This window comes from Methanooceanicella nereidis (genome assembly GCF_021023085.1).
Classification (GTDB): Archaea; Halobacteriota; Methanocellia; order Methanocellales; family Methanocellaceae; genus Methanooceanicella; species Methanooceanicella nereidis.
In genome coordinates this window covers 288,357-403,699 of sequence record NZ_PGCK01000002.1, presented here as the reverse complement: position 1 = coordinate 403,699, position 115,343 = coordinate 288,357, and the positions used below count along the sequence as shown (strand labels likewise).

Annotated in this window: 106 protein-coding genes, 2 tRNA genes and 3 pseudogenes; 47 read left to right on the top strand and 64 right to left on the bottom strand. The window is 46.3% G+C overall.

The window, feature by feature from the left end; genetic code table 11:
- Window positions 1–211: 211 nt before the first annotated feature.
- Window positions 212–1,117, top strand: a complete 906-nt coding sequence (locus CUJ83_RS04155) for a cation diffusion facilitator family transporter (RefSeq protein ID WP_230740917.1) — start codon at window positions 212–214, stop codon at window positions 1,115–1,117.
- 27 nt (window positions 1,118–1,144) lie between these two features.
- Here the strand turns inward: CUJ83_RS04155 and aglJ are convergent, their stop codons facing one another.
- The 3 genes from aglJ to CUJ83_RS04140 form a co-directional block, all read right to left on the bottom strand.
- Window positions 1,145–2,044, bottom strand: a complete 900-nt coding sequence (gene aglJ, locus CUJ83_RS04150; RefSeq protein ID WP_230740915.1) for an S-layer glycoprotein N-glycosyltransferase AglJ — start codon at window positions 2,042–2,044, stop codon at window positions 1,145–1,147.
- An 11-nt stretch (window positions 2,045–2,055) separates the two neighbouring features.
- Window positions 2,056–4,824: an oligosaccharyl transferase, archaeosortase A system-associated gene (locus CUJ83_RS04145; RefSeq protein ID WP_230740913.1), complete on the bottom strand. Its 2,769-nt coding sequence runs from the start codon at window positions 4,822–4,824 to the stop codon at window positions 2,056–2,058.
- Window positions 4,825–5,047: 223 nt separating this feature from the next.
- Entirely contained in the window at window positions 5,048–6,208 is a 1,161-nt protein-coding gene (locus CUJ83_RS04140; protein WP_230740911.1) for a glycosyltransferase, read from the bottom strand.
- Between the two features lie 445 nt (window positions 6,209–6,653).
- On the opposite strand from CUJ83_RS04140, the gene CUJ83_RS04135 reads away from it, so the two are divergent.
- Genes CUJ83_RS04135 through CUJ83_RS04120 form a run of 4 tightly spaced genes read left to right on the top strand, consistent with a single transcriptional unit; the run spans window position 6,654 to window position 11,500 of the window.
- The gene (locus tag CUJ83_RS04135) at window positions 6,654–7,715 is read left to right on the top strand and encodes a glycosyltransferase family 4 protein (RefSeq protein ID WP_230740909.1); all 1,062 of its coding nucleotides are present in this window, start codon (window positions 6,654–6,656) and stop codon (window positions 7,713–7,715) included.
- Window positions 7,712–8,857 (top strand): glycosyltransferase family 4 protein, encoded by a 1,146-nt coding sequence (locus tag CUJ83_RS04130; protein WP_230740907.1) that lies wholly within the window; start codon window positions 7,712–7,714, stop codon window positions 8,855–8,857. Before CUJ83_RS04135 ends, CUJ83_RS04130 begins: the two co-directional genes overlap by 4 nt.
- A 30-nt stretch (window positions 8,858–8,887) precedes the next feature.
- Entirely contained in the window at window positions 8,888–10,015 is a 1,128-nt protein-coding gene (locus CUJ83_RS04125; RefSeq protein WP_230740905.1) for a glycosyltransferase family 4 protein, read from the top strand.
- A gap of 54 nt (window positions 10,016–10,069) precedes the next feature.
- Window positions 10,070–11,500 carry a glycosyltransferase family 39 protein gene (locus tag CUJ83_RS04120; protein WP_230740903.1) on the top strand — a complete coding sequence of 477 codons (1,431 nt, stop codon included), beginning with the start codon at window positions 10,070–10,072 and terminating at the stop codon, window positions 11,498–11,500.
- A gap of 10 nt (window positions 11,501–11,510) precedes the next feature.
- On the opposite strand, the gene CUJ83_RS04115 is transcribed toward CUJ83_RS04120, so the two are convergent.
- The 3 genes from CUJ83_RS04115 to CUJ83_RS04105 all read right to left on the bottom strand — a co-directional run bounded on the left by CUJ83_RS04115 (window position 11,511) and on the right by CUJ83_RS04105 (window position 15,182).
- Window positions 11,511–12,401 (bottom strand): glycosyltransferase family 2 protein, encoded by an 891-nt coding sequence (locus tag CUJ83_RS04115; protein WP_230740901.1) that lies wholly within the window; start codon window positions 12,399–12,401, stop codon window positions 11,511–11,513.
- 1 nt (window position 12,402) lies between these two features.
- Entirely contained in the window at window positions 12,403–13,596 is a 1,194-nt protein-coding gene (locus tag CUJ83_RS04110; RefSeq protein WP_230740899.1) for a glycosyltransferase family 4 protein, read from the bottom strand.
- Window positions 13,597–13,727: 131 nt separating this feature from the next.
- Window positions 13,728–15,182 carry a flippase gene (locus tag CUJ83_RS04105; RefSeq protein WP_230740897.1) on the bottom strand — a complete coding sequence of 485 codons (1,455 nt, stop codon included), beginning with the start codon at window positions 15,180–15,182 and terminating at the stop codon, window positions 13,728–13,730.
- A 205-nt stretch (window positions 15,183–15,387) separates the two neighbouring features.
- Here CUJ83_RS04105 and CUJ83_RS04100 point away from each other — a divergent pair, with 205 nt between their 5' ends.
- On the top strand, window positions 15,388–16,599 hold the full coding sequence (locus tag CUJ83_RS04100) for a glycosyltransferase (protein ID WP_230740895.1): 1,212 nt from the start codon (window positions 15,388–15,390) through the stop codon (window positions 16,597–16,599).
- A gap of 126 nt (window positions 16,600–16,725) precedes the next feature.
- Here CUJ83_RS04100 and CUJ83_RS04095 read toward each other — a convergent pair whose 3' ends face one another.
- The 6 genes from CUJ83_RS04095 to CUJ83_RS04070 form a co-directional block, all read right to left on the bottom strand.
- Complete coding sequence (locus CUJ83_RS04095) at window positions 16,726–17,085, bottom strand: EamA family transporter (RefSeq protein ID WP_230740893.1); 360 nt, start codon at window positions 17,083–17,085, stop codon at window positions 16,726–16,728.
- Between the two features lie 55 nt (window positions 17,086–17,140).
- The gene (locus CUJ83_RS04090) at window positions 17,141–18,043 is read right to left on the bottom strand and encodes a glycosyltransferase family 2 protein (protein WP_230740891.1); all 903 of its coding nucleotides are present in this window, start codon (window positions 18,041–18,043) and stop codon (window positions 17,141–17,143) included.
- Between the two features lie 53 nt (window positions 18,044–18,096).
- Window positions 18,097–19,053, bottom strand: a complete 957-nt coding sequence (locus CUJ83_RS04085) for a UDP-glucuronic acid decarboxylase family protein (RefSeq protein ID WP_230740889.1) — start codon at window positions 19,051–19,053, stop codon at window positions 18,097–18,099.
- 13 nt (window positions 19,054–19,066) lie between these two features.
- On the bottom strand, window positions 19,067–20,068 hold the full coding sequence (locus CUJ83_RS04080) for a sugar phosphate nucleotidyltransferase (RefSeq protein WP_230740887.1): 1,002 nt from the start codon (window positions 20,066–20,068) through the stop codon (window positions 19,067–19,069).
- A 107-nt stretch (window positions 20,069–20,175) separates the two neighbouring features.
- Window positions 20,176–21,405: an outer membrane protein assembly factor BamB family protein gene (locus tag CUJ83_RS04075; protein ID WP_230740885.1), complete on the bottom strand. Its 1,230-nt coding sequence runs from the start codon at window positions 21,403–21,405 to the stop codon at window positions 20,176–20,178.
- Window positions 21,402–23,831 carry an oligosaccharyl transferase, archaeosortase A system-associated gene (locus CUJ83_RS04070; protein WP_230740883.1) on the bottom strand — a complete coding sequence of 810 codons (2,430 nt, stop codon included), beginning with the start codon at window positions 23,829–23,831 and terminating at the stop codon, window positions 21,402–21,404. The genes CUJ83_RS04075 and CUJ83_RS04070 overlap by 4 nt, the downstream gene beginning before the upstream one ends.
- 528 nt (window positions 23,832–24,359) lie before the next feature.
- On the opposite strand from CUJ83_RS04070, the gene CUJ83_RS04065 reads away from it, so the two are divergent.
- The 7 genes from CUJ83_RS04065 (at window position 24,360) to CUJ83_RS04035 (ending at window position 30,321) form a co-directional block, all read left to right on the top strand.
- Window positions 24,360–25,250, top strand: a complete 891-nt coding sequence (locus CUJ83_RS04065; protein ID WP_230740881.1) for a DUF8579 domain-containing protein — start codon at window positions 24,360–24,362, stop codon at window positions 25,248–25,250.
- 17 nt (window positions 25,251–25,267) lie between these two features.
- The gene (locus tag CUJ83_RS04060) at window positions 25,268–25,630 is read left to right on the top strand and encodes a response regulator (RefSeq protein ID WP_255668315.1); all 363 of its coding nucleotides are present in this window, start codon (window positions 25,268–25,270) and stop codon (window positions 25,628–25,630) included.
- Between the two features lie 12 nt (window positions 25,631–25,642).
- Window positions 25,643–26,695, top strand: a complete 1,053-nt coding sequence (locus CUJ83_RS04055) for a protein-glutamate methylesterase/protein-glutamine glutaminase (protein WP_230740880.1) — start codon at window positions 25,643–25,645, stop codon at window positions 26,693–26,695.
- A 21-nt stretch (window positions 26,696–26,716) separates the two neighbouring features.
- On the top strand, window positions 26,717–28,651 hold the full coding sequence (locus CUJ83_RS04050) for a chemotaxis protein CheA (protein WP_230740937.1): 1,935 nt from the start codon (window positions 26,717–26,719) through the stop codon (window positions 28,649–28,651).
- A complete protein-coding gene (locus CUJ83_RS04045; RefSeq protein WP_230740877.1) occupies window positions 28,648–29,277 on the top strand; it encodes a chemotaxis protein CheC in 630 nt (209 codons plus the stop codon). Before CUJ83_RS04050 ends, CUJ83_RS04045 begins: the two co-directional genes overlap by 4 nt.
- 22 nt (window positions 29,278–29,299) lie before the next feature.
- Window positions 29,300–29,785 carry a chemotaxis protein CheD gene (locus CUJ83_RS04040; RefSeq protein ID WP_230740875.1) on the top strand — a complete coding sequence of 162 codons (486 nt, stop codon included), beginning with the start codon at window positions 29,300–29,302 and terminating at the stop codon, window positions 29,783–29,785.
- 101 nt (window positions 29,786–29,886) lie between these two features.
- On the top strand, window positions 29,887–30,321 hold the full coding sequence (locus tag CUJ83_RS04035; protein ID WP_230740873.1) for a metal-dependent transcriptional regulator: 435 nt from the start codon (window positions 29,887–29,889) through the stop codon (window positions 30,319–30,321).
- A gap of 593 nt (window positions 30,322–30,914) precedes the next feature.
- Here CUJ83_RS04035 and thrC read toward each other — a convergent pair.
- Window positions 30,915–32,069 (bottom strand): threonine synthase, encoded by a 1,155-nt coding sequence (gene thrC / locus CUJ83_RS04030; protein ID WP_230740871.1) that lies wholly within the window; start codon window positions 32,067–32,069, stop codon window positions 30,915–30,917.
- 63 nt (window positions 32,070–32,132) lie between these two features.
- Window positions 32,133–32,978 (bottom strand): CheR family methyltransferase, encoded by an 846-nt coding sequence (locus tag CUJ83_RS04025; RefSeq protein ID WP_230740869.1) that lies wholly within the window; start codon window positions 32,976–32,978, stop codon window positions 32,133–32,135.
- A 183-nt stretch (window positions 32,979–33,161) separates the two neighbouring features.
- Here CUJ83_RS04025 and CUJ83_RS04020 point away from each other — a divergent pair, with 183 nt between their 5' ends.
- Both CUJ83_RS04020 and CUJ83_RS04015 read left to right on the top strand, forming a co-directional pair.
- Entirely contained in the window at window positions 33,162–33,827 is a 666-nt protein-coding gene (locus CUJ83_RS04020) for an HD domain-containing protein (RefSeq protein ID WP_230740867.1), read from the top strand.
- A 482-nt stretch (window positions 33,828–34,309) separates the two neighbouring features.
- Window positions 34,310–35,545: a Glu/Leu/Phe/Val family dehydrogenase gene (locus CUJ83_RS04015; protein ID WP_230740865.1), complete on the top strand. Its 1,236-nt coding sequence runs from the start codon at window positions 34,310–34,312 to the stop codon at window positions 35,543–35,545.
- On the opposite strand, the gene CUJ83_RS04010 is transcribed toward CUJ83_RS04015, so the two are convergent.
- The 4 genes from CUJ83_RS04010 to CUJ83_RS03995 form a co-directional block, all read right to left on the bottom strand.
- Window positions 35,542–35,850, bottom strand: a complete 309-nt coding sequence (locus CUJ83_RS04010) for a YkgJ family cysteine cluster protein (RefSeq protein WP_230740863.1) — start codon at window positions 35,848–35,850, stop codon at window positions 35,542–35,544. The two genes, CUJ83_RS04015 and CUJ83_RS04010, sit on opposite strands and share 4 nt — an antisense overlap.
- A gap of 52 nt (window positions 35,851–35,902) precedes the next feature.
- Window positions 35,903–36,079 carry a hypothetical protein gene (locus tag CUJ83_RS04005; RefSeq protein ID WP_230740861.1) on the bottom strand — a complete coding sequence of 59 codons (177 nt, stop codon included), beginning with the start codon at window positions 36,077–36,079 and terminating at the stop codon, window positions 35,903–35,905.
- Between the two features lie 153 nt (window positions 36,080–36,232).
- Window positions 36,233–36,709 (bottom strand): hypothetical protein, encoded by a 477-nt coding sequence (locus tag CUJ83_RS04000; protein WP_230740858.1) that lies wholly within the window; start codon window positions 36,707–36,709, stop codon window positions 36,233–36,235.
- 66 nt (window positions 36,710–36,775) lie between these two features.
- Window positions 36,776–37,273 carry a GNAT family N-acetyltransferase gene (locus CUJ83_RS03995; RefSeq protein WP_230740857.1) on the bottom strand — a complete coding sequence of 166 codons (498 nt, stop codon included), beginning with the start codon at window positions 37,271–37,273 and terminating at the stop codon, window positions 36,776–36,778.
- Window positions 37,274–37,360: 87 nt separating this feature from the next.
- Here CUJ83_RS03995 and CUJ83_RS03990 point away from each other — a divergent pair, with 87 nt between their 5' ends.
- The gene (locus CUJ83_RS03990; RefSeq protein WP_230740855.1) at window positions 37,361–38,203 is read left to right on the top strand and encodes an EFR1 family ferrodoxin; all 843 of its coding nucleotides are present in this window, start codon (window positions 37,361–37,363) and stop codon (window positions 38,201–38,203) included.
- Window positions 38,204–38,476: 273 nt separating this feature from the next.
- Here the strand turns inward: CUJ83_RS03990 and CUJ83_RS15870 are convergent.
- A pseudogene (locus CUJ83_RS15870) lies at window positions 38,477–38,647 on the bottom strand (MM0924 family protein); the annotation flags it as partial.
- A gap of 252 nt (window positions 38,648–38,899) precedes the next feature.
- On the opposite strand from CUJ83_RS15870, the gene CUJ83_RS03980 reads away from it, so the two are divergent.
- Window positions 38,900–39,364 carry a flavodoxin family protein gene (locus CUJ83_RS03980; protein ID WP_230740851.1) on the top strand — a complete coding sequence of 155 codons (465 nt, stop codon included), beginning with the start codon at window positions 38,900–38,902 and terminating at the stop codon, window positions 39,362–39,364.
- A 152-nt stretch (window positions 39,365–39,516) separates the two neighbouring features.
- Here the strand turns inward: CUJ83_RS03980 and CUJ83_RS03975 are convergent, their stop codons facing one another.
- Window positions 39,517–40,203, bottom strand: a complete 687-nt coding sequence (locus CUJ83_RS03975) for a bacteriorhodopsin (RefSeq protein ID WP_230740849.1) — start codon at window positions 40,201–40,203, stop codon at window positions 39,517–39,519.
- 226 nt (window positions 40,204–40,429) lie between these two features.
- Between CUJ83_RS03975 and CUJ83_RS03970 the strand changes: the two genes are divergently transcribed.
- Entirely contained in the window at window positions 40,430–40,882 is a 453-nt protein-coding gene (locus CUJ83_RS03970) for a flavodoxin domain-containing protein (RefSeq protein ID WP_230740847.1), read from the top strand.
- Between the two features lie 89 nt (window positions 40,883–40,971).
- Here the strand turns inward: CUJ83_RS03970 and CUJ83_RS03965 are convergent, their stop codons facing one another.
- The 4 genes from CUJ83_RS03965 to CUJ83_RS03950 all read right to left on the bottom strand — a co-directional run bounded on the left by CUJ83_RS03965 (window position 40,972) and on the right by CUJ83_RS03950 (window position 43,260).
- Complete coding sequence (locus CUJ83_RS03965) at window positions 40,972–42,105, bottom strand: hypothetical protein (protein ID WP_230740846.1); 1,134 nt, start codon at window positions 42,103–42,105, stop codon at window positions 40,972–40,974.
- A 207-nt stretch (window positions 42,106–42,312) separates the two neighbouring features.
- A complete protein-coding gene (locus CUJ83_RS03960) occupies window positions 42,313–42,498 on the bottom strand; it encodes a hypothetical protein (protein ID WP_230740844.1) in 186 nt (61 codons plus the stop codon).
- Window positions 42,495–42,641: a hypothetical protein gene (locus CUJ83_RS03955; protein ID WP_230740842.1), complete on the bottom strand. Its 147-nt coding sequence runs from the start codon at window positions 42,639–42,641 to the stop codon at window positions 42,495–42,497. The genes CUJ83_RS03960 and CUJ83_RS03955 overlap by 4 nt, the downstream gene beginning before the upstream one ends.
- Before the next feature lie 454 nt (window positions 42,642–43,095).
- Window positions 43,096–43,260 carry a DUF1059 domain-containing protein gene (locus CUJ83_RS03950; protein ID WP_369423873.1) on the bottom strand — a complete coding sequence of 55 codons (165 nt, stop codon included), beginning with the start codon at window positions 43,258–43,260 and terminating at the stop codon, window positions 43,096–43,098.
- Window positions 43,261–43,492: 232 nt separating this feature from the next.
- Here CUJ83_RS03950 and CUJ83_RS03945 point away from each other — a divergent pair, with 232 nt between their 5' ends.
- Window positions 43,493–44,455 carry an ATP-dependent 6-phosphofructokinase gene (locus CUJ83_RS03945; protein WP_230740838.1) on the top strand — a complete coding sequence of 321 codons (963 nt, stop codon included), beginning with the start codon at window positions 43,493–43,495 and terminating at the stop codon, window positions 44,453–44,455.
- Window positions 44,456–44,657: 202 nt separating this feature from the next.
- Window positions 44,658–45,218 (top strand): hypothetical protein, encoded by a 561-nt coding sequence (locus tag CUJ83_RS03940; RefSeq protein ID WP_230740836.1) that lies wholly within the window; start codon window positions 44,658–44,660, stop codon window positions 45,216–45,218.
- Window positions 45,219–45,464: 246 nt separating this feature from the next.
- Here CUJ83_RS03940 and CUJ83_RS03935 read toward each other — a convergent pair whose 3' ends face one another.
- Window positions 45,465–45,830: a hypothetical protein gene (locus tag CUJ83_RS03935; protein ID WP_230740834.1), complete on the bottom strand. Its 366-nt coding sequence runs from the start codon at window positions 45,828–45,830 to the stop codon at window positions 45,465–45,467.
- Between the two features lie 389 nt (window positions 45,831–46,219).
- Between CUJ83_RS03935 and CUJ83_RS03930 the strand changes: the two genes are divergently transcribed.
- The 4 genes from CUJ83_RS03930 to CUJ83_RS15625 all read left to right on the top strand — a co-directional run bounded on the left by CUJ83_RS03930 (window position 46,220) and on the right by CUJ83_RS15625 (window position 51,111).
- Window positions 46,220–48,517, top strand: a complete 2,298-nt coding sequence (locus CUJ83_RS03930) for an arylsulfatase (RefSeq protein ID WP_230740832.1) — start codon at window positions 46,220–46,222, stop codon at window positions 48,515–48,517.
- A 13-nt stretch (window positions 48,518–48,530) separates the two neighbouring features.
- Window positions 48,531–49,808: an anaerobic sulfatase maturase gene (locus CUJ83_RS03925; RefSeq protein ID WP_230740830.1), complete on the top strand. Its 1,278-nt coding sequence runs from the start codon at window positions 48,531–48,533 to the stop codon at window positions 49,806–49,808.
- Window positions 49,809–50,040: 232 nt separating this feature from the next.
- Window positions 50,041–50,703 (top strand): hypothetical protein, encoded by a 663-nt coding sequence (locus CUJ83_RS03920; RefSeq protein ID WP_230740828.1) that lies wholly within the window; start codon window positions 50,041–50,043, stop codon window positions 50,701–50,703.
- 237 nt (window positions 50,704–50,940) lie between these two features.
- Window positions 50,941–51,111 (top strand): CxxC-x17-CxxC domain-containing protein, encoded by a 171-nt coding sequence (locus CUJ83_RS15625; RefSeq protein WP_369423864.1) that lies wholly within the window; start codon window positions 50,941–50,943, stop codon window positions 51,109–51,111.
- A 415-nt stretch (window positions 51,112–51,526) separates the two neighbouring features.
- Here the strand turns inward: CUJ83_RS15625 and CUJ83_RS03915 are convergent, their stop codons facing one another.
- Window positions 51,527–52,195 (bottom strand): tetratricopeptide repeat protein, encoded by a 669-nt coding sequence (locus CUJ83_RS03915; RefSeq protein ID WP_230740826.1) that lies wholly within the window; start codon window positions 52,193–52,195, stop codon window positions 51,527–51,529.
- Between the two features lie 268 nt (window positions 52,196–52,463).
- On the opposite strand from CUJ83_RS03915, the gene CUJ83_RS15865 reads away from it, so the two are divergent.
- From CUJ83_RS15865 to CUJ83_RS03870, 9 genes are all read left to right on the top strand, one after another.
- Window positions 52,464–55,724 (top strand): VWA domain-containing protein, encoded by a 3,261-nt coding sequence (locus tag CUJ83_RS15865; protein ID WP_230740824.1) that lies wholly within the window; start codon window positions 52,464–52,466, stop codon window positions 55,722–55,724.
- A gap of 11 nt (window positions 55,725–55,735) precedes the next feature.
- Window positions 55,736–56,425: a hypothetical protein gene (locus CUJ83_RS03905; protein ID WP_230740822.1), complete on the top strand. Its 690-nt coding sequence runs from the start codon at window positions 55,736–55,738 to the stop codon at window positions 56,423–56,425.
- Window positions 56,418–56,873, top strand: coding sequence for a hypothetical protein (locus CUJ83_RS03900; RefSeq protein WP_230740820.1), 456 nt, complete (start codon window positions 56,418–56,420; stop codon window positions 56,871–56,873). The genes CUJ83_RS03905 and CUJ83_RS03900 overlap by 8 nt, the downstream gene beginning before the upstream one ends.
- A gap of 13 nt (window positions 56,874–56,886) precedes the next feature.
- Window positions 56,887–57,327, top strand: coding sequence for a hypothetical protein (locus CUJ83_RS03895; RefSeq protein ID WP_230740818.1), 441 nt, complete (start codon window positions 56,887–56,889; stop codon window positions 57,325–57,327).
- Between the two features lie 10 nt (window positions 57,328–57,337).
- Window positions 57,338–58,099, top strand: a complete 762-nt coding sequence (locus tag CUJ83_RS03890; protein ID WP_230740816.1) for a DUF7289 family protein — start codon at window positions 57,338–57,340, stop codon at window positions 58,097–58,099.
- A gap of 11 nt (window positions 58,100–58,110) precedes the next feature.
- Window positions 58,111–59,091 (top strand): DUF7287 family protein, encoded by a 981-nt coding sequence (locus CUJ83_RS03885; protein ID WP_230740814.1) that lies wholly within the window; start codon window positions 58,111–58,113, stop codon window positions 59,089–59,091.
- On the top strand, window positions 59,085–59,651 hold the full coding sequence (locus CUJ83_RS03880) for a DUF7288 family protein (protein WP_230740812.1): 567 nt from the start codon (window positions 59,085–59,087) through the stop codon (window positions 59,649–59,651). The genes CUJ83_RS03885 and CUJ83_RS03880 overlap by 7 nt, the downstream gene beginning before the upstream one ends.
- A 58-nt stretch (window positions 59,652–59,709) precedes the next feature.
- On the top strand, window positions 59,710–60,744 hold the full coding sequence (locus tag CUJ83_RS03875) for a carboxypeptidase regulatory-like domain-containing protein (RefSeq protein WP_230740810.1): 1,035 nt from the start codon (window positions 59,710–59,712) through the stop codon (window positions 60,742–60,744).
- A gap of 142 nt (window positions 60,745–60,886) precedes the next feature.
- Window positions 60,887–62,257, top strand: coding sequence for a dipeptidase (locus CUJ83_RS03870; RefSeq protein WP_230740808.1), 1,371 nt, complete (start codon window positions 60,887–60,889; stop codon window positions 62,255–62,257).
- A gap of 344 nt (window positions 62,258–62,601) precedes the next feature.
- Here CUJ83_RS03870 and CUJ83_RS03865 read toward each other — a convergent pair whose 3' ends face one another.
- Entirely contained in the window at window positions 62,602–63,336 is a 735-nt protein-coding gene (locus CUJ83_RS03865) for a SagB/ThcOx family dehydrogenase (protein WP_230740806.1), read from the bottom strand.
- Window positions 63,337–63,588: 252 nt separating this feature from the next.
- Entirely contained in the window at window positions 63,589–63,951 is a 363-nt protein-coding gene (locus CUJ83_RS03860; RefSeq protein WP_230740803.1) for a hypothetical protein, read from the bottom strand.
- 589 nt (window positions 63,952–64,540) lie between these two features.
- Between CUJ83_RS03860 and CUJ83_RS03855 the strand changes: the two genes are divergently transcribed.
- Together CUJ83_RS03855 and CUJ83_RS03850 are read left to right on the top strand one after the other, a co-directional pair.
- Window positions 64,541–65,092, top strand: a complete 552-nt coding sequence (locus CUJ83_RS03855) for an FKBP-type peptidyl-prolyl cis-trans isomerase (protein ID WP_230740801.1) — start codon at window positions 64,541–64,543, stop codon at window positions 65,090–65,092.
- A 231-nt stretch (window positions 65,093–65,323) separates the two neighbouring features.
- Window positions 65,324–65,812: a zinc ribbon domain-containing protein gene (locus CUJ83_RS03850; RefSeq protein WP_230740799.1), complete on the top strand. Its 489-nt coding sequence runs from the start codon at window positions 65,324–65,326 to the stop codon at window positions 65,810–65,812.
- A 227-nt stretch (window positions 65,813–66,039) separates the two neighbouring features.
- On the opposite strand, the gene CUJ83_RS03845 is transcribed toward CUJ83_RS03850, so the two are convergent.
- Together CUJ83_RS03845 and CUJ83_RS03840 are read right to left on the bottom strand one after the other, a co-directional pair.
- A complete protein-coding gene (locus CUJ83_RS03845) occupies window positions 66,040–66,504 on the bottom strand; it encodes a fasciclin domain-containing protein (RefSeq protein WP_230740797.1) in 465 nt (154 codons plus the stop codon).
- 389 nt (window positions 66,505–66,893) lie between these two features.
- Window positions 66,894–66,968, bottom strand: a tRNA-Arg gene (locus CUJ83_RS03840).
- Window positions 66,969–67,252: 284 nt separating this feature from the next.
- On the opposite strand from CUJ83_RS03840, the gene CUJ83_RS03835 reads away from it, so the two are divergent.
- On the top strand, window positions 67,253–67,489 hold the full coding sequence (locus tag CUJ83_RS03835; protein ID WP_230740794.1) for a DUF378 domain-containing protein: 237 nt from the start codon (window positions 67,253–67,255) through the stop codon (window positions 67,487–67,489).
- Window positions 67,490–67,674: 185 nt separating this feature from the next.
- On the opposite strand, the gene CUJ83_RS03830 is transcribed toward CUJ83_RS03835, so the two are convergent.
- Together CUJ83_RS03830 and hisI are read right to left on the bottom strand one after the other, a co-directional pair.
- Complete coding sequence (locus CUJ83_RS03830) at window positions 67,675–69,543, bottom strand: PINc/VapC family ATPase (RefSeq protein ID WP_230740792.1); 1,869 nt, start codon at window positions 69,541–69,543, stop codon at window positions 67,675–67,677.
- A 56-nt stretch (window positions 69,544–69,599) separates the two neighbouring features.
- The gene (hisI, locus tag CUJ83_RS03825) at window positions 69,600–69,959 is read right to left on the bottom strand and encodes a phosphoribosyl-AMP cyclohydrolase (RefSeq protein WP_230740790.1); all 360 of its coding nucleotides are present in this window, start codon (window positions 69,957–69,959) and stop codon (window positions 69,600–69,602) included.
- 353 nt (window positions 69,960–70,312) lie between these two features.
- On the opposite strand from hisI, the gene CUJ83_RS03820 reads away from it, so the two are divergent.
- On the top strand, window positions 70,313–70,807 hold the full coding sequence (locus CUJ83_RS03820; protein WP_230740788.1) for a hypothetical protein: 495 nt from the start codon (window positions 70,313–70,315) through the stop codon (window positions 70,805–70,807).
- 117 nt (window positions 70,808–70,924) lie between these two features.
- On the opposite strand, the gene CUJ83_RS03815 is transcribed toward CUJ83_RS03820, so the two are convergent.
- From CUJ83_RS03815 to CUJ83_RS03800, 4 genes are all read right to left on the bottom strand, one after another.
- Window positions 70,925–71,143 carry a hypothetical protein gene (locus CUJ83_RS03815; protein ID WP_230740786.1) on the bottom strand — a complete coding sequence of 73 codons (219 nt, stop codon included), beginning with the start codon at window positions 71,141–71,143 and terminating at the stop codon, window positions 70,925–70,927.
- A gap of 220 nt (window positions 71,144–71,363) precedes the next feature.
- A complete protein-coding gene (locus tag CUJ83_RS03810) occupies window positions 71,364–72,821 on the bottom strand; it encodes a hypothetical protein (protein ID WP_230740784.1) in 1,458 nt (485 codons plus the stop codon).
- A gap of 171 nt (window positions 72,822–72,992) precedes the next feature.
- Window positions 72,993–75,404 carry a hypothetical protein gene (locus CUJ83_RS03805; protein WP_230740782.1) on the bottom strand — a complete coding sequence of 804 codons (2,412 nt, stop codon included), beginning with the start codon at window positions 75,402–75,404 and terminating at the stop codon, window positions 72,993–72,995.
- Window positions 75,405–75,555: 151 nt separating this feature from the next.
- Complete coding sequence (locus CUJ83_RS03800; protein ID WP_230740780.1) at window positions 75,556–78,393, bottom strand: PAS domain S-box protein; 2,838 nt, start codon at window positions 78,391–78,393, stop codon at window positions 75,556–75,558.
- 172 nt (window positions 78,394–78,565) lie between these two features.
- Between CUJ83_RS03800 and cax the strand changes: the two genes are divergently transcribed.
- The gene (gene cax, locus CUJ83_RS03795; protein ID WP_230740778.1) at window positions 78,566–79,621 is read left to right on the top strand and encodes a calcium/proton exchanger; all 1,056 of its coding nucleotides are present in this window, start codon (window positions 78,566–78,568) and stop codon (window positions 79,619–79,621) included.
- A 431-nt stretch (window positions 79,622–80,052) separates the two neighbouring features.
- Here the strand turns inward: cax and pspAA are convergent, their stop codons facing one another.
- The 11 genes from pspAA to CUJ83_RS03740 form a co-directional block, all read right to left on the bottom strand.
- Entirely contained in the window at window positions 80,053–80,331 is a 279-nt protein-coding gene (gene pspAA, locus CUJ83_RS03790; protein ID WP_230740777.1) for a PspA-associated protein PspAA, read from the bottom strand.
- Window positions 80,328–81,026, bottom strand: a complete 699-nt coding sequence (locus tag CUJ83_RS03785) for a PspA/IM30 family protein (protein WP_230740775.1) — start codon at window positions 81,024–81,026, stop codon at window positions 80,328–80,330. The genes pspAA and CUJ83_RS03785 overlap by 4 nt, the downstream gene beginning before the upstream one ends.
- 95 nt (window positions 81,027–81,121) lie before the next feature.
- Window positions 81,122–81,787 carry a DUF4013 domain-containing protein gene (locus CUJ83_RS03780; RefSeq protein ID WP_230740773.1) on the bottom strand — a complete coding sequence of 222 codons (666 nt, stop codon included), beginning with the start codon at window positions 81,785–81,787 and terminating at the stop codon, window positions 81,122–81,124.
- 63 nt (window positions 81,788–81,850) lie between these two features.
- A complete protein-coding gene (locus CUJ83_RS03775) occupies window positions 81,851–82,864 on the bottom strand; it encodes an aminoglycoside phosphotransferase family protein (protein ID WP_230740771.1) in 1,014 nt (337 codons plus the stop codon).
- 5 nt (window positions 82,865–82,869) lie between these two features.
- The gene (locus CUJ83_RS03770) at window positions 82,870–83,607 is read right to left on the bottom strand and encodes an HAD family hydrolase (protein WP_230740769.1); all 738 of its coding nucleotides are present in this window, start codon (window positions 83,605–83,607) and stop codon (window positions 82,870–82,872) included.
- A gap of 11 nt (window positions 83,608–83,618) precedes the next feature.
- Window positions 83,619–84,299: a phosphate signaling complex PhoU family protein gene (locus CUJ83_RS03765; RefSeq protein WP_230740766.1), complete on the bottom strand. Its 681-nt coding sequence runs from the start codon at window positions 84,297–84,299 to the stop codon at window positions 83,619–83,621.
- 172 nt (window positions 84,300–84,471) lie between these two features.
- A complete protein-coding gene (locus CUJ83_RS03760; RefSeq protein ID WP_230740763.1) occupies window positions 84,472–84,816 on the bottom strand; it encodes a 6-pyruvoyl trahydropterin synthase family protein in 345 nt (114 codons plus the stop codon).
- Window positions 84,817–85,557: a 7-carboxy-7-deazaguanine synthase QueE gene (locus CUJ83_RS03755; protein ID WP_230740761.1), complete on the bottom strand. Its 741-nt coding sequence runs from the start codon at window positions 85,555–85,557 to the stop codon at window positions 84,817–84,819.
- Window positions 85,557–86,111 carry a DUF366 family protein gene (locus CUJ83_RS03750; protein WP_230740759.1) on the bottom strand — a complete coding sequence of 185 codons (555 nt, stop codon included), beginning with the start codon at window positions 86,109–86,111 and terminating at the stop codon, window positions 85,557–85,559. Before CUJ83_RS03750 ends, CUJ83_RS03755 begins: the two co-directional genes overlap by 1 nt.
- Before the next feature lie 4 nt (window positions 86,112–86,115).
- Complete coding sequence (gene queC / locus CUJ83_RS03745) at window positions 86,116–86,796, bottom strand: 7-cyano-7-deazaguanine synthase QueC (RefSeq protein ID WP_230740757.1); 681 nt, start codon at window positions 86,794–86,796, stop codon at window positions 86,116–86,118.
- Window positions 86,793–86,972: a ribbon-helix-helix domain-containing protein gene (locus CUJ83_RS03740; RefSeq protein WP_230740755.1), complete on the bottom strand. Its 180-nt coding sequence runs from the start codon at window positions 86,970–86,972 to the stop codon at window positions 86,793–86,795. Before CUJ83_RS03740 ends, queC begins: the two co-directional genes overlap by 4 nt.
- A gap of 596 nt (window positions 86,973–87,568) precedes the next feature.
- Here CUJ83_RS03740 and CUJ83_RS15990 point away from each other — a divergent pair.
- A pseudogene (locus tag CUJ83_RS15990) lies at window positions 87,569–87,745 on the top strand (DapH/DapD/GlmU-related protein); the annotation flags it as partial.
- Between the two features lie 266 nt (window positions 87,746–88,011).
- On the opposite strand, the gene CUJ83_RS03730 reads toward CUJ83_RS15990, so the two are convergent.
- Window positions 88,012–88,839 carry an ion transporter gene (locus CUJ83_RS03730; protein ID WP_230740753.1) on the bottom strand — a complete coding sequence of 276 codons (828 nt, stop codon included), beginning with the start codon at window positions 88,837–88,839 and terminating at the stop codon, window positions 88,012–88,014.
- Between the two features lie 174 nt (window positions 88,840–89,013).
- On the opposite strand from CUJ83_RS03730, the gene CUJ83_RS03725 reads away from it, so the two are divergent.
- Window positions 89,014–90,555, top strand: coding sequence for a PAS domain-containing sensor histidine kinase (locus CUJ83_RS03725; protein WP_230740751.1), 1,542 nt, complete (start codon window positions 89,014–89,016; stop codon window positions 90,553–90,555).
- A 130-nt stretch (window positions 90,556–90,685) separates the two neighbouring features.
- Entirely contained in the window at window positions 90,686–92,173 is a 1,488-nt protein-coding gene (locus CUJ83_RS03720; protein WP_230740749.1) for a B12-binding domain-containing radical SAM protein, read from the top strand.
- Window positions 92,174–92,565: 392 nt separating this feature from the next.
- Here the strand turns inward: CUJ83_RS03720 and CUJ83_RS03715 are convergent, their stop codons facing one another.
- Both CUJ83_RS03715 and CUJ83_RS15985 read right to left on the bottom strand, forming a co-directional pair.
- Window positions 92,566–93,111 (bottom strand): DUF1616 domain-containing protein, encoded by a 546-nt coding sequence (locus tag CUJ83_RS03715; RefSeq protein WP_230740747.1) that lies wholly within the window; start codon window positions 93,109–93,111, stop codon window positions 92,566–92,568.
- Window positions 93,111–93,281: pseudogene (locus CUJ83_RS15985) on the bottom strand (DapH/DapD/GlmU-related protein); the annotation flags it as partial. The gene CUJ83_RS03715 and the pseudogene CUJ83_RS15985, both read right to left, overlap by 1 nt.
- A gap of 558 nt (window positions 93,282–93,839) precedes the next feature.
- On the opposite strand from CUJ83_RS15985, the gene CUJ83_RS03705 reads away from it, so the two are divergent.
- The gene (locus tag CUJ83_RS03705) at window positions 93,840–94,385 is read left to right on the top strand and encodes a hypothetical protein (RefSeq protein ID WP_230740745.1); all 546 of its coding nucleotides are present in this window, start codon (window positions 93,840–93,842) and stop codon (window positions 94,383–94,385) included.
- Here CUJ83_RS03705 and CUJ83_RS03700 read toward each other — a convergent pair.
- Window positions 94,312–94,824: a GNAT family N-acetyltransferase gene (locus tag CUJ83_RS03700; protein ID WP_230740743.1), complete on the bottom strand. Its 513-nt coding sequence runs from the start codon at window positions 94,822–94,824 to the stop codon at window positions 94,312–94,314. The two genes, CUJ83_RS03705 and CUJ83_RS03700, sit on opposite strands and share 74 nt — an antisense overlap.
- 181 nt (window positions 94,825–95,005) lie before the next feature.
- On the opposite strand from CUJ83_RS03700, the gene hisD reads away from it, so the two are divergent.
- The 3 genes from hisD (at window position 95,006) to CUJ83_RS03685 (ending at window position 98,246) form a co-directional block, all read left to right on the top strand.
- Entirely contained in the window at window positions 95,006–96,277 is a 1,272-nt protein-coding gene (gene hisD / locus CUJ83_RS03695; protein WP_230740741.1) for a histidinol dehydrogenase, read from the top strand.
- Window positions 96,277–97,581, top strand: a complete 1,305-nt coding sequence (gene aspS, locus CUJ83_RS03690; RefSeq protein ID WP_369423872.1) for an aspartate--tRNA(Asn) ligase — start codon at window positions 96,277–96,279, stop codon at window positions 97,579–97,581. Before hisD ends, aspS begins: the two co-directional genes overlap by 1 nt.
- A 161-nt stretch (window positions 97,582–97,742) precedes the next feature.
- On the top strand, window positions 97,743–98,246 hold the full coding sequence (locus tag CUJ83_RS03685; RefSeq protein ID WP_230740737.1) for a fasciclin domain-containing protein: 504 nt from the start codon (window positions 97,743–97,745) through the stop codon (window positions 98,244–98,246).
- A gap of 34 nt (window positions 98,247–98,280) precedes the next feature.
- Here CUJ83_RS03685 and CUJ83_RS03680 read toward each other — a convergent pair whose 3' ends face one another.
- The 8 genes from CUJ83_RS03680 to gyrB all read right to left on the bottom strand — a co-directional run bounded on the left by CUJ83_RS03680 (window position 98,281) and on the right by gyrB (window position 109,292).
- Window positions 98,281–99,129, bottom strand: a complete 849-nt coding sequence (locus tag CUJ83_RS03680) for an aldo/keto reductase (protein ID WP_230740735.1) — start codon at window positions 99,127–99,129, stop codon at window positions 98,281–98,283.
- A gap of 180 nt (window positions 99,130–99,309) precedes the next feature.
- Window positions 99,310–100,593, bottom strand: a complete 1,284-nt coding sequence (locus tag CUJ83_RS03675) for a transglutaminase domain-containing protein (protein WP_230740935.1) — start codon at window positions 100,591–100,593, stop codon at window positions 99,310–99,312.
- 107 nt (window positions 100,594–100,700) lie between these two features.
- Window positions 100,701–100,889: a hypothetical protein gene (locus CUJ83_RS03670; RefSeq protein WP_230740732.1), complete on the bottom strand. Its 189-nt coding sequence runs from the start codon at window positions 100,887–100,889 to the stop codon at window positions 100,701–100,703.
- A gap of 123 nt (window positions 100,890–101,012) precedes the next feature.
- A complete protein-coding gene (locus CUJ83_RS03665; protein ID WP_230740730.1) occupies window positions 101,013–101,747 on the bottom strand; it encodes a GltB/FmdC/FwdC-like GXGXG domain-containing protein in 735 nt (244 codons plus the stop codon).
- 4 nt (window positions 101,748–101,751) lie between these two features.
- The gene (locus tag CUJ83_RS03660) at window positions 101,752–103,263 is read right to left on the bottom strand and encodes a glutamate synthase-related protein (protein ID WP_230740729.1); all 1,512 of its coding nucleotides are present in this window, start codon (window positions 103,261–103,263) and stop codon (window positions 101,752–101,754) included.
- Complete coding sequence (locus CUJ83_RS03655) at window positions 103,260–104,345, bottom strand: class II glutamine amidotransferase (protein WP_439651948.1); 1,086 nt, start codon at window positions 104,343–104,345, stop codon at window positions 103,260–103,262. Before CUJ83_RS03655 ends, CUJ83_RS03660 begins: the two co-directional genes overlap by 4 nt.
- Window positions 104,346–104,932: 587 nt before the next feature.
- On the bottom strand, window positions 104,933–107,380 hold the full coding sequence (gene gyrA, locus CUJ83_RS03650) for a DNA gyrase subunit A (RefSeq protein ID WP_230740726.1): 2,448 nt from the start codon (window positions 107,378–107,380) through the stop codon (window positions 104,933–104,935).
- Between the two features lie 4 nt (window positions 107,381–107,384).
- The gene (gene gyrB / locus CUJ83_RS03645) at window positions 107,385–109,292 is read right to left on the bottom strand and encodes a DNA topoisomerase (ATP-hydrolyzing) subunit B (protein ID WP_230740724.1); all 1,908 of its coding nucleotides are present in this window, start codon (window positions 109,290–109,292) and stop codon (window positions 107,385–107,387) included.
- A 413-nt stretch (window positions 109,293–109,705) separates the two neighbouring features.
- On the opposite strand from gyrB, the gene CUJ83_RS03640 reads away from it, so the two are divergent.
- Together CUJ83_RS03640 and CUJ83_RS03635 are read left to right on the top strand one after the other, a co-directional pair.
- A complete protein-coding gene (locus CUJ83_RS03640; RefSeq protein WP_230740723.1) occupies window positions 109,706–110,614 on the top strand; it encodes a hypothetical protein in 909 nt (302 codons plus the stop codon).
- 151 nt (window positions 110,615–110,765) lie between these two features.
- A complete protein-coding gene (locus CUJ83_RS03635; protein ID WP_230740721.1) occupies window positions 110,766–111,419 on the top strand; it encodes a S4 domain-containing protein in 654 nt (217 codons plus the stop codon).
- Here CUJ83_RS03635 and CUJ83_RS03630 read toward each other — a convergent pair.
- The 5 genes from CUJ83_RS03630 to CUJ83_RS03610 all read right to left on the bottom strand — a co-directional run bounded on the left by CUJ83_RS03630 (window position 111,416) and on the right by CUJ83_RS03610 (window position 115,201).
- Entirely contained in the window at window positions 111,416–111,739 is a 324-nt protein-coding gene (locus tag CUJ83_RS03630) for a hypothetical protein (protein ID WP_230740719.1), read from the bottom strand. The two genes, CUJ83_RS03635 and CUJ83_RS03630, sit on opposite strands and share 4 nt — an antisense overlap.
- Before the next feature lie 118 nt (window positions 111,740–111,857).
- On the bottom strand, window positions 111,858–112,688 hold the full coding sequence (locus tag CUJ83_RS03625; RefSeq protein WP_230740717.1) for a DUF362 domain-containing protein: 831 nt from the start codon (window positions 112,686–112,688) through the stop codon (window positions 111,858–111,860).
- A gap of 53 nt (window positions 112,689–112,741) precedes the next feature.
- The gene (locus tag CUJ83_RS03620; RefSeq protein ID WP_230740715.1) at window positions 112,742–113,152 is read right to left on the bottom strand and encodes a molybdopterin dinucleotide binding domain-containing protein; all 411 of its coding nucleotides are present in this window, start codon (window positions 113,150–113,152) and stop codon (window positions 112,742–112,744) included.
- 475 nt (window positions 113,153–113,627) lie between these two features.
- Window positions 113,628–113,699 (bottom strand) — tRNA-Gly (locus CUJ83_RS03615).
- A gap of 158 nt (window positions 113,700–113,857) precedes the next feature.
- On the bottom strand, window positions 113,858–115,201 hold the full coding sequence (locus CUJ83_RS03610; protein ID WP_230740713.1) for a cation:proton antiporter: 1,344 nt from the start codon (window positions 115,199–115,201) through the stop codon (window positions 113,858–113,860).
- Window positions 115,202–115,343 lie beyond the last annotated feature (142 nt).

Genomic DNA, 115,343 nt, shown 5'->3' with positions numbered 1-115,343 from the left:
GAGAGCGCTTAGTGAGACACTATCCTCGTATTGCTTTCGCTTTTAAGCATTTATTAAAAGATATACTTTTTCATATGGTCTTAGTAAGTGAGAGTTTATAGGGCACTCTGTCAAATAAAGCTTATCGTCGATTTATCGCCAAAATTATTCGCATTATTTAAAAACGGTATAATATATAGTTTAAGAAAATATATTATATACAGGGCTGTTAATGAACTTTAAAATCCCCGATCTACCTCAATATTACAGGCAGGTTCGTTTTGTCCTTATCATAACCTTATTTTTAAATCTATTTGTATCGATTGCAAAGCTTATCGTGGGGTATATGGCTAACAGCATGAGCCTTATAGCGGACGGGATCCATTCTTTTTCAGACGGGATGTCCAATATTACCGGACTCATCGGGATATCACTTGCATCACGCCCGCGTGATGCGACGCATCCCTATGGCCATCAAAAGTTCGAGACTATCGCCGCCCTTGCCATATCAATTATGCTCGTGCTCGTATCATTGAACATACTTTACTCGGCAATAAATCGGCTGATGAACCCTGTATCCCCCGATGTCACCATTATCAGCTTTGCAGTGATAATATTCACCATAATCGTTAACGTGTTCGTAAGCAGGTATGAGTTCAAGGAGGGGACGAGGCTAAAAAGTGATATTTTACTGTCGGATTCCGCACATACGGGAAGTGACGTTCTTGTATCCTTGACGGTCCTGATATCACTTATCGCATCATACTTCGGGTTCTCGTTACTTGATTCGATAGCGTCTCTGCTAATCGCGCTGTTGATATTGAAAGTGGCATTTCAGATTTTTACAAAGAACGCCCATATATTGACGGACCATGCAGTGCTTAACCCGGAAGATATAGAAAGGCTGGTATCAGACGCTCCCGGTGTGAAGACCTGCCATAATATCCGGACGAGGGGCATGGAAGACCATATTTTTGTGGACCTGCATTTGACGCTTTCCGGGAATACTACAGTTTTCAGGCAGCATGAGATAGTCCATCATGTGGAGGATAAGATAAAAACGCATATCCCCGGAGTAAAAGAAGTATACATTCATATCGAGCCGGTGGAAACGGAATTATGGCCCGAAAAAGATTAAAAATGTCCGGGTGATCCTGTCGGGGGATCACTGTCTTCTTAATTCTCTCAGCATCTCCCGCTGTGTCTGGACGATAAGATCTCCCAGATATCCCAGGATAAATAGCTGTATTCCCGTCAGAATCAGAAGAGCGACCAGTATCGTCATCGGGAAGTGATTTATTCCTTTAAACCAGTCTATGACGACATATACTCCTGTAAGTCCGCCTGCGGTCATGAAAAGCATGCCCATTATGTTAAAATAAAGTAACGGATTATAGGTCTTGCCCAGCTTGTAAATGGTATATCCTATCTTGAAGCCGTCCTCGAGAGGATTTAGCTTGGTCACCGCGCCCGGAGCCCTGGCCAGGTATGTTATGGGGACCTCGTACAACTTCAGGTCTTTCTTAACGCTTTCGACTGTAAGCTCGGCCTCGATGCCAAACCCTGACTGGTTTAGATGGACATTTTTTAACGCTTTTTTACTGAAGGCCCTGTAACCGGTCAGTATGTCATTCAGCTTCACATGATACTCAAGATTGAACGCGAAGTTCAGTATCTTGTTCCCTAACAGGTTTAAGCGGGTAAACGCGCCTTTTTCGAACTTGGCCAGCCTGTTCCCCATGACATGGTCCGCCAGCCCGTCCCTTATCGGTGATATAAGCCTGCCCACCTCTTCGGGCAGATAGGTCCCATCACCGTCTATCATGACGGTGATGTCCTTCTGTATGATGTTGAACGACTGCTGTACCGCAGCCCCTTTGCCTTTCCCTGTCTGGATGACGACACGCGCTCCGGCTTTTTCAGCCTCTTTAACCGTATCGTCGACGCTATTACCGTCTATGACAAGGATGTCGTCGTATCCCAGCTTTTTAAAGTCGGTTACGAGCTTTCCTATTGTCTTCCCTTCATTCAGGGTAGGGATAAGGATGCATACATCGTCGTTCATACTTATCCTGTCTAGGCAACCTCTATTGTTCCGCCGTTCATAACGGCGTCTTCCGATACGTCAACGGTCTTGACGACACCGTCATACTCTATGGTATATTTCGATATTGGGAATACATCATAGGAGTACCCGGCTCCTTTCATATCCTCTGTAGGATAAGGCACTACGAAGGAGAACTTACCATCCTTAACGATACCGTTCTGGACATAGGTGAATTCCCTCTCTCCAGTCTTTAATGTTAATGAAAGGTTTACCTGCGCCCCTTCCGGTGCGCTTCCGGTTATCGTTGCACCATTGACCTTTTCAAACACCTTTACCCATTTTGCAGGAGGCTTGGCGTCATAAACGAACTGTGTTCCCTGCGCGTTAATGAATGCCGGTTGTATGGCCTGGAGATACAGGTCGTTAGCCTCTGTGAAGTTGCTTCTTCCGATCTGTGCGTTGGGTATTAGCTGGCCTGTCTCGACATCCCCGAGCTTGAACGTGACTATGTAATTGCCCGCGGACTCGTATACGAGCCTGTAGTGGCTAAGGCCGTTACAGTCGTCATAGTATAGCTTGTTCATCATGGAGTTATAGAATTTCTCCGAGTCCAGGTATAACTTAATGTCCATTGTTCCCGCGGAGTTCAGAGGTACGGTAACGATCTTATCCCATCCCGAAGTATCGTTCGCCCATGTCTGGATGGCATAGTATTTTCCGGTCGCCATTTCATTGTCTATGACGACGTATCTGGAACCCATACTGTCAAGGTTCTCGACGCTCTCGTCCTCGGTCTGTGCTATGAAGAACTTAGCGGAACCGTATGTCTTGTTCTCTTCGAGGATCCCATGCTGGAACGGGTTCGCGTTGGGTATCCTGTTCGCCACGTATGTGATAATATGGCCATAGTCCCACCAGCTCATAACGCCGTATGCGCTGGATGGGTAATCAAATCTATCGATCGAACTCGCAGGCTGTTCATACATACCATTTGCAAAGTCAAAGCCGGCCGATATCGTATTGCCCTGCGGGTCAGGAGTGTGTTCTTTCATCCATGTCAGCGTGTCATACCACTCATATCCCATGCCAGGGCCGTATTTCGCCTGTTCCAGCGTAATGCTCATCCCCAGCGGTGTCGCGGGGAAGATCGCCACGAAAAGCATTATCAGGATCACGAGTACGGGGCCTACCTTAGCGTTCTTGGTCAGGAAATTGGGAATATCGTTGATGTTTTTAACTTTCTTCCCGAACATCTCCTTGATCTTGAAATAGCCTGTTTTTTCCAGGAGCAGGTAGCCAAAGTAACCTGTGAGCAATGCCGCGTTAATTGCGAAATAGTACGCAAAACGGTTTTGCGAGAACAGTGCCCAGAGCATTATGATGTTCCATACCAGGAACATTAGCTCTGCAGGCCTGTTGTGTTTATATACCCTGTATGCGAGCATCGGTATCGCTACAAGGGTGATCAGGAACGTCCAGTCGAACATTGTCCAGATCGATAAGAGCGAGAACTGTCCATAGCTGTTCAGATATGTGGGCCTTACTTCTGCAACTGTGAGCATACCGCTGTTAGGTGCAAAGACATTAAATCCGGCCATTATGAGCTCGAACAACTGGAAGCTTGCAATGTAGATCACGAGCAATCCTGCGATCGCTATGCCTGCAAGCGTTATCGGAAATACCCATTTCTCTGCATTGTTCCTGTCAAGTACCCTGGATACGGTGTATATCGCTGCTATGCCTGCAAGTGCCATGCATAATATTACCGGCTGGGTGATCGAGTAATTCATTAACAGGAACTTGAATTCCATCAATGAGTACGGCAAGACCATGATCGTCGGCACAAGGTACATTACTGCTGCAACGATAAGCGCACGGTCAAGCGATTTGCCTTTCATGTGGTCTACGACCGACTCTATGGTGAAATATATGAACAGCATAAAGCCCAGAAGTAAAGCTCCCGGCCAGGTCAGCAGGTAGCATCCGAAGGATATCCCCGCAAGGAAAGCGAAGAATAATGGCTTTTTGATCTTATCGTATTCTTTATTTTTTATCTGGTCAAGGCTTAAGGATGACTTCTTAGCCGCATCAAGCGCATAAACCAGGAACGCTATGGTCGTAGTAGCGAACAGGACCTCTGCAATGTGGTGGTCCGTGAATCCCAGCATCGACCTTCCCAGGAACTGTCCCGGCAGGAAGGCCAGCGTAAGGGCCGCGAAAATGCCTGCCTCTTTACTGAATAGTTTCTTGCCGATGTAGTAAGTCGGTATGGCGCAAAGTGCTCCCAGCACTGCCGGGAAAAACGCTCCTACCGTGTCAATAAGCTGCGGGCTCGGGCTTCCAAGTCCCAGCACTATCGAGGTGAACGCTATCATCAGGGTGAATAGCGGGCCAAAGTGTACTGTGCTTCCGTACGGGTAGTGAGTGAACGGATCATAGAATATCCTGAACGGGAAATGAGCGACGGTGTTATGCACCAGTCTCATGTGATAGACCGCATCATCCTGAGCGAAGTTTACATAGTTGCCAGCCCAGGTTGTGAATATCGTATCGTATGACGGTACTATCCTTATATACAGCATGATCGCTATTATGGCTGTAAGCGCAATTGTGTAAACAGAAATTTTTGACTTAATGAGATCCAGGACCGAACTCGCTGGTCTTTCTTCAATCTTATTTTCTAATTGTACAACAGTTTCCTGCAGGGTATTTTCGACTTCGACAGGCTTAATGTCCGTCTTAACGGTCTTTATTTCCGCCTTAGACGCCGAAGTCTTTTTCTTAGATGACTTTGCCATCGGCTCACCTCTATTATAGGTATGCGTGAATGAACTCTATTTTACATATACCTTTCGTGTACAAACCCTATATCGTAATATTACAATATGGGTCGTCGTTGTCTTCCTAAGTACTCGTTATATGATCTATAGTTCGCGAATATAATATTCGAATATTAGTATTTGGCTTTATTTTTTACTCAATTATTGGAGCTTTTTTAAACAGCATGATATGCGGACATATTCAAATTATTTTAGAAATTATCTCCGCATATTTATCCATTATATCGTCCCATCCTCTTTTAGGGGGCTCGAACTCACCGGGCTTTTCATTATATATGCGTACTATGGCGTCCTTTATTGCAGAATCGTCTGCCGGCGGGATGAAATATGTTCCATCATATTCCGACATGGACTCCTGCAAACCGCCCACCTTTGATACGATGATCGGCTTTTTAAATGACATCGCCAGGTGAGCAACGGCGCTTTGCGACGCCCTGAGATATGGCAATACTACCACATCGGACGCCGAGAAGTACAATGAGACTTCGCTGTCCGGAATATACTTATCTATAAGTGTGATCCGGTCTACATACCTGGAAGAAGCTATGGCGTTCTCGACAGATTCCCTGTCCTCCCATATCTCTCCCACTATAAGCAGCCTTGACCTTTTTGCGACTTCCTCCGGTAATTCCCCGAACGCCTTTACCAGGTAAGGGATACCTTTATACGGTCTTATCAGGCCGAATGATAATATGACGTACTCCCCGTTGAGCCCGAGATTTTGTCTCGATTCCTCTTTGCTCATGCCGTTAATATGATGGTCGAACAGTCCGAGTGGCACTACATGGATCCTGTCGCAAGGGATCCTGTATTTAGCCGCTATAAGCTTTTTATCAGATTCGGAATGCGTCACGTACATGTCAGCCCGCTTCACCAGCAGCCTTCCCATGATCCTCGAATAGATCTTGATAGGCAATATGGACTCTTCCAGCGGGTCCACGACCTCGTGGAATTCCACTATAACCTTTGATCTCACCCGGATGGAGTTTATCAGGCTTATTAAAAGATGCATGTGCGCCACTGATGACGTCCACCATTGCATGATGATGACATCCGGCTTCTCTCTCTTTAAGAATTTAGAAGCCCTGTACCAGGTCACGGGGTTGTTATAATCCATTCCGTCAAATAATGTCACGCTGCTATCATATTCGACGTCCGACAGGTCCTTGCCGACGTGTTTGCTGCCGGGGAACAGGAATCTTGGGAGCAGGTTACGAAAACAGAGCACGGATACTGAGTATGAGCTCGATAAGCAGTTCGCAAGCCTGATATTGTAATAGCTGATACCGCTTAAGAATTTTTTAGAAGGGCCTATGACACATACGTTTGTTTTTTTCTTCATCTAAATCACGAGCGTGCTCCAAATTGCGTAATCCTTCTAGTAAGCTTTTAAATTATAACTCTTTTGGAAGTCATAATATTTGAGTATATCATCGATCGAAATGATCTCCATACTATACGGGACTCTATACCGGACTTAAAGATAATTCTTTATCTATACGGCTCAAAAGTACTTCAAAGATATCAACATTACTCTAAAAAAGGCGTTGGATATTTGAGAGGTCCTTTGAGTATTTGAGATGACGATACATCATATTCATTTACTGCAATAATCCTCCCCATCATATACACTCCCATCGACGATGATCATATAGACAAGTGAACTAAAGGCGCATTGCAATTAGTGATACATGGCTCCGGAGCAGGTTCCGAAATATATTTAACCGCTATGGAGAAATGGATAGCAGGCCTTTAAATATTTTTAGGCCTTAAAAGGTAGTCGGATCATGAAGATAATACAGGTATGTCCCAGGTATAGCCCGTATATAGGAGGCGTCGAGACACATGTGGCGGAGATCTCCGGAAGGCTTGCGAAAAATGGGCACGATGTCACTGTTGTAACTACCGACCCGTCCGGGAAACTCAAAAAGGCTGAAACCGTTGACGGCATCAAAATAGTACGGTTCCCGGCATTTGCACCTGGCGATGCGTATTATATCTCACCATCAATATACTCATATATAAAGCGGTCCGGAAAGAGCGATGTCGTGCACGCCCACGGGTATCATGCATTCCCCGCATTGTTCGCTTCTTTATCGACTTCGTCAAAATTCCTGTTCACTCCGCATTACCACGGTAAGGGGCACACAATGATCCGCGATATGCTTCTCCGGCCATACAGGCTTTTAGGTGACAGGATATTCAAAAAAGCAGATACGGTCATTTGCGTTTCCGAGTACGAAAAAAGCCTGGTCTGTAACGACTTTGGCCAATACTGTAAAAAGGCTGTAGTTATTCCCAACGGTGTAAATAAACGGGAGTTTAAGTCTTTAGTCCCAAATAAGAAGGACTCTAGAGTAATATTATATGTCGGAAGGCTTGAGGAATATAAAGGCATACAATACGTGATACGCGCTTTACCGTACCTTGACGGTCACAGGCTGGTCATGATAGGAAGAGGGCCTTACGGCGAAACGCTCTCGGGGATAGCGAAGGATGAAGGGGTGTCCGACCGGATAACTCACCTCGAAGGTCTTTCCAGGGAAGAGCTTTTAAGATGGTATGCTACCGCGGACGTATTTGTCATGCTTTCCGGGCACGAGGCTTACGGGATCACGGTCGCAGAGGCCCTTTCAGCCGGAGTGCCTTGCGTGGTCGCAAAAACGTCGGCATTATCTGAATTCATAGACGGCTCGTCTTGCAGGGGCGTAGACCTGCCCGTAGAAGCCGAACATCTGGCCGCAGAGATAAAAGCCGCAAAATTCGAGGGCTCCGGAGCTAAAAAGATAATGGACTGGGATGAGGTCGTGGATAAGCTGTTAAATGTATATGCCGGTGATCGATCATGAAAGTCGCCATTGTAGTACCGTATTTCACTCCTTTTGTCAGGGGCAATGAGTTTGAGCTTGCTACATGGCTCGCCCGACAAGGCATCGATGTCACCGTGCTGACATCGAAAGGCAAGGCTCCCAGAGAAAAAATGGTTTTAAAGGACGGAGAGTTACAGGGGTCACAAACATTCCGCATTAAATACCTGCCCACAGTCTTTGACGTCGGAGAAATACCGTTCACTCCCACCGTATTCTTAGAAGTGCTAAAAGGCGGCTATGACGCGCTGCTTTTACAGGAAGATTACCAGTCAATATGCCATCTGGCTTACATAGCGGCCAGGATCAAGAAAATACCGACGGTGCTATCCACAGAGCGCACATACCATCCTGAAAACTATAAGCGTAATGTACTGGGAATATTCGATGCCACTTTTAATAAGATGGTCAGGAACGGGACGACTGTATATACTGCTCACTGCAGGGCTGCCAGGGATTTCATGCAAAGCGAGATCGGAGTTGCCGAAGGCAGAATGCGTGTCATCCCTATAGGCGTCGATACCAGATTTTTTAAACCTTATCATGGGGATTCCCCTCTGACAGAGGGAGAGTTCAGGATCCTTTCGGTCGCCAGGCTTCATCCGTATAAAGGGCTGGACCATCTTATCAGAGCAATGAGCATCGTTAAAAAAGAGTGCCCCGGCGCTATGCTCTATTTAAAAGGGCGTGGCCCTTCGGAAAAAGACCTAAAGGCCCTTGTAAGCGAATTAAACCTGGGGGATTCAGTACGGTTTTTGGATAAGCCTCTCCCGTATGAGAATATGCCCCTGGTATACTCGGGGGCGGACGTATATGTACAGCCAAGCGTGATAGAGCCGTTCGGATGCGCCGTTACGGAAGCGATGGCGTGCGGGAAGCCTACGATATGCAGCAGGATAGGCGGCATGATGGATACCGTGGAAGATGGTGTGACAGGCTACCTTGTAGCGCCTGCAAACCATGAGGAGATCGCGGAAAAATTGATCCGTATGGTAAAAGACCGGGCGATGCTTAATCGCATGGGTGATAATGCGCGTAAGAGGGCGGAGGAAAAGTTCGACTGGTCGGTAGTCTCAAAACAATACCTGCAGATCATCGAAGACATCAGCGAACATAAGGGCTGAGCAGGCCAAGAAACTATAGAGGTTATGCGGATGGACATAGCGCTGGTCACAACAAGGCTGACAGAACACGATGCTCAGGGAAATTTCACGATAGCTACGGCATCAGCTCTAAAAAGCCGCTGCGATGGCAGGGTCGATATCTACACATTCGCGTACGAGCGGCCTTATACGGGGGACATAGGCGTCCATTATCTCTCAGGAAATAACTCTCACAGTATTTTATCGAACGTAAAAGCGGCATTTAACACGTTCCGGAACGCGCGGGAACTATCCGGATATGACGTACTTCTTTTGATAGGCCCCGACATTGGATCTATTCCTGCGGTCCATCTTGCGAAGCGGTATAATCCTGCGCTTAAATTGTTATGGGTATATCACGGCCAGACACCTGCCGTATTTCTGCCCGGGATAAAAGAGCGTTTACTTATGAGGGCAAGAAAGGCCGCATATCTATTCTCGATGAAAAGAAGCGATCTTGTCCAGGCGGACAGTGAGTATATATCAAGTGAACTATCGGGCTTCGGCGTAGATCCCGCACGTATCATAGCTATGCCTATCGGGGTGGATATCTCGAGATTTTCCTCCGGCAAAGGAGATATGGTGAGGGAAAAATACGGTATAGGTGGCAGGTTCTTAATTCTATATGTGGGAAGGCTCGCCGCACTAAAAAGAGTGGACGAGCTGATAAGGGCAGTATCAATGATGGCGGATGATGCCAGCCTCATCATCGTGGGCGGGGGGCCCGAAAGGCCTGCCCTGGAATCTCTTTCAAAAGAGCTTAATGTGGACGGCCGTGTGAAATTCGCCGGACGCGTCGGTGATGATGAGCTGCCGGATTATTATGCGGCATGCGACGTATGGGCTACCGCCAGCAGGCATGAAGGCTTTTGTGTCCCGATAATAGAAGCGATGGCATCAGAGAAGCCCGTCGTTGTCCCCGGCGTGACTGCAATGCCGGAGACCGCCGGCGCGGCCGGGCTTGTCTACACACCGGGAGACCTGGACGCTCTCGCGGCCCATATTAAAAGACTGATGGGCGACAGGGAACTATACCTGTCTTTGTGCCGTGCCGCGGCGGAAAGGGCGTCTTACTTTGAGATGTCAACGGTCCTGAGCAGGTATGTCGACATGGTCATCGGCTTAGGAAAAGGGAAATAGTGCCCGCGGGCCAAACCATAACTATTTAAATAAGCTTCGATCTATTAGAACTGCATGACGCTGCGGGATAATGAGCGAATTGTCACAAAAATAAAAAACGTCCTTGAAAGAAGGGAGACATACTTCATATTCTTTATAATGTGCGTGGTGTACCTGTCTAATTGTTTTAACTATATGAGCTCCACGGACACGATACCTGCGATCCTGCTGCCGTTCAGCATTCTAGACCAGCATAACATATATCTGGATAATTTCATTGACTATTATAACAATTCCAGCAACTGGTGGGGGACATATTTCTTTACCGAGTCACGCGGCCATTGGGTCTCATCATATCCCATAGTTGCGCCTTTGCTGGCTACGCCGCTATACCTATTGCCCTATATTTTTACGAAGCTTATGGGAATACCTGTAGATATGGGAAACACTACGTTCTTTTTAATGGTATATGCCATGGAAAAGATAAGCGCGGCAGTGATAGCAGCCTTATCGGGCGTAGTCTTCTACCTGCTATTAAGAGAGCTATTTGATAAAAAAGTGGCTTTGATAGGCGTTTTCCTGTACGCGTTCGCCACCAGCACCTGGACTATAGGCAGCCAGGGAATGTGGCAGCACGGGACCTCCGAGCTATTATTATGTTTAATACTGCTGCTGCTGGTTAAGAATATCAAAGTCCCGAAGGGAATTAGTTACGTATACCTGGGTATTTTAAGCGGGCTGCTGGTCTTTAACAGGCCAACTAACGCGATATTGCTATTACCTGTACTATACTATCTGTTAAAAAGTAGCCGGGATAATATTTTAAGGTACGGTATATCTCTTGCTGCGGTCTCCGTTCCTTTCCTCGCATATAACCTGTATTTCTTCGGCGGGCTGTTCGGGGGATACGGGGGGCTTACGTCATTGTATAGCTTTGACCCGGAAGCAATGACGAGACTCGCAGGCCTTTTGATTAGTCCCAGCAGGGGACTGTTCATATACACTCCCATAGCATTGCTTGCCATTCCCGGTTTCTTCTACGTTAAAAAAATAAAGGAAGACAGGATCAGGAACGTCTTTTATCTGGGAGGTCTTGCGGTCGCCCTGACGACGTTGATGTATAGCTTTTACGAGTTCTGGTGGGGCGGAGGGTGCTACGGCCCCAGGTTCTTCACGGACATAATACCGCTCATCGTGATATTCGTAATGTTCTTCGTGAACGATGTGCTTCAAAATAGGGGCGACGGCCATAAAAATGTCCTGATAGGAGCGGTCTTACTGCTCCTGGCTGCTTCGGTCCTCGTGCAGGTCATAGGGGCGCATCTCTACCCTGTTTACGGGTTCCAGTGGGGACACGGAGAGACCATAACGTTTGACGACCAGAGCAAACTATGGGACTGGAGCGACACGCAGATATCACAAAGCCTTGACGGGCTGTTCAATAGCTCTAACAAAGGGTACAGGATAAACATAGATAATGGGACGGTGTCCGTCTCAAAAGGCTAGATGCATCATGTCATAGCCTGCCATATTTTCCCGTCAGATGATCTTTTATTCCCTTTAATATGTACCTGCTTTTCGTGGTCTCTCCCCTCGCCATATGTAATATAAACGCGGCAGTATACTGTAAGAAAAATTTAGGGTAAAATACCATCTTATGGTACCATTTTCCGTTCCTCTTGATGAACAGGAGTATGTTCCTTGAGATGTAATAATAGTTCGAATCTTTTGTCTTTTTTACGGAAATGCCGGATTTGTGGAGTATCTTAGCGTCGCAGTTGACTACCGATAAATATCCCTCTTTTTGTGCCCTGACGTTCCAGTCGGCATCCTCAAAATACAGGAAGTAATCCGTAGTCAGCAGCCCGATCTTTTCAATGACCTCTGCTTTGATCAATAAAGCGCATCCTGACACGAAATCGACCTTTTTGGTCCCCTTATAGATTTCTTCCGGGTCAAGCTCGCCTAAATTTATAATCGAACCCGTGAACATGTTGTTCTTGCCGCCGGCAGCCCATATCTTACCCGGATGGCTGTAGAAGCATATCTTCGGGCCTGCTATGCCTATTTTCGAGTCGCTTTCCGCCACCGATACCAGGCCGCTTAAAAAATCCGGTTCTACGACAGTATCGTTATTTAACAGGAGCACATAATCCGTTCCTTTTTTTAGCGCATAGCGTATGCCGACATTGTTACCTTCAGCGAAACCAAGGTTCTCGTCATTGAATATCTTGACGATGTCCGGATATTTTTCAGCAAAGTAATCCTGCGAACCATCAGTCGATGCGTTATCAACGAGTATGATCTCATGGTCAGGGAAAGTAATATGGCTTAATGACCTAAGGCATTCGACGGTATCGTCCTTACCGTTCCAGTTAAGCAGGATTATTGAAACATGAGGCGCCATATTATACTCTGGAATACTTTTTCAGGATACTCTCAAACTCGTCCGTTGCCTTATCCCATGTGTACTGCCTTATATGTTCGTACCCGTTCTTTGCTATCGTTTTTCTGCGAGCTCCGTCTTCTATGAGCCCGATGATGCTCTCGGTAAGTGCTCCCGGCTTCCTTGGAGGTGGCGCCACGATCGTCTTACCGTCAATGCCATAGTCAGGGACTCCCCCTACGTTGGTAGCAACTACCGCGCATCCGCAGGCACTTGCTTCCATCGGGGGCAGCTGGCAGCCTTCCGTCCAGCTTGGGCAGACAAAAATATCGCATGAGCTGTAAAGCTCCCTTAGCCTGTCGTCAGAAACGTTACCGTAGAACGTTATCCAGTCCGGAAGCTCCGCCGGGCGTCTATCTCCGTACACTATGAACTCAGTGTCCGGATATTTTTCTTTTACGGCCTCGAACGCTTTCATACCGTCCTCCGTGCCCTTGTTCTTATAAGGCCTGTAAGGCATAAGTATCGTAACATGATCATTCTTATGATCCTGACAATCCCTGTAAAAAATGTCAAAATTCACGCCGTTGATGATAGTGCCCTCAACGGTCCCTCCGAAGGTCTCTATGACATTCTTGAGCCATGTTGAGATGGTGATCTTTCTAAGAGGCAGGGTGTATGTTTTTTCGACCATTTTCTTATATTCTTTTAATGATTCGTCTTCGGGATCTACTTTTATCATGCCATAGTATACCCTGTCGGGGTCGCTCTCTATCTTTTCAGCTTCTTTCCAGCATTCCTCGCTGTCCCATACTTTCCATATCTCGTACTGCTGGACAAAGTAGAACTTTTCGCCTTTTCTATCACTAAGTCTGCTTACCGGGTATGTCGTCTCCCAGGAGGTAGCGACCACTACGTCAGCATCCGGTATCATCCTTTCAACGATCCTGACGTTCCCGGGGTGCAGCGTCGGTACCCTTACAAGCCTGGCCTTCAGGTCGAACCAGCTTATCTTATTGCCTTTTTTGATGTCCTTAATAGCTCCTAAATTTCTTTTAAGCTTTGAAAAAAAAGGCTCTTTCAAAAGGAGCATCGGCAGAAGCGGATATACCACGGTAACTTCATGCCCTCTTTCGATAAGGCGGTTCGCATATTCAAATACGACCCTGGCCCCTCCGGATAAACCGATACCTGGGATTATGAACGTGATCTTCATTAGATGTCACCAAGAAGGCTGTATAATGTTAGCAACCAGCGAATTATTTAGGAAGATTACATGATGGCATTTAAACGTTTTGGTCTTTTAAAATTCGGATAACGATGATGCTGTCATGTTTCCTGCGGCGGTCACTTGTTATCGGCCACCGGGCTCTCTTTTTTAATAATGCTTTTGAAAAGTACGATGTCCTCATCCTCGAACCCGCCCAGCACGTACAGGACCACGAAGTAAAACACCGCAGCAGCCGGTATCAATAAAAAGACGCTTTGATCCATGAGCAGATATATGGAAGCGCCCATGATAAGGCTCGCTATGAACGGCTTTGAAATATCCTTGAGATTCTTAGCGTAACCGACCTTCCCGAGCCTGATGCATGCATAGAAGCAGAGAACGAACGATATAAGCTCGGTTATGGTAGTCGTGACGCTCGCACCCACATAGCTGTACACGGGTATCAGTATCAGGTTCAGGGTGATGTTCAGGACCATACATGTGGCCGTGATCTTCGTGACGGCCATCTGCATGTTGGAAGACTCAAGCAGCCGGGCAAACGCGCTTCCCAGGAATATGAATACAGCCGACCATATAAGGACCTGAAGGACGATTATCGAATTGACGTATTCGGAGCCAAATATCGTCAGGATTATCTTATCGGCGAGCAGCGTAGTGCCAACGCCCATGGGCAAAGCGATGACCGCCATATACTTGAAATATTTATCCGTAGCGAACCGCAGCATATCCTGAGACGATACGTGTAGCCTGGCCATGGCCGGGAATATCGATACGCTGACCATGGTCGGGATGAACAGGATGAAAAGGATAAGCCTGTAAGCGCCGTTATACCAGCCCACCGCCTCGTCCCCGTGCATATATGACAGCATTACCGAACCGATCCAGTAAAATATGGTCACGAATAGCCCGCTCATCCCGTACGGCAAGGCCTCCATGAAGGTGGGCTTAATAAATTTCATGTCTATCTCTATACGGGGGGCCACGAACTTTCTGGCACATGTGGCAATGCTGTAGATAAAGACAGTGGCTGCCGCAATACAGTATACGAGCGAGAATTCTATGATGCCATATCCAAGCTGTTCTACGACGACGACGCCTGAGAACATTATGAGGCTGTTCAGGAACTGGCCGACGCCCTGATATTTCATCTCGTCGTATGCCTGAAAAATGCCATAAAATAGATTTGTGAAAGTCATAAGGATCGTAGATATTGCCACAAGGCAGACCACTATGACGGTCTCCTGTGGATATCCAAGGATCATGACCGTGGCAAAGATAAGGCCGAAAGTTATGACGGACAGGACAAGCTTGACCATCGTCAGGTTGCCGATATACTTGCCGGCCAGAGACTTATTGCGGGCTATCTCACGGGTGGTCAATACGCTCAGGCCCAGATCTGCCACGACCGAGAACATACCTGTGACCGCCAGCGCGAAACTTAAGACACCGAATCCCGCGTCGCCGAGATATCGGGCTATTATCACAAGATAGAAGAAACCAAAGACAGTGCTGATGATCTGGGCCAGCATTAAAATAAAGGTGTTTTGTGCGATTTTCTTTGCAGTGCCCATCAGACCACCAGTAAACCGTTTCAATATCCGGGACCTCTTCATACGGTCCTGGCATGAATGGACCTTAGCGTCAAAACATCATGCCGGCACAAGAGGGCTTCTATTTCCATAACTTTTAGATTTACACTTTTCTATAAACGATAATGCTATATATGGTTTCTTCTTATACGAAGTAACACGACCCGGGAATATAAGGCGGATTAACTTGAAGGCAGCAATCATACGCGGAAGCAACATGAACCCTTTTGAGATGCAGAGCTATGCTCCTCTGAGATCACAGATCGATATTACCGGGTATGCGTCCTATGCCAATAATTTCGAGACCGAAGGGATCAGGTTTCCGGTAAAAAGGCTGCATACCTTTGAAGAATATTATCGTTTTTTACCGTCGGTCGCAAAAGGAGTGGCTTATGGCCTGTCTCTTCCCCGGGGTATGAACGGTAAAATGTTCGGGCTGGAAAAAGAGCTCGAAGACAAGGATATATTACATGCTGCGGAAACGTCTAACGGTTATTCTTATCAGGCAGCCAGGGTAAAAAAGGAAAAGAATAAAAAACTGGTACTGACAGTTTGGGAGAACATACCCTTTCTATCGACGAAGCTTTTCATGGGATGCGAAAGTATGCCCGGGCCTTTGAAGCCTTTTTGTAAAAAGATGACGAAAAACGGCCATATAGTAAAGTACGTTAAAGATAACACTGACATTTTTATCGCTGTTACGGAAAGGGCGAAACAGGCACTGATAATAGAGGGCGTGCCCGAAGATAAGATAAGGACAATACCGGTAGGCGTAGATACTGAAAGGTTCAAGCCTGCGGATGCAGACCCGGCCCTGATCGAGAGGTTCGGCCTGTCCGATAATGGGTTCAACGTCCTGTTCATGGGCAGGCTGGTTAAAGAGAAAGGGATTTACGACCTGTTATATGCGGCGAAATTATTATCGCTGGACGTTGAAACAAGAAACATAAAGATATTGATCGCCGGGTCAGGCCCTGAAAAAGATAATATGGCAAAAATCATCAAGGATCTTGCGATCGACAGGCAGGTGAGCCTCATCGGGAGCTTCTCATATGAACAGGTCCCGAAACTCTATAATGTCTCGGACGCTTTCATACTTCCAAGCATCACAGCCCCATGGTGGCAGGAACAATTCGGGATGGTGCTGGTGGAGGCCATGGCCTCGCGTTTACCTGTCATATCGACGCTCAGCGGGTCCATTCCCGAGGTTCTGGGTGATGGCGGCATCCTGATACAGCCTGACGACCCTTTTTCTATTTACCGCGAGATAAAAAATATCATGACAGACAAGGCCTATCGTGAAAGGCTTAAGTTCTCTGCCAGGGAGCGGGCAGTAGAAGAGTTCAGTATTAATAAGATATCTAAAATGATAGGGTCAGTATATAGTGAATTGATGTAAGCCGATACGACTTTCGGCTAATATCATGAACATTACCTATTCTTTTTCTCGCTCTGATCTTCCATAAAAAGAATCTAATAAGATCAGTTTTCCGAATATATTATAATCTTATCCGAAAAGGAGAGTTCAGCCGCCTCTTATAATAATGAACAGCCCGGCCAACACCACTCCGGCTCCTATGACGCGGTATATCCCGAAGTTCTCTCCCAGGAACAGATAAGAGAGGACTAATACGAAGATATATGTCCCGGCAATGAACGGGTAAGCGTATGACAGGTCTTTTTTTGACAGCGCGCTTAGCCAGAATACCGTGCTTATCGCATATAACGCAAGACCCAGGTCCACCTGCCAGTTCGTGAACATCCTGAAAAGCGTAGGAATATCATATGATTCGATCGCTCCGACCCCTCGCATGCCCAGCTTCCATGATACCTGCCCGGCGGCAGCAAGCACTGTCGCGATCAATAACTCGATGATAACGTTCATTTATTTTCCCCTTTTATGGAATGCCAATATTAACATCCTTCTCAGCCCTGTCTTTTCATTTCCTGATCTTCTTCTCTATCATGTTCAGCTTGTTGACTATGAAATCCATGATCAGGCTGAAGCTCATGAGCTGCATGGCCACGAGTATGAAAATTACGGCTATCAACGGATAGTATTCATGTGTCACTACGCCGATGGTCAGTTTTTGATATAATGAAAAAGCACCGAACAATAAGCCGATGGAAAACAGCACGGCGTTGACCACAAGCACGCTTTTCAGGAGTAACGTGCTTTCCTTCCATATTATTGAAGGGATCGATTTTAGCATATTATACCCGTCCTTGAACGGGTTTAATTTTGACCTGCCCACTCTCTGCCTGTACTCGATGGGTATCTCAACGACATCATAACCGAGCTTGGCCGCCCTCATTGTCATCTTGGTCTCGTACTCGAGGTTCCTCGCATTGACATCTAGCCGCGGGAATATGCTTTTTCTCATGACCCTGAAACCCGTCTGGGCATCGAGTATCATGCTATAGCAAAAATACGTGATCAGCATTGAGAATATCCTGTTACCTAACCTGTTAAGCTTCGGGACGTTCTGATCGTTGAATATCCTGGCGCCGAGGACCATGTCGGCTCCGTTCTCTATCTCCTTTATGGCTTCAGGGATATATCTTGCCGGATAAGTACAATCCGTATCGGTGAATATCAATATGTCACCGGTGGAATTTTTTACGCCTGTTCTCAGGGCTTCGGGCTTGCCTCTGTTCACTTCATGCTTTATGTACTTGACCTTCTCGAATTTAGATGCATACTCGCTGGCCAGCCTATCCGTGTTATCCTTAGAGCCGTCATTGACAATGATGATCTCATCGGCGTAATCGAAATATTCTTCCAGCGTCTTCGGTAGGGCTTCCTCTTCATTATATGCAGGCAGTATTAGTGTCGTTTTCATAATATCGGCCTTTTCTTTAAGTATTTGAACACAGATAACTCTATCCAATAATTTTATTCTATGGCTTTTTGCATTCTCTCATGGAACCACTTCATGGTGATATCCAGCCCTTCTTCAACCCTGATCTCCGGTTCCCAGCCCAGTATCCCCCTGGCTTTTGTAATATCCGGCTTTCTCTGGAGCGGATCGTTCTCGGGAAGAGGCTTGAAAACGATCTCAGAATCGCTTCCGGACTTTTGCTTAATGAGCCGGGCGAATTCCATGACGGTCATCTCTACCGGGTTGCCCAGGTTTATGACCTCGCCTTTAGCTTTCGGGCTATGCATCATCATGTAGATACCCCTTACGAGATCCGAAACATAGCAGAAGCTCCTTGTCTGCGATCCATCGCCATATACCGTCATCGGATTGCCGGAAAGCGCCTGGGTCACGAAGTTCGGGACGACCCTTCCGTCGTCCAGCCTCATCCTGGGCCCGTAGGTGTTGAAGATCCTGATTATGCGCCCGTCAAGGCCATGATGCCTTATGAACGTCATAGTTAACGCTTCCGAGAACCTTTTACTCTCATCATAGCAGCTGCGTGGTCCTACCGGATTTACGTGTCCCCAATAGGTCTCGGATTGCGGGCTTATTTCCGGGTCACCGTATGATTCCGACGTAGACGCCATCAGGAACCTTGCCTTATGTTCCATCGCTACATTGATAATATTGTAGACTCCCAGGCTATTGGTCATCATTATCTCTACCGGGAATTTATCAAAATCCGCCGGCGATGCCCTGGATGCAAGGTTATAGACGAAGTCGACCTTTTCATCCAGCTTTAATGGCTCTCTTATGTCGTGTTTTATGAACTTAAAGTCCTCTTTTCCTTCGAGATGATTGATATTCTCCTTATTACCGCTTCCAAAGTTATCTACAGCGATAACTCTCTCACCCTTTTCCAGAAGATGATCGCATAAATGGGATCCTATGAAACCTGCGCTGCCTGTGACCAATGAAGTATATGCCATGTCCACACCTGATCTAGAATTCTATCGTCGACGAATCCCCTATGTTCAGAGAATTAGACTTACCGTGTATAACGACGCCGTCACCGATTATGGATGAGCGTAGCGTCATATATCTTACCTCTGACTGAACGCCAATAATGCTATCCTGTATTATAGAGTTTTGCACTATAGACCCGTCAGCTATCGATACATAAGGCCCTATTATAGAGTTTTCGACCTGTGCATTCTTACCGATCGATACCGGCTCGATCATGATCACATTCTTGCCGGCTACCTCCGACATGTTTTTCTCGGAAAGCAGTATCCTGTTGACTTCAAGCAAAGACTGCGGCCTGCCGCAATCATACCAGCTGCTTACTTCGAACGTCTTATACGTAGAGCCATACTCTATGGATCTCTGGAGCGCATCCGTAAGCTGAATCTCTCCCTGTGACTCCCTGTTCAAGACTATATCGTCCAGCGCGTTGAACAGCGCAGGTGTATCCTCGATAAAATAGACGCCTGCTATGCCAAGGTTTGAGGTCGAGTTCTTAGGCTTTTCTATCATCTTTTTAATTGTGTTATCGCCGTTCAGGTAGACGATACCATAATGCTGTGGATTATCGATGTTTTTCACGCCAATGGAGCCGGAGCATTTTCCGTTACATTCGTGCAGCTTTAAAAATTCACCGTACCCGTTCTTAAAGATCATGTCACCCAGCACTATCAGGATGGGGCTGTCTTCGACGGCTTCCTTAGTTACATAAATGGAATGCCCGAGACCAAGCTGTTGATCCTGGTTGACATATGTTATCTTATCGAACGAATCTTTATAATTGGAATCTATGTAAGAGATGATCTTATCTTTCATATATCCCACTACGACGATGACCTCCTCGGGGTCAACGCCTACCATCTTATCCAGTATATGCCCTATTATCGGCTTACCTGCGACAAAGACCATAGGTTTTGGCTTGGTATATGTATGGGGATATAAGCGCTTTCCAGCACCTGCGGCCGGTATTACGACTTTCATGTCGGCCCTCCGTTCCTTCTCGGCAATTTTACACCGAACGATAATTGGCTTAGCTTAGGCATTTAAACTTTAAGTATATATACATTTATGCCTGCTGTCTACACCCTTTATTCCCTTTTTCTTATAATTAATACTATCGTGGTCAATATTAACAGGCATACTAATATGTCCGTAGAAGGGGTAGTTGCCCGTGCCGGTATGTCCGGGCCATCCATTACCGGGGCCGCCGTCGACTCTATGTCCGTTTCTATAAAACCATAGATCTTATTACCTAACGTCCCGATGATCATATACCCATCCGATATGGCCGGCGAGGCGAAAACCTCGGACCCCAGTTCGTATGTCCACAGGCATGAGCCATCATTAGTTCTTAGCGAAAAGAGCTTGCCGTCCTGGGAAGACCCGTATAGCGCATCGCCCGATACGGCAGAAGTGGAGTATATCGGGCCATAGAAATCAGACACCCATTTCAACGATCCGGTATTTGCATCAAGGGCATGTACGTATCCTCCGTACGTCCCGATGTAGACTGTATTTGTATTCTCGTCCATTGTCGGGGTGGCATCTGTCCTGTACTTCAGGTCATATTCCCATATCATGTCCCCTGTATTCGCATCGAATGAATACAGCGTGCCGCTCCTCGTCGCTATATACAATTTACCGTTCCAGACCATCGGGGATGAATGGAAGACATCGCCGCTATCATATGACCAGGCTACGCTTCCGTCGTTCGCGTTCAATGCATAAAGCTCACCGTCGAACATGGCCGCATAGACTTTATCTCCCCATCCGGCTGGCGACGATTGCGTGACGCCGTCAATGGTCCAGGATATTTTTCCGCTGTCAAGGTCAAGCGCATAAAATCTGTCACTGTCTGTACCTGTGTAAACATGATCTTTGTATATCAGGGGCGATGAGTACATCCCGCCGTTCACGAAAGACTTCCAGATAAGATCTCCTGTGGTCGCATCGAGCTTATAGACGTTCCCGTCATACGAGCCAAATATGATATTTCCGTCATATATCGCCGCTGTTGACTCGATATATCCGTCAGTCGCAAAGCTCCAGACCGGAGCCCCGTTTTTAATGTCTACCGCAAAGATCTTTTTCCCGGCACCGTTGCTTGAGAACACCATATCGTTCCAGATGACCGGGGATGCCACCGATTGCCCTCCCACTTCCTTACTCCATGCTACTTTCAAGGGCGGTTTTAGAATGTCTTCGGTATAGGATGTATGTTGGGCATCTTTTTTTGCCTGTGTCCAGCTATCTGCCATCGCTGCAGGCATTGAAAGCGCGAGCAGGATGATTATGAATAAACTTAATGCTCTTTTCATGATAGCACTCCCGCATTGATGACTTTTCCTTCGCTTATCGCATCCTCAGGCACATCCACGAGGACCTCAGAGGCTCCCGATATTATACTATATTTAGATACGGCTTTTATAACGCCCGGGTATCCTGAAGTCGGGTATGGGACCGTGAAACTGTATTGCCCGTCACTGTCAGCTATCGCGGAGCTATAATACGTCTTTTTATTCGTATCGCCACCAGGTATTTCCAGCGTCAGGCGCAGCTCTACTTTTGAGCCTGGCTGTGCGGTACCAGTGATCTTTGATCCTTTCACGTATTCGAATATTTTAACCGGGTCTATGCCTGAAGTAACATAAACCAGCCTGTAGTGCTCGAGGCCATCTACGATGCCTCCCAGTTCGTTAAAGCCTCCGCACCCGTCACCGTAGAACATGCGGGCGTACATCGAATCATAATACTTATCGTTGCCGTCAATGACCTCTTCGGAGCCCAGCGGCTCCGGCATTCGGTAAAACATATAATAGCTTGACGGGTCTTCATCAGCCATGTAGGGGATGTTATCAAAAATGCCATACATAGCACCAGCATATGGCGATCCCATCCTTTGATCTATCATCACGTACCTGCAGTTACGCTTATCCATTATTGAGTTAGCATAAGATTCATCCCCGGCGACAAAGTACCTGGCCGAATCTTCTATGCCTGTCTGGAAATTATTTGAGACAGCAGGCCGCTCCCCTCTATAAAGGATGAAGTTCCCGTAGTCCCACCAGGACATGACGCCATACTCCGGCGCGGTCCCGATGTCGGCAGAGTATGTATATGACGTTTTCGGCGTGTTATCTCTCAGCCATGTGCAGGCATCGTTCCAGTCTTTGGAATATTGCTCCTGAGTGGAAGCTATCGTTATGGCGTTGTTAAGTACCGGCAGCAGGACTATGATCGATATGATGAAAACGGCTATAAGGGCAGGCTGTATCGCTCCTTCTCCCGCTTTCGGCATCTTCTTTTTGCCCCTGGACTTTTCGGCCTTGCCGATATTGTCCAGGCCTGCAAGGTTTAGCCCTACATATATCATGTATCCCGAGAATATCGCTACGTTGACCGCCAGTAGATAGACGAACCTTTTCTGGAGCAGCCCCAGAACAATGATAATTAGAGTCCATACTATCAGGAAGATCTCTACGTTCCTGACCTTTTTGTCGGGCAGCGTAAAAGCCAGGTATGCTATAAAGCCCAGTATCGCCAGTATGAAAGCGGTGGAGAAGTATACCCAGGGTATGATGAACGATAGCTCGCCGTTATAGGAAAGTAAAGGCTCCACCTCGACGATGGTCTGCAGCACCTTGCTGCCGCCGCTCAGGAATATCAGGCCTTCTTCTATGTTACTGAAGAACTGCGGTAACGCTAACTTAATGAACATCAAGGCCGCAGCCCCTGCCGTTATCACTATCGCGGGCGCCGAATACCAGGGAGCTTTTTTATCTGCCATTGTCTTGAAAAGCATGCCTGCCGCAAGGAAGAATATTGCAATGCCGAGAAGGAATAATATATGGAACCATGACAGGTAGATGGCTGTGATCTGGAATTGTTGCCCCATATTGCTCGTGGCCGCGAACGGTGCCACGATCATAAGCGCTGTCACTGAAGTGATCAATCCCGATACAGTGAGATATTCCGGGTTCATCTTATTATATGCGTCATAGGCATACTGGATGAATGCGTATATCACTATGATGCTTATGAATATCGGCGCGCCGTCCCAGGTAAATACCATGCATGCGGCTGCAATGCCTGCCAGTACGGCATATGTTACCGGTTTCCTGTTTTCCTTGAGATTGGAAAACCCGAGCCCGCTGTCCCGCGCCATAGTGACGCCCCGGATGAATAACACATACATCGTCAGGGACACCAGGACTTCCAGGGCATGATGGTCGGCGAACCCGAAAACCGTCCTGAAAACTGCCGCAGGCAGGATCGCCATGACAAGAGCTGCGATAAGCGCGGCTTTTTCACCCATGGCATCTTTGGTCAGGTAGTATAGCGGTATCAAGGATAATAGCCCGATGGCGACCGGCAGCATCGATGATGTCAGCTCTATGGTGAACCTGTCCGGGCTGCCTAATCCCACGATCAGCGAGAGCGTGGCAGCTATAAGATCAAAGAGTGGCGGCCATCCTATAAGATATCCGCCGGGATAGTTCACGTATGAGTCATATATGTTAGTGAATGGAAAATGCTCTATCGTATATGTTATTCTTCTAAGGTGATAATATGTGTCGAATTCGGGGAGTATGACCTGGCCGTTAATTATATTGTATGTAACCGGTATCAGACGGATTATCAGGCCCAGGACCATTATTCCCGCCAGTAATAAGAAATGATTGTTAAAAATGCCTGGTATTTTTTCACGGATAGGGGTCATGGCTAAAACCATTAAACTAATCATGTTATGTTATTTAAAAATTTGTCGGGTATGCGGTATCTTATTCTCAATACACTGAGCTTTAATTATTTTATACTTTTTCGGTTAGTATCCGGGCTTAGAGTATATTTTATAATAATATGTAAATATTTACTTCACGATTTTTTATGAGCCTAATATATGCTTATTTTCTTAACATTATCAATTTGTAATTCCCATTCGGTAATTCTATTTTATTTACAAAATATTTTTAATCTATTCTGATTAATACGAATTAAACTGGAGAACGGGATTCAATTATAGGATTAATTTGCGGGCCATCTGAATGTCCCGTAGTAAATTCGTGGCTTGCGGGTTCCGAATGTCCTGCCCCCGATCAAGATCCGCTCCTGGCGACAGGAGTCCAACACCGGGATGTATGAAATTTCCTGATACAGAGATTTTCCCCGGGATCCGGGCCGACAGACATATTGCAGGGAAAATGTTCCGGGCAAACTAACGACGCGATCATCCCTGCAGTACATGTTAGTATGATGTAAAAAGGTTGTAAATATGGAACAAGAAACAGTTGTAGCCAAAACAAATGTTGACTTTATATCTTCGGCAGATCCTGACGGCGATATAGATGAAAAACGATGGGTCAAGAACGGCCTTATCATCATCACTAACCAGAACTTGTACCTTAACAACGGGGGACAGCGTATCGGAATGCCCTTAAAAGGGCTTGAAGACGTAGAGGTTCGGGAGCAGAACGGAAAAACGATCCTGGTCATAACGAGGTATGTGAACGGAAAGTTCAATGCCTGCATGATATCCGCCGCCTCCCAGACAATCGAATCTCTTAGAAAATATTTTCTGCAATACATCTCCGACGCCTTCAAGACAAGCATCTATTTTATATCTCCCGCGAGCAGAGGCGGTGTTTTACTAACGACCACGTCCTGGGATGCCGGTCTTCTTCTGGCCACTCAAAAAGCCATATGGTTCATGTCCAAAACGAAGCGCATCCGTGTAGGGCTCGAGAACATCACACGCATTAGCCGCGAGACCCGAAAGATCAGCGGCAAGGACCGCTACGTCCTGGTTGTGAACCATGTCGACCTGAGCGAAGCGGTATCCAGCATTGTCCTGTGCCCGGACAATACGATGGATATGCTTGAAAAATATCTCTCTGACCTTACAGAGCGCTACAAGATAAAGGACGACCAGAAGTTTTCGGAGATCGAAGAACAGGTAGCGACCCTTGTATACAGCGGCGTCGACTCGAGCGCGATACAATCGATGCTGAACGTTGACGATGTAAAGATCGAGGAGATCTATGACAAGATGCTGGCGCTGGGCCTTGCCAAGGTCGTTCGCATGAGGCGCGAGATGGAATTGACGCCAAAGGGCGTGAAGTATGTCACTGACATTATGAACAAGGTCACAATCGAAAAAAAATGATCTAAGGAGGAACACATTTGGCCAAGATACTTATCGTGGACGACGCTGCGTTCATGAGGACACTTTTAAAGAACATACTGTTTCCCAAAGGGTATGAGATAGCAGGCGAAGCCGAGAACGGTGCTATGGCAGTGGAAAAATACCAGCAGCTAAAGCCGGATCTGGTTACAATGGACATTGTCATGCCGGGTGTGAACGGCATAGAAGCATTAAAGCAGATCAAGTCGATCGATCCCGGCGCAAAGGTGATAATGTGCACCGCCGTGGGTCAGGAAGCTATGGTCAGGGCAGCGATCACCAGCGGAGCAAAAGGCTACATTGTAAAGCCTTTCCAGGCCCCGAAAGTACTCGAAGAGGTACAGAAAGTCCTGGGTTCGTAGAGGTATTACATTTTGAGCTTGATCAGGGTGCTGGTCGTAGACGATTCTATCCTGATGAGGACGATCATCTCGGATATGCTTAACGTCCCCGGGGAGATATCTGTCGTCGGCACAGCGAAAAACGGTATGGAGGCCGTTGAGAAAGTCAAGGAACTTTCCCCGGACGTTATCACCATGGACGTAGAGATGCCCGGGATGGACGGCATCTCTGCAGTACGCGCCATAATGAGGCAAAGGCCGACACCCATCATCATGGTCTCTGCGGTCACGAAAGAGGGGGCGCATGCGACATTTTCCGCTCTTGCGGCAGGTGCTGTGGATTTCGTCACCAAGCCGTCCGGCTCGATATCTCTCGACATTGAACGAGTAAAGGAGTCGCTTATCAAAAAGATCAAGACCGCCTGCAAGATCGACAGGGAGAAGCTATCATATTCACATGCTACAAAAGGCCAGAAAATAAAATCGGAAAGGAATAGGGGAGTCCGGGCAAGCAACGTCGTCGTGATCGGCACTTCTACCGGAGGGCCGCCGGCCCTTGAAAAAGTCCTGTCGTCGATACCGGGTAACATCAACGCCGGTATACTTATTGTCCAGCATATGCCGCCGGGATTTACCCGGTCCTTCGCTGAAAGGCTTGACAGGATATCGGACATCGACGTCAAAGAGGCAGAGGACGGGGATCACGTCAATAATGGTCTTGCGCTTATAGCTCCCGGCAACTATCATATGGAAATAGTAAAAGAAAAGGCCGGCATCATCCGGAGGGAAACTGTAAGACTTAACCAGGGCCCCTCGGTCCACAGTGTCAGGCCGGCAGCCGATATCACAATGAACAGCGCCGCTGATATCTATGGCTCTAAAGTCCTTGGTGTCGTCCTGACAGGCATGGGATGCGACGGCGCTTTCGGGCTTAAGAACATTAAGTCCAGAGGCGGGCGGACTATCGCATGCGATGAAAAAACGAGCGTGATCTTCGGTATGCCCAGGGCGGCCATAGAGCTGGGCTGCGTCGATAGCGTCGTCCCGCTCGACAGGATCGCGGACGAGATCATGAAAATGTTGTAACAGGAGAGGGTCAATTTGGATATGTCACAGTACAGGGATATGTTCGTCAGCGAGGCGAGGGAGTACCTGCAAAGCCTTAACCGGTCTTTGCTGGAGCTTGAGAAGTGCCCTTCGGAGCTATCCGTATTACAGGAGATCTTCAGGTCAGCTCATACGCTTAAGGGAATGTCCGCTTCTATGGGTTTTAAGGACATGGAGACGCTCACGCACAGGATGGAGAACCTTCTCGACAGGCTCCGTAACGGCCAGCTGACAGCAGATTCCGGGCTTGTGAACGTGCTTTTTGAATGTCTTGACACTCTCGAGTCAATGACAGACGACATAGAGGCCGGCGAAAACGGATCCGTTGACATCTCATCAATATCGGAAAAGATCGATGGCTTTGTAGTATGCGAACAGACTCCGGAAGATACTGCGATCGATCAGTCCGGCGAAGAAGCAATAGCAGTCGCGGCCACTCCGGCAGATAGCCAGGATCAACAAGCTCCTGCCGGATCGAACGAGTATGAAGTTCATGTCACTATAGAAAAGTCCAGCGATTTCAGAGGTATACGCGCATTTCTTGTCATCCAGAACCTGTCCGAGATAGGCAGCATCATAACTACGACCCCTTCTATCCAGGATCTTGAGGATGAAAAATTTTCATATGACTTCAGCCTTGTCATCCAGACTGACAAAAGCATCGATGACGTCGAAAGAAAGGCTAAAGGAGTGGCCGAGATAAGCCAGGTAAAGGTCAAGACCAGGGCCGTCGAAAAGAAAGAGGCCGCTCAAAAGCCCGCTGTCAAAGAAGGCGTAAAAAACATCCATAGTGTACGCATCGACATCGACAGGCTTGACGTCATCATGAACCTTGTAGGGGAACTGGTGATCAGCAGGGGGAGGCTTTTCCAGATCGGCAGTAAGCACGGCCTGATAGACCTGAACGAGACGCTTACGATGGTAGATCGCTCGATAACCGACCTGCAGAACGAGATAATGCGAATACGCATGCTCCCGGTCGATCATGTCTTTAACAGATTTCCGCGCATTGTCCGGGACATAAGCAAAAAGCAGGGCAAAGATATAAATTTCATCATAGAAGGCCAGGACACAGAACTGGACAGGACCGTGCTCGACGAGATCAGCGATCCTCTTAACCATCTCATAAGGAACGCAGTCGACCACGGGATAGAGATGCCCGAAGAGCGCGTCGCGAAGGGCAAGAGCGCGACGGGGACGGTAAAGCTAGTAGCCAGAAGGGAACGCAGCAACGTCATTATTGAGGTCGAAGACGATGGTAAAGGTATCGATGTCAATAGGGTAAAACAAAAGGCTATCGACCGCGGTCTGCTGACGGAAGCCCAGGCTGCTGCCATGGGCGATGACGAAGCGCTGATGCTCATCTTTAAACCAGGCCTCTCGACCGCAGAGAAACTTTCCGAGGTTTCCGGAAGGGGTGTGGGCATGGACATCGTTAAGACGAAGGTCGAGAGCCTTGGGGGCACGGTAAAGATCGACTCAAAACCCGGCGAAGGGACAAAGACCATTCTAAAGCTGCCTCCGACGATAGCCATCGTACAGGCGCTTCTGATCAAGGTCGGCGATGAGCATTATGCAGTATCTATCACAAACGTAGTAGAATCGGAATACGTCACCGAGTCTGATATTAAGACGATCAGCGGGAAGGAAGTCATCGTCATACGCGATACTCTGATGCCGCTTATCCGGCTTGACAGGCTCTTTGACATCGGCACGAACGATCATATGGAAAAACGAACTGTCATCGTCATTGAAAAAGGCGATGAAAAAATAGGTCTTTTAGTGGACTTCATCGAGAGCCAGCAGGAGATATTCGTTAAGCCGCTAAGCGGTCTTTTACAGAACATCAGAGGTTTCGAGGGAGTCACGATAATGGGCGACGGGCGAGTGGTCCCCATACTGGATATTTCGACGCTCGTAGAGGTGAAAAAATGAACGGGACATCAATAGAACTAACGGAGTTTCAAAAGGACGCATTAAAGGAATTCGGTAACATCGGCTCGGCACACGCCGCTACATCCCTGTCGCAGATGATGGGGCGCGGCATAGAAATGAAAGTCCCGGATATCGAACTTGCCCCGCTTAGCAAGATTCTCACTTTCATAGATCCGGATGAGCCCGTTGCCGGACTTTATTTCCAGCTTATGGACGGGGAGAGCAACACAGGCCACATTTACCTGCTGTTCCCCGAGCAGAGCGCATATGCCATTTCCGACATACTTATGGGCATGGAACTCGGGACGACGATGTCCATCACTGACATGGAAATGTCAGCGCTGATGGAAGTGGGCAATATACTGGTCTCGACGTTCTCCGACGCTTCTGCCGGGCTATTGGGGATAACGATGCTGCCGTCGCCTCCCGCATATTCGTTCGACATGGCCAGGTCGCTCATCGAAAAAATATTACTGGACATCGGCAGGATGTCGTCCAACGCGATCATATTTAAGACGTCACTGAGCGATGAATCAAACTGCGTGAATGGCTATCTGCTCTTATTGCCAAACCCGGAGACCCTTGAAAAGATACTGGACATTCTCGGATCAAAGGTAAACGGTTAAAAACATTTGAAGGCACAGACTAATGGCAGACGAGGTCTTTGAGGTGGGAATGGGCGAGATAGTCGTCACCCATAACCCTGCAACACTATCGATCATCGGGCTCGGATCGTGCGTAGGCGTAGCCCTATATAACCCGAAGGCTAAAATGGGCGGCCTTGCCCATGTTATGCTACCTGACAGTAAAAGATCCCGCCCCGGAGCAAACCTGAAAAAATTTGCGGATACCGGGATCGCCATCATGATGGAAGAGCTAAAAAAGAAAGGTGTGGACCATCTGTGGACCACCGCTAAACTTGTCGGTGGCGCCAGCATGTTCCAGTCCGCCGATAAAAGCGTATTCAACATAGGCTCTGATAATGTGACGATGTGCCGGGAGATATTAAAAGGGCAGCGGATAAAGATCGTTTCCGAAGACGTGCTTGGAAACAAAGGCAGGACGATGAAATTTGACCTTGTCACCGGCAAGGTCCAGGTCCGCTATGTGGACGGTCTTGTCAGAGAGATCTGATCGCTTCCTTCATAGTCCCATTAACTCTAATAAACGGCTTCTAAGGTAAAATTTGGGGTGTACCCAAAACTTATTTATTTATTATCTTCGTACCATAATTTATGAAAAATATCGACGGACTTGAGCTTAGCCCAAAAAAGATCGAGTACTTAAAATATATTCTACGAAGGGGCGAGACTGTCAAGACCACAGATATTTCGAACGAGTTTGACGTCGACCCTTCGACAGTCACGAAGACCATTAATGAGCTTGAGGGAACGGGGCTTATTGAGCACGTTCCATACAGGGGGGTCCGCCTGACATCTCGCGGGATAGAATATGCCGAATTCCTTCTGAGAAGGCACAGGCTAATAGCGCTGATGCTCTCCAATTATGGCCTGACGCCAAAGGAGGCGTGCGAGGAGGCGTCAAAGCTGGAAGGCTACGTGTCAAAGGAAGTCGTAAATAAGATTTGCAACTCTATGGGCCATCCGGACGAGGGCGTATGCGGTGCCATAAAGCATGATTTTTGCTGCTGCTGCCCCGAGGAAAATTAAGGCATATGATCGTATGATCGTGTTTCACGTTGATTCGCCGCTTATGTATTAAGAAAATATTGTCGCTTTTTATCTCCACGATTAAATGCTGTCGCTAGAGTTCATGGTTTTTTCACCACGAAGCGCTCTAAGGTCTCGAAGGTCCACTATTTTTAACCACAAAGCGCACAAAGGCGATTAAGGTACACTAATTTGTTAACCACTAAGCGCACGAAGGCGATTAAGGTACACTATACTGTTAACCACTAAGCGCACGAAGGCGAGTAAGGTACACTATACTGTTAACCACGAAGCGCACGAAGGCGAGTAAGGTACACTATACTGTTAACCACGAAGCGCACGAAGGCGAGTAAGGTACACAAATTTTTTTTAATATATGATAATCTTCTAAAAAAGTTCTTTGTGTTCCTTGTTTGCCTTTGTGCGCTTTGTGGTTGGCAGTTTTGTGTTCCTTGTTTGCCTTTGTGCGCTTTGTGGTTGGCAGTTTTGTGTTCCTTGTTTGCCTTTGTGCGCTTTGTGGTTAAAGAGAAGATTTAATATGACTATGAATCAGCAGGGTGCACAACTTAGCTTCCTTATACTTTTAATCTGGCTCATATTCTGGTCTCGAAAAACTCCGGCTCTTTTAACCCATGTCCTGTGACCAGTACGACCACTCGGGCATCCTCAGGTATCAACCCGGCATTATGTACTTTTATAAAACCCGCCAGGCTTGCAGCTCCCGATATTTCGGCGAATATCCCTTCCTCGCGGGCGAGCATCTCTTTAGCGCACTGCGCGTCCACATCGCTCACAAGGATCCCTCTGCCGCCGGATTCCTTTAAAGCGCGTAATGCCCACAGGCCGTCGAGAGGATCTCCGCAGGCTATCGCGTCCATTCTTGTATCAGGGTGAACGGGCTCGATAGAGTCTTTATTCTCAAAATATGACCTTACGATAGTGTTGCAGCCTTCAGCCTGGACTCCCAGGATCTTCGGAAGCCTGTCAATAAGCCCGAAAAGCTTCATCTCCTTTATACCTTTCCACATGCCGTGAAGCAGAGTTCCGTTCCCCATGGGGACGACCAGGTAGTCCAGATCGCCGTCAAGCACGTCCATTATCTCTAAAGCCACGGATTTTTCGCCCTCGCTCCTGTACGGGTAATCCCCGGCAAGGTAGACGCCTTTTTCTTCGTATTCTTTCTTGGCAAGGTTCGCCGCAAGCGTATAGTCTCCCTTCACCCTGACTACCCTGGCCCCGTGGGCCTCCATCTGTAAAAGCTTGATGCGGGGCGTGTCTTCCGGCACGTAAATCGTGCATTTGATATTACCGCGCCCACAGTATGCCGCGACGCTGGCTCCCATATTACCGGTCGAAGCGCAGACAATGGTTTTCGCCCCGTATTCGTATGCCTGCGATATCTCTATCGTCGACCCTCTGTCCTTAAAAGAGCCGGTAGGGTTCAGGCTCTCCATCTTGAACATCAGGTCGCCGCAGCCGATATCCTTTGCGATGTTCCTGGACCTGATGAGTGCTGTGCCGCCCTCGTGCATGGTTATGATGCCGGAACTTTTAAGGGGCGGGTAAAACTCCCGGTATCGCCAGTGGCAGAATGTCCTTTGCCTTAAAATATCCCAGGTCACCTTTCCTTTATAGGCGCTATAATCATAGACCAGTTCGATACTGTCGCCACAGTCGCATCTATACCGTATCTCCTCCCGGGGGTACTTGCGACCGCACCTGACGCACTGGAGATACTTAACACGCATACACTATAGTTGGAGTTATTGATAAACAAATATTTCTATAAAAATATAGTAAAAAGCGTCTTATCAGACCTTGCGGTCTACAGGCGATGGTTTGCGGTATATCCGCTCCTGGTTATTCACAACTTCGAGCAGGTTCCTTGAGTCGCCGACAAGTGTCTCCGTCTTTCCTATGACCAAATATCCGCTGCTGGAAAGGGAGTTATAAAAATCCATCAACAGCTTCTTTTTTTGTTCTTCGGAGAAATATATCATCACGTTCCTGCACAGGATAAGATCAAAGAAGGAGCCGAACTTATCGCCTTTGATCAGGTCATACCGGCGATAATGTATGTTGCGCTTTATCTCCGGCTTCAATGCAAGCTTCCCGCTCTCGGAAGGCACGGTATATTTTTCCAGCAGCGCCTTATCTACATTCCTGAAAGACGTCATTTCATATACGCCGTCCTTGGCCTTTTTCATGCATGCGTCGTCGATGTCGGTCGCATAGAGCGAGATGGTGAACTTATCATAGCTGCTCCCCAGCAGCTCATGCAGTATCATCGATATGGAATGTACCTCTTCGCCGCACGCGCAGCCGGCGCTCCATATCCTTATCATTTTTCTTCCCTGGACGGTCTTTTCATTGATGATAGACGGAATGACCGTATGCATTATCACTTTGAAGGTCTCCTTATCCCTGAAGAACTCCGAAACGTTTATCGTGAACGCATCTACGATCTTTTCATATTCTCCCGGCATCGTGTCCAGGGCTTTCATATATTCCCTGTATGTAGATACGTTCAGGGCTTTTAGCCTTGTTGAGACTCTCCTTGTGATATAGTTGTCCTTATACTGGCAAAGGTCGATCCCTGTCCTATCATGGACCTTCCTTAAAAGCATTCTAAGCTCCGGATCAATAACTTCCGACATCTAAACAAGGTTGGCTTCTTCCATATATATACTTTATTGGAACACGGCCTTTCTGTTAGGCGTTTTTTCAATTTTGAAATTACATTTGGGTCATAAGGCCTGCCCCTCTGTCAAGATAAAATAAATATAAGAACGGTCACAATGCAATTAAGCGATAAAAAAGTGTTCAATATGGCCGTATATATGAGCGACCCGGTAATAAATTCGGTATATGAAGAAGCCAGGATCAAATATTGCTCTGCTTCCCATGACTTTAGCCATGCAGTCCGTGTCGCGGACCATTGTCACAGCATAGCGCCTTCCGTATCCGCGGACATCCGCATATGCACGGTCGCTGCACTGCTTCATGATATCGGCAGGTCAGACCGGTCGGAACATGAGCACTTCGATTCCAGCGAAGACGTACGTAAATTGCTTGACGGGAAGTTCGATCCGGTTTTTATCGGCCGTGTCGTGAAGTGTATTGAGCGCCATAGCTCTTCATCACTAGAATTCCCGGAATCGCCGGAAGAAAAAACTATTTTTGACGCCGATAAGCTCGACGGCTATGGTTACACTGGTGTCGCGAGGTTCTTCACATATGCGGGCGAAAACCGCCTTGACATAAAACAGGCTTTGAACGAGGCGATAAGGAGGATGGAAAGCATCGAGAGACGGGGCTCCTTCCTGACCCCTGCCGGCCGCAGGATGGGCCGTTCCAGGGCGTTCAGGGCATTCGCTTACTATCTAAGCCTCGCCCGGGAGTTCGGGCTTGAGGATGAGGAAATACGGATGAGGGATGTATTGATCGCGTCACAGGGAAAAATTGCCGGGAATATCGCGCTGGCGCTTATAAAGTTATTATATTAGATCGTAGCATCGTTCGGTTTCAGCTTAATGTATTCCGAAAAGCTGTCTTGATGATCCGAGTGTTTGTTCCGAGAGAATGTTTATAATGAAAGGGCTGTATGGCATCATCAGGTATACTAAATCTTCTGTCCCGTGATTTTATTAATGTGTATGTCAGTTCATCTTTGATCAAGCCCATCACAAAGGCAACCAAGGATACGGTTTTTCACCACGAAGCGCTCTAAGGGCTCGAAGGTCCACCATTTTTCACCACGAAGCGCACAAAGGCGAAAAAGGTACACTATTTTTTTAGTATATGATAATCTTCTAAAAAAGTCCTTTGTGGTCCTTTTTCGCCTTTGTGCGCTTCGTGGTTAACAGTTTAGTGTACCTTTTTCGCCTTCGTGCACATTGTGGTAATAATGCATCTTTTCGGCTTTCGCTCTCTTTTTTCCGAAAGGCTTTTATCTTTATGCTTTCCAACCTTTTAATAGCCGATCATCATGCAATCCCCTGATTTTCTGACAAGCACTCTTAACCTGATAAGAGAGTCCTGCGAGATAAGCGGTATCGATGAAAAATATATGCGTCTTCTGTCGCGTACGGATAAAAAACTGATAGTGGAATATCCGGTCTCTATGGACGACGGTAATGTCTCTTTCATTAAAGCTTTCCGCATACAGCACACTAACGCGCTGGGGCCGTATAAGGGTGGCATAAGGATCTCTCCGATGTCGTCCGAAGCGGAGGTCACGGCGCTTTCGATGCTGATGTCCTTAAAATGCGCCATTCTGGGATTGCCTTACGGCGGATCCAAAGGCGGGATAGTGTCCGATGCGGGAAAGCTGTCAAGAAATGAGCTGGAGCGTGTATGCAGGGGTTATATAAGGGCGATAAGCTCTGTCATCGGTCCTGATATGGATATTCCGGCTCCCGATATGAACGTCTCAGAAGAGTCGATAGGGTGGATGCTGGACGAATATGAAAAGATGGCGGGACATTCGGTCCCTGCCGTTATAACCGGAAAGCCTGTCGTCCTGGGCGGTATAAAAGGAAGGAAGACGGCCGTGGCATGGGGCGGCATATTCATCATGGAAGAGGCTGAGCGGTTATATAACTGTAAATGTAAGAGCTTCGCAATACAGGGATTCGGAAACGTCGGCGGGAGCCTGGCAAGTATACTTTATGAAAAAGGTAAGAAAGTGGTAGCGGTCAGCGATTCAACCGGGGGAGTATACCTGGAAGACGGGCTGAACATACCCGCCCTGTTCAAGCATAAAGCAAAGACCGGCTCTGTGACTGGATTTAAAGACGCCAGGGATATAACAAATAAAGAGCTGCTGGAACTTGAAACAGACTTCCTTGTACCGGCGGCGACCGAAGACCAGATAACCGGTAAGAACGCTGCGGACATCAATGCCCGGGCTGTATTATCCCTTGCGAACGGCCCTGTAGATAAGAGGGCCAGTGAAATACTAAACGACAGGGGTATTTTTGTCATCCCTGACGTGCTGGCTAACGGGGGCGGAGTCGTAGTAAGCCATTTTGAGTGGGCTCAAGGCAGACAGGGATATGCATGGAGCGGCCCGCAGGTATCGGGAAATCTTAAACTTATAATGAAGAAGGCATTCAGGGACGTTCACGATGTATCCGTGGATTATAAAAAGGATATGTATACTGCCGCATATATCCTGGGAGTTAACAATATCGTCAGCGCATTAAAAGCGAGGTCCATCTAATCGAATGGATAGTATTTTTCGCAGAAATGCCATGAGCATACTTCGGGCTTTGCATCCTGTATGCCGCAAAAATATCTTTTATCTTCCGTAGATCTTAAGAATGGGCACGAAGCGACCTTATTCCCGTTCTCGTCCACCCAGAGGATGCCTTCGGATACTTCACCTTTTTCATCATACCGGATCAGCACATGTCTGAGGATGTCTTCCCTGCCGTCGAACATCCATTTAGCGATGTCCTGGCCGGAAGCCTCAAGTCTCATGCCATATTTCAGGCAACATGTCCCGCACTGGGTGCAACCGCTCATATCAGTGAATTCACCGCTTTGGACTAATATTTTCCCGTCGAGAAAGAATGTTTCAATTAGCGCTATCCATCTTGATAATGAACTTTACAAGCAGATAGATGCATAAGGTGATAACCGCTACTGCGGACAGCTCTTTGATCATGGCATATATCGAGCCGTTGCTCAGGTTAAATACCACCAGCGCCCCGCCGAGTAAAAATGCGGTCGCTGCGAGTGAGTTCGTATCCACTGCCGTATGATCACCATGCTTAGATTGTCCTTGATAATATATAATGTTTATTCATGAACAATTTGAAAATACCAAAAATAATGGTGATCAATAATTATGCGACATTATGAATTAAAAATAAAATACCCGGGGAATATATGCGGCATGTTTTGCTCAGGCTTCCCCTATCTTTTTAACGATGTGATCCATTTTGTCCTGTATGTTCTTTAAGTGCGTTTTCAATTTCTCAATATTAGCCTTAAACTCACTCATTTCTCTGTTCACACTGGCCTGTTCCTCGGGAGTCAGCTGGTACTCGTTCGATCGCTGATATAGCTTCTCATAATCATTTTCCAGTCTGGCGACGTCCTTCTTCCATCCTGAGAGGTAATTTGCCGTGTTATGTATGTCCTGCTTGATCCTGTTCTTTTCTTCAACCGACAGCTTATCCAGCCCCTGGTCTACGCTTTGCTGCCGCTCGGCCAGCCTGCTGTCCGTGGACTGTAAGTTCTGTCCCATGATCGAAGCATCATATTTCTTTTGACCTATGTCAGTCATCAGCTTATCCTTTTGCGCACATGCCTGCATACACATACACGATAGCATAAGTGCAAGCACCGATATTACTAAAACCTTTGATGATCTCGCCATCCTCTACACCGGATAAAAAAATGCCGTAGATTATTTTAAACTTTAAAAACCTTTATAGCGGATTTTTTAGAGCAATAGCTGTAATAGCTTCACGTCTATCCACCTATCCAGCTTGTACCCGATCTCTCTAAGATGGCCTGCTTCCATAAAGCCGAAGTCTTCGTGCAGCTTTAAGCTCGCTATCTGATCAGATGCGATCCCTGCCATGATGCTGTGGTATCCCAGGCAACGTGCCTCAAGTATGAGGTTCATCAGCAATACTTTTCCTATTCCTTTACCCGTCATGTCATGCCTGATATAGACGGAATCCTCTACCGTGTGCCATGCAGATGACCCCGGGTGGTACTTAGAAAGCGAAGCCCATCCAACGACCTCCCCGTCGATCTCAGCAACGAACACCGGGTATCTCTCGCCGTGAGCTTCGAACCATGCCGTACGGCTTTCGACTGTCTCGGGTTCTGTCTGGAACGTACATATTGAATTAATGACATAATGATTATAAATATCGTTGATCGCATTAATGTCCGGGGTCTTCGCGGGGCGGATATCCAGGTATTTGCTCATAATGCTCATAAAGCAATGATGCTGATTTAATCTTTTCGAGCATCGTAAAAATGGTTAAGTATTGTCAGCGCCGAGATAGTTTTAGTCATGAGCAAGATGATCCCTATAATATATTTCTCATCGTCGAACAATACAAAATATACTGCCGAGATAATATCCAGAGGTCTCGCTTCGTACAGCCTTGAGCCTTTGATGGTGCGGGTTGAGGAGGCGGGGGAGTACGCAGGCATACTGTCAGGCTGTGATGTCATAGGGATAGGATCTCCCATCTATGCGGGTAACTTTACGGAGCCTGTAAAAAAATTTGTATCATCATTCGATCTATCCGATAAACGCGTATTTTTATTCTCCACCGCTTCGGAAGCATTCTTTGGCTCGATGGACGTTATGAAAAAGACGGTCGGAGAGCGAGGGGGAACTATCATCGGCTCGCTTGAGACTAAATTTTTTGGGGCGATGGACGGCGTTTTTCTTATAGACCTTTTCTCCGGCAGATTCCCGCTGAAAAAAGACGATATTAAGAGAATATACTCTTTCGGACAGGATGTAGGCTCCGTCATATGCTCGGGCGAAGGCTGTGCAAATTATGAGGATCACATTCTGGGCGCGACGGCCTCTACTATCGTAAAAAATATTTTTGAGCCTCCTGCTATGGGCCTGTTGAAGAGACTGTTGTTTAGAACTTCTCCGGATAAGTGCATTAAATGTAAAAAGTGTCAAAAAACATGTCCCGGGGAAGCTATCAATGTCGACGATACCGGTCCACACATAGACAATGGCAAATGTATACTGTGCTTCCGGTGCTTTAAGTCATGCCCGACGAAAGCGCTTTACCTGAGCGCAGGCAAAGACCGGGAATTTTACCGGGGCCCATGGCAGCTAAAAGGGTATATAGACCCCGATGACGTTCGTGGGCTTTTTGACCGGTGATCCTGCTCAACATCATCAAAGATCTGATAAAGGGATGATAAAACAAGGATACAGCGGGGCTGATTTACTTCCGGTCTAAAGTACCCGGAATGTTCATCGAAGCTCTTTGTCGCTTTCCTATAATGCTTAATAAAAAAATAACGTCGTTTTCATGCAGGATGTTACTGCTGATAAATTTTATTTTTTAGCCTTCTTTTTAGCCTTAACCGCTTTCACGGCTTTCTTGACCTCTTTTGTAGATTCGGCTGCGGCCGGGACCGTTTCTTTTTTCCCCCAAATTGCTATGATCTTATCTATCGCTACGTGCGTGTAAACCCCTTTACCTGTTTCAAGAGTAAGCACGCCGTCGGCGCATCCCGCCACCGTCCCTGTGAACTTATCCTGGCCGCCACAGTAGACGTCAACTTCCTGGCACAATAAATGTCCTGTAATGAAATTTTCCATAACCATCATAATGATTATTATATTATGGAATTATAAATATTGTCATTTACCGGACGATGCAGGCGGACTCCTGATCATTGTAAAAATAATACCGATTTACTGCAAAAGTCATATCTTTAATTGTTTTAGTGTTCCTGCACGCGGAGACATTGCAAAAAAGAATGAGGTAAAAATTTAACGACAATGTCAATTAAGCTGATTTACTACACAATACTTTTTAGTGATTAACTATAAACATAATATGGTCTTTCCATGAAAATGCTGGTGGCATGTTATTCCTACACAGGCAATACGCTTAAAGCAGCCGAAGCTTTACAGAGATTAATCGGTGCGGATCTCACCCGTATAGAAGCTTTAAAGGACCGGTGGTACCTTTTCAAGGCATACTATGCCATTAAAGAAAAGAAAGTCCCTATAAAGCCGTGTATCACGGATCTCAAGGATTATGACGGTATAATCATCTGCTGTCCGGTATGGGCAGGGAAAACTCCGTCGGCTGTAAACGAATATCTTTCAAAGCTTGAGAACGTCCGTGGAAAAAAGTTCGCGATACTGATAACGTCCGGCGGAGGCAAGCAGCAAAAAGCGTCGGTCCGTATAAAAGAACAATTAGAGAAATGCGGCGCAAGGTATATTGATATGTTAAGGATACTGGAAAAGGACATTAATAACGATGAATACCTTAAAAAAGTGGAATCGTTCGCGAAAAAATTTTAACAATAACATGCCATCGGCCGCCATAGCTCTGACATTTTGTCATTGTCTGCCCTGTTCCGGATCTAAAAATAATTTTCATTTTTCCTGATCAGTACTATTAATTAAAAATTTTATCCAGATCTCCGGCCGATATTATCTTTTACAATGCCATATTATCTGGCCGGCACAGCTTTAACGGGCTCTCTCCTTTCTTGTGTCGCGAACACGTTCTTGATCCTGTACACAACGAACAGGCCGAACCCTATCTTTGTGACGAGGTCAAGGATGCCATATAGTATTGCTTCGGTGAATGGTGAGATCACACCAAACCCTGTCGGGGCCAGTATCCAAACAACCGGGAACAGCGACCACATAGCCATAATGAACCCGACGATCGGCTTCCTGTATCTCTGGTCCGCCGCTCTCCAGCGTACTAGCGACATCAACAGGCCGATATATGCTGCCGAGCTCAGGGCAAAATAATACCACCGTTCGGGAGTGGTAAAATAGCTTGCCAAAAATCCGCAGAACATCACTATGCCTGTGAGGATGGCTACTTCCAGCGTCTCCCCGCGCAGTTTACCTCCGATCCGGGCAACTTCAGTGGCCAGTATAACACAGCTTCCTATGTAGAAAAGCCACCTGGTCCAGTATATCGGCTGTCCGTTAGGGGCTGTCACTGTCAGTATGCCATTCGCCATGATGACATATGATATGACCGTAATGAAAGAAACAAAAGCCTCATCCCTGAATGGCCATTTATCCGTCTTTATCCTGCTCTCAAGTAATGTGAACCCTATCGCAGCAATGGCAAATACAACAGCTCCTGCCCAAAATACTATTATCTCTTCGCCGGCCATGTAGTTTCCCTAAATTAATTTATTTACTGATTTATTATATAATTATTTCCTATGCATTTGTATGCATATCATACTCTGGCTTCACGTCCGCGTATATTCGGCTTACTGCAGTGTGAACGATAAAATGGTTCAGGCATATATCATCTTAAATGTTTTAATCCTGTTTAGGGATATGCTCTAATGCCGGGTCATATTTTTATTTTTAAACTATTTTTATGGTATAACTATGGCCAAATTCGTGCTATTGTACCTGAGCATGTCCGGTAATACAAAGGCTATTGCGGATGCCGTGATCGACGGGGCTCGCTCGGAGGATGTCGACGTTATCGCTATGGATCTTTGTGACGCGAGGATAGAAGACATAGTGGCTGCGAATGCCATTGGTATCGGGTCTCCGACATACGATCATAATATGATGGCCCCGGTAGAAAGACTTCTGGACCGGCTCGGCAAGGAGGACGTGACCGGAAAATATGGCGTAGCCTTCGGGTCTTACGGATGGACCGGGGAAGCTCCTGTACTTATCGCTGAAAGGATGAGGAAGATCGGCATAAAAGTGGTAGACCCGGTAATACGCATCCAGTACGGGCCTTCCGAAAAGGAGGCTGACGGATGCAGGTTACTGGGCAAGGATGTAGCATTAAAAATAAAAAGGTCAAAAACCCTGATACATGCCTGAGATTCCCATCAGTTCAGGGTTTTAAGCTGCAGGACCGTTTCTATGGATCCGGCCATGAACCCGGACAATGACCCGTATCGATCAATGTATCATTCGACAGGGTCAAGCGGATGCATATTATTATATGTTGCCACGATCTTCCTGTAGTCTTCCTGGTACTTGTTCATGCTGTCTACCATGGCCTGCTCGTTCTTGGCTATATTTTCAAAGTCGCCGCCTTCAGGGTCAAGGTATTTCTGTAATTTTCTTCCGGCTTCTATGGCCGCGTTACAGTCGGAGACAAAGGCCGCTACTTTTTGACCGTATCCCTGTATCCATTCTTTATCAAGCTTTGAAAGAATGTCCATGGGATTTTTCTGTTCGTCAAGCTCTTTCTTTGACGCGGTCGCTCTGTTTAACTTCGCGACATAGTCGTTATATATGTCCTGTATCTCCTTGTTCGTCGCATATGATCCCATCACTGCGGCATTTTTTTCATAATTGGACTGGTAACTGTTGTATGTTTCCCAGCACGTCTTTATATTATTCCTGTAGACCTTCTCTCTGTCGGAGATCTCAACATATTCGCTGCTTTCAGGGTCATAGTATTGCTGTAGCTTTATTCCTGCATCTATCGCCTGGTTAGCGCTGTACTCATAATCTATGCTTCTCTGTTTGAAGCCGTCTATGAATTGCCTGTACTCGCCTATGTTAGCGGGGCTTGTCGACCTTGTATACTCCAGCAGGTCATTGAACCTCGAATCGGCAATATTACTTTTATCTATGTAATCATCCGTTGCCGCTTGTTTCTCCAGTCGGGTATCATAGGACCTTTCAAGGATGTTATAATTGCTTCGCTGAGCCTTGATGTCCTGCCCAAATTTCTCCCTGTCGCTTATGATCCTTTTATATTCCACGCTTTCATTGTCCAGGTACTCTGCGTACCTTTCACCTGCTGCTATCGTATCATTGAATCGCTGTTCGGTAATGGCGATCAGCTTGTCATAATCGTCAAGCCATGAACGATACTCATCCATGGTGACATTGGCCGGACGCGATTGTTCCTTAAGGTTATTTATCATCTTGTTCAATGCAGAGACCTTTGTATTATAGTCATCCCGGGCCCCGGCCATTTGATCATCCACCGGTTGTATATCGGGAGGCGGCGCTTTAGGTCCCGTACATCCGGCTATTATCATTGATAGTACGATAGTCAGTCCAAAAATTAGTTTAGCCTTATCCATTTAAACAGCCCCACAGTCATTTATATGGCTTATTTAAGGATAATTATAAAATAGCTAGTATATAAATATATTACAAATAATAAATAGAAGCCTGTAATGTCCGTGATCTAATGTCTATTTTTTTAATAAAAATTGATAATATGAGAACCGGTATGTGTCAATATCATTCGACCGGCTTATTTTCCTATTTCTATTAAATGCTATGATCTACAGGTTTCCACAGAGCAGTGACCCGATCTTTTTGGCAAGGTGCGGTGTCGGTAAGTCATTTTGGAGCATGGCGAGAAGCGTGAAGTTTTCCGCAAGTATCTCATAATGCGCTACTCTTTTATCGCCCTCAAGTTTTGGCGTCTTATTCAGGACTGTCCGGATGTTCTTTCGCCTGGATATCAATGTCTCGCTATCTGCTTTTTATGATCATCCAGTTCAGGAGGGATAGAAAAGACGGCAATATTCCCTATTATCTCAAAACCACCGGGAAGATGATCGATAATGTCCCCTGACAGGGCTTCCTTCAAGTCTTCCTTAAGGCTCATTCTGCTCCATATAAGAATGAACCGGGTCGATAAAATTTGGCGCCCTCGTATACCTGAATATACAATAGCTGACTAAGTTGGCAAAAATATTAAAATTTAAAATTTTTATTTATTCGCGGTCATCTCGTTCGGTCAATTTAACTGTCACTCCTGAATGCTCTCTTTCGTAGATGCCAGAGCAGACTGAATTTTCAGGATAGAATAAAGTTATATATTCCCGAATAAACACACAATATCCGGATAAATTGTAAATACATACGTTTTTTACATAAGAAAATATGAAAAACTCAACCGCAAGAGAGCCGCCACCGCCGGAGCCTATTCCGCAGCCCGAGCCTCAGCCCGGGCCTCCCGGACCCTTACCGTGATTAAAAACACACCAAATATGCTGTATCGGCCGCTATAATACGATTCTTTTAGCCTGACCGATAATAAAAAGTGCAGGCTATACAGCCTACACGCTCTTAGTAAATTTTAGAATGTCGTCCTTTGATAGTTTCTCGTCATGGACGTCCTTTGCATGCCTCTGTACCATAGAGACAAGCTCGTCAACGTTCTCGTCACGGACCATGAAAGGACAGTCGGAACCTGTGGACTTACAGCTGAATTCTTTTGTAATACCTGTTCACCCCGGATTCTATTTTATTTTGCATATAAAATAATTATTTGATAAAAATGGCGAATAGCGTCGAGTAATTTACTATAGCCCAACTGTCAGGGTATGCCGAACGATCGTCTCGATCTATGCTGCTTACGGGCAGTTATGGCCGAACATATTCTGTAAGCCGTTATCGTTTATATTATCGATAATATTTTTTAAATGATAAGTAAAATCTTAGACGGGATCATTTTTGAAGAATATTGGTATAGTGACAAGCGGGGGAGATGCGCCCGGCATGAACGCTGCGATCAGGGCGGTCGTTCGTGTAGCGCATTCGAAAGATCTTAAAGTCACCGGCTTCAAAAAAGGCTGGCATGGCTTGATCAGAAATGACTGTATGGTTCTGACGCCGCGTTCAGTAAGCGGAATAATCCAGCATGGCGGCACTATACTTCATACTTCCAGGTGCCCTGAGTTCAATACCGAAGAAGGCGTCGAGAAAGGCTGCGAGAGCCTCGCATCAAACAATATCGACGGGCTGGTGGTCATTGGCGGCGACGGTTCCTTCCGGGCAGCCTTAGAACTGGGTAATAAGTCGGGAGTACCGATGATCGGCATCCCGGCGACAATAGATAATGATGTCTTTGGCACGGACGAGACTATAGGGTTCGACACGGCGGTTAACACCGCGGTGCAGCAAATAGACAAGATCAGGGATACGGCTGTCTCTCATGACCGGATCTTCGTGGTGGAGGTCATGGGGCGAAAAAGGGGGTTCCTGGCATCTACCGTAGGAATAACGGTAGGGGCTGAGATCATACTTGTCCCTGAAGTAGAGTTCATAGCGGAAAACGTATTCGAGATCATCCGAGAAAATGCCGAAAAAGGAAAAAAGTCGGGCATAATCGTGGCAGCCGAAGGTATCGGCGACACTCATCAGCTTACAAAGGACATCAGGGAAAACACCGGGCTGGAAACAAGGCTCAGCATTTTAGGATATGCCCAGAGAGGCGGGAACCCTACGGCAAGAAGCCGGCTATTGGCAAGCCTTTTTGGGAACAGGTCCGTCGAGCTATTGTTCGAAGGCCAGGGGAACAAAGCAGTTGTCTTTCAAAACGGCAGTGTAAAGAGTATTGATATAAAGGATTCTTGCGAAGGTGAAAAGCGTCTTGATCTAAGCTTGATCAGACTGGCAGAAATCCTGGCGAAATGATCTTTTTCGTAATTGAACTTTTTATCTCAAGGACAACCATTATACCGGATCGTGTTAACAATGCCCGGCGGATACTAAGCATATGGTTCATGCTACTACTATTACCGTCCAATTTTGCCTGTTGAAATTACAGGCTAACTAATTCTCCAGCGTTTAAAAATGTCTATAGTAATAAAATCCGGTAAAGAAATATCTATTAAATATGGGAGGCGGGCATCTTTTAAAAACGATAATAGTACTTTTGATCTCAATATGTTTTATTCTTCCTTCATTCATCAATATCCTTGTATATGATGCCAGTGCGCGTGCGGATATTTATACGATGGCTAACAGAAGCACCAGGCACTATCTTCCGATGGGGTACGATGTCAACGGTACTGCCGCTAAAAAGATAGTGGACTGGGAAGGCGCCAGGGCCGTAGGAAATGTGGGTATAGGGGACGGAAGGCTAAAAACGCTAGTCCGGGATACTACGCTCGAAGAGCTAATGCTTCCCGCACAGTATATGCAGGGAACGATAAGGGTAAACGAAGGACCGTCCTCAATTATTTATAAAGAGCCGCCCAATGACATTTTCACTCAATTCACGGTCCAGCCCGGTTCCCAGTACTGTAAGCTGGTGGGTTTGATCGCTCCCGGGGGCAATAATGTCGACATCGGTATAAGGTCGCTCGGGTACGCTTATGTCAGCCCGGAAACATATCTGAGAAGAGCAAAGATCGTAGAGAAAATAATCAGGGCACTGGCCAATCAAACAGCATAGTTTTCATATCGACTATGGTAAAGGATGTCAGGTCATGCGGGTCCGCAGAGCCATTAACTGACATTTAAGCATGATGATCTGCCGGGCCACAGTGATAAAAAGTACATGCAAGTATCTCTTTGTGATAAAATTAAATTTAAGGAACAGGCCACAGAACGTAACATAAAACCATTCATGAACATGCCTGATTATCAAGTCACAATTGCAGGATCGTTCCGATACCTGTTCTGTGTTGAACCAGGCTCATTAAGTACCTATTGAACCTGTAGCTATTATATCTGTAAACAAGTAGGTGTCATCATAGGCCATGAAGCTATCCTGTCGTTGGACAATAAGGGGTAGGGCAGGCAGGCTGATGCAGTTTTCCACAGGCTCTGCAGGCGTGAAAGTAAGGATCAGGTCGCCTTCATGGCCGCTGGCAAATGTGGTCCTGTTCGCCTCCTTGATGATCAATGCCCCGACAGAATACGGATTCATATAGAAAAGATCGCAGGTAGTCACGAATGGGATACTGGTTGTCTGCGGTAATATACAAAATTGCGCATTAGCAGGCTGTGCATATATCAATAATATAATGACAAGCAATATGTTCAGGACTACAATCGGCCTCATACCCAACAAACCCATTAAATAATGATTTATTGAATATTTATATTATTACAACAATAATTTTGTGTTAATCTAATGTTCAATCATAAATAAAAACAAAATGTTTCTAGTTCTAAGCGATTTATCCCGGGTATATTGGCCTGAATCGCTGGTCTTAACTTTTGATATGGATGTTTAGAGACTAATGGAGTAAGTAAAAACAATCAAAATCTCTTTTTTAAGCTATTAAAATGATTAATAAGTTTGTATAAATTATATTAATTACTTTATAATATTTTAAAATTGTTAAAAGACTGATAATAGACGGGCTACTTTAATGTATTGAGCTGTTAGTGCTGATATAAACGGTATAGTGCTCTTAGGTCCGGAGAACATTATCGGTGGGTGATACTATGGCAAAATTTATCGATCCTTACAGCAGTGGAGAATTTCACGGCAGGATAGGAAGGACTTACCGGGAATCTGTACCCTGGTGGCCTGAACCTGTATTAGCGAAAGAAGGCTCGCCGAACATATTATATATCGTGCTCGACGATGTGGGCTTCGGCTCCTTAAGTTGTTATGGGGGCCCAATAGATACGCCGACGTTCGACAGGCTCGCAGCGAACGGGCTGCGGTACAATAACTTCCATACGACAGCATTATGTTCGCCGACCAGGTCCTGCCTTTTGACGGGAAGGAACCATCATTCGAACGCGATGGCAGGAATAACCGAGATAGCGACAGGGTTCCCGGGATATAACGGGCATATACCGCTTACTAACGCATTTTTATCAGAGATACTGACCCCTAATGGCTATTCTGCTTATGCTGTAGGTAAATGGCATCTCACTCCCGATGAAGAGACGAATATGGCGTCGCCCCGCACCAGATGGCCCATGGGAAGAGGATTTGAGAGATTTTATGGCTTCCTCGGCGGGGAGACCCACCAGTATGATCCTGACCTGGTATATGATAATCATGAAATTGATCCGCCTAAGACTCCCGAAGAAGGGTATCATCTGACCGAAGACCTCGTAGACAAGACTATAGATTTCATAAAAGACCTAAAGGCGGTAACGCCTGATAAGCCGTTCTTCATATACTTCTGCACAGGGGCATGCCATGCGCCTCATCATGTGCCGAAAGAGTGGGCGGATCAATATAAGGGGCTATTTGATAAAGGCTGGGATAAAGTCAGGGAGGAGACTCTGGAGAGGCAGAAAAAAATGGGCATCGTGCCTTTAAATACAGAATTGCCCCCGAGAGAGCCGGAAGTACAGGAATGGGACGGTCTGCCTGACAACGAGAAGAAGCTTTATGCCCGCATGATGGAGGTCTTTGCAGGCTTCCTCAGCCACACAGACCATCACATAGGGCGATTGATAGACTTTTTGGAGGAGACGGGCGATCTCGACAATACTCTGATATTTGTTATATCGGACAATGGCGCCAGCGCCGAAGGAGGGCAGTTTGGCTCAGTTAATGAGAACCGGTTTTTCAACATGGTACCGGAAAGCCTCGAAGATAATCTAAAGATGCTGGATGAACTCGGCGGGCCCAGAACTTATAACCATTACCCGATGGGCTGGACGATGGCGATGAACACTCCGTTCAAGCGCTGGAAGCGGGAAACACATAACGGCGGCATCAGCGATCCCTTTATCGTGCACTGGCCAAAGGGCATCAAGTCGAAAGGAGAGGTCAGGAGCCAGTATCTCCATGCTATCGATGTCATGCCCACTGTGCTTGACATCTTAAATATCGAGCATCCTATTGTGGTAAAAGGCTATGTTCAAAAACCTATAGAAGGCGTCAGCTTTGGGTACAGCTTCGATTACGAGGAGGCACCCAGCGTCCGTAAAACACAGTATTATGAGATGTTCTCATACCGGGCCATATATCATGACGGGTGGAAAGCCGTGGCTCCATGGCCATTTGGTAAAGAGGTCACCGAAGAGGAATTATCCCGGGTAAAATGGGAACTCTATCACGTCGATGAAGATTTTTCAGAATGCCATGATGTTGCGGACCGGCATCCGGAAAAACTTCAGGAACTGATAGAGACCTGGTGGATGGAGGCCGGCAAATACCATGTTCTGCCGCTGGACGGCCGGGGGCAGGAACGCCTCGCTGAGCCGAGGCCTGTCATGGTAAAGGACCGTACCAAATATACATATTACCCGGGCATATCCCCGGTCCCCGAAAGAGTCGCGGCGGATGTTAAAAACCGCTCTCATAGCATAACGGCGCATGTCAACATACCTAAAGGCGGGGCCGATGGCGTATTGCTCGCGCATGGCTCGGTTTTCGGCGGCTACTCATTCTATATCAAGGACAGAAAGCTGCATTACGTGCATAACTATGTAGGGATCACAGAGTATCGTATAAGCTCGGAGTTCGATGTGCCGGAAGGCGAAGCTACCTTGAGGTTCGAGTTCAAAAAGACTGGAGATCATCAGGGAAAAGGGATACTTTTCATTAACGGTAAAAAAGCCGGTGAAGGAGAGATCCCGCATACAGTGCCGATAGCCTATAATCTGGCCGGAGAAGGATTATGCTGCGGATATGACGGCGGCGTGCCGGTCACAGACGATTATAAGTCGCCTTTCAAGTTTACCGGTAAAATAAAGAAGGTCACCGTAGACATCAGCGGCGAAAAGAAGCGCGATACCGAGCTAGAGACAAGAATGGCGTTCGCCAGGGAGTAGAGAGTATAATAAGATGACAGGCACACCGGCCGCTTTCCATGTACTGGCAAAGCCTACAGGATCGATATGTAACCTGCAATGCAGGTATTGCTTCTTCCTCTCAAAGGAGAGGCTATACCCCGGAAACCGTTTCCGAATGGATGACGCGCTTCTGGAAACATACATACGGCAGGTGATCGAGTCGCATCAGGTGCCACAGGTATATGTGGCATGGCAGGGCGGAGAGCCGACCTTGATGGGGCTCGATTTTTATCGTAAGTCCATCGAACTCGAGAAAAAACATAAAAAACCCGACATGACCATAATTAACACGCTGCAAACGAACGGAACGACACTGGATGACGAGTGGTGCAGATTTTTCAAAGAGAATAACTTTCTCATCGGTATCAGTATAGACGGCCCTCGCGAACTACACGACGCATACCGCGTCGACAGGTCCGGGAATCCTACTTTTGACAGGGTGATGCGAGGCTTACGGCTTCTTCAAAAGTATGATGTAGACTTCAATATCCTTGCGACCATTCATGCCTCAAACGCAGATCATCCACTCGACGTATACCGGTTCTTCCGCGATGAAGCCGGAGCTCAATTCATACAGTTCATACCGATAGTTGAAAGGGATAATGAAACAGGATTCCAGGAAGGACAAGATGTCACCGGCAGGTCTGTAAAGGCAGAACAATTCGGAAATTTCCTGAAAGCGATATTCGATGAGTGGGTAAGAAGGGATGTAGGCCGTGTATTCGTACAGACGTTCGACGTAGCCCTTGCGAACTGGGCGGGCGTTCCTTCCGGGCTTTGCATTTTCTCTCCGACATGCGGCGAGGCCATGGCTCTTGAGCACAACGGTGACATGTACTCGTGCGATCACTTTGTAGAGCCGAAATATTTCCTTGGTAACATAAAAGAGATGCATATGTCAGAAATAGCGGGCTCATTAAAGCAAAGCCGGTTCGGAAGGGACAAGCTGGAAACATTGCCTGCTTATTGCCGCGAATGCGAAGTGCGTTTTGCCTGTCATGGCGGCTGCCCCAAAGACCGCATCATAAACACGCCGGACGGTGAGCCCGGATTGAACTATCTGTGTGCCGGTTACAGGTCATTCTTTGATCATATAGACCGGCCTATGAAAATGATGGCACAATTGCTCCGCCAGAACAGGGCTCCCGCCGAGATCATGCAGATCCTTGCCGGCGAACAGGCTCGAAGGTCATATGTAAAGATAGGGCGCAACGATCCATGCCCGTGCGGAAGCGGGCTTAAGTTCAAACGTTGTCATGGCAAATATTAACATTCTATTTAAGTCAGGCGAATAAATGGTATGATTTGTAAACCTGTCCTGCAGACTTATTTTTTTTATTGCCGTTTTTTAGAAATAAGTCGATACAGGAGCCAGATGCAATTCTATGGCCGTCAATGTTATTTTAAACGTTTAATAATGAATTTAATTCCAATTATCGATAGCTGTAAAATAAATTCGCTACATAAGATATTTTATATGTCCTCTGCATAAGGATGAGGATATGGATAGAATAAAGCTGTTGATGGTCCTATTCTTCTCATTATTTTTAATAATCATGTCCGGACTCATCTATTGCATATACTCTTCATTCAATAACTACGAATCCATGCATCCGGAAGTCCCTCCCTGCGGTACGATCTTTGAGGAACCGCTTCAACAGTACTGTTCAATTCTGACCATATGCAGGACTTACAACGGGGTCGATTTTGAGATAGAGCCTGTAGCTACATATAATATCACGGCAACAGTCAAAAGTAAGAGCATCTATCATGATGAGATGTCATCGATCGTCCCTATTGATATGGTACTGGTATGGGGTAAGCTTGAAGACGCTGATGTTGACGGCTATATAACTTATAACCAGTATGACCGGAAATACCAGTATCGCTATATGGGCGGTTGCCCGGTAAGCGGGAGCTATATACAGTCACACTCATCGAATACCCATATCATTCCTTCGAACGATGCGGTCAACGGCGCGCTGGGATCTCTGGCTAGAGACCGGCAGATAACGATGGGCGGTTATCTGGTGGACGTTTACTGGACATCCGGCGGAGGCCTTCGGTGGATAAAGACAAGCAGGATAAGGACCGACTCGGGAATGGGATCGTGCGAGGTCTTTTTTGTGGACTCTGTCACTATCGGGAATGAAACATATACCTGATATATATTATCGAAAACTCCTATTATTCATAAAACTTCTAATTCTGCATACAGAGAGCACGGATGAAAATCCTTACACTTATAATCAGCTAACTCTGGTCGGTTTAGCATCATTTTTATTATCTTTTCCGATAGAAGTCCGTAAAATTTTAAATAAATTCGATAATATGAAGCATAACTTATATACAATGTTCTTACTTACTCGAATTGCAGAATAATGTCTGTATGAGTAATATAAATGAGAGACACTGGATTTAGAGGCCGGAGAAGTTTCGAAGGCCCAAAAGAAATGCACAAGGCAACTTGTGCCGATTGTGGTAAAGAATGCGAAGTGCCCTTCAAGCCGACAGAAGGCAGGCCGGTATATTGCCGGGATTGTCTTCCGAAACATAGGAAGCCAAGGTTTTAGTACATATATAATTTCGAGCCGCATAATAGCAAAGGTTACGCGAAGATTCGCTTTTCGCAATTAATATTTTATTATTAATTTTTTCATTCATCTTGACTATTTGCCTGTTAATATCCATATATTCTTTAATGACCAGATCTCCTGCAGTTATCATTCTCATATACCGGCTAATCCGGTTAAAAGTTGTTTTTACGGATACGTGGAAAACGAAGTGGAACACATGCATAGATCATTAATTCTTTTTTTAAATTCCAGTTTCAACCTAAATATCTTTATAAATGTTTATGAAGTAAATTAATTATCGATCAACGTCAGAGGTCAAAATATACAAAATATTCTATTTGCTAATTTTTTAGTTTATTTGGTCGATTATTGTTAAATGAACAATAAGATTGATCTTACATATTTCCCGGTTCTATATAAACAGGTTCTTTTTTTCATATCTGTAAAAGTCTTTTAGCATTTTCAGCGTCTTCTCATTTTTAATTGAAACAGCATGAGTCTTAATCTTCTCGGCTTTGCTTTTTGAATACTCGGCCGTGTCATAAAATAATCTATACGCGATGCCCCTGCCTTTTCTGCGAGCCAGTTGCGAAGCATCTTTCATTCCATGGGCTTCAAAGATATAGCCCAGGTAGAAATATGAATGAAAATCCGTATCAGAGCTGCTGGCCATGAGGGCTGTAAAGAACCAGTATAAGGCATTTTCAAGGTGACCCTTCATAAAATAGAACTCTGCAAGCCGCCTGCATAGAACACTTTTTAGCTTGCATTTCTCTATGCCTTTTATAAGGATCTCCTTCGCCTGCTCGAAATTACCCTTATTAAATTTATGTGTGGCTGACCAGTAATATGGGAGATAATAGTCAGGGTTATTATTGATCTCTTCCTCAAAAACGAATATTTCTCTCTTTTCGGTATTTTCCGGGTCCTGATAATCCATTATCGCCTTTTGTAGCTTCTTATTATCCGATAGTGTCCTTTTTTCTTCCATATCCTGTATCCTTTGTTCATACAATCCGCTAATATCGGTTGATACCACATCTCCCTCTTTTTCACCAAAGATCCTTTCAAGCAGCCCCATTGTTCTGTCTCCGCATTATAAATTCAGGGTCTATCTGAGAGTATAAAACATTTATTGAATTTTGATTTAACGAATTTTCCAATTTATTTTATAAAATTTTGAATAAAACCAATAAATACCAAATAAAACAATTTTAAATTTTAATAAACGTTATTTAATTAACTTTTTTTCATAAACAAAATACTTATATATAAGTAATTTCTTTTAAAATAGTAGGTGCAAGGGATTGTCATACAAGCGTTCGAAACATGTGATGTGTTTTATAATAGTGGTCTGTTTAATTTCAATTCTATTTTCCGGAATATTTCCTGCGGTCGTAAAAGCAGATACGGGCTACAGTATAGACACAGAGATACTTACTTCGATCCCTCGCGTTACCGAACCAGTCGATGTTAAAGTAAGTGTTCTTGAAAACGGCATTCCTTTATCTGATAAAAATGTGGAACTTCAGGTGACATATCCCGACTCAAGCACACAGATACTGACCTGCGTCACAGACTCAAGCGGTATCGCACTTTTTTCATTCATTGCGTCAACTAAAGCTGAAGATCACAATTTAAGGATAAACGTTTCTAATAATATCTTAACAAGATCTATACCTGTCCAGGCATCTGACCCGGAAAGCATATATCTGGCATACTCAAGAAAGCTGGTGCAGGCCAACGGGATATCCACCGCCCTGATAACGGCCATAGTCGAAGATAAATATCAAAATCGAAATAAATCCACTGTCTTAGGGGTTGATACAAGCTCGGGTATCCATCTGGAAGGTGTGACAGATGAGTTCGGTACATTATCATTCAACGCAGGGCCCGGCGCTAGTTCTTATATTGAAAATATTCAGGTAAGCACTAAATCTTCTCCCGTTACAATATCTAACTCGACACAGGTCTGGTTCGTAGATGGCGATTTGACCCTTGAAAGGTCAGCTGAAATAATAGTGGCGAACTCCAGTGTGACAATAACCGGGACTCTGACGAACGGCGGCTCGATTTTTACAGGAGTCCCGGTTTATTATGAGTTTTACCTGTACAGGCCCGGACAAAACAACAGCATACCATACTATGTAGTATCGGACACCGGTGTTGCCTCCGTTACTCTGAACGCGTCTACCTCGATCGGTACCAATTACGTGATGTGTAAGGTCAGGGATCTTGACCTGTTCAGGATGACTACTTTTCAGGTAATGAGCTCCAGCCCGACCAATCTGACTGTATTTACTATCCCGTCAGATCCGGTCTTTGCTGATGGTGTATCGACTTATAAGATCATGGCACAATTATCGGATGAGTTCGGTAACCGAGCTCCATCAGGCATATTGATCAATTTTTCCAATCCTTACGGTGAAGTATGGTCTGTGCCGACAAATAAATTCGGGACCGCAGAGATAACGTCCAGCCCTTCAAGCTATCCTGGCGAAGTATTGATAAACGTCTCGACAATTAACAACCTGACTAAATCTATTTCTCTCCAGTATATCGTAGGCCCGCCTTGTAAAGTCTACTTAAGGGCTATACCCAATGTTGTCGCCAGCTCTGAAGTATTGAACGATGAATCGTTCAAAAATATTCACGCGACCAACGTAACTGCTATAGTCACGGACGAATGGTATCATCCCCTGCCCGGTCAATATGTGGAGCTCACAGTGCCGACCGGTAACGGCTTAATTTCGGAACCTTCAAGCGGTACCACAAACCAGTTCGGAGAGTTCAGGTCGGTATTCACTCTTGATAATAACTCATTCTATTTCGGCGAAGCGACCGTAAAAGCGGAAAGTAATGGGATGATGGCTACCGCGAATATCATCTACACGAACCGTTCTTTCCTTAGCGTATCGACTGAAGTGGAACCTCGCATAGCTGCAGTGAATAAGTCAGTTAATGTCACGATAAACATAACCGGGATCGGATGGAAAGTGGCTCCAAAGCCGGTCGATGCGATGCTAGTCATCGATACCTCCTCAAGTATGGACTGGTATGCAGACCTTGACCGGCAGGGAGAATTGCCGAAGACCGGCTGGATACCTGACGATAAAAAATGGTATAAGATCGGAGAATATACCATGACCCAAAGGCCGAAATCCATCGATTTCATGTGCGGATGGAGGTATAATAATCAGGGTCTTAGCGGGTCTCAGACCACTTATTATGACCTTCTCGTACAATACCCCAATGGGAATAATTACACCTGCACGTCAGGCCTGACCGAGCGCATTCACGTGGTCAATGACGCTAAGAACATGCCTCTCGGGACATACCAGCTTTACGCACGTTACCAGAATGGCACAATTGCGCCCCCATCTCCTTACTTCCTCTCAGTTGAGCTAAACACAAAAAGGATAAAAGCTGCCAAAGATGCCTCAAAGGATTTCGTCGAAACAGTATCCCCCCTTGACAGGGTCGGACTGGTATCTTATAACTCTAATTCACAATTAAGATATCCTCTTACGCCAATGTCCGGAGACCGTTCCGGCCTAATATCAAGTATAAACGGAATGTCACTGGGCGGAGGGACATATACTCATCTTGGTTTGTCCCGGGCTATCGATCATCTGCTATCTACTACCAACGATGATGTTAAGAAAGTTATCATTCTTCTGACGGACGGGTATTCATACTATCCCGACAATGATCGCGCCCAGGCTTTACGGGCCAGGGATAATGGTATAATATTATATACCGTGGGTTTCGGCGGCTGCGATGAGGAGCAACTGTCATACCTTGCAAACGTCACAGGGGGTAAATATTATCGCGCTTCCAACAGCAGCGACCTTTCCGAGAGATTCAAGTTTATCGCTACCGACATGCATGACACTATAGCACAGTCCAGCGAACTCACCCTTTTGGGCGAAAGGTCCGAGATCAACGGTACGGTGATAAATAATGCCGAATATGTATCCGGGTCTGCCATAGTTACGGCAACAAATGGTACCAAATACCAAAAAGACCCGACGATAACTTTCAACGACTCTTCCTATACGTTAAAATGGAACCCCGGAGTCATTCGGGTCAATGAGATATGGAGCGTAAAATATCAGCTTTTGATCAAGAAAGGCGGATACATTTATCCTATAGGCAACGGCAGCCAGATAAGCTTTTTAAGGCCTGATGATAGTATTGGCACTTCCGAGATCGGGTATGAGGTGATCTATGCAAGCGATAACCTTACTGCCGGATTAAACGCGGATGACCGGATCATTAATATCACCATTATATCGCCGGGTAATAATTCCCGGATCAGGAATGACCTGACAGAAGTAGTATGGCTTGTAAGGTATAACGATACCGGCAACTATACGCAGGTGATCGATTTCGCTCCGGATACAACGGGGATATTCAACGTCATTTCTACCGGGTTCCAGGGTAATATGTCCAATAATAATACGCCTTTCAAGGAATACTGGAATGTCCGGGACCTTCCCTTTGGTAATTATTTGTTGAGAATATCCGCATCGGACGGTAACAGCACTGATTCCACATTCATAGTAGTTAACCGTCCTGACATGAGAGGTCAAATAATACTGGAATAAGGAGGAAAATAATGAATGACCATCCAATGACCATATACGTATTTGTAGCGTTATCGCTAATATCGATATTGATCCTGGCGCTATGCGTCGTTATTCCAGATCATCTTTCACCTTTGATCGGAGATGTGTTCTCCGGGAAACCGGATATAAAGAGCAATAATGATAATGTCGGCGAGTACCAACAAAACGTATCTTCTGTCAACGGCCTTACCGGTATTTCCCTTTATAATGCTCTGGATATTACATACGCTGATCCTGATGTCCGGGAATGGTTATCGTCGCATCCCGGATACGGCATCTCTCAGGCCGGTTCCGGCCATATGGGCATGGACGGTTTATCTTACGAATGGCATGTTATGTTCGCTCAGGGTAAAGATGCTATGATCGTCACGGTTGAGTATGGTAATGTTACCGGCGCCATAGAGCACAGTTCTTATTCAACGGGCATTCATGTCATGGATAAGTCCGAAATGCAGGACAGCTCTATTATCATGAAAAATCTGTCTTTTTTAATAAGCCGGCCTGATACGGGTAATTATCTGGTATCCTTCGATTTCTACTCCGAACCGGATGGCGGTAGATACGAGCTGACCTATTCCGATCCTTTTGACAATTCCCGAAACTTCGAGATCATTTTCAACGCTCGTGACGGAAGCATAATAAGTTCTGATTTTAAGGGGGACTGGTGGCTTGGTGCCTGAAATGACAAAGGATCAGAGCGCACAGTGGATACTGCTATCCGGCATAGTCATAGCTGTCGGTCTCATCGTATTGATGCTTTTAATAAATACTGCAATGCTTACTGGCCATTCGTCTGCCGAGTCGATAATGAACTTCCCGAAAAACGACATCCGCGAGCTTAAAAGCGAATCCATCAAAGAGGCATACATTCTCTGTAAATCGACAAATGAAGATGTTACGATATCTACCGCGCAGGAACGTACAAACTTGTTCAACTCGACCTTCGACAGGTTTGTATCGGACATCATTGATATTTACGCGTACAGGGGAGCATTTGTTGAGATAGGGTGCGTCCCTGCCGCGAACGGGACAAGTACGAAGATAGAGAACGCTACGCTGGCCATCAGTTACCTGGACGGAGATACAAGCTACTCGGAAAACTATAACCTGATCGTATGGGGTGCTTAAAATTTCCGGCAGGATGTTATTACGAAATGACGACGGTGTAAACATCGTCACAGAGTATATTATTACATTCATGCTCGCGATGTTTATCTTTACCGTATTCATCACAATGTCACAATCAATGTTCATCGATACTCCGAAAAGGACCGTGTGCCAGAACCAGTTCGTAGACATCGGAAATGACGTCGATACAAAGCTTATCGATACCTATCTGGTCGCACCTGATAACGGCTCCATAAGGACCAACTTTTATATTCCGACCGATGTTGCCGGATATCATTATAATGTGGGCATACAGACAAGCCCTAACGGTCTCGATAAAGAAGTCACAGTGTACAGCATTGAGAACGGTATCTATGTTACGCTCACCCTGAACGGCGTGAACTCGACTATACCTGTAAGCGGGAACACAAGCAGCTTGAACGCCCTGCATACGATAAGGTACAGCTCAAGATAGGTGGTATGGAATGATGGGATTATTTAGTGATGAAAGAGCCGTGTCAGAGGCTATAGGCTACGTGATAATCTTCGGTATGGTCATAACCTGCATCGGCATCGTCCTCGTCAGCGGGGATCAGGTAATAAAGGATACTGAGGCGCGCACAAGCTTTCAGGGTGTAGAGCAGAGCTTCAACGTCCTTGCCAGCGATCTTACGAAGACCGCGCTGGAATCCTCCCCGGTGAAAACTACCCGGATAAAATTTGATATGGGTTCTCTGAGACTGGAGCCCGACGATAATATGCTTGTCGTTAAATTTCCTTCAGGCGGCGCAGTCCCGATCTATAGCGGCAATTATGGCTCCGTACGGTTCGAATCGAGCCGCAACGACCGGGCGATCTCTCTGGAGAACGGCGCGATCGTAGAGGAGTACTCAATATCCTCTATCATGTCAAAGCCTCCGAGGATGTATTATTCCCCTGATTCGAAGACACTGATGATCACTGTCATCGATCTTAAGGGAGAGCGAGCAGCTGTGGGTAACTCTGCGCTATGCTCCATACAGATGAAATATTCCGGCTCCGAACTTATAGACATCTCCGGGCCGGAGAACACAGTCGAGATATGCGTCATGACAAATGCCACCGATGCCTGGAAATCATATTTTACCAACGATTTCACTCCCGTGATGACGATACAGCCATCATCGGACGGCTGGGTAAATGCCACGCTTGGCAATGTGAAGCGTGTCATGATAGTCAGGTATGACATTGATATGAAGATAGATTAGAGGTTACTAGAATGCCGGCAGAAACACCATTCACGTATAATGATAGGGCTTCGATGAACGTTGATTTCCTGATAGGGGTCGGTGTGTTCTTAATGGCATTCCTGTTCCTCGCATACTCTATTCCCGGCATATTCATACCTTACCAGACAAATTCCGTCGACCTGGGCTCAGTCATCTACCGAACAAGCTGTATACTGGCCGAAGACCCGGGCTGGTATACTAACACAAGCGTTTCTCCTGCAAGGAGCGACATATCATGGGAAGATCAGGAGAACCTGGCGAACGTTACCCGTATCGGGCTTGCCGTAGATAAAACAATACCGAACGTGCTGTCAAAAAAGAAGATAGCGGCTCTTAATAAGAGCATCTCATATGATCTGTCCAGGGATAAGCTGGGACTGAATAATTCTATTGTTTACGATTATAACCTGACTATAGAAAAAATGACGCCTTCAGGAAATATGACTCTTTTACTTAAAGGGCCGACGCCCGGCAATTATAATGTCGAATATATGGAAAGGAACGTTCTTATCGACGAGGGAAAGAGGCTTTTGATAGACGGGGCTAAAACGACAGGAAATTCGAACCTGGAGCTAATAGTCGATCCCTTAAAAAAATATGATAATAACGTGACGATCACCATACAAAATTCAACGGGAACCGCCATTAACTTCGGGATCCAGCAGGTAATGACCGCCTATAATATCACTTTTCCGAGCATGACCCCGGATAAGTTCAAAGTCTATAAAAATGGCGTATTGCAGCCGGTAGCCGGAAATTATTACGTCGTCACATATGATAGCGATGATGTTATAGACCTGGTCATTCCGGGATCCACGATAAAAGATATGTCCGTCATCAGGATGATAATAGCGACATCGATGAGCCCGGGCAGTTTCCCGTCCGGCGCTCAGTATTTCGAAGAAACTAATCCGTATTACTGGAGCCTTTACTCTCCGGGCATACTTAAACTGAAGGTGTGGTCATGGTAAAGATATTCCTTCTCAAAGATGATTCTGCCCAGTTATACACGATCGAAGGCATAGTTGCTTCCGTTATTATGATTATTACTTTGTCTTTCGTCCTGGGTTCCATTACGTTCGTTTCCCCCCAAACCGAAAAGACCTCGGAAATGAAAATGAGCGTAATGGCCCAGGATGTATTGAATATCCTTAGCGTTTCCGACGTTAATCATCCCGGAGACCTGAAAAAATATGTGTGCGGATGGAACGGCACGGGAACTGACGCCGATAACGAAGTCCCACTCAACGACACTTACATCGGTGATCTCAGGGATTCTATAAGCTCCGGCCTTCCCGGTAACGTCCAGTATAACGTCCGGTTCAGATATGACGATGGCGGTGTCTTTACTGATAAGCCTGTCATATGGCACGGCGACCCTCATGATAATGCCGTAGCGGTCTCCCGGCTGGTAACTTTGAATGATGAGGATTACGGGGATATGTATATGTCCTGGTTCTGGAACGAGCCTTCCAGAAAAAACTCGATGCCCAAAGTCGTGGAAGTAAAACTTGTGGTATGGCATATTTGAAAAAAATGGCCCGTATTGTATCAACATTAGACCTGGTAAAAATTATGGGATGGATGGAATGAATAGTAAAATTAAGTTTACAATAGTTATCCTTTTCGTGTTATGTATAGCGGGTATCAGCTTTATCTCATCCGCGAGCGCCTCAAGTTCCGTAAAGGTCAATGGGACAGTCAGCATAAATAATGTCCCGACCGGCGAAGCGACCATTAAATATGTTTACATGACCGGGGGAAGCGTAAGCACAGTAACCGACGGTAACGGCTATTATGAGCTTTTCGTAGATACCGATAAACTGTTATCTGTAGAAATTTTCTATGGCGGCTCAAAACTGGACACCAGCAGCACGTTCATGTACGAGAGCGGCATGACTGATGTCCGGGCGGATTATACTTTTAACAATATGGGCGTATCCCCACCCCCGGTAATCATTCCGTCCCCCACACCGACTACTTCGCCCGTTCCCTCTGTAACGACAACCCCGATTATAACGCCTGCTCCTGTACCGGACCCGTGCTTCAACATTTCCGGTATGATAAAAGATATGAAAATGAACGGCATACAGGGCGTAAAGATCACGATATGGAATACAGCTTCCGAGAATGGCAAAAGTGTGAACACCGGCCTTCCGGACATAATAAATAATCCTCAGCTGACGGGGACCGGCATTTCAAGTCCTGCCGGCTCATTTAGTTTCGACATGGTTCCCGCAGGCACATATAATATTACCGCGGAAAAAGACGGGAAGGCCACTTATCAGATCATAGAGATATTCCAGTCAGGCACGTTGACTTTGAACCTGGTCTTACAGGACAGCGTAGAGCCTGCAGGTAATGCAACCGGACAAAACATGACGTTTACGCCACAGCAAAATCCTGTCTCGAGCCCGACATCTCAGCCCACAGTAACCCCGGCCCCTCATTCGACCTCAGATCCTGTCTCGAGCCCTACATCTGATCCGACCGGGAAAAATCCTGTAAATCCCGATCCGAAAGCGTCTACTGATTCATTGGTTAGTTACTTTACCTATATTGCCTTAGGATTGGTCTTATTGATCTGCGGAGGGTTCTTCGTGATAATGTTATTAAAAAGATAGGCTAATGTTCTTTTTTTATTGTTAATTTTTTTAAATAGGTCTATCCTTTAAATTTATTTTTGAATTATCAATTCAAAATGATGGTATCATTTATTACCTGATAAAAAAGTGTATAATGAAAAGCCATATTATCGTGATTTTTATGATCCCTGCAGAGATACTGGAAAAGATAGGGAAAGAACGTCATGCTTATGAAAAAGAGCTTATGGAGTTCATTCGCATTCCCAGCGTCAGCGCCGACCCAAAACATGCTAATGATGTCAGGAAAGCCGCGGAATGGGTGCTGGAAAAATTACAAAAAATGGGCTTTGAGGGCAGATCGTATGAGACCGAGGGGCATCCGGTCATATACGCTGAAAGATGCCCTTATAAAGATCAGCAAACACTGCTCATATACGGGCATTACGACGTTCAGCCGCCAGATCCTGTCGAGGCATGGAAAAGCCCTCCGTTCTCGCCTGAAATAAGGGATGGATATATTTATGGCCGCGGCGCTACCGATGATAAAGGCCAGTTCCTCACCTACCTGAAAGCGATTGAAGCGATCCTGTCCGAATCCGGCGAGATACCGATCAACGTCAAATTCCTTGTAGAGGGCGAAGAAGAGCTGGGAAGCATTAACCTTGTACCTTTTGTGAAAAAACATAAAAAAGAGCTCGAAGCGGATGCCATTGCAATATCTGACAGCGCGCAGTTCGCTTCCGGGATGCCTACCATATGCTATGGGCTGAGGGGTATAACATATTTGCAGCTTGACGTATACGGTCCGGCCTTTGACCTGCATTCCGGACATTATGGCGGTGCAGTGGCCAACCCTGCGAACGTACTGGTGGAAATATTAAGCAGATTGATGGACAATGAAGGAAAGATCCTCATACCAGGTTTCTATGATGATGTTATCGACATAGAGCCGTGGGAATGTAAAGAAATGGCGTCTTTGCCGTATGAGGAAGAGGCGGTTAAGAAACACCTGTGCATCAAGCATCTCAAGCCTGAAAAAGGGTATACTCCGCTCGAATGTATGAAAGCCCGCCCGACTCTGGACATTAACGGGATATGGGGCGGTTATTCGGGCCCCGGAACAAAGACGATAATACCTTCAAAAGCCGGGGCTAAAGTCAGCATGAGGCTGGTGCCAGACCAGGACCCGGAGAAGATCACAGCGTTATTCAAGGAATATGTAAATTCCATCTCTCCGGAAGGCGTTACTGTCCAGATGACCGAGTTTCAGAAAAACCATCCTGTCATAGTGCCGCGTGAAAACGATACTATAAAAGCCGCTTTTTGCGCGATACAGTCGGGGTTCGGTAAAACGCCCGTGTTCATAAGGGAAGGGGGGTCCATCGGGATCGTCAGCGATTTTAAAAATGTCCTTGGCATTGAGAACATACTCCTGATCGGATGGGGAAGCCCGGATGACGGAGCACATTCCCCTAACGAGCGTTTCAGCCTTGAAGATTTCAATAACGGTATCAAGTCGGCGGCCGCATTATTATATGAGCTCAAAGTCTGACGTCAGAAAGCGGGTAACGCATATTGATTATCGGAATGCGGAACCTTCTTTTTTTCTTTTTAATAAAATGTTATGTAATGTATTTCTTTAATGTATGGGTCATATTATCTTTGATTAAGTCAACCACAAAGGGCCTGAAGGCTACTAATTTATTAACCCGAAGCGCTCTAGGGGCTCTAAGGACCACTATTTTTCACCACGAAGCGCTCAAAGGCGAATAAGGTACACAAATTTTTTTAGATAATTATTATTTTTTAAATAATGTCCTTTGTGAACCTTCGAGCCCGTTGAGCGCTTTGTGGTGAAAAAGAAGATAACAAATTATGTATTAAAGGTACATGCCGTTATACTCTTCCTACGGGCATTATGTATAGCGGTCGTTCTTCCTCAGGCATCCCTATAATCCTTTTCACTTCACTGTCGGAGAAAGCACCTATTGTCACGGTGCCCAGGCCAAGCGACTCTGCCTGTAGGCAGACATTCTGTGCGGAATGTCCGGCTTCCATATGGACATATTTCACGCCTCTGGGGTAACTCGCCCCGGTCCTGTAATCCTGTTCCGGCGTACTATATTTTCCTGTCGTCATCTCGTACACTCCCGAGATGACGATGTCCACAGCACCTCCTTTGACACATGGCTGTCCAAGGGCTGCCTTACATAGCCCGTCCCTTGCATCACCTTCTTTGACCGGTATCAGGTCATGTCCGGCAGGCCTGTACTTGTAAACGCCCGGAGCCAGCCCCTCCACATTTCCAGCCACAACATATACTTCGAGCGGGTACAGGGCTCCCGCGGACGGCGCTGTCCTGAAGCCCCGCGGATCAGTGATACCTTGAGCCGCCCATAGCAGCTGCGATATTTCTGTAAGTGTCAGGGATGCGTCCTTGAACTCTCTGACAGACCTTCTACTGGAAAGAGCTTCTTCGACCGAAGTATCGCTGTCGTGTGAGGGCTCAGGAAGCTTTATCGACCCGGACAGCGGAGATAAAGTCACTGCAGTAATGTCCTCCTGCGGGTGAATGCATCCTGCCAGAAGCATTGACATGCATATTATCGATAAAAATGATTTTTTCATCATCCACACAAAAATCGTATACTTTTTTTATATAAAACATTCTGGATAAAATAACACAGTATTTTAGATAGCTGAACGTCACATGCGTTTTATTCATAGACAATATCTCGCTTATATCCGAATAACGATAATATGTCCCGAAAAAATGCAAATATTATTTTCAGATAATTCTACAGAAAAATATTGGACTCAGTAAAACTGTCACCAGCCCAATAAAATGGGGAGCTTGAGACCCCTTTATAACATTCACTGTTTTCATCTTCTTAGAAAAATGAACTTTCCGAGCACTATTACGAAGGCTATGATGACAAGCAGTAATACCGGGTCATGTACTGGCATTAGATTTGTTGTGACCGTTCCGGAAGAAAATGCTCCGCTTGACTGGCTTACAACACCTGACATCAGAGTTGTAGGGACAGCGGTAGGGTCTACCTGGTACGCTCCCATAGTAGTACTGTTATAGATGTCGTAATTGTTCACGTCACCGACGGTGTTCATGATATGGGATTTTATATCAGTTATTGAGTTGATCCCGTACATAGTCAGGTTATACGCTCCCATGTCCGAAGGATCCATGGACTGCGCCTGTATCGTGTTTATCTCATTGATAGTGTTCATTCGCTGTGAATCGGCGATCAAGTTTAAATTAAAAACAGTCTCGTTAAAGATGCTTAACGCTTGCTGATAGTCTACCGTAATATATACCCCCCATTTTCGCAGGCCGTTTGATTTTTTACGATCTAACGGTCGTTTGCATATTAACCGTATGTTATTAAAATAATATAAATTTTATGATTTGTTTCTCGTTTTAAAAAATTATTTTTTTCAAAAGGACCTTTAAAATCATGGTCCAGTCACTTTTGCCAGGATATTGCTGATGTTTTTAGAAGTGTTTAAAGTCGAACCGGCCCATAAACACAGAAGCCTCAATATAACATCTTATTGCAGTGTGCCATTAATTAGTTGGTTTATAGATCATTGGCTGATGATCGTATATGCTCGAGATATTTTATGCTGGACATGGGGATGAGAATTTATCACACCAATGTACTGCCCGAACAATATCCTTGAAAGCTTATCCGACGTAACCTTATAGGCCATCGAATTTGCGGGACAGAGCACTCATTCCTGTAGTTGGACGATCTAACGATAAAGGATTTATAAGCTTCAGTCATTGCTATCTCTAAAAGTATGTTCGTGATCATCTATGATAAGTAAAAGACAATACCTATCCGCTATTCTGCTTGTATTATCTCTAGTTATGGTAGCGGGATGCACAGGATCGACCACAGAAAAAACGGTGAAAGCTGGCGACATCGTTACCGTGGACTATACGGGCTGGTTCGATGACGGCACGATCTTCGATACTTCGAACGAGACTATAGCACAGGAAGCGGATATCTTTAACCCTTATATTTCGTATGAACCCATAATTTTCACGACCGGATCAGGCGAGATCATACAGGGATTTGACGATGCGGTGATAGGCATGAAGATAAATGAATCCCGGAACATCACGCTCACACCTGAGCAGGCGTATGGGCAATATGATCCTTCTCTCATCCAGCCTGTCCCGATGAGCACGCTCACGGCAGCCAACATCACGCCTTACGTCAACGATACTCTGTACTATAACATGGAACCTGTCAGGGTGGACTCTATCGATGGTAATGAGACCGTATATATCGATTTTAACCATCCGATGGCAGGCAAGACACTGCATTTCATGATAACGGTCAGGGATATACAGACTGAATGAGTGACGGATATTAAATTGCGCCAGGGTGCAGTAGTGAAACAATATGTTCGACAGAAACCTGCCCTGGCATTCCCGTATGAGTATTATAAAGATATTATATACAGTATCTTGCCCTCAATCATCCAATCATTCTTTATGCGGTCGGGGTTAGTTACATTTTACTAATTAATATCCAGTAAAAAAAGATTTATTTTGACATAAATGCTTTTAAAAGTGAGGTTATGTTACAATATGCCTGAAGGTACGATCTATTGTGGTAACTGCAGAGAAGAGCTAAGCATCGCGGCAAAAGCCTGTCCTAAATGCGGATGCGATCCCAGAAAAGTGGTAAACTACTGTACTAATTGTGGAGAACCCAAGAGCAGCGAGGCTGCTATCATATGCACGAAATGTGGTGCTCAGCTATCGAGGTCCGGCTCTTACAGCAGCGGAAGCAAGGGAAGTTCAGAGATGACGCCGGAAATGGCTGCCATAATCAGCCTTCTGATACCGGGACTGGGATTATTCCTGATATATCCTGAAGATAAAAAACAGACGGGAATACTGATCACCCTGGGCTTGATATTCGCCGACATCGTGACGTTCATAGCCGGTCTCATACTTGTATGGTTCCTTGTAGGGCTGTGCTGTTTCTTCTTCGTGCCAGTCATACACATCGGCGCTGCCGTATACACCTATAACGAGGCACAAAAGCTCGCTGGCGGTAAACCGCTGTTTTAAGCCCATATGCTTTAGGCATGGGCTATTTTTTGTTTTTTAATATTTTCTTAAAACTAATATCATATCATTACTATATATGATCTAAACGCGAGGGGATTGAGCATCGAACCGTTTTAATCATCGATCATTAAATCTTCCCTAAGGTTCAAACCGGGACGTAAAATAAATATTTGCCGGGGTAATTGTTTTTAGACCACTATCGTCCCCGGCTTTTTATGCTTTGTCTCTTACTCAGGCAATAGCACTGAATCGATCACGTGGATTATGCCATTGCTTGCTTTGATATCCGGCTGTATGGCCTTCGCACTTCCGATTATTCTGTTATAACCGGTCATGTTTATTGGAATAACGCTCCCTTCCAGTGTCTTCAATGACTCTTCGGCCGATAGGTCGTTGGAGGTATACCTCCCTCTCACGACATGGTATTTTAAAATCCTTGCCAGCCGGGATTTGTCTTTCAAGATGGAGTTCAGGGTATCCTGGGGTATCCTTTTGAACGCATCGTCGTTCGGCGCGAATACAGTAAACGGTCCGCGCCCTGTTAATACGTCGGCCAGGCCCGCTTCCCGTATCGCTTTTTCAAGTGTCTTGAAATTTTCCGACTGTTTGACCACGTCGATGACTGTCGTTTGCATCATCTCGGACGGCACAGCCACCTGTAGCTCTAATAATGCTTTTATTATGTTACTCAAGGGTATCACTCCTTATATATTATAATTTAAAGCCTATCTTTTTTATATATTATATAATCAAATATCTCTTTTTATATATTATTAAAAAATGATACTGTATAAACCGCCTTTTATCCTCATTATTATTGATTTAGCCTAATCTCCTGTATCGTATGCGCGTAATATCGACAGTTTACACTACTATAGATTTATTTACTTTTACGGCGGTGCCTCACTTATCTTGATCTAATTTATGGGATACGGGACCGGAGAAAATGGTCCCGTCTACAACAATCTAAAATATTAAAGCTAAATTTTTGCTTAGTGTGAAAATTAGTATTATTATAATGACATTATTATACGTAAGTAGTCCGAAATCTCGGGGCCTAACTATATACTCTATAAAGAAGCGGGCGAGGTGGGATTTGAACCCACGGTATCCGGCTTAGGAGGCCGGCGCTATGTCCTGGCTAGGCCACTCGCCCATGAGAAATGCGAACCCATAATTGTCATAATCCTATATAAACTCTCCGATATTTGCTAAAAAGAAATAAGCAAGCACAAACAAGCCAAAATATAAAACACCAATTATTACTACCAATAATATTTACAAAAATACCGCTTATCCACTAAAAACTTCATAAAAAAGATGTGACTCGGTTTTACCCTTAATTCTCCAATCGAATCTCGCTATTATTGGTGTTTTAGTCATAATAATTTTTGATAATTTATAAATATCTGGCTTAGAATTTTATTAATGGTGGTTATAATGAATGGAAGAAGAGACCCGTTGACCATAATTGCATTGGTCTTACTTATAGTGGGTGGCTTGAACTGGTTGTTATACGCTTTTAACTTCAACCTCGTACAGGCGATATTCGGTGACGTCAGGACAAGCATTCTGGCACAATTAGTATACATCCTTGTCGGACTTGCAGCCATATACATGCTGTACCCGCTCTACGAGATGCTTACGGCCTCCGCCGAGAGACCGATCTCCCGTTAGACGAGATTAAAAGTGTAGACAACAAAGAACGACAATTCAGCCGCTAAAAATTTTATTTTTTTATCACACCTATTACGATCCATCGAGATTATAGGCTTTTTCTTTTTTAAATGCATAATGCTCATATAAAAAACAAAAAAGATATGCCGCTACGTGCGCGTCATATCCTCTTATGGCCTATAGCATCATGTCATTCTGCCGTATATCTGCTCCCCGGCTTCCTCGGCACTTAATATCTTATCCGCAAGGCTTGAGCTTCTGGGTATCTTAATGGCGCCTGTCCTGCCTACAGTGGCAGTGAACAGGTACTCTTCCCCGGCCACTATTTCCAGCGTCTCGCCCGAGAACCTCTCTCCCAGGTTTAAGACCACATGCCTCTTGGTCTCCTCGGTAAGTATGGGGACCTCTCTTTCCTTCTTAAACTCGCTCTTATCAAGCTTTTTCCCGGCAGGCTCGGCCATCTTTGCCTCTTCGCTCACGGAGAACGGCCTTACGTCTATCCGGATCCCGAGCAGCCTCTCTATCCTGTCGATAGTCCTGCCGGATTTGCCCACCACGTTCGGGATATCCTTATCCCGTACACGAACAAGCGCGCTGCTATCCCCGGTCATCTCCACTTCGACATAGCCCTTGGCGTATTTACTGACCTCCCTCTGAATATCCTTCATGGAGGCGGCAACAGCAGCCTTAGTCTTTTTCTTCTCCGCGACCAGCGGCATTACGACGATCTGTTCACCGAAGGTGTATATTTCGTATTCAGGCTTTCCGGATTCCATATCCTTTACCTGGATGATAGGCCTCGCCAGGTCCGACTCCGTCATGCCGTGAGGGACTTTGACAGTAAAAGTGATATCATATACCTTCTCGATAGAACCTCTGTCGATGAACACTACCGTGTCCACGACCTGCGGTATGACCCCGAGCTCTATTCGTCCGATGAACCTCTGGATGGCGTCTATCGCCCTGGTGGCGTGCACGACACCGATCATTCCGACGCCTGCAAGCCTCATGTCCGAGAATATCTCAAAGTCCGACGTCTTCCTGAGCTCGTCGTATATCGTATAGTCCGGCCTTACGAGAAGTAGGATGTCGGCGGTGTTCACCATGCTGCCTTCGAGCGGCGAGTACTGGGTTATCGCCTCCGGTAGCTGAAGGTCTCTGGGGGATTCCATCGTCTTAATGATGAAATCATGCCCGAAAAGGAACTCGGCGCATGCCTGGGCGAATGTGGATTTCCCGGCGCCGGGAGGGCCTGATATCAGGATACCCCTGCGCTTCTCTATGAGCCTGTCCTTAAAAGTGCCGCTGAACTTATAGTCCTCAAGGCTTAATTTTGCGATCGGCCTTACGATGGTGATCTCGACACCGTCGGAGAACGGCGGCGTTGCTATGGCGATCCTCATCGGGCCGAGCTGGACTACCGTTGCACCGCTCCTTTCCATCTCAATAAAGCCGTTTGGATCCTGCTTTGACCGCTCCAGTATCTCATGGGCCATCCTTAAAAGCTCTTTATCCGTGGGCTTTTCATCACTTACTTTTATCAGGCGCATGGTCTCTATAGAGCCTCTTTTTGCCATTGGCTCCACGTTAGCCTTTAAATGTACGGACATCGTGTCGTCCGTGAAATATTTCATTATCTCCAGCGGCTTTAGCTCCTCGACATCGGGCTTAAGATATACGACATTGATGCCTTTTGCCCTGGCGACCTGGGCCTGCACGACGTCGCTCGTCACGAAAGTGGCCCCGCAGTCATAGGCCTGCTGCCTTATCATGGCGTCTATCTCGCCTGCAGGAGCTAATTTTATCTGGGCGGGAGTCGGCCTCGAGCCGATAAAATCAAGGAGAATATGCCCTGCTCTGGACATTTCCTGCAGCTTTCGTAGTTCTTCCAGGCCGTTAAAACCTATCTCCCTTCCATAGTTAGCCTGTGCCTCAAGCTCCGACACGACAGCTTCGGGCACGAGAATGTTCGTGTCCTTATATTCGCCGCTCAAAACTTTTTGTGTGATCCTCCCATCGATGATGGCACTTGTATCAGGGACTATCTTTCTCATGTTGATCCGACATTATGATAATTATTTTTAGTCTTTCAAAAAATTTACTTTAATCCTTAAGCAGGGTATACGTCTTCAGGATTAAAAGCCTTCGTACCCACTATATCACCCTGCACGGTACGATAAAAACAGGAAATATATCCGGTATGACAGGCTGCCGTATCCTGCTCTACCAGCAGCAGCACGCAATCCCGGTCGCAGTCGATCCTTATTTCCCTGACTTTCTGGACATGTCCGGATGTCTCTCCTTTCTTCCAGATCTTACCTCTGCTCCTGCTAAAATAGTGTGCCATACCCGTACTGACTGTCAGCTCGAACGCTTCCCTGTTCATGTAAGCGAACATCAGCACCTCTCGGGTATTGAAGTCCTGCGCTATCGCCGGCACCAGCCCGTCTTTAAAAATCGGCTCGATCATTAAACCCTTAATATATGCATAAGCGTTTAAAGCTTTTTATGGGTCTTAGTCTAAGTGCTGTTTCCAGTATATTCGACGGTTCATATGATCCTTGCCGGATGGATTCAAATGATATTGTTCGGGCATTGCATCATATCCACGTACAAGATTAAAGACCACTTTTCCTCACAGCCGGCAATGATCACAAAAACAAATAAGTTAATGGGACTTACCACCAAGCAGTTTTTTAGCAGCTTATCATATAAGGTAAAAATTCAAGCCCATTAAGCCATTAAAGTATAAATATGATAAATTACATTTTATAGTGATAAACTCTATCATGATGTGCGTCATGGGCTTTCATGTTTTATCGCATGGATAGTAATGTTTCTGATATTGATATTGGGGCAGGGATCGGTTTGAAGGCGGATGTCGGAAATTGTATCAGGTCAGGGATACTTTTTGGTCTTATACTGGGAATGTTCATTTCATTTCTCATAATATCTTTACTTGGCAGCGTTAGCGAGCATGGCAGCCTTATCGGGACTTACTTTGTGTACTTCTTACTCTTGATGGGGGCTTTATTAGCCGGAGCGTATACCGCCCATCTTAACCGGGATATTTCAATGCTCAATATGTCCGGGGCGGCGAACGTGATCACCGGCGGACTGGCCGGGGTGATCGTAGCGTCGATCGGCATACTGATGCCTGTCAGCGTTATCTATTATTTCCTTGACGGAGTATTCTTCGAGATATTCACATCTCTGCTGGCTTTCATGATAGTCTTGTTTTCACTTGCCACGGGCGGCATCGGAAGCGTTCTTTACACTGAGATGATGGCGATAAAATTGCAGACCTCCATAACATAGGCGATGGTCCCTTAATTCTTTATGCCAGTCATGTATTGTAAAATAGCCCATACCTGGCTAAAAGACAATTTTATTGGTATGGTCGTTATGATATGATCTTATTCTTACCGGCAAATGTCATGCTTTATTTGTGAGAGCCGCGATGAAAAGGGCCGATATCAAGTTAAAGGCTATCATTGCGACAAGCCCTCCTAAGATGCCATAAATAAGTCCGAGCTCTATGCCTGCGCCGCCTTTGATGCCGAGGCCCACGAATAGCAGGATAAAAGAGTCAAAAAAGACAAGAAAGCTCATCATCTTTAGTATCGGGTTCTCGTAAAGGATCTTTAAGTTCATGATAACGTCCTTTTAGATATTGATTATTTATTCAGCCATGTTCAAAATTTAAGCCTTTCAAATATCATAAAAAAATTGGATTTTTAGTATAAATAGGTGATGTACTCCGAATTTATTTATCATTAAGTAATTACTGAATGGAAATTATTTATTCCGGTTAAAGGAATCGGTAGAAAAATAAATTTTTTGCACGGACAAAATGCCCGTGCAATTAATTATTTCATCTTCCTCTTCTCGTTCCTCCCGGCCTGCTAACCCCTGACGGGGCCTTTGGGCTTACAGGTCTGCTTATCCCTGACGGGGCGCTCGGGCGGCTTATGCCGGAAGGTGCCCTTGGCTGAATTCCGCTGTCAAATCCCGGGCTTACCGGCCGTGTTGTGGGAATGTCTCCGGGTCCTCGTCCCGGTCGGATCGTAGGCCTTGAAGGCAATGCCGTCGGGCCTATCGGACCTCTGGTAGGCCTTGCTGTCGGCCTGAACGTCGGCATACCCGGTCTTGCGCTCACACCGAAGTCAGGTCCAAAGCCTGGTCTGGTGGTCGGTCTTATGGATGGTCTTCCTGGTCCGATGGTAGGTCTTTGTGTCGGTCTTATGGATGGTCTTCCTGGTCCGATGGTAGGTCTTTCGGTTGGTCTTATGGATGGTCTTCCTGGTCCGATGGTAGGTCTTTCGGTTGGTCTTATGGATGGTCTTCCTGGTCCGATGGTAGGTCTTTCGGTTGGTCTTATGGATGGTCTTCCTGGTCCGATCGTAGGCCTTTCCGTGGGCCTTATCGTAGGCCTTTCCGTCGGTCCGGGCCTAAATGTCGGCCTTGGTCTCGGAGGCCTTATGGTCGGGTAGTGCCGGATCGGGACCGGTATCGGATAGTATACAGGGAAGTATGCCGGGAACACTATCGGGGTCAGCGGCGGGTAATACGCGACGGGATATACAGTTATGACCTGGGAAACATAAATATTCGTCACCACGGTAGTATAGTAGTTATTCTCGATGTTGGTGACATACTGGTTCACGAACGAGTTCAACTCACTAAAATCGACCGTGTACACCCTCATCGACGAACTGTCAAAAACGGCTGTTATCGGGCGGTCCATATTAAATGTGTTCATCGCGCCGTCAGGAGTCACGGCTGACATCTTGTTCACCGGGAATGTTACCTGACCGTTCTCATAAGATATCTCGCCTGTCTCGACCATTACCATCAGCGTGTTCACGTCGGTCCTCATCACCGATGAAAGGTCGCTGACGCTAATCTCGTCGATCGATCCTGTTGACTGCTCGAGCTCTTTCAGGTCTATTTGAATGGCGCCTGATGAAGTGTCCATGATCCCGGGCAGCGCGGAGCTAAGCCTGTATATGGTGGCCAATTTTGCTCCGGGTTCATATATTGCGAAACTATTGATGAGGAAATATGTCCTGTCCTGTTCTTGCGAAGCTATGCTCACAGATAATGCAAAGTTGTTTTGGTATGCCGATAAGCCCCGTACGCTTTCAAGGCCCGGTATTGACAGGCCCCCTTCACCGGCATAGTATTGTTGCCCTTGAGGATATTGCTGAGGCATGAATTGCTGCTGTCCTCTGGCATCAATGGAGAACTGTATAGATGCCATCAGGATAGCTCCCAGCATCGATACGGATATCAATATCGCCAGGGGCTTTTTTATTGTGGAAAGATCCAAGTCTCCACCCCCATCGAATATTGATTCGTGTGAATTAAATAATTTTTCATTTTATATTTTAAAAATTATCATTTACTTAACGGTAAAGTCAAATCTTTTAATATTTATACTTTTAATATCCAGAAAAAATGATACAGGGATATGGGCATTACCCATATCCTCTGAATGTTCTTATCGGCGCCTTCCACCTGAGGATCTGACCGCTCCGCTGCTTTTCGTACTTCTTGCAGGAGCTGACTTTGTCCCTCTTGTTACCTGCCTTGCAGTGCTCTTCGATGCCGGTCTGTAATTTGATGATGGTTGAGATTTAATGGCTGGTGCAGACTTTTTTGAGGACCCTGTGTATTGTGGGCTTTGTCTTGCAGGGGCCTTATTTATGGGATTTTGAGGTTTCTGGTAAGATGATGGTTTTGATACTGAAGGAGTTTTGTAGGTCTGCGGACTGGATTTTTTCACTGGGGCGGTTTGAGTCCTTTGCGATCCCTTATTTACAGCAGGCATACTTGTGCGTCCCTGCTGGGATGGCGCCTTTGTCGAGGCGATTTTCGGACTGTTCTGCCCTCCGGGCATCGCGTTGCTTTTAGCCTGGCCTGACTGCTTTAAATTATTATTTCCGGAAGAGGGTTTGCTCACTATATTTTGTTGTCGAGGGGCGGCATTTGACTTGCCGCCACTCTTTCCTCCTTTAAATTTTCCCATGTCGCCCGGTTTATATGTCGATCCAGACTGGCTTTTTGGCGCTGTTACTGTTTTTGTTGGTGCGCTTGTTTTGCTTTTTGGCGCTGTTACTGTTTTTGTTGGTGCGCTTGTTTTGCTTTTTGGCGCTGTTACTGTTTTTGTTGGTGCGCTTGTTTTGCTTTTTGGCGCTGTTACTGTTTTTGTTGGTGCGCTTGATTTGCTTTTTGGCGCTGTTACTGTTTTTGCCGGTGCGCTTGATTTGCTTTTCGGGGTGTTATCCGCCGGTTTCGAAGATACTATTCCCGGCCCGCTGCTGGGTGCCGAAGGTGCAGATACCCTCGTAAATGGAGAATCCTTGCCGTCTTTTTTAGCCGCTCCTTTGGTATATGCCGGTCCAGATACTGTCCCCGGTCCTTTTATATCATTACCTTTTTTCTGGACAGGGGCACTATTTGGAGTGGTTGCCAGAGATGTGCTTTTTTCAGGCTGGCTTTTTCTCGTGACCGTCCCTGATGTCTGTTTCGGCCCCTGTCCTTTGAACTTTCCTTGCGTGCCTGGCTTATCATCCAGGGCTGAAACTGCAGGTTTATTAACGATGTCGGACGTGTATGGTGCCGGCTTTCCTGCGATAGACGGTGAACTGCATGAGGACGGGCTGACAGGATCCGAGCAGCCTGCAGGCGTACTTATGGGCTCAGAGTATCCTTTCCTACCGGGCTGGCCGTCCCGTTTGTCATAAAATGACTTCCCGCGCTGTTTATCATAGTTTTGTCCGTATCCGGACCCGTAATATGGCGCGTCATATCCTCTATACCCGGAGGGCTCATAGCACGATCCTCCATATCCCGGTCCTCCATAGTCTCCGTAGCATGGTGCTCCACATCCTCCATATCCCGGTGACCCGTAACCTCCGTAGTCTCCGTAGCATGGTGCTCCATACCCTCCGTAATATGGTGATCCGTAGCCCCCGTAGCACGACCCTCCGTAAGGCTGGCCATATCCATATCCTCCATATCCGCCGTAACCCCCGTAGAAGGGAAACGGTCCGATATATGGCGGAGACAGTATCGGCGAGATCACGTTTATCTGATTAAGGACATTGATCTGGTTGACCACGGATATGAAAGTATTTTGCTGCACGCTCACGAAATTTTGCTGGAACACGTTGACAAGCTCGTTGAACGCGACAGTGGAGAGCACATCGTTTCCGGCGTCGTATACGGCCGTTACCGGAGTCTCGAGCATGAAATCGTCAAGCACGCCGTCAGGCTCAAGGACCGACATCTCGGATATTTTGAAATTGACCTTGTCCTGCTCTACCGAATCCAGCGACATGACCGTATTAAGGATCATGTCGTCCGTGTTTTTCATCAGCATGGAATTCATATCCTTTTTATCTATGACGTCCACGGATCCCAGCGAATCCTCAAACGAAGAGAAATCTATCATCATGGTATTCTTTTCAACGTCTATGACACCTTTCAAAGGCGTATTCAGCGAATGTAAGATCGCCTTATCTGACTGGTCGTTATACACGCAAAAAGACTTCACGTTGAAAGGTATGTAGTTCTGTTCCTTTGAAAGTACGTTGATCCCGTAGCTTACCCTGTTCTCACCGTCGATGATGCCTACTATGCTTTCCATTCCCGGCAGGCTGACCGTCTCAGGATATCCTGCAGGCAACTGAGAATATGTATTGCCTGGCATGCTGACCTGCCCATACGGGTCGCCGGACGAGTAGCTTTGACTGTAGTATTGCGAGCCTCCCGGAGACACATAGCTGCTATCGTACTGGCATGTCCCGGGGGACACGCATAACGATAGGAAAAGCGCCGCCGTCACTATCATACTAAAAAATTTAATGATAGAGGGCTCTATAGCCATTGGTACATTCATTTTTTCCATCCCCATGACCTAAAATATAATTTGCTTTTATATAATTATGGGATGATTTTACTTAATAATAGAATTTTTTTGTAGATTAAGAGTATATACCTTGCAGGTCAGGACTTGATAAAGGATATAAAAAAGTACGGGCGTTTACGATACGCCAGCGTCAGAGTTCATCGCCGAACTCAAGGCTTTTATTTTCAGGTATAAGTACGACGAACCTGCATCCTTTTGTATGGTCCCCGTCGATCCTGTCCTCGACCCATACCCTTCCACCGAACTTTTCCGTAAAAGTCCTGACCATAAGTAAACCCAGGCCTTTCCCCGCTGCTTTTTTTGATCCGGGGACCATTTTTTGGAAAAGCCTGTCCTTTAATTCTCCGGGTATGCCCCGGCCGTCATCCTCGATGGATATCCTGTGATATGTGCGTTCATCCTCCTCGATCCTGACTATATCGACCTTTACGTTAACGTCCTGGTCCGAGTGCTTTATCGCATTATCAAAGATATTCATGAATATCTCCTTTATTTGCGGAGAAGCATAAACGAACGATCCCGGTTTCCCGTTATATGAGACCGAAAGGCGCTTTTCCTGTACGGGCTCGATGCTGCTGATGCACTCCGAGATGACATCGTGCAGGTCGTAGTATTGCATGGACAGTTCGGATCTCTGCACTTGCTGTATGTTTTTTACGCCGTCGACTATCTTTATGCTTTTACCTAGATTTTCTAAAAGTTTCTCGACGAGCGCCTTATCTTTTTCTTTGATATATGATATCTTTTTAACATCCTCAAGAATGGCCATGCTGGATCTGTTGATGCTGTTGATATCCCTGCATAATAGCTCAACGTACATCTCGGCCCTTTCCTTTGAGTTAATGAGCTCCTGGTCTGACGTCAGCTTACTGATCCCCAGCGCTAATTGATTGGACAGCCTTGTGATCTCGGAAAGCTGGTCTTCCTCAATGGCTCTGTCATCTCCGGTAGCGGCCACAAGCACTCCTATAAGGTTTCCTGCGGCTGACAATGGTATGCTGGCTATGCTTCTGATGCTGCGTTTTTTCGCGAGCGGGTCGAACGCCCTGACAGAGGCGCATTGCCTGTAGTTCTTGATCAGCAGCGTCCTGCCTTCCACGCATGCCCTGCTCAGCAGGTCGGGATTCATGATATCGGGCCTTTCCCTCGGGGGCAGAGGGCACGTGTTATCGAAATCCCCCTTTATGACCTTTAATTTCAATTCCCCGTCCAGAGGGTCATATATATAGAACCATAGAGTTTTCAGCTCAAGTGCGTTTAAAATGATATCTACGGACTCTTCGATAAGGTCATCTATGTTCCTAATATCCACCATCAGGTTCCCTATACCGAATACTGCGTCCTTTACCGTCACGTCCCTGAATATCGCGATAGCTCCGGCGAGCTTTCCATTCTCATCGTAAAAAGGTGTCGCAGATGTGTTCACAAGCCTCTTCGAGCCGGAAAAGACGCGGATGGTTGACATTACGTTCTTAACAGGATTACGCGTTCGCACTGCCCTGTATAACGCTAACTGTCTTTTATTTAGGGGCTTTCCGGATATGCTCCCGGGCCTCATGAACATTATCACATCGTAAATGCATTTATCCTTTAAGTCTTCCTCTCTCATCCTGAAGACCTTACACAGCTCGTTATTCATCTTCAGGATATTGCCGTCAACATCACATATGGCAACCCCGTCCGTTATCTGGGAGATGGTGGCGTTCAGCTCTTCGGCCTTTGAGATATTCCTCTTTATCGGGTCAATGCTCCTCTCATGGCTTCCGACGCTTTCGTATATCACCGTCACTATGCTGCTTATCCTGCCATCGTCCCGGATTATGGGGATATGATCATAAACATGGTATACAGGGGGTTTCCTGCCTTTTAAGGGCTTCAGGTATTTTCCCCCGCATGGCCGCCTTGTCAATAATGCCTCGTTCATGCGGTCGACGACACCCGATCCTTCAAGCCCCCTGAATACCTCTTCAACTTTCTTCCCCCCGGCGTTCCGCGTGCCTGTAAGCCTGAGAAAAGTATCGTTGGCCTTAAGGAACTTCAAGTCACTTGCGTTGACCACGGCTATACCCGAAGATGCATTCTTCATTAATTCCTCGAAACGCTCTTCATTATAGACATTATCCAGCGCTTTTTTATCGTAAGAATTGTTGATACGTATAATGTTAGCCGATATTATGTTACACAATGATCTTAAGAGGTCGATATCATCGTTCTTAAAACTGATGTGGTCGTGAGGGGCGAATTCCAGCGCGCCGATCATATCCTCCGCGACCTGTAGCGGGATGAATCTGTGCATGTCCCTTATTTGCAGTCCTTCTCTATGATATGGTTGTACCTCATCCCTGTTTTTTGCGCCCGCCCGGAGCCGAAGGCCATCCCGTTTCCTTATTTGGCAGTCGGGGTAGATATTGGTCCTTTCAAATGGCGTATACTTTTCATCGCAGAACAGGGATACCCTTATCATCCTCAGGTTTAGCGTCCCGCTGATAATGTCCATGAACGATCTTATCATCTGGTCCATATCCGTCGCGGCGGTAGCCATTTTTGCGACCTTCAGCATCAGGTCTTTTTCCGTCTCGTCTATGCCTGCGCAAAGAATTCCTGTCAGCCGCTCGTTTTTATCCTGGATTGGCGTATAATGCCACCTGACGAACCTTTTACGGCCCGGTTTTGTAAGGACGTCCGTCTCCAGCATAAACCCGTCCTCATCTCCAGGACTTTTTAGCTTTTCAAACAGTTGAAAAATTATGTTCTTATACTCCCCGGGCAGGAATATCTCAAAGGCATCACGCCTTAGGACCTCTTCTTTTTTATAACCGATAACTTCCTCGGCCTTTCTGTTAAAATAGATTATCTCGCCGTCAAGGCTTATGGCGACGACGATAACGTCCATCCTGTCTTTAAGGTCTATAGACAGTAAAGGTACATTATCAATAGTGCCTGTCCCTGTACTATCACTCTTGTTCATCAGCATTTGTTCCAGGCCCCGTGATAGCCACTAGTACTTCTATGTCAATCTTATTATATTTCAATTATTATATTATGAATATTTAAGAGTATATAGCTTTATCTAATGGAGAATCAGGGCTTTTTCATGCGATAGTTAACTTTATTATCCTGCGCTCGTGTATTATGCGCTCATGTTAAAGTTGAGCTTCGAAAGAATACTGTTCATCTTACTTATCTTCATACCGATCAGCATAGTCATGGAACTGACGCACTCTAACCCGGTATTTATCTTTTTCACGGCAGCGCTCGCCATAATACCTCTTGCCGGATTCATGGGAAAAGCCACCGAGGAGCTTTCAAAACAGGTGGGCGCCGGGCTGGGCGGGCTGCTCAATGCCACTTTTGGCAACGCTACAGAGCTCATAATAGCCATTTTCGCCTTGCAGGCAGGCCTGTTCGAGGTCGTGAAAGCATCCATCACGGGTGGTATCATAGGGAACATGCTGCTTATTGTCGGATGCAGTATGCTGTTCGGCGGGCTGAAAAGGGAAAAACAGACTTTCAACCCTCAGGTCCAGGGAGCTAACTCCACTATGCTGGCGCTTGCAGCGGTCGGCTTAATAATGCCTGCCCTTGTATCCCACATATTCGACTTTAACACTGTTGAGACATTGAGCCTCGGCGTATCTTTCATTCTGGTGATCACTTATATCTTTAGCCTGCTATTCTCGCTGCGCACTCATAAGCATCTATATTCCTGCGAGGAAGACCCTGAGGAATGTAAACCAAAGTGGTCGAAAAATAAGGCAATAATGGTGCTGTTGTTAACCACGGCCGTCATAGCAATGGAAAGCGAGTTCCTGGTGGGCGCTGTGGAGCCAGTGAGCGCATCACTGGGCCTTACAGAGCTATTCATCGGTGTCATCGTAGTGGCCATAATAGGTAACGCCGCTGAGCACAGTACAGCGATACTGATGGCGATCAAAAATAAGATGGACCTCAGCCTCGGCATAGCTATCGGGTCGAGTACGCAGATAGCGCTCCTCATCGCCCCGGTGCTTGTCTTCGTCAGCTATATCTGGGGTAATCCAATGACGCTCGTATTTAACCAGTTCGAGGTAGTTGCGATCATCGCAGCCGTCGTGATCGCCAATATGATCTGCTCGGACGGAGAATCAAACTGGTTCGAGGGAGTGCAGCTCATAGCTTTGTATGCAATGATGGGTGTCGTGTTCTTCCTAATATGATATTTTTAGGCGTCCATTGAGGCCTAATAGTTCATTTTTTTATTATAACTGGAGTCCTCGAGCGGTTAGTTTACAGGGTCATTGCCTGGTGAGATGGCGATGATCCTGATCCAGCGTGATGTATATTAATTAACAACAGATACAAATTAACTTCATATGATATTCACCACTAAGGGCTCTAGGGTCCGCTATTTTTCACCACGAAGCGCACGAAGGCGACTAAGGTCCACAAAAATTTTTAATATATGATAATCATCTAAAAGAAGCTCTTTGTGTTCCTTGTTCGCCTTTGTGCGCTTTGTGGTTGGAAGCTAGTGGTACCTGGTATCATTTGTAGTAATTAAAAAAGTGAGAATATCTCAGCTAAACATATGACTTAGCATAGATCCTTCAGGACCTTCAAGATAAAAAAATACCTGTGGGCTGACAATTTATCCCGGTATCAGCCCTTCGCCGATGAAGATATTTCTCGCTTCTTCGAACGTGACATCCGCCGGAGGTATGATAAGATCGGATTCCTTGATAGTCGCGGGGTCCATCGGTATTCCGTTACTGCGCACGATCTCCACAAGTTCCGCGTACTTCTTTTTAAACCCTTCGCTGTCGCTTTTCGCTATGCATCGGACGATCTCGTTATCGATCTCATTGATCTCATCCAGGTACAGGGACGGGACGATATACTGGTTCTCGTTCAGTATCCTGATGATCATCTTTTTACCTCCTGTTTCATAATCTCCAGCTCTCTCTTGATGTCAGCTTCATCCTTTATCTTCTCAAGCTCCATCTCGACACGCGTCTTATCGGTACCGAACTCCTGTATGACACCCTGCTCGATAAGCTCGTCCAGCGCCTCGCTGCGCGCCTGCATTTCTTCGGTCTTATCCATTGCCCGCTGTACTGCAAAGCCCACATCGGCCATCTCTTCGCCGATCCCTGCTGTGGCCTCCGTGATCCTTACTTTTGCCTCGGCCGCCGAGTACTGGGCTTTTATCGTCTCTTTTTGCGAACGGAATATCTCTACCTTCGTCGCAAGCCTCTTGTCCATGTCCATGAGGCGGTCCTGTTCGAGCTTCATGTCCTGTATCTGTGTGCTCAGGGCCTCGATCTGGTTCATCATCTGTTTTTTACGCTCGAGGGCGAGAGTTGCAAGGTCGTCCCTGTTGACAGCGACGGCTTCCCTGGCCTGTTCGTTCAATGAGTTTACGCTCGATTCAAGCTTTGTCTTCTGATGCTCGAGCCTTTTCTTTGAGGTCACAACGTTAGCTATGCCTTTCTTGATCTCCTGCTGAAGCTCCAGCTGTCTCTTATAAGAATAGTCGAGAGTTTCCCGAGGGTCCTCGAACATGTCCAGTAACTTACTGATCTTGGCCTTGATCGTGGCCGTGAGCCTGCTTAAAAGTCCCATAAATATCCCGAAATAAAAGTAATACTTTTTCCTATAAACATTTTATTTAAAAAATAAATCGCGACAATTGCGTCGCGACAGATTTTTAAACGCTTTTATGCTAACGTGACCTTTCCGGTATTCATTGTTTCCTTGTAGAACCACGTCAGGATATACGCATATGCCACGTACTGGAAAAACCCTACCCATGGTATGGTCACTATGAATATGCATGCAAAAGCGCTGATCAATCCTATTATGAATATTCCGACCATCAACAGGAGGAATCCGACCGGGTTGGCCAGTATCAACTTTAGCGAGTTCAATGGGTTGACAGCCTTGCCAAGATCATCGGTCGCCGCATATACGACCCAGACCAGATATGCCATTATGCCCAGTAAGATTATGATTATCATAATAGGCACGAGCAATACGAGCCCTATGATCAGAAGCACGTTACTGTCTGCCATATCCGATAAAATTATCGGGATCAGGGCAACGAGATAGATCAAGAAAATGACGATGCCATATATCACGAACAGTATGGTCACGAAAATGCCATCTTTTAGGAGTTCTCCAACATCGTCAAAATCCGGCATTTTTTTGTTACCTTTTAAAAGCTCTCTCATGCATCTGGTCACATATCCCAGCACAAACGGTATGCCGATGATCGCCAGGCTTAAGATAAATAATAACCCGCCTACAAGAAGCGATGCCGGATTTGACAATCCGTATTTAAAAGAATTGACAACACTATCAATAAATCCCTCATTTTGTTCCATATGGGGACCTCCATCGACTTATTTACTCTTTTATGGTACAAGAATACTTCCGTCATGTTCTTATTATTTACCCATCCTATCTATGGAGCTAAGGCATTTCATTGCGTAGTGTCCCAGCTTTCTCTTATACTTGAGCGAGATGTAAGGGTTCCTGGATATCCGGAACATTGAGTTTGCCATATAAAGCGGGTTACGTTTGGTCAGGTCTATGAACATGCCAGACTGGTCATCAAAATTTCCGGCATAGTACCAGTACATGTGGCCTATGAATTTATCGGCGTTGTACGGGTTCTTAGTATACATGGTCGCATAATGGAACAGTTCCCCTGCCATTGTCCCGAGATCTTGTACAGGGTCCCTGTATCGCGACCGCTCAAGGTCGATCGCTAACATACCGTTCTCGCTGAATAAAAAATTGGATGGGGTGGCGTCTCCATGCACAAGGGATATATGGGCTTTTCTTACCGGATCATATGATAGCCACTTATCTAAAAGGTGTTCTATATGTGGCAGCTCCTCTCCGTCAAGGGCTTTTTCGCAATAAGCCTGGTATGAATGCTTAATTATTTCTTTTTTTACTGCCGTCCGGTTTATCCTGCGCTTTTTCCCGGTCTTTTTATGGAGGCTGCTTAGATACCCTGCCAGCAGCGTCAGCTTTTCGTAGAGTATTTCAGGCTTGTCTTCGATATATGCTTTTTTTATGAATGTGGAAAGGCTGGCACCAGGGGCATATTCTTCTATCAAAAAAAGATTCTCGTCGTTTTTATTGATGACCTTTACAGTCTTGTATCGATCATTGCCCACACCCAGATCTCTAAAGTATTTTATCCTGTCATACTCTTTGTTAAGGTAATGTACCATGTTTGATCTTGATTTTCCCTCTTCATAAAATGACTTTATAATGAATTTTTTATGGCTTTTTCTATCGCTGATACGATAGACATTATGTGAACCGTTCAATTTTTCAACATATAACGCGGGCTTGCTGCCAATGCCCATTGTTTTATTTAATGAACGTTTTTTAAGGTACTTATACAGGTCCGAATCTTCTTTTACCTTCCCTATTTTGATCTTCATAAGTATCATCTATAGCTGAGGTCGTTCAAAACATCGTATATCTCGTCGATCCTGTCAATGATATAATCCGGTTTGTCAATGGTTATGTCCTTGTCGCCGTGCCTGGTCATTATCAGTATGGTTTTCATGCCCGCGTTTTTGGCACCTTTTATGTCCCGGAAAGTATCGTTACCGATATAGACCGATTCAGAAGGTTTTACCGATAATCTGCCAAGGCATTCCGTAAAGAGCCTTATGTCCGGCTTCCGGAACCCGAACTCTGCAGAAACTATGATGATGTCAAAAAACCGGTTTATGCCCAGCATCTTAAGCTCCGGGTAAGCATGGTCGATCTGAGAATCCGATACTATTCCCATCCTGTACCGTCCTTTAAGGCTGTCCAGGGTTTTATACACCTCTTTATAGAGTTTTATTTTCTCGGTAGTGAGCGCCCTGTGGAGCTTTACCAGGTCGCTGACTATCGAAGAGTTGTTAATGTCGGGGCCCGTATAGTCATACTGGTTTTCTTTCAATATCTCATACCATATGCGCCTGTAGTCCACTTCAGGGTACTCATGGTCGCTGTATCTCTTTTGAAGGGCTTTCTTTTCAAAAAAGAACCACTTGAGCTCGTCAGCGGATAGGTATATGCCATGGTATTTTAGATATGAGGCGAGCTGCTTATATGGAGTGCTATCCTTTTCGTTCGTTTTTATATCGATAAGAGTGGTATATATGTCAGATATGACTGCTTTGATCTCCACGATAAGCACCATTAAATGGTTTGTTCAGGGATATGGATATGCATCATCCTGTCAGCCAGCTTCCCGGTCTGGATATAGTCAACGCGTCTTGCAAGATCACTAATATGGTCGCCTATTCTCTCCAGTTCTCTTGAGGCCATGATCATATAGATACTGTTAGTCAGCGTCTCCGGCTCATGCAGGGCCGAGCAGAGCGTTCGCAGAAAAATATCGTTGTTCAGCTTTTCTATTTCCCGGTCGTAGCCGAAGACCTTATCGAGATCTATGCGCGATCCGTTCCTGTATGCCTTATTGCAGATCCTCAACATATCCAGTGCCATTTCCGACATTCTGCTCACTTCGATCACAGACCCGGTCAGAGGCTTATTTGATAATGCGAGGGTTACATTGGCCAGCATCATAGAATGATATCCTATACTTTCGAGGTCGATCACAAATTTGTATGCGGAGGCGACTTCTCTAAGCTGCGCTTTCTTCATGCCCTCTTTCAATAATTCAATGCACATGTCATCGATGTCCCTTTCGAGGCTTTTTAACCTGTCATTCCTGCCGATGACGCTGTTCGCCATGTCCATATCATGGTCGTATAATGAGCGTATCGAATCTGATATCATTTCCTCCGCCAGGCTCATCATATCGCTGACCGACGATCTTAGCGTTTCAATGTCTTTCTTTAGCATGGTTTTAGGCATTTATACCTCAAGTAAAAGTGTTATCAATAAGTTTGTTTTATTCTTAATTATTCATTTTATTATATAATAAAATATGCGAACTAAAAAATTAAAAACATTGAGAATATTAAAGAAAAGAAAAAAGTAAAAAAGCAATTTATTTGTCCGGCATATTGCTCAAGCCGGCACGTTCCTAAATGCCTTTTTCATCTATCTCGCACCATTTGCCTTTTCCTTCCCATATCCTCAATGAGAACGGAAAAGGTATCTCAGCACGTAATTTAGAGTATACTGATTCGCACAGGTTCTCGACGCTCGGGTACTCTATGATGTCGTTAAGGCACCTGTGATCGTATTCGCTTAAGACTCTCTTCAACGTCTTTTTCATTTCATAAAAATCCATTACCATACCCTTGCCGCTCTTTTCGCCGCTTATTATCATTTCGACTTTATACGTATGGCCATGCGTGCATCCGCATGTCTCGTGGCCGGGTAAATAATGAGCGCTGTCTATGTACTCGATTACACCTAACTTCATTTATAAACACCCCCACATCTTGTGGGTCTGAGGTATTACTCTTACATCCTCTATTACGTCCATCGCAGCTTCCTGGAATTCCATGACCTTTTTCACCGGCACCGGTTCGGATATTTTCTCCGCAGGCGTCACCGGCTGTAATATCAACGTGGATAAACATCCTTTTATCTGGTCCAGGGCATGCAGCATGTTTTCCTTCTCATCGTCTTTAGTGATTATCATCTTGCAGAAGCAATCCCTGAAGCTTGATTTTCTCAATATGCTGAAAGACCTTGCAGTATCGTTAAACACCTTCTCGTATTGCCCCTTGAAGTCGCAGTGTGTCTTTAGCTTAAAGTCACCGGCGACATACTTGATAATGTCCTTGATCTCCTTCGCTCCTTCAGGCAGCGTCATATTTGACTCAAGATACAGGGGATACCTTGAATATTTCAACTCTTTTATGAAGCGTGCGTAAAGCAGGGGCTCCCCACCTGTCAATGATACTGAATGTATCTTATTGTAATACTTGATGATCTCCAGCACCTGATCGTTCGATAACGGGTTATCGAACTCTTTAAACTCATTTACTCCCGGGGTGATCTGGATCATACACTTATTCGACATATCCCATTCCTTTGGCGTATCGCAGTACAGGCATTCAAGATTGCATTTAGGGAACCTTACGAATATCTGCCTGTATCCTGCATAAGGGCCTTCTCCCTGCACGCTCACGAATATTTCTCTTACGGGCGACCTCATTATAAATACACTCCCAGTGGTCTTGACTTTCTAAGGGACATCTCGATATCATCGTACTCTGCCGAATATCTTTCCCCTATCACGGCCATGATGGCCTCAGGGTCCGTGATACCCATCTTTTCCAGGCTCATATACTCATCACACCGCACATTTATGCCAAAATGTATCTTATGGCTTACCGGGCTGGCAGATGCTATAGATATGGATAATTTACCCCCATCGTAAAACAGGTCGTCTCCCGACCTCTTTACGATTATTCCCCGGTCCTTGAATACTTCTGCCGCGATCGCCGCGAGAAGCCTCTGGCGGGCATATGCGAGCTTCAGCGACGTCATATCAAAGTGTTCAACGATAAAATGTATCATATCGGGGGACTCTATCTTTTCGTCCATGACTCGGTCTTCGAGGTCTATCATGTGGTCCGGGGTGACATTACATTTTCCACGGAAGCAGACTATGCTGTCATCCTGCAGCCTGAACCTGGTATAAGCCCATAAAGAGCCTATCTGGCTGCCATCATAGTCGATGGTCTCATCCGCTATCAGCAATTTCACTTTTTCAGCCCTCCAGCGACGGGTCCGGTATCCCTGCACGCCTGAACGCGCGGGCCCTTCTCATACAGCTTTCGCATTTACCGCAAGGGCTCTCGTGTGAATAATAGCAGCTCCAGCTCAGGTCGATCGGGGCGTTTATCGCGGCGCCTTCCCTTATTATCTGCTCTTTGTCAAGGTCAATTACGGGAGCATTTACAGCGACCTTCTTCAGGCATGAATATTCGAGGCTTTTATTGATGGCTTCCACGAACCCGGGCGTATTATCCGGGAACGTCGCACCCTCTTCCGCGTTGAACCCGCATATTATCATATCTGCTTCCAGCGAGTCCGCATAGGCTGCGGCGATATTGATAAAAGCGCCATTCCTGTTAGGCACCCATACCTGGTGAGCCGTGGACAGCGCCTTTCCCTTTATATCGTCGAGCTCCTGCTCCGTTGGCTCCGGCACCGCCTTTTCCCTGTTCACGAGCGCTGTTCTGGTGATCTCTTTCAGCCAGGGCAATTCGATATCCAGGTGCTTTACGTTAAAGCGCCCGCATATCTTTTTAGCATGTTCGATCTCTTGTGCTGCGGCTCTCTGCCCGTAATCGAACGTTATGGCGAGCACAATATCCGACATATCATAAGCCTTTTTAAAAGCTACAACGGAATCGAGCCCGCTTGATAATAGCACGATAGACTTCATTTCCTCATCCTCCGGATACGGCCGTGTCTCTCATCTATCTCATCAAGCGAGTCCAGCATTTTTCTTATTGCCGCACGGATGGCGTCCGACTGGCTGACGAACTTCTTATCTTCTCCTACATGTGACATGAGGTCATCGAGAAGTTCCTGGGGGACATCAACACTGATCTTCGGCATAGATAATACCACGTTCATACCTGGGTAATACTGTGATAATATAAATATGTGTGGTACAAATGATCAATTTTCCTAAAAGTTTACCCGGATATGATCCACTGCTTATCAGATCGCCTTAATATGCCATTGTATCTGTGATCAACCAGTGAACATACGCAGCATTGTATCCGGCTAACTTATCTTCATTGATCTTTCCCGGAAGATCCGGCCATTAGAAATATTTATAATTTTATATTACATTAATTTATACTATGCGATTGACAGATATTCCCACGAGGACCTATCGCAGCTATTATCGGGCGTTGAGGGCGCTGGCCTGTATGTGGCCTTTCGAGAACTCGCGCTCGCTGATATATAAAAGCCTGGTCAAAAAGATGGGCCATAACGTAGTGATAATGCCCTTCGTATACTGCATATACGGCACCAACCTCGTAATAGGCGATGACGTATTCATAAACACAGGAGTCATACTTGAAGACGCAGGCGGGATATGCATCGGCGACGGCACTCATATCGGATGTAAGGCGATACTGATGACGACGGACCATAGATACGAGAACGACGGCCTTAAGTGTATCGAACTAAAGCCGATAACCATAGGGAAAAACGTGTGGATCGGCGCCAACACTTCCATATTGCCCGGGGTGACGGTGGGCGAAGGCGCGGTGATAGGCGCCGGGGCAGTGGTGACCTCGGACGTAGAGCCGTATTCTGTGGTCGGGGGAGTGCCCGCTAAAAAGATCAAGATGAGAAAAACGGGACGATCCTCTTGAACCGGCCTTTGCCAAAAACATGTGACAATTGGTCCGTATACTCTTTACTTTTACTTTTTTTAGACTTGCTGTCTTCAAACCTTTTTGAGAATTCCTGAGGCATTTTACCCATACTACCACAATCAACTATAGTTTTTCAAGCACTTATTGGTTATATCGTATTGAAGCGAGTTATTGGCGTTTTATCGAAAAACCGGCAGGTCAAAGAAATACCCCGGCATAAAAATCAGCAATCTCCCTGATAAGACCTTACTTAGATATGTCCCTCATTTTATCCTTCGTACATCCTTTAGTAATACTTCCTCTACCATCATTCTGCGCTTTCTCTTTCTCTCCAGTTTGATCTCCTCCTCAAGGCCGGTCGTAATGATACCGATGGGCAGCGCCATCACTATTATGCCTACGAACGTCAGGATGCCCCCGGCTATCTTTCCCAGCGGAGTGACAGGATATATGTCGCCATAGCCTACCGTGGTCAGCGGTATAAGCCCCCACCACATCGAATCAAAAATATTTTTGAATTTTTCCGGCTGCGCATCATTCTCGATATAATACATCAGTCCGGAAGACAACAGCAGCAGGACGACCTGTATGGCGAAAGTAAGGGCCAGGTATACTTTTTGCCTTATCAGCGCTCTTTCCAGAATATCTAACGAGTCGGAATACCTCGCTAGCTTAAAGAGCCTGAAGATACGGAAGAGCCTTAAAGCCCTGACAAACCTGAAGTCGAGCGGCGCTATGACCGGCACCATGACCGCTATGTAAAAAGGCAGGATCGCAAAAAGGTCAGCGACACCAAGCACATTTGTGGTCACATATTTAAGCCTGCCCTTTAAATCATCCGTATACCTGATGTCCAGCGGGCAGGTCCATACCCTTAAAATATACTCGACAGTGAACACTGCAACTGAAAACACTTCGAAGGACCAGTATATGGAATGGCTAATGAACCGGGAGCCGGTCGTCTCGATGAAAAAAACGGCCACATTAAGTATAATGAGGACCATAAGGAACAGGTTGACTACCTTTGTAGTGAGGTCATCGGGATCGTTCACGTTAAGTATATCGTATATCCTCTTTTTTAGGTCGGTCAAGGCTTATCCCATAATCAGTTAATACTATATATTTTATGATATAAGTAATTATAATTTTAATTTTATCCATCCAATTAGCATTATTATACAATTGAAATACGTGAAAATATATCAATAAGTATATCAAAACAATATAATCCGGACAGTAGTAGAATAAAAATCGCTTTTAAGGATATGAACGATAGTGCCAGATCTTATGACGAGCTCATCATAGAGCTAAATGAGATTAAAAGGGAACTTTCAGCCTTCAATATCTATAAAAAGAGTCATAAGCAATTGGACAAGGTCTCAAAGAAATATGAGATACTATGCAAGCATGCCCGCGACATCATTCTTTTTATTGGCAGGGACGGCAGTATCCTTGAAGCAAACGATGCGGCTATTAAAGCTTATGGATATAAAGGGCCGGAACTATTGGGGATGAACATTTATGACCTCAGAGAATCATCGTCAAGCCCCCTGGTCGAAGAGCAGATGGAAGAGGCTGATGACCGGGGTATCCTTTTTGAGACGGTCCACAGGCGAAAGGATGGGACATCTTTCCCGGTAGAGGTAAGCTCGCAGGGCATATCGTTCGACGGAGAGCGTGTGCTTTTCAGCATTATCCGGGATATCACCGAGCGTAAACAGGCTGAAAAAGCGTTAAAGGAGAGCGAGAAGAATCTCGCGACATCGCAGCGAATAGCCCGCCTCGGAAGCTATGAGTGGGACATTAAAAATAACAGGATCCGCTGGTCCGAGGAGATCTACAATATCTGCCGTATGGACCCTGAAAACTGTAAGAACGGGTTCGAGTCTTTTTACAATATCATCCATCCTGACGATCGGGAGATAGTAAAAAAATCGGTTAATGACGCGATCTATTCTGATAGACCGTTTAATATTGACTTTCGTATCATTTTACCGGATGGCGAAGAGCGTATCATCCATGGCCAGGGTGAGGTCACGTATGACGATCACGGCAAAGCGGCCAGGATGTCAGGAACTTTACAGGATATCACAGAGCGCAAGCGTGTCGAAAAAGAGCTTCAGGAAGCAAAGATACAGGCCGAGCTTTACGTGGATCTCATGGGCCACGACATCAATAATATGAATCAGATCGCTATGGGATACCTTGAGCTGGCGCTGGATAGTATTGAACTTGATGAAGATGGCCGAAAACTGTTATTGAAGCCATTTGAAATATTAAAGAATAGCTCAAAACTGATTGGCAACGTGAGAAAGGCGCAGAGGTCTAAGGCGGGAGAGTTCCAGAACTGCCCCATAGACATCAGTGCAATATTATCGGAGATCAAGGAACAATACTCTAATGTCCCCGGACGCGACGTGACCATATCCTATTCCCCGGTAGAAGGATGCCTCGTCATGGCGAACGAGTTGCTATTCGATGTTTTTTCCAGCCTGGTCGGCAATGCGATAAAACATTCTAACGGCCCCCTTGTCATAAATATAGAACTGTCGAAGGTCACGGAAAATTGTAAGGATTATTGTAAGGTCATAGTTGAGGATAACGGCCCGGGGATACCGGACAGTCTAAAGAACAAACTGTTCGAAAGGCTATCGCTTATCAAGACAAGGGCATCGGGAAAAGGCTTCGGCCTTTGCCTGACAAAGATGCTCGTGGACGATTTCAACGGGACATTCCGGGTGGAGGACAGGGTGCCGGGCGATCATACAAAAGGCTGCAGGCTCGTGGTCTTGATCCCGGAAGCATGACCCTTTATCGCTTACCGGTTTTAATAGAGGATATCGGCCTTTAACCGCTTAATCCGTAACTAAACTATTTCCTTTTTGTTCAGCTATATTTTTGTGGACATACATAGCGCTTACTACAGGAGAAATAGCCGTGAATATCGTTCTTGTGAACCCACCGGAGATACCGGGACACATGTCTTTCAGGGATATGGCAGGAGGGCTCGGGACCAGCCCCGGGATATCTTTCCTGAAAAGCCTGTTTTATAATTTTAATCTGGAACAGCATTCAGGCCCGCCCATGGATCTATTATATTCAGCCTCAGTACTCGAGTCAAGCGGTAACAGCGTAGAGATCGTCGACGCCCTTGCTATGAGAATGTCCGCGGAGCAAACCATAACTAATGCCGTAAAAAAAGATCCGGATGCCATCGGGGTACGTATTTCCCTTCCTTCATTAATACCTGACATCAAGCTCATCAACGGGATAAAAGAGAGATGCCCGTCCGCAAAAGTCTTTGGATTCGGCCCGGTCATAAAAAATACCTATGATCACTGGATAGACGAATTCAAGGGCGATTTTTTACTGTTCGGAGAGCCGGAAGCTGTAATATCTGATGTGTTAGCATCGGGTGATATACGATCATGCGAAGGTGTATTATACCGGGATGACGAAGGTCTGAAGATCACTTCTGACTGGGTCTATTGTCAGGATATCGAATCCCTCCCGTACCCCGCATGGCATCTTATACCTTTGAAATATTATGCGTTCAGGCACAAGGTCGAAGACTTTACATTTTACGTGCTTTCCAGCAGGGGATGCCCGAATAAGTGTAACATGTGCCCTTACCCCGTGCATCACGGGAGAAAATGGCGCTCGAGGGGACCGGAATCCGTGCTCGGGGAGCTCATCTATCTCAAAGAGCGGTTCGGGGCGACGAACATACAGTTCAGGGACCCGAATTTCGCCCTTAATAAGAATAGGCTTGTTGGTCTTTGTAACAGCATCGTCGGGAGCGGCCGCCGGTGGAGATGGACCTGCGAAGTGGATCTGCAGAACCTCAACGAGGAACTGATAAATATCATGGCAAAGGCCGGGTGCGCGCGTATCATGACCGGCATAGAATCGACGGATGACAGCACATTGTCCGAGATCGGCCAGGACCCCGGTTCCGTGCCAAAGATAGAACGGATGATAGATGTGTGCAGGTCGCATAACATCGATCTTACCGGATTTTATATTGTGGGCTTTCCGGGAGAGACCTGGGACAGCGTATCCCGGAATCTTGACTATGCGAGAAAAATAAACATCCGCAGCGTCGTTTCTCTTATGACGCCTTACCATGGCACCGGATTAAGGGAGGATGCCCTGAAGGAAAAACTGATAAAAGAGGATGCCGGATTCGGGTCCTATGACGGTTTCAACTGCGTGATAAGGTCAAGGCAAATGGACTTCGGCGATATAGAGCTCGCATGGAAATACATGTCTTCCGAGCTGGACTATGTAAACTCGGAGCTGATGTTCAGGAAGTACAGTGATGCAAGAAAGCTGGGCGCCCTGGTCAAGATGGCAGAGAACCGGATCCGGTATATGCCAGTACGAAGCCAGGCAAAGAAAAAGCTTACAAGTTATAAAAATTAAATGAAGAACATCAGTACATCCGCTATATACGTATTCAGACTATTTCCTCTGGTATTACAATCTGATTCACTCTATTTCCCCGCAAAGAGCTCGAAGTTCTCTAATTTGTTAACCACAAAGCGCTCAACGGGCACAAGGGTACACCAGTTTCCACCACTAAGGGCTCAACGGGCACAAGGGTACACAAAGGACTTTTTTAGAAGATTAACATATACTTTAAAAAAATTTGTGGACCTTTTTCGCCTTCGAGCGCTTTGTGGTGGAAGATAATGGTCCTTGTTTGCCTTTGTGAGCTTGTTGTTTTAATCCTGTACTATTTTGTACAATCATCGCGGCTATAAAAATTAGAAAAAATACATAATGGAACAGGCAATTTTGAAGCGTTCAACTCATTATATCTTGTTAAGCGCCCATAGCTTCAGGGACCTGTAGATCTCATCCGAGCCGTCTTTGTATAATTTTATGGTGATGTTCATGTATTTCCAGTCGTCGTCGCCCAAAGTGATATTCGAGTATTTCCAGAGGCCGTCATATGAAAATGGCACTTCACATTCCACTTTTTGTATCTCCCCGTCCCGCACGTAAACGCTGCCGGAAGCTGCGTTGAATATTTGCCCAACGTTCAGGTCCTCTGTCCATGCGTCCTTTTTGTCAAGGCTCTGATGGAAGAATCCGTCCTTAAGGAAAAGGTCAATGCTATATCTATACTCTATGTCCCTTCCTTCATGGTTTTCTATATAGAAAGGCACCTTGATCGTGGCAGGGGTTTCTGTGATGTTCTTTTCGATGTCTGAAGTGAACATAAACATGGCTGTATTGCGCTCTTCCACAGTTTCGGCGGGTGCTGATGAGATTAGATATATGCCTGTGACCAGGCTTATCAGCACCATTGCGATGATGCCCGTAAATAATACATTGTTTTTATCAAGCATGCTCATTACTGATCATCTCTTAGGCTTTTTATTGGCCTGGCCGGGACTCCTCCTACCATCGTATAAGGCTCTACGTCCTTTGTGATCACAGCTCCGCCCGCTACTACCGCCCCGTCGCCGATCTTTATTCCCGGCAATATCGTGGCGCAGGCACCTATCCAGACATCGTCGCCGATGGTGATAGCCCTGCCTTCCATATCTCTTGACCTTGGGTCGTGGCTGGATGTGGTTATCGAAGTCCTGAACCCTATTATGACGTTCTTACCAATATGGACCGGGGCTGCCGTATTATCGATGTAAACTTCCCTGTTGATGAACGATGACTCGCCTATCGTGAGCCGGTCCGGCCTTTCCACGTGCATAGGGGCCCTGATCCTTACGCCTTTACCGAGCCTCATTCCGCTGGCCCTGAGTATATACGTTCTCATGTGCTGGGTTATGTAATAGTCCCCGAGGACGTTCGAGATGATCCCCGTTGTCCTGCGTTTGAAATATGTGCACGCGTTCCCGGCGTCTTGCTGAAGCATCGATAATAGGTGGTTTTTAACTGCTTCCATAGCAACCAATTAATGTATAACTAGCATAATATAAAAACATTCCTTTTTTAATTTATTTATAATTAGACTATAAATTTATTACTTGGGAAAATATTTTCATATTCACAGTTAATTATAAAAAAATTTTCAAAATCCAGGAGAAAGGATTTATAAGTTTATTTAATTTTTTCATAATACATGCTTCTTAAGGATACACTCTCTGTCGAAGTTACATCGCATGTGATTTTTAAGGTAATGTGCCTTGTTCTGGCGCTCTGGGCGGCAAATATACTCTATGGCTATGTCCACGAATGCGCTCACGCCGTTATCGTAAAAGCGTTTGAAGGGCAAGTGTACGGCATATACGTTAATTACTTCGGCCTGGATGCTTCCACAACGCACACAGCCATAAAAGATGATTCTGGCATGATACTGCTTTACATGGCAGGCCTGGCAATGACGACAGTTTTAGCCTTCGCGACTTTATTAATCGATGCAGGCCCCGTAACGCTGTTCATCGCAGTGCGCACTTCATTATATGCATTAAACTATACCCCCGGGACAGACGTATCCTTGTTGTATTCTTTGATAGGATCATCGTCTTATCTTATATCCGTGGGGTTAATAGCGCTTAACCTGACCTGTGCCGCGCTGTGCATCACGTATATGTTCAACGACCAGGCTCTTTCAGGTCCTTCTTCATCTTTATTGCGTGGACTCCTTTCGCATAATAGTCTAAAATAGTATCCTTTTCCTCGAAGCCCAGCTTTTTATATAATGATATAGCGCTCTTGTTCTCCACTTTTACTTCCAGGAAGCATTTCTTACATCCCGCCCTTTTCAGCTCTTCAAGGACACGGGACATTAAGACCATCCCGATTCCTTTTCCACGGCATGCAGGGTCTACATCGAGAGTGTATATCCTGCCATAAATGCCGCCCCTGTTCCTGTTGGTGAGCCCGATGACGAAACCGGCGAAATGTTCGTCAAATTCGGCGACAAGAGGTATTGACGTCCTCGTATGGATGAGGTACCTTAGCTGTTCGATCGAAAACGCTTCTATGTCAAAGCACAAACATTCAAGCCTGAACATCTCTTCAGCATCGCTGCCCACGGCTTTTCTGATGTTTATTCCCGGTTCGGCCTCTCTTTTTTTAAGTTCCTGCCGGCACTGATCTTCCATAAGATACCTTCGAATTTTGCTTCTGTATCTGGTTATTAAAGAAAATAGTTTTTGGTTTATGGTCTTTTAACGCAAAGTTTAAAGAACATTTAGATGTATTATGCAAAAGCAAAAATGTAATGTATCTAATATACACCGTGGCCATCCGGGATGGCATGGTGTACGAACAGGAGAGGACTGGATGATAAGGCAGCTTTCTAACATAGATGAAGATGTGCTGAAGGAGCTCTTTAAGCGCAGGACCAGCATAGAGTCAGTGATGGGCTCCGTGAAGCTGGTCGCCGACGATGTCAGGTCGAACGGCGATGCTGCGGTTAAAAAGTACACAAAGCAATTTGACGGCGTAGACATTGAGAGCTTAGAGGTGACGGAAGATGAGATCTATAATGCCGAAGAGCTTATCGACTATGAGACAATAGGCCATCTGGAAGCTGCTATAGAAAATATTCAGGCTTTTCACGCTTTGCAATTACCATCGACTGAGACGTGGCTTACGGAGATCTACCCCGGCATAAGGCTGGGGCAAAAATATACGCCGCTGTCCCGCATAGGCGCATATGTGCCCGGAGGGATGGGCTCATACCCGTCTTCGGCGCTCATGCTGGTCATACCGGCAAGGGTGGCAGGAGTCCCGGAGGTCATCGCATGCACACCGCCAAGAAAGGACGGGTCGATACACCCGCTCACACTGACAGCCCTGGATATGGCGGGAGCCGACCGGATATTCAAGGTAGGCGGCGTACAGGCGATATCGGCAATGGCATATGGTACCGGGACAATACCTAAGGTGGAAAAGATAGTAGGGCCAGGTAACATATACGTCACGGCCGCTAAAATGTACGTGAGGGACTCCGTAGAGATCGATATGCCTGCCGGACCTAGCGAGATCGTCGTCATCGCGGATGAAGGCGCTAACCCGGTCTTTATCGCTGCGGACATGATCGCACAGGGCGAGCACGATGTAAATGCCATGTCGATACTGCTTACGACGTCCAGGCTTCTGGCGGATGCCGTGGAGAACGAGATCGCGGTCCAGACGGCTAAGGCGGCGCGAAAGGAGATAATAGAGAAAGCGAGCAAGGGCATATATGTGGTAAAGGACCTGGAGTCCGCGGCCGAAGTATGTAATTTTATAGCGCCGGAACACGTGGAAATAATGGTCCGTGACCCGCTGTCCGTGCTTAACAGAGTAAAGAACGCAGGCACTGTGTACGTAGGAGAATATGCTCCAGTTGCAGCGGGCGATTACGCCAGCGGCGCCAATCACGTCCTGCCGACCGGGGGCTACGCGAAAACGTTCTCGGGCATGAACACGATGCAATTCATAAAGACCACGAGCATTCAGGTCATTGACCGCGAAGGGCTGGAGGGCATTAAGGATACGATCATAGCGCTGGCCAACATTGAGGGTTTTGACGCTCACGCAAGATCGGTGGCAAAGAGGTTTGAATGATGAAGAGGACTCACTATTCTAAGGACATAAAGCCGGAAATGAACGGCGATACGGTCGTTATTAACGGCTGGGTGCACGAGATCCGTGATTTCGGAGGTTTAGCGTTTTTAATAGTCAGGGACAGGGAAGGCCTTATGCAGGTCACGATGCCCAAGAAGAAAGTCCCGAAAGAGGTCGTCGATAAGCTAAAAGGCTTAAGCCGCGAATCCGTGGTTTCTGTCACGGCGGCCGTAAAAGCAGAGGCTAAAGCCCCTAGCGGCTTTGAGCTCATACCATCCTGCATAGAGGTATTATCGCTTGCGGATTCGCCGCTGCCGCTGGATCCCACTGGAAAGGTCCCGGCGGAGCTTGACACAAGGCTTGACGCCAGGTTCATCGATATCAGGAGCCCGGAGGTCACCGCAGTATTCATTATCAGGTCCAATATGATAAAAGCCGTCAGGGATTATCTCTGCTCGCAGGGTTGCCTGGAGATAGCGACCCCTAAGATCGTGGCCACCGCTACGGAAGGCGGCACTGCGCTTTTCCCCATATCCTATTTTGAGCGCGAGGCTTTCCTTAACCAGAGCCCGCAGCTTTATAAGCAGATGATGATGGCTGCCGGAATGGACCGCGTATATGAGATAGGCCCGATATTCCGGGCCGAAGAGCATGCGACACGTAAGCATCTTAACGAGGCGACATCCATCGACGTGGAGCTTTCATTCGCGACTCATGAGGACGCGATGGAATTACTGGAAAATACTATCGCATATGTCTATCAGTATGTTAAGGACAATTGCGAGAAACAGCTAAAGCTGCTGAACATCGATCTACAGGTCCCGAAAACTCCCTTCAAGAGGCTTAAATATAAGGAAGCGATGGACATCATCAAGAATGATCCTGAGTGCGCTGAACTGGATTACGGCGACGACCTTACAACGCAGGCAGAGAATTACCTCGGGCAGGCCATAGGGGAGCACTACTTCATCGTGGACTGGCCGACAGGCATCAGGGCATTCTACTCTCAGTCTTGCGATTCGGATCCGTCGGTCTGTAAGGCGTTTGACCTGATGCATCCGCGCATGGAACTTTCCTCGGGGGCGCAGAGAGAGCACCGTCACGATGAGCTTGTCATGAATCTCGAGGCAAGGGACCTCAACCCTGAAAGCTTCAAGTTCTACCTTGACGCGTTCCGTTTTGGCATGCCTCCTCACGCAGGATGGGGACTGGGAGCCGAGAGGCTATTGCAGACCATGCTTAACCTGAACAACGTCAGGGAAGCCGTGCTGTTCCCGAGAGACCGCGTAAGGCTCACGCCCTGATCGGGCAGCACTAATTTATCTTTTTTATAGGGCATACTTACGTATGCCTTTTTTATCCTTTCGCGATTTCCGTATAAACGCGGTTAACACCTGATTTATTAATTATGTTCTTTTGCGAATCTATAAAAAATTGAAATAATATTGTCTTGATGGTGTAAAGGATGGATGGATATAAAAAATTACTAACAGTTCTTTTATTAGCTGCTATGGTGTCAGTGTTCGCTTCTCCTGCTTTGGCGACATCAAACCAGATGATGGCTGATAAGAATATCGTACAGGTCGCACAGGACTCTGGACAATTCAACACGCTGATAACAGCGGTAAAGGCCGCGGACCTTCAGGATACGTTAAGCGGAAAAGGACCGTTCACCGTATTCGCCCCGACCGATGCCGCCTTTGATAAGCTGCCTGCAGGGACCGTGCAGTCATTGGTCAATGACAAGCCTAAGCTTAAAAATATCCTGACCTACCATGTAGTGCCGGGTAAGCTTACCGCTGCCGACATTAAGAACATGAAGACGCTTAAGACCGTCCAGGGCCAGGAGCTTAAGGTCACTGTAATAGGTGACAAAGTAATGGTCGATGGCGCAACAGTCACCAATGCTGACATAATGACAAATAACGGTGTGATACACGTCATAGACAAAGTGATGATGCCGTCGTAATCAACTTGCTGAGGCGCTCACTCAGCCACTTTTTTTACAATACGCCGCGGTAATATGCAAGTTTTTTAGCATAGGGCCTGAACAGATCCACAAGATCTTCTCGCTCTTCTTCCGTCATGGGCATAATTTTTGTCCCGCAATTTACAAGCGTCCTCACTTCGCCAATGTTCGAGCATCCGACTATGGCCACATCAATATCCTGCGATAGCGCGTATCTTATCAACACATCTGGTGTTATCCCTTCATCCGGAAAAATATAGTTTTGAGCGCCGAGTATCTTCATTCCTATCACCGCTATGCTTTTTTTTCTCGCGGCTATCAATGTGCTGTCTAAAAATCCTCCGATAGATCCTTCAACAGGGTTCACAGGCATCATAACGGAGTCTACAGGCCAGTTCTCCACAGCATAGGTCAAAATTTCCGGGTCATGATGGCCGGTCACACCGATAAACCGCACCTTTCCCGAGCCTTTCGCCTCAATGAAAGCTTCCAGGGCTCCTCCGGGCTCCTCTATCTCCTTTATATCCTCCCTGGTCCTTACGTCGTGGATCTGCCAGAGGTCAAGGTGCTCTAAGCTCATTGTCCGCAATGTCTCACTAAGGTCGCTCAGCGCTCCTGACCTGTCGCGTGATGCCGATTTACTTGCCTGAAAGATCCCGGCACGAACGTCCCTGTATTTTGACCAGAAATTACCATAATACCCCTGGCTGCCTGCATATGCTTTCGCGCAATCGTAATATGTTATGCCTTTTTCTGTCGCTTCTTTTATGACCGCTTCAGCTTCTTTTTCCATTCCATATGTGCGGAGGACGCCCTCACCGCCCAGTCCGATGCGAGTGACCCTTACCCCTGTATTGCCAAACAATGTCGTGTCGATCGCCATAAAACCCACCACTGTATAAATAATCCGGAAACAGGCTTTTATATTTATAAAAATTCTACTTTATTTAAATAAAATATGGACGTAATAAAAGGAAATACTTCAATATTTCCCGGCAAATAAGGTCTAAAAAACGCGTATTGCGGCTCCATAAGTTTTGGTAAAACCTGGCCGGCCTGTTCCTCAAGAGCCTGTCATGAGCTTCACGATGTAACCTTCAGGATAGACGGCGTATTCTTCGGAAGAATTGATAACGGCTCCGGGAGAATCTATTTCCAGGTTTATCCAGTATTCCGAATCACCTGTATGGACATATGGCCTGTCAATTCTATACCTTGAATAAAGATAATTTTTTACATTATCAAATGTTGTCTCGTCAGAAGCTACCATTATCTCCGGATAAAATTTCTGGCCTTCATCGGTAAAAGAGACCACGATACGCGATTCAAAACCGAGGGACTTTGCAAGCGAGCACATCAGCACGCTATAGTCCTTCATATCACCATTCATCGTTTTTACTGTGACCGCCGGATGACCAGGCAACTGGTTTCCCGGCTCTGCCATAGACCAATCCGCGCATACCTTCTCATAGATGTCAAGGATGGCGGCTAGCTTATTTCCACTATCTGTCGAGTCCTGGCTAATACTATTATCCGCATAGGCCTTCACAGATCCGTCCGACCCGTCTATTGCCGAGGACAAAAGCATCATGGTATCATATATGCTCATGCTGACGGGCTCTTCAGTCGGAGATACCGTCGGATCGGCAGTCGGTACAGGCGTAGCTGTAATGGTAGCTGAAGGCGTGGTCGTCGCTCCTGTCGACATATAGCCTTTTATCATATCCGGCTTCAAAATATATGCGCTGGAAATCGCCACGATTATTATAATGATTGCAACAAACCCCACGATCATAAAAGACGGCATTCTTCCCCTCGATCTTTCCGGTCGCTCATAATCAGGCGGTTTTTCCGGGGCGTTTTCCGATATACTCTCTTCGGGTCTCACAACTGCATCGGGAACCCGCTCTTCGATCTCAGGGACCTCCTGCGGTATTGGACCCTTCTCAAATCCCTGGACATGAGTAATGTTGTCTTCAGTTTCAACATCTTTGGTTTCCTGCAAAGGTCTCTCTTCGCCCGTAATTTGCCTTCCGGCTGTGGCTGTGATATCTTCGGGATAGTTGTCGACATTTCTGGGGGATGCAAGTATAAGGCTTGCAATATTTTTTTCTTCTTCAGGCTCTTCACCTGATGTCTTTATCAACGGGGCCTCTACTTCCACTTCCACATAGTATTTTGTACCGTCTCGAAGATTCGTGATAAGCGGCAGATACATTTTTCCCTGCTCGTCCTTAAAGACCTGATCGTTAACGTGCTCTATCTCGCCTTCATAAAAAAATTCGCTGCCATCGCTACCCACTATCCTGTAAGCGTCCAGGCCGTTCCGGTCATAGATCTTTGGCACGAACAAGCGATTACCCCACAATTATAGAATCAACAATACTATATATGATATTTATTTTTTAGTTATTGTATTTTTATTATTTGTACTATAAGCGTATAAACGTTAGCCTATGCTGTTACGGGCGATTGCCTTATGAACAGTATGTATATGGCGTACATTAATATCAAGAACAGTGCCGTTTTCAATGCCCATATGAAAATTCCCAGCGCGGTGCCGAGCAGAAGATCAATTAGCCGCCAGATTATTACGAACATTATCAGAACGAATAACATTATCAGTATCCTGCTCATTGACATGAATTAGGATTTTTTATACTATCTAAAAACAAATGTCCTTGATAATAGCGATAAAACCGTGGCTAAGGTGTTATTATAACATAATGAACAGAGGCATGTTAAAAAAAGGAAAATAATCAAGGCCTAATGGGCGTACATGTTGCCATAAGGCCTGTGTGACTTCGGTACGAGCTTTATGAATGGCTTGCTCATGACCTCGTCATAATCGTATCCGAAGTGAGAGCAGTACTCCGCTACAAGCTTGCACAGCCTGGAAATATCATGGGAGTCAAGCTCTACTTTTTTTACCTCTCTTCCCAGGTACGAGTCATCAATGTCGCCTCTGACGTAGATGACACCGCCGTGCATTCCCGTGCCGGTGTAATCTCCCGAGATCGGATCGCCATTGTGTTCCCCGAGTCCCAGAAGCACCATGACTCCTCCGGCCATATACTCGCCGAAGAAGTTGCTGGCAGTACCGCCTACAACTATGCACGGAATGTGATTGCCGTAAGATTTCATGTGTATGCCGACGCGATAGCCTACATCGCCTTTGATGAATATCTTTCCGCCCCTCATGGCATAGCCTATGACGTCTCCCGCGTGTCCATGGATGACTACCTTACCGGAGTTCATTGTATTGCCGATACCGTCCTGTCCGTTGGAATGCACTATTATTTCCGGGCCGTCCATAAACGCGGCAAGGTCGTTACCGGGCACACCGTTTATGACTATCTTCGACCTTCCCTTTAACCCGTCACCGATGAACTTCTGGCCGCAGATATGGTCCAGCTCGATGCAGGCCTCTCCGTCCTCGACTAGCTTGCGGACCTTATTGTTAAGGTCCTTATAATTCATCTCGTTCGCGTCTATCTTCATATGTTCATCTCCCTGCAGGCTTTATGCCCAGTATTTCAAGTGTCTTTTCATCCAGCCCTATTCCGCGAAGCCTTTCCCTGTTGCCTCTAAGGCTTTCCAGGGAGTTCACGCCTAACGCGCCGAGAACTTCCTGTATCTCATGGCTCCACCCGTTCAGGAGGTTGGTAAGCCTGAGCGCGCCTTCCTCGGGGTCGAGCCTTGCGGTCAGATGGGGCTTCTGGGTGGCAATGCCCCAGGAACACTTTCCTGTATTGCACTTCTGACACACTCTGCAGCCAAGCGCCACCAGTGCGGATGTACCTATCATCACTGCGTCGGCACCCAGGGCGATGGCCTTGATGACATCTCCGCTGTGCCTTATACCGCCGCCGCAGATGATTGATGCATGGTTGCGTATGCCCTCTTTTCTCAGCCTGTCGTCGACAGCGGCGAGTGCAAGCTCGATCGGTATGCCTACGTTATCGCGTATGACGAGCGGTGCAGCGCCAGTGCCTCCCCTGAAGCCGTCTATGGTGACTATATCCGCCCCTGCGCGAACGATACCGCTGCATATGGCTGCTATGTTATGAACAGCCGCGACCTTGACCGAGATCGGTTTCTTGTATTCCGTGGCCTCTTTCAGTGCGTATATCAGCTGCGAAAGGTCCTCTATGGAGTAAATATCGTGATGCGGTGCCGGGGATATCGCGTCGGATCCCTGCGGTATCATACGGGTCTTCGACACTTCCTCGTCGACTTTCTCGCCCGGTAAGTGGCCTCCGATACCGGGCTTGGCTCCCTGGCCTACCTTGATCTCGATGGCTGCGCCGGCATTAAGATAGTCTCCGTGAACGCCGAACCTTCCCGATGCGCACTGTACAATGACGTTGTCCTTATACTCGTAGAAGTCCTTGTGAAGGCCTCCCTCTCCGGTATTCATCAGTGTTCCGCAGTTCTGTGCCGCCTTCATGAGCGATTTATGAACGTTATAGCTGACCGAGCCGTATGACATCGCAGCGAACACGACAGGCACGTCGATCTTGATGTTGGGGCCTATCCTGGTCTTCAGCTTAAGTTTTCCATCCACGGTCTCGAACTCAAGGCTGTCCGGCTTCCTGCCGATGTAGGTCCTTAGCTCCATCGGCTCCCTGAGCGGGTCGATAGACGGGTTGGTTACCTGGCAGGCATCTATGAGCATGTGGTCCCAGTATATCGGGTATGGCCTGTCGTTACCCATTGCTGTAAGCAGTATTCCGCCTGTGTTTGCCTGTTTCTGAATGTTTTTCCTGACACTGGCGGTGAAATTGTAATTATTCTTGTATGCCAGCTGGTTCTCCCTGATCGTTATCGCGTTCTTGGGACAGAACGTGACGCATCTGTGGCATGCTACGCACTTCGAGTCATCGGCGATGATACAGTCAAACTCCTTACTGTAGCTCAGCGCATCGAAACCGCATTCCTTCGTGCATCTTTTGCACTTTACACATTTTCTGTCGCTGATGTCGACGTTGAACTCTGGCGGTACGTTCGAGATCATTCGACGTCCTCCTCAAGTAATCCGATAACGGGCGTTCCCGCTTTCGGCGCCCATACGTGTTCCGGCTCCGGCTCGATTATCCTGATGGCCGACTCTTCGGATGCCATGTACAGGAAATCGCCTTTAGTCGCTGCTATCATAGGCCTGAGCTTGATACGGTCGTTCAGGCCGACCATGCCCCTGTTAAATCCGACGAGTATCGAGAACGGTCCGTTCATCAGCGCGCTGCCGTAGACCATCCTGATGGCCTCGTACGCTTTCTTCTGCTCGGGGGCCATCCTGTCTATATCCTTCCAGAATGGCGGTGCCAGTGCCTTTGTGGCAATGTCGATCGGTAATTTATGACGCCTGACAAGCAGGTCGAATAAGTATGCTATGACTTCAGTGTCGGTCATCAATTCTAAGTGATAACCGAACATCTCGAGGTATCTCTTGTTAGTCCCGTAAGAGGATATCTCGCCGTTATGGACGACTGACCAGTCCAGAAGGGTTATCGGGTGAGCCCCTCCCCACCATCCGGGGGTGTTCGTCGGGAACCTTCCGTGCGATGTCCAGATATAGGCGTTGTAGTCTTCGAGCCTGTAGAACTTCGCGATGTCCTCCGGGTATCCTACTCCCTTAAAGCCGCCCATGTTCTTACCGCTCGAGGATATGAAGGTGCCCATGAACTTCGAGTTGATATGCATGACCTGCCTTACTACGTAGTCTTCTTCGCATATTTCCTCCAGCTTTGATTCGTTCACCTTGACGAAATATCTCCATAGTATGGGCGGATTGTGTATGTTCTCGGTCTTCCTCGTCGGGATCTTCTCGTCCTTCTCGATCAGGAAATTGTCTGACAGGTACCCTTCAAGCCTTTCCTTGCTCTCGATGTCGTCAAACATTATATGAAATGCATAATGGTCTTTGTATTGCGGGTATATGCCGTATGCTGCAAAACCTCCTCCAAGCCCGTTGGACCTGTCGTGCATAAGGGATATGGACTTAATGATCTTTTTACCGTCTATACGCTTGCCCCTCTTGTTCATTATCCCAGAGATGGCACAGCCTGACGGTATGTATTCCTTGTCGCAGTTTTTCATCATGTCCAATACACCTCTTTGTCCGGTTTTGCAAAATTGATCATTTTCATTCAGTTTCAACTCTTTTCCGGCTACCTGTATATAAATTACTAAGACGGTAGTAGGCAACCTTATGTATACAAGATATATTTAAACTTTATTCATTATAACCTTTTTAGTAAATCAAAAAAGTTCATAAAAGTTATGAAAGATAAAATATTAATGCTCAAAAATGATTTTAAGACAAAAATTGTGAATTATAAAAATAATTATGAAATATTCATAACTTTTATGAATTATTAAAGATTTTTTGTCTTTTTTTCATTATTCATAAAATTTATGAATTTATGCATTAATAAAATTATATCCGGAAGATAACGATAAAAGTATAAACGCTAGATTTTGGATAAAATGATATTTATTGTGCTGCGAAAAAATTTGCGCCAGCTATTATATATCTATGTGGCCGGTTCGTTTTACACTTAATTGTATACTATGGTCATAATGCATCATGTTCATGTGAGGAATGAAGAATACACATAAACAAATTTTAATGACGCTTCAAAAAATAAATTATGAAAGAAATGGCCGCAGGACTTTTCCTGCGCCTATATCTCATCTTCTATTGTCTCGGACACGACCTTGGCAACGGCCACTACCTTGTCCTCCGGCCTCAGCTTGATCAGCCTTACGCCCTGCGTGTTCCTTCCGATCTCCGCAATGTCTGAGACTTTCATCCTTATCATGACGCCGTCCATGGTGGCCATCATGATCTCCTCTTCGGAGGTAACGCATGCCACTGTCACGACACCGCCATTACGCAGCGTTGTCTTAATATTGATCATGCCCTGCCCTCCTCTCCTGTGTGGCGTGTACTCGCTTACAGGCGTACGCTTGCCGAACCCGTTCTCGCAGATCGTGAGTACGGATGAGTTCTCCTGGACTATCTCCATACTGACGACCCTGTCGCCTTCAGCCATTCTGATGCCTATGACTCCATGCGCCTGGCGGCCCATGTCTCTCACGTCTTTTTCCGAGAACTTGTTGAGCTTGCCGCTGTATGTCGCTATCATGACCTCTTGCTCGCCGTTAGTGAGCTTTACAGAGATAAGCTCGTCGCCCTCCGAGAGGCCGATAGCGATGATGCCGGACGATCTGATGTTCTGGAACGCAGAAAGCACTGTCTTCTTTACGGTTCCCTTTTCCGTGCACATGAAGAGGCAATGGCTGTCGTCAAACTCCTTGATGGGGATCATGGCGTTGACCTTTTCCCCGGGCTCGATGTTTATGATGTTAATGACCGCCTTACCGCGGGCCTGCCTGCTCTCCGCAGGCGGTATCTCGTATACTTTTAACGAATACACTTTACCCTTGTTAGTAAAGAAAAGGATGTTGTCATGTGTGGACGCCGAAAAGAGGTCCACCACATAATCCTCTTCCTTCGTACCCATTCCGACGACTCCGACGCCGCCGCGCCTTTGCGTCCTGTAGGTGTTGACGGGCATACGCTTTATGTAGCCCGTGTTCGTGATGGTGACAACCATGTTCTCGACCGGTATCAGGTCCTCATCGACTATCTCGCCTGATGATTCAATTATGACTGTCCTGCGCTTATCGCCATATTTTTCTTTAAGTTCCGCAAGCTCTTTCGTTATTATGTCGAGCACCATCTTCGGGCTCGCAAGGACCTCCTTAAGGTGCGCTATGGTCATTAGAAGCGCCTGCCTCTCGTCCTCGATCTTCTGTCTTTCGAGGCCTGTCAGCCCTCTCAGCCTCATATCCAGTATGGCCTTTGCCTGTGCCTCAGAAAGCTCATATTTTGCCATGAGCGCGTTCCTGGCGTCCTCGGAACTGGACGAGCTTTTAATGATATTGACAAAGTCGTCGATGTTGTTGACCGCTATTATCAGCCCTGAGAGGATATGCTCTCTTTCCTCAGCCTTCGAAAGCTCGAACATGCTGCGCCTTGTTACGACTTCCTGCCTGTGCTTTATGTAGCACTCTATGGTCTCCTTTAAAGTGAGCGTCCTTGGCACGTTATCAACAAGAGCGAGGTTGTTCACGCCAAACGTCGTCTCCATCTGGGTATGCTTGAAAAGCTGGTTGAGGACGACATTAGCGTTGGCGGCCTTCTTTAGCTCGATGACGATACGCATACCTTCCCTGTCCGACTCATCCCTGAGATCGGAGATCCCCTCAAGCCTTTTATCCCTGACCAGGTCCGCAATGTTCTCGATGAGCCTTGCCTTGTTCACCTGGTATGGTATCTCCGTGACTATGATCGTGTTCTTTCCGCCTTCCTCCACGATGTCCGCTTTCGCCCTGAGCTTAACGGAGCCTCTTCCCGTGAGATACGCTTCTTTTATCCCTTCGCGGCCGTAAATGAACGCTCCTGTCGGGAAGTCCGGGCCTTTTACGTATTGAAGCAGGTCTATAGGCGCGATATCCGGATTCTCAATGACTGCGATCGTGCCGTCTATGACCTCGGTTATATTATGTGGCGGGATGTTCGTCGCCATGCCTACTGCTATGCCTGAAGAGCCGTTGATGAGCAGGTTCGGCAGCATCGCCGGGAGCACCGACGGCTCCTTTAGCGACTCATCAAAATTGGGGACGAACTCTACCGTCTCCTTGTCCAGGTCTTTAAGTATCTCTTCGGCTATCCTGTCCATTCTCACTTCGGTGTAACGCATAGCTGCGGCCCCGTCACCGTCTACGCTGCCGAAGTTGCCCTGGCCGTCGATAAGCGGGTATCTCAGCGAGAAGTCCTGTACCATCCTTACGATGGTATCATATATCGCGGCGTCGCCGTGCGGGTGGTACTTACCCATGACGTCACCCACGACTCTTGCCGATTTCTTATACGGCTTATCATGAGTGTTGCCGAGTTCGTACATGCCGTAAAGTACACGGCGGTGGACCGGCTTCAGGCCGTCCCTGACGTCGGGGAGAGCCCTGCCCACTATTACGCTCATCGCGTAATCGATGTAGGACTTTTTCATCTCCTCTTCTATCTTGACGGGTACGATTTTCTCTAAAGTCTGTTGTTCAGCCATATGATCATACGTCCAGGTTCCTTACCAGCTTCGAGTTCTGAACTATGAACTCGCGTCTCGGCTCGACCTTGTCTCCCATAAGGATCGTGAATATCCTGTCCGCTTCGATGACATCCTCAAGCGAGACCTTCAGCACCGTCCTCTTTTCCGGGTCCATCGTGGTCGTCCAGAGCTGCTCAGGGTTCATCTCACCAAGACCTTTGTATCTCTGGATATTAACGCCGTTCCTTCCCATACTTTCAAGGATGGCGTTCAGCTCTTTCTCGTTATACACGTATTTTTCTTCCTTTCCTTTCTTGATCTTGAACAAGGGCGGCTGCGCGATGTAAACGTATCCTGCCTCGACGAGAGGAAGCATATAGCGGTAGAAGAACGTTAACAGAAGAGTCCTGATGTGCGCTCCGTCAACGTCGGCATCAGTCATAAGGATGATCTTGTGGTACCTTGCCTTCTCTATGTTGAAGTCTTCGCCTATGCCCGTTCCAAGCGCGGTTATGAGCGCCCTGATCTCTTCGCTCTGCAATATCTTGTTAAGCCTTGCCTTCTCTACGTTAAGGATCTTGCCTCTGAGCGGAAGTATCGCCTGGTGCGCCCTGTTTCTTCCTTGTTTTGCCGAGCCTCCTGCAGAGTCTCCCTCCACCAGGTACAGCTCGCACTTTGAAGCATCCTTTTCCGAGCAATCCGCCAGTTTTCCGGGCAGTGTCGTAGACTCTAGAGCCGACTTGCGTCTCGTAAGCTCCCTGGCCTTTCTGGCAGCCTCTCTTGCCTGGGCTGCCTGTATAGTCTTCTCTATGACCTTCTTAGCTTCGGACGGGTTCTCTTCCAGGTAATCGTTAAGGCCGTCGGACACCAGCGACTCGACTATGCCTTTGACCTCGCTGTTGCCTAATTTTTCTTTGGTCTGGCCCTCGAATTGCGGGTTGGTCAGCTTTACGCTTATGATGGCTACAAGCCCTTCCCTGACATCATCACCGGTAAGCTGCTGGTCTCCCTTCAGCATGTTGTTCTTCTTCGCATAATCGTTGATGCTTCGGGTAAGGGCAGAACGGAACCCGCTTAAGTGCGTGCCGCCCTCATGGGTATTGATATTGTTGGCGAAAGACAGGACGACCTCATTATAGCTGTCGTTATACTGCATCGCTATCTCGACAATGGTCGAGTCCTTTTGCTTCTCAAAATAGATGGGCTTTTGATGCAGGGCTGTCTTTTCCTTATTCAGATATTCGACGAAGGAAATTATGCCTCCGTCATAATGGAATATGTTAGAAGTATCCGTATTTTTATCCATTAAGGTGATGGATACGCCCTTATTTAAGAACGCAAGCTCTCGTAAGCGGTTAGCCAGTATATCATACTGGAACTCCAGCGTCTCAAATATCATGCTGTCCGGCTTGAACGTGATCTTAGTGCCGGTATGATCGGATTCGCCGATGACCTTCAGCTCAGTGACGGGCTTTCCTCTCTCGAATCTCATGTAGTATAGCTTGCCGTCTCTCTTGACCTCGACCTCGAGCCATTGGGACAGGCCGTTCACCACAGATACGCCTACTCCGTGTAGACCTCCGGATACCTTGTAGGTATCGCTGTCAAATTTTCCTCCGGCATGGAGGATGGTCATGACTATCTCTACTGCAGGCTTCTTGTATTTTTCATGCAGGTCGACGGGGATGCCTCTTCCATCATCAATTACAGTTACGCTCCCGTCATTATTTATCATTACTTCTATGTTTTTACAGTAACCTGCCAGCGCCTCGTCGATACTGTTATCGACGACCTCGTATACCAGGTGATGCAGGCCCCTATAATCCGTGGAGCCTATATACATGCTTGGCCTTTTTCGCACTGCTTCAAGGCCTTCAAGCACCTGGATGCTCTTTGCGCCATAGGTACTTACGGGGGTTTCGTTCGACATTATGTACTCTTCCTCTTGATAAATGAATTAAAAATTTTTATGATATCGAATGAGCTTTTCGCACGATTTCAGAATTATATAATTATGTGGAAGGCTCAATTTTCTTTCATATTATCCCTTCTTAATAATCACGCATAGCATATATATTTTATCTTATCCTGATGAAAAAAATCGGTTAACTGCGAGGTCGTATAAATATATGCGGATGCAACCGATATGTAATTAAATATTTTTTATGTAACACTGAAAGTTGCTATGAATAAGGGCTTATGATGAATAGTCGTGATAGCTCAAAATTTTTTATTACAAGTTACTATGAAAAAAACTACTATTTTCCCGATAATATTTCCAATATATGAAAAGGATTAATATGCATGCCGTTTAACATAACTGGTTGTCATAGAGGGGTTTGTATGGACGGGGATAATCTTTTTGACAATTATGTAAAACATGCTTTTTTTCTCAGGGAATGGGGAATAGACGGATCAGGTAACTCTCTATTAACCCGGGAAGAATATGTGTCAAAGGCAGCCGAACTGCTGAACTGTAAAGATCTTAACAACGGGGTACGTATATACTCATATATACAAAACGGGACTACCGTCGTTTACGACCCTGAGGCTAACGAGTGGGCCGAAGGCACAGAAGACGGCCAGTTAAAGAACTTTTTTAAGCCCGATAATACGAAGAAGAATTTCGTAAGGGAGAGGGTGGAATGCGAAGATCTGATATGTTCATCCCCTAAAGACTCTATTGACGATGAGCCGGATGCCGTAAAAAAGATGCTCGATGAATATGAGCAGGCTATCGACGAGCTGGACAGGAACTTCGATAATATCGGGCAGGCGAATTGCAGGGCATGTACGCCGCTGGTAAGGAAACGTATATTCTCTTTCTGGTTCGATTATATCTTTAAAAAAGGAGTACAGCTTCCAGAATTATTGGAAAGGTTCGAGAGCATAAATAAAAAGATGGAAGAGTTCGAGCAAAAACGCGGAGGCGACTATCGCGCTTTACTATGTTCCGATCTCGAACATTACGCCAGTTGTTATTCAGGCATAGTCGAATATTTCTTCAAGCCGGAACCTGTATGCGCGGAGGTCGAGAACGACCTCAACATAAGGGACGTTCTGGAAATACTGATGATGGAACTTAGCTATGATTATGATCTCAGTCTCATGGAAGAGTCTCTGGCCGGGTTCGATACGACATTAAAAGAGGTATTTACCTGCAATAAGGAAGATATTTTAAAACTATGCCCCTGCATCGAAGAGGAGTATCTGCCGGGAAGGTTCTGGTGGAGACATCCTTCGAGCCTGTAAATTTTATTGGCATCCCCCGCCATGCATTATATTTTACCGGCCGCCTATAGTTGATACTGATCAAATCGCGATGGTGTAACTACGATAATCTCTATTACAAAAACCTCCAGACAGAAACATTAATCTATTTTCGCCCTGAACTTATAGCATCATGCGCCTCGATGAGTATCTCGTGACGGAAGGCATCATCTCCTCAAGGAGCAGGGCAAAGCGGTTCATTCAGCGCGGACTTGTCTCCGTGAACGGAAAGACCGTCACCAAGCCCTCGCAAAAAGTGGAACACGGCTGTGCCATAGAAGTGGCAGAGGAGGACCGGCCTCAGGGATATTTTAAGCTAAAGGGCATCCAGGAAAAAACCGGCGTTATTCACGAGGGTGATACAGTTCTAGACATCGGCTCCAGCGCGGGCGGATTTCTCATGTACGCTTCCGGGATAGCAAGCCATGTGACGGGTATTGAGTTTAGCGAGGAGTTCAGGGAGCCTCTTGAGCGCGTCGTAGAAGAATATCCCGGAGTCAATGTAATATTCGACGATGCTTTTAATATGGACCTTTCCCGGCTGAACAGGGAGTTTGACGTCATTCTGAATGACATGACCGTAGATCCGGAGGTCTCTATATCCATAACGATGCGCTTTAAGCCGCTTTTAAAAAGCCGCGGCAGGGTGATGCAGGTACTGAAGCTTGGCGATCGGCAGGATCCTGAGCCTATGATAAAAGAGCTGGAAGAAAAAGGCTTCAAAGTGACCGATGTGATACGCCCTGAAAAAAGGGAGGCTTATATCGCGGCCTCCAGGATAGATTAGCCGAAGATGGCGCCCATGCCTTCGGCGGCCTCATCGGCTTCCTTATGAATGTAGTCGATAACGGTCTGAGACTCGCTGCCTTCTGCTTTCTTGATAAACTCTTCGCTTTTCTTTTCACATGCTTCTGTGATCTTCGCGTCGATGCCTTTTAACGTCTCTTCGTCGCTTGACTTAATATAAAGGTAATATCCCTCTTTTTTATCCGTGCCTACGGAAGAGGCCTCTTTGTTGACGATGTCGACCCTCATGAAAGCATCGTCTTTTGTAAGCTCGTCGACGTTACTCTTGTACTTAGAATCATAGTAATATACGATTTCCATTTCAAACACCTTTATGTGATCTTGATACAATGCGAAAGACCGCTATCAATATAAGATCATATATTCGCCCGGCAGCAGCATGATCTATGTCTATGATCCGGGCTTCGGACCAGATATTTTACATCTTATAATGTTTTCTTAGTACATTAATGTCATCGCCGACAAGCTCGATATCACTTATATTATTCTCTCCCAGGCCGGCCTTTTTCGCCAGGGCGAGGTACTGCACGTCCTCGGGCCTCAATCCCATGAGGTATGACCCTATAGCATCCGTGGCCACGAAATCTTCGCCGGCGATTATCACGTTCGAATTGATCGGATCGCATGCAAGCTCATGTCTCTGGCAGCCGAGTATGCCGTCAACGACAGTAAGCTCGGGGCCTATCACCTTATTCAGGTCGGCTATCTTTTGATGCAGGTCATCATGCATAATGCCTTTCGGCAATATGCCTCCCATCATGTTCTTCATGGATATGGTCGAAAGCGACCAGCAGTGTATCTTAAGCTTCGGCACGGATAGTATGCAGTCATACTCCATGAATGGCTTTGCCACTTTTATGCTCTTTAGCGATCTTCCGCCTTCTATGTCAACCTCTACATGCGGCTCTTTATTAAGGTCGATGATCCTTATGTTAAATTCTTTAAGCTCGTCCAGAAGCCCCACCTTTTTAAAGGTATCCGCGGTATCGATGCTTGCCATGCCGCCCTCGCCGACCGCTAATTCCCTGCCTGTCCACCCGTGCCCTATCAAATATTCAATTATTCCCCTTACGACTCTGGGGTCGGTAGTGACGCCCGTTTCGGGCAGGCTGCCGTTAACATAATTGGGCTTGATCAGTATGCTGTCGTATTTTTCCAGGATCTTATCAGCTTCTATAAGGTCAAGAGCCCTCTTCGGGCCGTTTACCGGATCGCTGGTATGTACTATTGATACCTTCTTGCTCTTCAAGGGCTTAGTTCTCCTTTGATATGCATTTAATAGTGATAACCGGCTGTGCTCCATTATTTCTTCTCCAGATTCAAGGTCGTTTTTTGTAATAGCTCTATGCCGTTCAGCACCTTCTCGCCGGGAGCAGGCTCCACCGTTATCCTCACTCCTTTAAAATGGGGCATGCCTGTCGAATATGTCTTGGGGTCAATGACCTGGTTCGCCCACGGCCCCATAGGGATGAAAGCAAGGCCGGGATGAGGTCCCTGTGTCGCCTTGACGGCTTTGACGATGACCTCCCCATGATCTGACCTGACCTTTACCGTCTGCCCCGGGAAGACGCGAAGCCTCTTCAGGTCGCTTACGTCCATCTCGATTATCCCGCAAGCTTTTGTATACGTATCTTCATGCTTGTGGCCCTCTATGGCGACTCCCTGCCATACTGTGCGGCCGGTTATGAGGTTCAGTTCAATTGGCCCGGTCATCTTATTATCTCCATAATAACATGTTAATATTTATTATATACTTTATTAAATAAATTATCTTCCAGCTAATGGCCTTCCTTAAGATACGGGCGATGTCTTCCGGTTTAATGTGGCAGAAGATAAAATATACCTTCAAAAATATTGACAGTATTTTATATGTCATCCGATGATTTTCGAAATACCATAAGGGTTCAGATGGCTAATGACCTTTGCACGATCGCCGGATACCCGAACTCGCCAGCGATGTTCATGCCGGGTCGCGGACCATGATATATCTTACACTCCACCTAGAGTTCTAAAATTTTAATATACTTTGTCCTTTCACTACTGTTTAAGCATTTATTAAAAAAGCCCTGACAAATAAGGGATTTACCGTCCATTAATGTTTACCTGGATAACAGTATCCGGAAAATAAGATACATTATAGTAAAAACATGACTGCCTTTCAAGGAAAATCTTTAAAAAAATTCGCGAGTGCGCCGGTCGGGACTCGAACCCGAGTTTGTGGCTTGGCAAGCCACAGTGATAACCACTACACTACCGGCGCATTCAATGATTTTGGGTGTGTTGCAGAATCCTAAATGCATTTATTGCATATAATGTTTTCCCTCAAGGTCTTTCTATATTGCATTCTTTTATTTCATGATGGTTTATTAGAGTAATATTATTAAAAAAATCGCACATAAAAAAGGATGAAAAATTAGCTTATATGCTCCTCATCCTGCTCCTGGTGCCATTCCCGTTACGGGGTGACATCGGCCTGTACTCTTTTTCCGCGTAAGCCTTGTTTATGAAATACGGCGTCAATAACGATGATACTATTATCAGCAGCCCCAGGACCGAGAATATCTCCGGCGTGACTAGCGGCATATCTCTGGCAAAATAGACCATCGTGCCTATCTGTGCCACTACCAGGGTGTCTTCCCCTATGCATAATAGCGATGTTCCTATCCTTTTTGCCTCGAAAGGCCTGAAATTCCCTGACAATGCGCAGCCTGCCATCACTCCCAGATATTTCCCGCCCATAACGCCTATGAGCAATCCTATGAAGAGTATAAGGTAAAACGGTATGCCGAACCCGCCAGCGATCGGGATGTTCGGGCCTCCGAGCAATGCGCCGAAATTCATCTGCACGCCTGTGTATGCGAAGAATATCGGTATGAACAGCCCGTATCCCAGTGCTTTGATCCTTGGGGCTATCACTGTCTCGCTGTATGGTGATCCCGCAAGTATCGCCCCGGCCAGGAACGCGCCTATTACACTGGTCAGTTCCAGCCAGTCGCTTAGCCCGGCCACCGCGAACAGGACAATAAGCGACAGTGTGATGATGGCCCTGTCTTCCTTGTTCCTGTTCGATACTCCCAGCAGAATGTCCGCGACCTTCCCTCCGAATTTCATCACGAATATAATGAAGCCAACTATCAGTAAGAATAGCTTAAAGCTAGACCAGCCCAGCATCGGCAAGAACTCGCTTATGGCCGTCTTACCGTCTGAGATCGTGAACATGTTGATCACGGATAAAAAGATCGCCAGAAGCATGATAGAGAATACGCCGTCAGTCACTTCCACTGCCAGAAGCGTCTTGAACACGTTCGAAAACCTGTCCCCGAGGTCGCTTAAATATTTAAACCCGATGACAGTCGAAGTGGAAGTGAGGCCTATGCCTATGAGGCAGGCCTGTGCCAGCGAGTAGAAGAAGTCCTGGCCGAGCAAAATGCCCACAAGCAAAGTCACTCCGGCAGACACGACGAACACGATCGCAGCGCCGATGACTGTGATCATTGTCGCAGTTCGGGCGCTTGCCTTTATAACGTTCTCAAGGTCAGTGGAAAGACCCATTATGAACATCATGAACATTATGCCCATGTTCGCTAAAAAGTCGAGCGGCTCAGACGGGTGTATTATCCCGAGCGCCATAGGGCCCAGCGCAAGTCCTGCGAATATCTCTCCCACTATGGCCGGAATGCCGAACCTTTCCACAAGCAGCCCGAGCAGTTTTGCAAATGCGAGTATAAGAAATATGGATAGTAATAGATTATTATCTAACACTTTAATGCTCCCTCAGGTCCCCATCCCCTTTTTCGGACCTTTAGTTACCTTTAGATGGAGCGCTTGCTATGCGCTTATTATCACTTATATGTTTGACTATTTGTACTTGTCGTAAGCCTTAAAAATTTTAAGTAAGGGTTAA

What these genes read in the sequence shown, in the direction of transcription:
- CUJ83_RS04155 (WP_230740917.1), top strand. Translation starts at nt 212, where the DNA reads ATGAACTTTAAAATCCCCGATCTACCTCAATATTACAGGCAGGTTCGT.
- aglJ (WP_230740915.1), bottom strand. Translation starts at nt 2,044, where the DNA reads ATGAACGACGATGTATGCATCCTTATCCCTACCCTGAATGAAGGGAAG.
- CUJ83_RS04145 (WP_230740913.1), bottom strand. Translation starts at nt 4,824, where the DNA reads ATGGCAAAGTCATCTAAGAAAAAGACTTCGGCGTCTAAGGCGGAAATA.
- CUJ83_RS04140 (WP_230740911.1), bottom strand. Translation starts at nt 6,208, where the DNA reads ATGAAGAAAAAAACAAACGTATGTGTCATAGGCCCTTCTAAAAAATTC.
- CUJ83_RS04135 (WP_230740909.1), top strand. Translation starts at nt 6,654, where the DNA reads ATGAAGATAATACAGGTATGTCCCAGGTATAGCCCGTATATAGGAGGC.
- CUJ83_RS04130 (WP_230740907.1), top strand. Translation starts at nt 7,712, where the DNA reads ATGAAAGTCGCCATTGTAGTACCGTATTTCACTCCTTTTGTCAGGGGC.
- CUJ83_RS04125 (WP_230740905.1), top strand. Translation starts at nt 8,888, where the DNA reads ATGGACATAGCGCTGGTCACAACAAGGCTGACAGAACACGATGCTCAG.
- CUJ83_RS04120 (WP_230740903.1), top strand. Translation starts at nt 10,070, where the DNA reads ATGACGCTGCGGGATAATGAGCGAATTGTCACAAAAATAAAAAACGTC.
- CUJ83_RS04115 (WP_230740901.1), bottom strand. Translation starts at nt 12,401, where the DNA reads ATGGCGCCTCATGTTTCAATAATCCTGCTTAACTGGAACGGTAAGGAC.
- CUJ83_RS04110 (WP_230740899.1), bottom strand. Translation starts at nt 13,596, where the DNA reads ATGAAGATCACGTTCATAATCCCAGGTATCGGTTTATCCGGAGGGGCC.
- CUJ83_RS04105 (WP_230740897.1), bottom strand. Translation starts at nt 15,182, where the DNA reads ATGGGCACTGCAAAGAAAATCGCACAAAACACCTTTATTTTAATGCTG.
- CUJ83_RS04095 (WP_230740893.1), bottom strand. Translation starts at nt 17,085, where the DNA reads ATGAACGTTATCATCGAGTTATTGATCGCGACAGTGCTTGCTGCCGCC.
- CUJ83_RS04090 (WP_230740891.1), bottom strand. Translation starts at nt 18,043, where the DNA reads ATGAAAACGACACTAATACTGCCTGCATATAATGAAGAGGAAGCCCTA.
- CUJ83_RS04085 (WP_230740889.1), bottom strand. Translation starts at nt 19,053, where the DNA reads ATGGCATATACTTCATTGGTCACAGGCAGCGCAGGTTTCATAGGATCC.
- CUJ83_RS04080 (WP_230740887.1), bottom strand. Translation starts at nt 20,068, where the DNA reads ATGAAAGTCGTAATACCGGCCGCAGGTGCTGGAAAGCGCTTATATCCC.
- CUJ83_RS04075 (WP_230740885.1), bottom strand. Translation starts at nt 21,405, where the DNA reads ATGAAAAGAGCATTAAGTTTATTCATAATCATCCTGCTCGCGCTTTCA.
- CUJ83_RS04070 (WP_230740883.1), bottom strand. Translation starts at nt 23,831, where the DNA reads ATGATTAGTTTAATGGTTTTAGCCATGACCCCTATCCGTGAAAAAATA.
- CUJ83_RS04065 (WP_230740881.1), top strand. Translation starts at nt 24,360, where the DNA reads ATGGAACAAGAAACAGTTGTAGCCAAAACAAATGTTGACTTTATATCT.
- CUJ83_RS04050 (WP_230740937.1), top strand. Translation starts at nt 26,717, where the DNA reads ATGTCACAGTACAGGGATATGTTCGTCAGCGAGGCGAGGGAGTACCTG.
- CUJ83_RS04045 (WP_230740877.1), top strand. Translation starts at nt 28,648, where the DNA reads ATGAACGGGACATCAATAGAACTAACGGAGTTTCAAAAGGACGCATTA.
- CUJ83_RS04040 (WP_230740875.1), top strand. Translation starts at nt 29,300, where the DNA reads ATGGCAGACGAGGTCTTTGAGGTGGGAATGGGCGAGATAGTCGTCACC.
- CUJ83_RS04035 (WP_230740873.1), top strand. Translation starts at nt 29,887, where the DNA reads ATGAAAAATATCGACGGACTTGAGCTTAGCCCAAAAAAGATCGAGTAC.
- thrC (WP_230740871.1), bottom strand. Translation starts at nt 32,069, where the DNA reads ATGCGTGTTAAGTATCTCCAGTGCGTCAGGTGCGGTCGCAAGTACCCC.
- CUJ83_RS04025 (WP_230740869.1), bottom strand. Translation starts at nt 32,978, where the DNA reads ATGTCGGAAGTTATTGATCCGGAGCTTAGAATGCTTTTAAGGAAGGTC.
- CUJ83_RS04020 (WP_230740867.1), top strand. Translation starts at nt 33,162, where the DNA reads ATGAGCGACCCGGTAATAAATTCGGTATATGAAGAAGCCAGGATCAAA.
- CUJ83_RS04015 (WP_230740865.1), top strand. Translation starts at nt 34,310, where the DNA reads ATGCAATCCCCTGATTTTCTGACAAGCACTCTTAACCTGATAAGAGAG.
- CUJ83_RS04010 (WP_230740863.1), bottom strand. Translation starts at nt 35,850, where the DNA reads ATGAGCGGTTGCACCCAGTGCGGGACATGTTGCCTGAAATATGGCATG.
- CUJ83_RS04000 (WP_230740858.1), bottom strand. Translation starts at nt 36,709, where the DNA reads ATGGCGAGATCATCAAAGGTTTTAGTAATATCGGTGCTTGCACTTATG.
- CUJ83_RS03995 (WP_230740857.1), bottom strand. Translation starts at nt 37,273, where the DNA reads ATGAGCAAATACCTGGATATCCGCCCCGCGAAGACCCCGGACATTAAT.
- CUJ83_RS03990 (WP_230740855.1), top strand. Translation starts at nt 37,361, where the DNA reads ATGAGCAAGATGATCCCTATAATATATTTCTCATCGTCGAACAATACA.
- CUJ83_RS03980 (WP_230740851.1), top strand. Translation starts at nt 38,900, where the DNA reads ATGAAAATGCTGGTGGCATGTTATTCCTACACAGGCAATACGCTTAAA.
- CUJ83_RS03975 (WP_230740849.1), bottom strand. Translation starts at nt 40,203, where the DNA reads ATGGCCGGCGAAGAGATAATAGTATTTTGGGCAGGAGCTGTTGTATTT.
- CUJ83_RS03970 (WP_230740847.1), top strand. Translation starts at nt 40,430, where the DNA reads ATGGCCAAATTCGTGCTATTGTACCTGAGCATGTCCGGTAATACAAAG.
- CUJ83_RS03965 (WP_230740846.1), bottom strand. Translation starts at nt 42,105, where the DNA reads ATGGATAAGGCTAAACTAATTTTTGGACTGACTATCGTACTATCAATG.
- CUJ83_RS03955 (WP_230740842.1), bottom strand. Translation starts at nt 42,641, where the DNA reads ATGAGCCTTAAGGAAGACTTGAAGGAAGCCCTGTCAGGGGACATTATC.
- CUJ83_RS03940 (WP_230740836.1), top strand. Translation starts at nt 44,658, where the DNA reads ATGGGAGGCGGGCATCTTTTAAAAACGATAATAGTACTTTTGATCTCA.
- CUJ83_RS03935 (WP_230740834.1), bottom strand. Translation starts at nt 45,830, where the DNA reads ATGAGGCCGATTGTAGTCCTGAACATATTGCTTGTCATTATATTATTG.
- CUJ83_RS03930 (WP_230740832.1), top strand. Translation starts at nt 46,220, where the DNA reads ATGGCAAAATTTATCGATCCTTACAGCAGTGGAGAATTTCACGGCAGG.
- CUJ83_RS03925 (WP_230740830.1), top strand. Translation starts at nt 48,531, where the DNA reads ATGACAGGCACACCGGCCGCTTTCCATGTACTGGCAAAGCCTACAGGA.
- CUJ83_RS03920 (WP_230740828.1), top strand. Translation starts at nt 50,041, where the DNA reads ATGGATAGAATAAAGCTGTTGATGGTCCTATTCTTCTCATTATTTTTA.
- CUJ83_RS15625 (WP_369423864.1), top strand. Translation starts at nt 50,941, where the DNA reads ATGAGAGACACTGGATTTAGAGGCCGGAGAAGTTTCGAAGGCCCAAAA.
- CUJ83_RS03915 (WP_230740826.1), bottom strand. Translation starts at nt 52,195, where the DNA reads ATGGGGCTGCTTGAAAGGATCTTTGGTGAAAAAGAGGGAGATGTGGTA.
- CUJ83_RS03905 (WP_230740822.1), top strand. Translation starts at nt 55,736, where the DNA reads ATGAATGACCATCCAATGACCATATACGTATTTGTAGCGTTATCGCTA.
- CUJ83_RS03895 (WP_230740818.1), top strand. Translation starts at nt 56,887, where the DNA reads ATGTTATTACGAAATGACGACGGTGTAAACATCGTCACAGAGTATATT.
- CUJ83_RS03890 (WP_230740816.1), top strand. Translation starts at nt 57,338, where the DNA reads ATGATGGGATTATTTAGTGATGAAAGAGCCGTGTCAGAGGCTATAGGC.
- CUJ83_RS03885 (WP_230740814.1), top strand. Translation starts at nt 58,111, where the DNA reads ATGCCGGCAGAAACACCATTCACGTATAATGATAGGGCTTCGATGAAC.
- CUJ83_RS03880 (WP_230740812.1), top strand. Translation starts at nt 59,085, where the DNA reads ATGGTAAAGATATTCCTTCTCAAAGATGATTCTGCCCAGTTATACACG.
- CUJ83_RS03875 (WP_230740810.1), top strand. Translation starts at nt 59,710, where the DNA reads ATGAATAGTAAAATTAAGTTTACAATAGTTATCCTTTTCGTGTTATGT.
- CUJ83_RS03870 (WP_230740808.1), top strand. Translation starts at nt 60,887, where the DNA reads ATGATCCCTGCAGAGATACTGGAAAAGATAGGGAAAGAACGTCATGCT.
- CUJ83_RS03865 (WP_230740806.1), bottom strand. Translation starts at nt 63,336, where the DNA reads ATGATGAAAAAATCATTTTTATCGATAATATGCATGTCAATGCTTCTG.
- CUJ83_RS03860 (WP_230740803.1), bottom strand. Translation starts at nt 63,951, where the DNA reads ATGAACACTATCAATGAGATAAACACGATACAGGCGCAGTCCATGGAT.
- CUJ83_RS03855 (WP_230740801.1), top strand. Translation starts at nt 64,541, where the DNA reads ATGATAAGTAAAAGACAATACCTATCCGCTATTCTGCTTGTATTATCT.
- CUJ83_RS03850 (WP_230740799.1), top strand. Translation starts at nt 65,324, where the DNA reads ATGCCTGAAGGTACGATCTATTGTGGTAACTGCAGAGAAGAGCTAAGC.
- CUJ83_RS03835 (WP_230740794.1), top strand. Translation starts at nt 67,253, where the DNA reads ATGAATGGAAGAAGAGACCCGTTGACCATAATTGCATTGGTCTTACTT.
- CUJ83_RS03830 (WP_230740792.1), bottom strand. Translation starts at nt 69,543, where the DNA reads ATGAGAAAGATAGTCCCTGATACAAGTGCCATCATCGATGGGAGGATC.
- hisI (WP_230740790.1), bottom strand. Translation starts at nt 69,959, where the DNA reads ATGATCGAGCCGATTTTTAAAGACGGGCTGGTGCCGGCGATAGCGCAG.
- CUJ83_RS03820 (WP_230740788.1), top strand. Translation starts at nt 70,313, where the DNA reads ATGGATAGTAATGTTTCTGATATTGATATTGGGGCAGGGATCGGTTTG.
- CUJ83_RS03815 (WP_230740786.1), bottom strand. Translation starts at nt 71,143, where the DNA reads ATGAACTTAAAGATCCTTTACGAGAACCCGATACTAAAGATGATGAGC.
- CUJ83_RS03805 (WP_230740782.1), bottom strand. Translation starts at nt 75,404, where the DNA reads ATGGAAAAAATGAATGTACCAATGGCTATAGAGCCCTCTATCATTAAA.
- CUJ83_RS03800 (WP_230740780.1), bottom strand. Translation starts at nt 78,393, where the DNA reads ATGAACAAGAGTGATAGTACAGGGACAGGCACTATTGATAATGTACCT.
- cax (WP_230740778.1), top strand. Translation starts at nt 78,566, where the DNA reads ATGTTAAAGTTGAGCTTCGAAAGAATACTGTTCATCTTACTTATCTTC.
- pspAA (WP_230740777.1), bottom strand. Translation starts at nt 80,331, where the DNA reads ATGATCATCAGGATACTGAACGAGAACCAGTATATCGTCCCGTCCCTG.
- CUJ83_RS03785 (WP_230740775.1), bottom strand. Translation starts at nt 81,026, where the DNA reads ATGGGACTTTTAAGCAGGCTCACGGCCACGATCAAGGCCAAGATCAGT.
- CUJ83_RS03780 (WP_230740773.1), bottom strand. Translation starts at nt 81,787, where the DNA reads ATGGAACAAAATGAGGGATTTATTGATAGTGTTGTCAATTCTTTTAAA.
- CUJ83_RS03775 (WP_230740771.1), bottom strand. Translation starts at nt 82,864, where the DNA reads ATGAAGATCAAAATAGGGAAGGTAAAAGAAGATTCGGACCTGTATAAG.
- CUJ83_RS03765 (WP_230740766.1), bottom strand. Translation starts at nt 84,299, where the DNA reads ATGCCTAAAACCATGCTAAAGAAAGACATTGAAACGCTAAGATCGTCG.
- CUJ83_RS03760 (WP_230740763.1), bottom strand. Translation starts at nt 84,816, where the DNA reads ATGAAGTTAGGTGTAATCGAGTACATAGACAGCGCTCATTATTTACCC.
- CUJ83_RS03755 (WP_230740761.1), bottom strand. Translation starts at nt 85,557, where the DNA reads ATGAGGTCGCCCGTAAGAGAAATATTCGTGAGCGTGCAGGGAGAAGGC.
- queC (WP_230740757.1), bottom strand. Translation starts at nt 86,796, where the DNA reads ATGAAGTCTATCGTGCTATTATCAAGCGGGCTCGATTCCGTTGTAGCT.
- CUJ83_RS03740 (WP_230740755.1), bottom strand. Translation starts at nt 86,972, where the DNA reads ATGCCGAAGATCAGTGTTGATGTCCCCCAGGAACTTCTCGATGACCTC.
- CUJ83_RS03725 (WP_230740751.1), top strand. Translation starts at nt 89,014, where the DNA reads ATGAACGATAGTGCCAGATCTTATGACGAGCTCATCATAGAGCTAAAT.
- CUJ83_RS03715 (WP_230740747.1), bottom strand. Translation starts at nt 93,111, where the DNA reads ATGAGCATGCTTGATAAAAACAATGTATTATTTACGGGCATCATCGCA.
- CUJ83_RS03705 (WP_230740745.1), top strand. Translation starts at nt 93,840, where the DNA reads ATGCTTCTTAAGGATACACTCTCTGTCGAAGTTACATCGCATGTGATT.
- CUJ83_RS03700 (WP_230740743.1), bottom strand. Translation starts at nt 94,824, where the DNA reads ATGGAAGATCAGTGCCGGCAGGAACTTAAAAAAAGAGAGGCCGAACCG.
- hisD (WP_230740741.1), top strand. Translation starts at nt 95,006, where the DNA reads ATGATAAGGCAGCTTTCTAACATAGATGAAGATGTGCTGAAGGAGCTC.
- aspS (WP_369423872.1), top strand. Translation starts at nt 96,277, where the DNA reads ATGAAGAGGACTCACTATTCTAAGGACATAAAGCCGGAAATGAACGGC.
- CUJ83_RS03685 (WP_230740737.1), top strand. Translation starts at nt 97,743, where the DNA reads ATGGATGGATATAAAAAATTACTAACAGTTCTTTTATTAGCTGCTATG.
- CUJ83_RS03680 (WP_230740735.1), bottom strand. Translation starts at nt 99,129, where the DNA reads ATGGCGATCGACACGACATTGTTTGGCAATACAGGGGTAAGGGTCACT.
- CUJ83_RS03670 (WP_230740732.1), bottom strand. Translation starts at nt 100,889, where the DNA reads ATGTCAATGAGCAGGATACTGATAATGTTATTCGTTCTGATAATGTTC.
- CUJ83_RS03665 (WP_230740730.1), bottom strand. Translation starts at nt 101,747, where the DNA reads ATGAAGATAGACGCGAACGAGATGAATTATAAGGACCTTAACAATAAG.
- CUJ83_RS03660 (WP_230740729.1), bottom strand. Translation starts at nt 103,263, where the DNA reads ATGATCTCGAACGTACCGCCAGAGTTCAACGTCGACATCAGCGACAGA.
- CUJ83_RS03655 (WP_439651948.1), bottom strand. Translation starts at nt 104,345, where the DNA reads ATGAAAAACTGCGACAAGGAATACATACCGTCAGGCTGTGCCATCTCT.
- gyrA (WP_230740726.1), bottom strand. Translation starts at nt 107,380, where the DNA reads ATGGCTGAACAACAGACTTTAGAGAAAATCGTACCCGTCAAGATAGAA.
- gyrB (WP_230740724.1), bottom strand. Translation starts at nt 109,292, where the DNA reads ATGTCGAACGAAACCCCCGTAAGTACCTATGGCGCAAAGAGCATCCAG.
- CUJ83_RS03640 (WP_230740723.1), top strand. Translation starts at nt 109,706, where the DNA reads ATGGACGGGGATAATCTTTTTGACAATTATGTAAAACATGCTTTTTTT.
- CUJ83_RS03635 (WP_230740721.1), top strand. Translation starts at nt 110,766, where the DNA reads ATGCGCCTCGATGAGTATCTCGTGACGGAAGGCATCATCTCCTCAAGG.
- CUJ83_RS03630 (WP_230740719.1), bottom strand. Translation starts at nt 111,739, where the DNA reads ATGGAAATCGTATATTACTATGATTCTAAGTACAAGAGTAACGTCGAC.
- CUJ83_RS03620 (WP_230740715.1), bottom strand. Translation starts at nt 113,152, where the DNA reads ATGACCGGGCCAATTGAACTGAACCTCATAACCGGCCGCACAGTATGG.